A 115,343-nucleotide genomic window follows, 5' to 3' on the forward strand; every position below is an offset into this window, starting at 1 on the left:
GCCTTTCCATGAATACTTTAGGTATAGTAAGGTTTATGCCTACATCAATACCTACATGACATATTATTCCAAAAAAGGTCATTAGTATAAACTTGTCTTTCAGAAGAGAGAAGCATTCCTTGTATGTTGTCGTTTCAGAATAGTTCCTTTCTTCAATATCAGTAAATCCCAGTCCTATAATTGCAGATATTGCAACTAGCATGAATATTGCATATACAGTTCTCCATTCGTTGGCCTCCAGCGCGCTCCAGGCAACTATTATTGGTGCAAGAAATGATGCTATTGCTTTTATTAACTGACCTAATGTAAGTGCACTTACAATTCTGCTTTGTCTTACAATATTGGAAAGAAGAGGGTTAAGTGCTACTTGCATGAAGGTGTTTCCAATACCTAACAATGAAAATGATACAAACATCATACCCACAGAATAGTCAAGAAGAGGAACGAACAATGATAAAGTTGTTATTCCCAAACTTAGAAGTACGGTTTTTCTTCTACCAATATTACTAACTAAAATTCCTGTGGGAACAGATAGGACAAGAAACCAAATGAATGTAGAGGCAGCAAGTAGATTTGCAGATGTATCTGACATCTTGAAATCTGCTTCAACATAATTTGTTACTATTCCAACCAAATCTACGAAGCCCATTACAAAAAATGCAAGCATCACAGATATGAGTGTTGAAGTATTTTGGTTGTCTTTCATATTGCTAAACATATAAAGAGGTTATACCGAAAATAATGTTCCAGCAAACCTCTTTTCCTTTAAAAACTCTCTTTTATATATTTATAAATAATTCAAGTTTTGCAAGTTACTTAACTTAAAAGTCAACAAGGCATCAGAGACAAGTTGACAAGGTTAGAACACCTGTAATTTCAAGAATTAATATCTAAAAATCTTGTTGACTTGTCTCCTTGTCAATTTGTTATCTGTAAACTGAGCTTGCGAAACTTAAATTATATAACCTTTTAAACTTTTATCTAACTATCTTGCCATCTTGTTTAATTATGAACAAGTGTTCCAATATTTTCTCCGTTCATAACTTTTTTCAGATTTCCTACTGTATCCATGTCAAAGACTATGATAGGAAGGTTATTTTCTTTACACATACATGTTGCTGTTAAATCCATAACTTTAAGGTTACGTTTCAAGACTTCATCGTATGTGATTTCATCAAATTTTGTTGCTGTCGGGTCTTTCTCAGGGTCTGCAGTGTAAATTCCGTCAACACGAGTTCCTTTTAACATTACGTCAGCTTCTATTTCAATTCCTCTTAATGAAGAACCTGTATCAGTTGTGAAGAACGGGTTTCCAGTTCCTGCCGACATTATAACAACGTGGCCAGCTTCCATCAATTCAATAGCACGCCATTTATTGTAATATTCGCCGATAGGTTCCATTCGGATAGCAGTCAGGACATTTGCTTTTACTCCTTGAGCTGTTAATGCAGAACTTAAGGCAAGGCTGTTTATAACTGTTGCCAACATTCCCATTTGGTCTCCTTTTACTCGGTCAAAACCTTTTGAAGTACCGCTAAGTCCACGGAAAATATTTCCACCACCAATTACAATACCAATTTGCACGCCCATTTCTGCAATTTCTTTTATTTGGGATGCATATTCGTTAAGACGAACTTCATCGATACCATATTGTTTTGCTCCCATTAGAGACTCTCCGCTAAGCTTTAATAATATACGTTTGTATTGTGCCATAATGTTTAAAGTTTATTTTTGCGCAAATATAATGAAAGGCGAGTGCAGAGCAAAATAAAAAACGTGCCGAAAGCATTAATAAAGCCTCCGGCACGTACATAAAATTTATTGGAATATGAAAATTATTGTATTTACGTTACCATCCGGTAAAGTTTGAATCTGTTCCTGTCCATCCTTCATTCTGAACCAAAACACCGTTTGAAAGGTCTATTTCAGACTCAGGAATTTTGAAGAATCCTTTAGTTTCTTTATAACGGTTTGCATATCCGCTTCCGAATTCCTTCATCTTAGTTAAGATACCTTGATTGTAGATTGGTGCACCAACACTTCTTTCCAAACATTGTTCTGCAATATGCCAACGACGGATATCAGCCCAACGACGACCTTCGAAAGCAAGTTCGAAACGGCGCTCCTGTTGTAAAGCTTCCAAAGAGTAAGATACCGGAGGAAGACCTACACGTGCACGAACTTTATTCATACCATCTGCATTCTGTTTTAATTCAGACTGCATCAACAGAACATCTGCAAAACGGATAACACACAAGTCTTGAACATGTCCTAATGCCATATCATCATCAGTTCTACCGAACATTACAGAACCGAATACATTCTTTCTGTTTCCTTGTTCGTCATAAGCCTGTGTAGCTACAACCTTTTTCTGCCAGAAGTTAGAATCTTCTACCTGACGATCTGCACCTTGTGCATATTCTGGATATTCAGTAGCGATGTCGGCAATTGAAGCTTCACGACGTGGGTCATTTGGTTCTGCTTCTTTCCAATCGTTCCACAAGTTTGAAGATACAGGACCTGCCCCCCAACCTTTACCTAATGGGTATGTTGTAGCTTCACCGTTACCCGGAGCACGTACACCGAATGCAAGAGCCCACTGGTTGCTGTAACCTACAGCTCCGTTAGGAAATCCGTCCCATGTTGCCATAGATGACATCTTGATATTCCATATTTGTTCTGGATTTTCACCGTCAGCATACCAATATTTACCAGCATCATACAAATCTTTTACATAATCATAATGACTTGCAGTATATTGGTTAGAATATGGCCAAAGTCTGCGGAAATCATCAACAAGAGAGTGACCTGAATTATTTACACAATCATCTATCCAATTGATAACTTCGTTTTTAGTGATAGTTCCTGCATTAGTTCCTGTTCCATCACCAAGTGGCATGTCTGCAGTTTGATAGAAACCTGTATAGAACAAGAATACACGAGCCATCATAGCTTCTGCTGCCCATTTGGTTACTCTTCCGGAAGTTGTTTGTGCATAGTTTGTTGAAGGAAGCAATTCAATTGCTTTTTTCAAATCGTAGCCAATCTGTCCGTAGATAGCAGCCGGTTCTGCTTTAGGTAAGTTCTCACTTTCTGTTTTTAAAGTTAATGGGAAAGTACCCCAAAGTTCAGCCATTTCATTAAAATAGTATGCACGAAGGAAATGCAATTGACCTTTATAATTGTTCATTTGGTCTTCTGAAATTTCAGAAGCACATTGGTCAATAGTTTCCAAAGCCATATTTGCACGATAAACACCTTTGTAATAATCTGTCCAAGCAGGTTTAAGTGCATCTGTTCCATAGTTCAACAAGTGTCCAAGACCTGTAAAGTGCTTATCGTTTGAACCACCACCACCGAAACGTTCATCTGAAGCTAATTCACTTACGAAAAAGTTTGATGAGCTATAATCTGTTGTAACAATATTCAATACTGAATATACACCGGTAACCATATTATCTGCATCTGTAGCAGTTGATGGAAAGTTACCTGTATTTTTCTTTGTATAACTTTCTGTGTCCAGGAAGTTTTCACAGCCAGTAGTCAATGTCATAAGTCCGGCTGCAGCCATTAACAAATATTTTTTCATACCTTTCACTCAATTAAAATTTAAGATTTACACCAACTAAGAATGTTCTAGGACTTGGGTAGAAACCTACATCAATACCTGATCCCCAGTCATAAGCAGAATTTGTACTACCTGCGTAACCAACTTCAGGATCCATACCAGAATAACCTGTTATAGTGAATAGGTTCTGAGCTGTGAAGTATAGACGAGCCTGGCTCAATGGCATGTTCTTGAACAATTTCTTGAAGTCATAACCGATAGTGATGTTACTAATCTTAACATAGTCGGCATCTTCTATATAAAGGTCAGAAATATTCTGCCAGTTAGTAGATGTACCATCAGTTAATCTTGGTAAGAAATTAGAAGTTCCTTCACCATCCCAGCAGTTAAGAATGTCTGTTGTGAAGTTTTCCAATGGCATATCGGCAAATGAACGGTATGATTTGGCAATCTGCTGTCCGAATGCTCCATATGCTGTTACTGCGAAATCAAAACCTTTGTATCCCAATGTAAGTGTCAAACCACTAGTTACGTTAGGATTTGGATCGCCAATCATTGTTTTGTCGGCATCAGTAATCTGACCATCACCGTTTTTGTCAACGAAGATAACATCTCCTGGTTGAGTTGTGTCATATAAACCTTTTCCTGATGCACGGTATTCATCTATTTGTGCTTGGTTTTGGAATACTCCAGCAGTTTCATATCCCCAGAAATATCCAATAGGATAACCGACTTCTGCACGGTACATTTCTGTTGTACCCTGGCTTAATACGTTTGCCGGACCGTGGATGATACCTTCTGTGTTAGCGATACGAGTTACTTCGTTCTTGTTTGTACCAATGTTGAAAGCAACACCATAAGTGAAGTCTCCAATCTGATCGTTCCAGTTCAAAGCAATTTCAATACCTTTGTTCTGAATGTCACCACCGTTGATGTAAGGAGCTCCTGTACCATATGATGCCAAAACCGGTGCCTGAACCAACCAGTCTTTAGTTGTCTTTTTATACCAGTCGAATGCAACACCTAATCTTGAGTTGAAGAATCGAGCATCAAAACCTAAGTCAAGCTGTTCTGAAGTTTCCCAAGTAACATCTTCGTTTGGAAGAATATCTGCATAAGCACCAGTATAAGGAGTCATCTTGTCGTTACCGAAGAAATAACGGTTACCGTTATTCATTGCGATAGTTGCCAAATATTGGAAGTTATCGATAGAAGAGTTACCATTTCTGCCCCAGCTACCACGGATTTTCAAGAATTCCAAACCTTTGTCAACCAAATCCTGCATGAAGTTTTCATTAGTGATTACCCAACCTGCAGATACTGAAGGGAAGTAACCCCAACGGTGACCACGTGCAAAGTTTGCTGATCCATCAGAACGCATGACGATTGATGCCATATATTTTTCTCTGTAGTTATAGTTTACACGTCCGAAGAAAGAAGCTAATGCACCTTCTGTTAAAGGATTACCACCGTATGTAACTTCGTTTAGAGCACCTGGTTTTGTGTTGTCAACATATGCAAAGTCAAAGTCTCCAGGGAAAATAGAGTTTCTACCTCCACTTCTTACTTCTTCTCCCAAGCCCCATTTTTCGATTGACTGACCTAATACAGCATCAAAAGCATGGTCTTCATTTATTTTCCAGCTGTAGCTGATAGTATTTTCCCAAGTGTACTGATGACCTATACTAGAGTTCTGTTGAACATTATCAGTTGTGTTTTGAGTTTGTTGTTCCTAAATAATAAGCTCCGGAATATGAACGGTATGAATTAGAATTCATCTTATATCCGAAAACAGAACGCCATTTCAAATTCTTGATAGGCTGTACTTCCAAATATAAATTACCTTGCAGGTTGTAATTCTTTGTACGGTTGTTACCTCTGTCTGACAATGCCATTTGAGCGATAGGGTTGGATTCTGTTCCATCAAAAGTCCATCCTTCGGCATTCTTCGCATTTTGATCATACCATTCACCATCTTTAGTTCTGACTGGTAACAATGGATTTGCACCTAAAGCATTGTGCATATCGTTACCGTAGATATCACCGATAGCAGGCATGTTTGATTTGTCTGTATAAGTATATGTTAAATTTTCTCCGATTTTGATTGCGTCAAAGTCATCAACTTTTAATACTACATGTTCTGAGTTGATACGTGCTGTGTATCTTTCGTATGTAGGATCAACAGGGTTACCGAAAATACCTTCTTGATTAGTATATGAGAAACCTAATGCAAATTTAGAAGCTTCGCTACCACCAGTAAGGTTGACAGAATGGTTCTGAGTCATAGCACCTTCATTTGCTAATTCTCTAACCCAGTCTGTACCGTTCCAGCTTCCATCTTTGATACTATTGTATAGATAGCTAGGTAACAAGTTTTCCCAATCGTAAGCAGCTTTACCCATATTGGTGTTCATTTTATCCTGAACATCCATATATTGTTGAGCATTCAATAGGTCAGGATATTTTGCAACAGTCTGCCATCCAACATATCCGTCATATGAAAGTTGTACTTTTCCTGCTTTACCTTGTTTTGTAGTAACCAAGATTACACCATTTGCTGCACGTGCACCATAGATTGCTGCAGAAGCTGCATCTTTCAATACGTCGACTGATTCTATATCTGAAGGGTTAAGTGCATTGATATCGCCACCTGCAATACCATCAATTACGTAAAGAGGAGCTGAGTCACCAATTGTACCGACACCACGTACGTTTACTTTAAAGCCTTCGCCTGGTCTACCTGAACTCTGACGAATCTGTACACCTGGAGTTTGTGATTGTAATGCGCCAAGAGCACTGTTTGTTGAGAGTTTCTGCAAATCGTCACCCTTAACCTGAACAGTTGCACCTGTTACCAATTTTTTCTTCTGAACACCATAACCTACAACTACTACTTCATCAAGAGACTGTGAATCTTCTTTCATAACAACATTGTAGACTGTCTGTCCATCTACAATTTTAATAGTCTGATCAATGAAACCGATGTAAGAAACTTGCAATTCAGAACCTACAGGAATTTGGAGTGAGAAGTTTCCGTCAAAATCTGTAACAGCTCCGTTTGTTGTACCTTTTTCCAATACGTTGACTCCTATAAGAGGTAGTCCGTCAGCTCCAGAAGTAACAACTCCCTTAACAGTAACGGTGCTTTGGCCGAAAGCATCAATGCTGCTTACCAATAAAAGAGTTGCCATTGCTGCTCCTTTTGCTAATTTTGAAGATAAATTTGCAAAGGAATTTATTTGAGTTTTTTCTCTCATAAAAAAGATTGATTTAAGTTTTTAAACTATCAATATTAAACTTTTTATTAATGTATATACTTAAAAAGTGAATGTAAAAAGCGGTTAACTTGTAATTTGTAATGTGCTTTTCAAATACAAAACGGTCAACTGGTTTCTAACTCTTTATTTACAATTAAGTATTAACATTTTTTTTTGTATCGCAAAAATATAATAGCTCCAAAAAGACACAAAATTTTTCGTTTAAAAAAATAGGTATCTTTTGTTATATTTTAGGTCAAGATTTGATAATAAGGATGTGTATAGTGGCTGTTTTGACGATGAAATCGTGTTTTTTGTACGCTTAAGAGATAGTTTTTATATTGTGATATGTATAATAACGCTCTTTCTTATTAAGAACTTGAAAATCCGAACATGTTAAATAAAAGTTAAAATGTTTGGGCTGGAGTTAATACTATACCTTATATATTTATTAATTGAATAATTTTGGTAATCAATATTATGTTAACTGAGAAAATCTTTTAATTTTTACATTATTGTATTATGAATTTAAAGAACGTTTTATTTTTTGTGTTAGTGTGCATGACATTTTCCTGCTCAAAACAGGAGAAGGTTGAATGGGTAAGTTCTACCTATGAAAATTTCTGGATTAATGAACCGGTTTTAACTGCAGATGCTTCTTCTGATAAAGTAGATGCTGATGTTGTTATTGATCCTATCAATACGAAACAGACAATTGCCGGTTTTGGAACTTGTTTTAATGAGTTGGGATGGACGTCTTTATGTAAATTGGATTCTTCTACCCGTGAATCTATTCTTAAAGAAATGTTTTATCCTGGTGAAGGTGCCAACTTTACTATATGTAGAATGCCAGTAGCAGCAAATGATTTCGCTTTGGATTGGTATTCATATAATGAAGTGGACAAAGATTTTGAGATGAAAAACTTCTCAATTGATAATGACCGTAAGACTTTGATTCCTTTCATTAAAGCTGCAAAGCGTTATAACAGTGATATCAAGATTTGGGCATCACCTTGGTCTCCTCCAACTTGGATGAAATATAACAAGCACTATGCTAGCAGTTCTACAATGAAAATGGCTAGATTATTCAAGGAAAGAGCTCAGGATGGTGAAAGTACTTATATGTTTAAGGTTGTGGATAACGGACTTCCTGAAGACCGTGAAGGTTTCGAAGGCACAGATATGTTTATCCAGGAAGAAGAATATTTCAAAGCTTATGCTTTGTATTTTTCCAAATTTATTGATGCTTACAAAGCTGAAGGAATTGATATTTTCGGCGTAATGCCTCAGAATGAATTCAATTCGGCTCAGATATTCCCAAGTTGTTGTTGGACAGCGAGAGGTTTGGCTGAGTTTGTAGGAAAATATTTGGGTCCGGTAATGAATGAAAAAGGTGTTGAGGTTATGTTTGGAACTATGGAACGTCCAAATGTTGCTTTAGTTGACACAATTCTTAATGACTCTGAATGTTCTAAATATGTAAAAGCTGTAGGTTTCCAGTGGGCTGGAAAAGATGCTTTGCCTGGTGTATATGCCAAATATCCTGATTTGAAGCTTATTCAGAGCGAACAGGAATGTGGCGACGGAAAGAATAATTGGGAAGGTGCAACACACTCTTGGGACTTGATGAAGCATTATCTTAAGAATGGTGTCAGTATATATGAATACTGGAATACGTCTTTGATGCAAGGAGGTATAAGCCGTTGGGGATGGGCTCAAAATTCTCTCGTAGTTGTTAGTGAGGATGGAAAGAGCTTCAAATATACTCCGGAGTATTATATAATGAAACACGTGAGTCATTATGTTCTTCCTGGAGCTAAACGTATTGAAACTTCAGGTTCATATGATGATGTGCTTGCTTTCGTTAATCAGGATGGAAGTGTAATTGTAATTGCAGGTAACAACGGCAGTGCTGATAAGAAGCTTTCAATCAAAGTAAATGATAAGACATTTACTCCAACATTAAAGTCTAAATCAATAAATACTTTTGTGTTATAAAAAGGTGTTTGATCCTAATTGGTAACAAGGCATAAAAAGAAAAGAGGATGTGCTTGAAATCCGGGTGTAAAAATCCGGTATTGGCACATCCTCTTTTATATATACGGACCCAGCAATTTGTGGGGCCGAACCTAGATTCATTTGGGGTCGAACCTACGCAGCATTGGGTTCGGTCGTATTTTTAGCAATTTATTTACGGATTAAAGATAAATTTCTCCGAAGAAGTCTGGGCAATGAAAATCCGGTGAAGGCAAATCTATAGGATTCCAACTTAAGAAGTGAGGATCTTTTGTGTCGTCAGCGCATTTATAGAAATTAGCCATAAGTTTTACCGGCAGATTATTGCTGTCAACACCTATTGTTGCAAAAGGTATGGCAACAACCAATTCCCACGAGAATACTCCTAATTTTTCCTCAAAAGGCTTGTGCTCAATTGTTGTATGTCTGCGGATAGATGCATATTCTTCTTGTGTGAACGGAACTTTCTCATTACGTGAAAGTCTGTGTGCAGCATCGCAAACACCGATACAGTTGAATTCAAGATTTGTATATAGTCTGGAATCTTCTGGTTTAACAAAAAATTCCACACAGCTATCTCTATGAACAGGCAGCCCATCTTTATCTGCTAAAGCTTTCAAAGAATTTCCTTTAACAAAATATCGCAGGTAGAGGTTTTTGTCTGTCCGCGCAATGTCAAAAGCGACTATTGGCTTGTATGGATAATTTTCAGGCCAATTAACGCTGTCGATATACTCTCTTGTTGCTTGTTTTTCCAATAAAAAGCTTACAGACGACAAATCGAGAACATCTAATGCCGGTAAATAAGGTACTTTAAGCTTCTTCATTTTATTTGATGATATTTGATTTTTATGGCTTTAATCCGTATGAATTCAGCAAAATAGATAAGGCACCAATGATTGATACAACCATTATTATAAAACCTACTGCTTTATTCATTATTCCAACACCTCTGATGTTAAAATGCTTCTTTAGTTTTGTGATAATTGATGTTATACTGAACCACCAACAAAGAGCTCCTATACCAATCCCTCCGATTCCTGCCATAAGCATCGGTATTGAATGTTCCGGAAGAACAAATCCGAACCTGGCGTATAAACCTATATATAACAGAACAATCAACATATTGCTGAATGTCAACAGGAAGGCTGTTATAAGGTCTTGAGTGTAGGAAAGTTTCTTTTCTCGTCCTTTGCGCAAACTTTTTATCGGATTACTGCGGTAGATATAATATCCGAATAATCCTAGAACAATACTTCCAGCTAATTGTAATGGTTGTTGATTTGCTTCAACAAAGTTGATAACAACTCCCATACCAAGACAAGTCAGAACCGCATATATTATATCAGAAAAAGTAGCTCCTATTCCTGTTATGAAACCGTGCCAACGTCCTTTGTTTAGAGTTCTTTGTATGCAAAGCATTCCAACCGGCCCCATTGGCGCTGAAACCAATATGCCGATTATAATACCTTTTATAAATAATTCCAGCATTTTATAGCCTTTCTATCATAATCGCAAAGATACATTTACAAACCGTATCCGGCAAATATTTTTCTGGCATTTTCCAGTCTTTCCTTGCTTAATTGTTCAGTTCCTTTTAAAGGATATTCAATACCGAGCTCGTCATATTTGAATGTGCCCATTGTATGATACGGCAGAAGTTCCACTTTTTTCACACACTTATATTTGCTGACATATTCTGCTAACTTTTGCAAGTCTTCATCATTGTCCGTAAGTCCTGGAACTATTACATGGCGAATCCAAGTATCGATGTTTCTTTCTTCAAGAATATTGAGGAAGCGGAGAGGCATTTCGTGTCTTGCGCCGGTAAGTTTTGGATGCAATTCTGTATTAATAGTTTTTATGTCAAGCATAACAAGGTCTGAATAGTCCAAAACTTTCATGGCTGCATCATTGCAAATGATACCGGATGTGTCAAGCGCCGTATGCAAACCTTCGTTTTTGCATAACCTGAAATATTCGGCAACAAATTCTGCCTGCATCAATGGTTCGCCGCCGGTAACCGTAACTCCTCCTTTGCGGATAAAATTCTTGTATTTCAATACTTCTGTGAGAAGTTCTTCCGGAGTAAGCTCATATTTTACAGCCCGTTTAATGTCCCATGTGTCCGGATTATGGCAATAGGCACATCGCAGTGGGCAACCTTGCATGAAGGTTACGAATCTGATTCCCGGACCGTCCACAGTTCCAAAGCTCTCAAGTGAGTGAATGCGGCCTTTAATATTTTCTGTAAGCATATCTGATGATAAAATAAAAGGAACAAGAAGGCAAGTCGACAAGGCTTTTGGTAGCCTTGTTCCCTTGTCTTCCTGTTCCCTTGTATCTTTATTTATAAAGAATGATTGATTGTACGTGAGATAACATCCAACTGCTGTTCGCGAGTCAACTTAACGAAGTTAACGGCATAACCGGAAACTCGGATTGTAAGCTGCGGATAGTTTTCAGGATGTTCCATAGCGTCAAGAAGCAATTCTTTGTCGAATACATTCACGTTCAAGTGCTGGCCACCGTCCGGAGTGAAATATCCGTCAAGCAAGTTAACCATGTTGTTAACCTGAATTTCACGTTCTTTACCCAAAGTAGCAGGAGAGATAGCGAATGTATAAGAAATACCATCGTGTGCATGCTGGAACGGAAGCTTGGCAACTGAAGCAAGAGCAGCAACTGCACCCTTAGTGTCGCGTCCGTTCATTGGGTTTGCACCCGGAGCGAACGGTGTACCACCAGGACGTCCGTCAGGAGTTGTACCAGTTTTCTTACCGTAAACAACATTCGATGTGATAGTAAGAATTGACTGAGTAGGAACGGCATTACGATATGTTTCGTGCTGACGCAAGTATTCCATGAATTTCTCAGTGATTTCAACTGCAAGACTGTCTGTGCGGTCATCATTGTTTCCGTAAGGAACATATTCGCCTTCACGCTCGAAGTCAACAGCCAAACCACGTTCGTCGCGGATAACTTTAACTTTACAGTCGCGGATTGCAGCCAATGAGTCAGCAACGATTGAAAGACCTGCGATACCAGTTGCGCGGATACGCTCAACATCTCCGTCGTGCAATGCCATCTCGAATGCTTCATAAGCATACTTGTCGTGCATATAGTGAATAATCTTCAACGCATTCACATATACTTTTGCCAACCAGCGCATCATCTGTTCGTATTTTTCCATCACTTCGTTGAAGTCAAGATATTCGCTAGTGATTGGTTCGAACTTAGGAGAAACCTGAACACCTGAGCGTTCGTCGCGACCACCGTTGATAGCGTAAAGCAAACATTTAGCCAAGTTGGCACGAGCACCGAAGAACTGCATCTGCTTACCAATCTTCATCGGAGAAACACAGCAAGCAATACCATAGTCATCACCATAGTCAACGCGCATCAAATCGTCGTTTTCATACTGGATTGCAGATGTATCGATTGAAACCTTAGCGCAATAGCGTTTCCAGTTTTCCGGAGCATTGTTGAACCAAAGAACTGTCAAGTTAGGTTCCGGAGCCGGACCAAGGTTATATAATGTATGCAAATAACGGTAACAAGTCTTTGTAACCAATGAACGGCCGTCCAATCCCTGACCACCAAGAGATTCTGTTACCCAAACTGGGTCGCCAGAGAACAAGTCGTTATATTCCGGAGTACGCAAGAAGCGGACAATACGCAATTTGATGATCATCTGGTCAACCAATTCCTGAGCTTCAGCTTCAGTCAGCTTGCCTTCTTTGATATCTTTTTCGATATAAATATCAAGGAATGTAGCTGTACGTCCGATTGACATAGCTGCACCATCCTGGTCCTTAACAGCTGCAAGGTAAGCAAGATATACGAACTGAACAGCTTCGCGTGCATTTGCAGCAGGGCGAGTTACGTCGAAACCATAACCGGCACACATACGTTCGAATGCCTTCAAAGCATTGATTTGTTCAGTAATCTCTTCGCGACGGCGGATGATTTCTTCAGTGATTTCCTGAATATCCAAACGCTTCTGGAAACGTTTCTTTTCTTCAATCAGGATAGCAGTACCATAAAGAGCCACACGGCGATAGTCACCGATGATACGTCCACGTCCATAAGCATCAGGCAAACCAGTGATGATAGCCGAACGGCGTGCTGCAATCATCTCGTCAGTATATGCAGAGAACACACCTTCGTTGTGAGTCTTGCGATATTTTGTGAAGATTTCCTTAGTCATAGGATCCAGGTGATAGCCGTATGCTTCCAAACTGTTTTCAACCATACGAATACCGCCCTTAGGGAAGATTCCGCGTTTCAGCGGAGCGTCAGTCTGCAAACCAACAATAACTTCGTTATCCTTGTCGATATATCCCGGACCGTAAGTGTCAATTCCTTGAGGAAGTTTAGTTTCGGCATCATAAACGCCTTTTTCGCGTTCCACCTTGAACATCTCGGTCAGTTTGTTCCAAACTTTACGAGTTTTTTCTGTCGAGGGTACAAGGAATGATTCGTCTCCGTCATAAGGAGTGTAGTTGTTCTGGATAAAGTCTCTTACATTGATTTCCTTTTGCCAGGTTCCACCCTTGAACCCTTTCCAATTTTCGCTTGTAAAATTCATAGGTAATATTTTGTCGTTAAAAAATCATTGCAAATTTACTCTTTTCTTCCGTTTTGTCCATCCCCATTTTTAGGTATTTGTGTGACTTTAATAGTATTATAGGATTTATTAACTAGTTTTATGTGGGAAGATGTAAATTTTTGTCGGAAATAATTGTAAAACGCTTTCATTGTGTTTATCTTGGATGTGTGATAAATTTTCAATGAATATTTATCTATATGTAAAAACTTATAAAGTTTCAGGAAGTTCTTATTGTATGAAACAAAATTTTCAACTGCATGAAAAAAGTTTTTCATAATATATGGAAAAAATGTTTCATATAATATGAAAAACTTTTTCCAATCTCTTGAAATATGCTGAAAATGTAACTTGTAGTATTATAACGAGATAGCTATTCTGGCTTTATTTGCTATATCCCCGCTGTTAAAGTTATAAATAGACTTAAAATAAGTCGTGATAGCTTTTAAATATTATTAGTAATTTTGTATGGAAACTTTTGCTCTATAAAACTTCTGAAAATCAGAAAAAACTTCTACCTTTGCAGCGATTTTTGAGATATGACAATATAAAGTCTAACTTACTAATTAAAACAAACTTAAAGTTCTTGAGCTTATTTGCGATTGGGTTTTCTTTCAGAAACATTGATTTCATGAAGGAACAGCTTAAAAACTTATAAACTTAAAAACTAAATAACTCACATTAGTATTAACAATTTTAGAATGGAAAATTTGAAGAACATCCAGCCAGTTGAAGATTTCAACTGGGAAGCTTTTGAAAAAGGCGATTCATTGAGCGGCGTAAGCAAAGAAGATTTGGTAAAGACTTACGACGAAACCCTAAACACTGTAAAAGATAAAGAAGTGGTTATGGGTACAGTTACTGCAATGAACAAACGTGAAGTTGTAGTAAACATTGGCTTCAAATCAGACGGTGTTGTTCCTATGTCTGAATTCCGTTACAATCCAGATTTGAAGGTTGGTGACGAAGTTGAAGTTTACATCGAAAATCAGGAAGACAAAAAAGGACAGTTGGTATTGTCTCACAAGAAAGCTCGTGCTTCTCGTTCTTGGGAACGTGTTAACGAAGCTTTGGAAAATGATGAAATCATCAAGGGTTACATCAAGTGCCGCACTAAGGGTGGTATGATCGTTGACGTATTCGGAATCGAAGCATTCTTGCCAGGTTCTCAGATCGACGTTAAGCCAATCCGCGACTACGATGTATTCGTTGGCAAAACTATGGAATTCAAGATCGTTAAGATCAATCAGGAATTCAAGAACGTTGTTGTTTCTCACAAAGCTCTTATCGAAGCTGAATTGGAACAGCAGAAGAAAGATATCATCTCTAAACTTGAAAAAGGTCAGGTACTTGAAGGTACTGTTAAGAATATCACATCTTACGGTGTATTCATCGACTTGGGCGGCGTAGACGGTTTGATCCACATCACAGACTTGTCTTGGGGTCGTGTTTCTCACCCAGAAGAAATCGTTAAATTGGACGAAAAGATCAACGTTGTTATCTTGGACTTCGACGACGAAAAGAAACGTATCGCTTTGGGCTTGAAGCAGCTTACTCCTCATCCATGGGATGCTTTGGATCCAAACTTGAAAGTTGGTGACAAAGTTAAAGGTAAAGTTGTCGTTATGGCTGACTACGGTGCATTCATCGAAATCGCTCCGGGCGTAGAAGGTTTGATCCACGTTTCTGAAATGTCTTGGACTCAGCACTTGCGTTCAGCTCAGGACTTCATGAAAGTTGGTGACGAAGTTGAAGCTGTTATCTTGACTTTGGATCGTGAAGAACGTAAGATGTCTTTGGGTATCAAACAGCTTAAGGCTGATCCATGGGAAAACATCGAAGAACGTTTCCCTGTAGGTTCTAAGCACACTGCAAAAGTTCGCAACTTCACTAACTTCGGTGTATTCGTAGAAATCGAAGAAGGTGTTGATGGTTTGATCCACATTTCTGACTTGTCTTGGACTAAGAAAATCAAACACCCATCAGAATTCACTCAGATTGGTGCTGAAATCGAAGTTCAGGTATTGGAAATCGACAAAGAAAACCGTCGTTTGAGCTTAGGTCACAAACAGTTGGAAGAAAACCCATGGGATGTATTCGAAACAATCTTCACTGTAGGTTCAATCCACGAAGGTACAGTTATCGAAGTGTTGGATAAGGGTGCTGTAATCGCATTGCCTTATGGCGTTGAAGGTTTCGCAACTCCAAAGCACTTGGTTAAAGAAGACGGTTCACAGGCTCAGGTAGACGAAAAATTGCAGTTCAAGGTAATCGAATTCAACAAAGAAGCTAAGAGAATCATCTTGTCTCACAGCCGTGTATTCGAAGACGAACAGAAGTCTGCTAAGAAAGAAGCTGCTGCTGAAAAGAAAGCTAAACACAGCAAGAAAGAAGAAAGCAACGTAGTTTCTACTCAGGTTGAAAAAACAACTTTGGGTGACATCGAAGAACTTGCTGCTTTGAAAGAAAAATTGGCTGGTAAATAATTTGTAAGCTAATTGAATCAATATATGGAAAGCCGGTTTCTTAGGAAATCGGCTTTCTTTTTTATATATCATAAATAAATGAAAAAGTTAGTAATTTTCGACTTAGACGGAACATTGCTGAATACGATTGACGATTTGGCAACCAGTACGAATTATGCTTTACAGAAGAACGGTTTTCCAACTCATGAATTGCCAGAGTATAAGTTTTTCGTGGGAAACGGTATAAACAAATTATTCGAACGGGCTTTGCCTGAAGGTGAAAAGACGGAAGAAAACGTAATGAAAGTCCGTAAGGAATTCCTTATACATTATAATATACATAACGCTGATTTAAGCAAGCCTTACCCTGGAATTGAGTCTTTGCTTGAAGCATTACAGTCAAAAGGAATAAAAATAGCTGTAGCTTCAAACAAATACCACGAAGCAACAAAGAAGCTGATTTCAGAGTTTTTCCCTAAGATTGATTTTGTGGCTGTGTTTGGTCAGCGTGAAGGTGTTCCGGCAAAACCTTCTCCAGATGTTGTCCTGGAAATATTGTCACAGACAGGATGCGAAAAAGAAGATACATTATATATAGGAGATTCAAATGTAGATATGCAGACGGCTATAAATGCCGGTGTTGATGCTTGCGGTGTGAGCTGGGGATTCCGTCCGTTGTCGGAGATTGAGGAATATTCTCCACGTTTCATAGCCAATAAGGCAGAAGAAATACTTGCATATGCTTGTATGTGAAATTTGGATCGTCAGAAATAAAAACGGAGAAACAATTTGAATTATTTGTTTCTCCGTTTTTTTATTCCTATGCTGTTTTCTTACTCTTCAATGCCTAACAAAGAATTCATTTCTTTGCGTTTTTCAAGGTCTTCGAAGTAAGTTTCAACTACTTTGTAAAGGTCAAAACCTTGTGTAGAGCCAGCTGCCAAACCAAGTTTGTTGGCCATATCCTTAACTGCATTGTGAATTAACTGCTTGTCCAATAAATGGAGCTCTTCCTTATGAATAAAAGCTTTCTTTTCCATAATGTATTATTTTAAAAAGATTAATTCTACGTGTCACAAATATTGGAAAAAACAATTTAAAAAGCAAACTTTTGGGGCAAATATTATAGGGGTAAAATGAAAATACTTTTTGTGATATTCTTAACTTCCTAAGAATGCATATGTTAATTTGCAATTGAAATGTAATCTTATTTACACTGTCCTGCAATATGGATACGGTAATTTTGGACAAGAATAAATATTGATTACCATGTATTTGCGGAAACATTATCGTACGGTTGTTCTCTCGGATATTCATTTGGGAACAGCTTACTCAAAAGTAGAGGAAGTGTGTCGTTTTTTACAGTCTGTGAATTGTGACAAGTTGATTCTTAACGGTGACATTATTGACGGCTGGAATCTCCGAAAAAACGGAACCAGAAAATGGCAACCGGCGCATACGCGTTTTTTCAAGATTCTTATGAAACTGATGGAAAAATGTGGAACAGAAATCATATATGTTCGTGGAAACCATGACGATTTCCTCGATGCTTTGACACCGCTCCGTCTCGGAACAATACAGATTGTTAGAGATTACGTACTTGAAAGTGGAAACAAAAGATATTATGTTACGCATGGTGATATCTTCGACCGTGTGACTTCTCAAATGAAATGGATGGCATATCTTGGCGATTATGGATATTCATTCCTTTTATGGTTCAACAGTCTTTATAACCGTTATCGCGCATGGCGAGGCAAACCTTACTTTTCGCTTTCGCAGAAAATAAAGCATAAAGTAAAATCGGCAGTTTCTTATATTTCTGATTTTGAAAAGACTCTTTCGGATTTTGCCCTTGCCAGAAATTATGATGGTGTTATCTGCGGGCATATTCATCATCCGGCAGATATTCATTATGATTCGGTTCATTATCTTAATTCTGGCGACTGGGTTGAAACTCTTTCCGCATTGACCGAAGATGAGGACGGAAAATGGAATATACTTTATTATTCAGAAGATGTAGATTCTGAAGGTAATTTGAACTTTACTGTTGTCCCTGAAATTGTATCTGCGTCATGAAGTTTTTATTTATTGTCCAAGGTGAAGGCCGTGGGCATCTTACTCAGTGTATAGCTCTTGAGAAAATATTGAGGAATAACGGGCATGAAGTTGTCGAAATATTGGTCGGCAAAAGTGCTTCACGCCAGCTTCCGTCTTTTTTCCAAAAGAATGTCATTGCTCCTGTGAGCAGATTTGAAAGTCCGAACTTTCTTCCTTCTCCATCAACGAAACGCAGTAATGTATTTCGTAGTTTGTTTTATAACTTATTCAGGACTCCGGCATATTTGAAAAGCATGTCATTCATTAATCGCAGGATTAGGGAGACGAATGCTGATGCAGTTATCAATTTCTATGAATTGCTGACCGGGCTTACTTATGCAATGTATCCTATTCATGTTCCGCAGATTTGTATCGGACATCAATATTTGTTTTTACATAAAGACTTTGTTTTGCCAGAGCATTTGAAAATAAAGATTCGTGTTCTTAATTTCTTTTCGAAGCTTACCTGTATTGGTGCTTCTCACAAACTGGCATTGTCTTTTACAAATATGGATAAGGACAAGCAACATCGTATAACAGTTGTTCCTCCTTTGCTTAGAAAAGAAGTATTCTCTCTCAACCCCACTAAAGGAGATTATATTCACGGATATCTGGTTAATTCCGGTTTTGCAGAGAATGTAGAATATTGGCATAAGATTAATCCGGAAACGCCACTAAGATTCTTTTGGGACAGAAAAGGAGAGAGTCCGGTAAAGGTCATTGATGAAACTCTTAGTTTTTACCAACTTGATGACAAAGAATTTCTTAGTCAGATGAGCGGATGCAAGGCTTATGCTTCAACCGCAGGTTTTGAATCAATATGTGAGGCAATGTATTTGGGTAAGCCAATATTGATGGTGCCGGCTCACATCGAGCAAGATTGTAATGCTTTTGATGCAGTGAGAAACGGAGCAGGAATAACATCGTTGGATTTTGATTTAGGCAGCCTAATTGCTTTTTCATCTGATTTCAATCCTAATATCGAATTTAAAGTTTGGGTGGACAAAGCTTCTCAGATGATTATGTCTGCAATCTAAGATGGCTTACATTATTATTATATAGGACATACATATACTGCTGTAAGGAAAGCTTTGCAATAATAAATGATGAATATTGATTCATAAATCTTAGAAAACACAATATGATGTTATTTTTGCGCAAAATTTTGACAAGCTCTAAAATAAACTTTATAAATTTATAGACTAAATATTATTGTACATTGCTGTATTATAGAACAATTATAAGTTAATTGTTCTTTTGTGTTTTTAAAATTCATAGGTATGAGAATAAAAAACAAGAAAACTTATTTGCCCAGAGATATAAGCTGGATGTATTTTAACCGGCGTATTTTGCGGGAGGCAGGAAAAACTACCGTTCCTTTGTTGGAAAGATTGTCATTCCTTGGAATTTACTCAAACAATTTGGATGAGTTTTTCAGAGTGAGAGTGGCAACTCTTAGCCGTATTGCAGAATGCGATAATAAGGAAGCAAAGAAAAATAAGGAAGAAGCATTGGATATATTAAAGGAGATAAACAAACTTAATACGGCTTTTTCCAAAGATTTTGAGAAAATAAATGCTGAAATAAATAAGCAACTCAAGGAAGAAGGTATATTCTTGCTTAAAGATACAGAGTTGGATGAGGACCAAAAGGAGTTTGTTCGTTCGTTTTATATTCAGAATCTTAACGGTGTAGTAATTCCTGTTTGGTATTCAGCTGTGAAATATCTTGATTTGGAAACAGACGAGAATATTTATCTTGCTGTACGTTTGTCAAAAGGTTCATCTGAAAAGAAAAAGTTCGAGTATGCATTTCTTGAATTGCCTGTTGGCGTTTGCGGTCGTTTTGTGCGTTTACCGGATAAAGACGGTAAAAGCTATTTGATGTATCTTGATGACGTAATACGTTTTTGTTTGCCGCATATTTTCTGTGGATTGGAATATACAGAATATGAAGCATACTCTTTCAAGTTTACTCGTGACGCAGAGATGGAAATCGATAATGACTTGCGTAACGGTATGCTTCAGAAAATATCCAAAGGCGTTAAAAGCCGTAAGCGTGGCGAACCGTTGCGAGTTGTTTATGATTCAACTATGCCTAAACTTCTGCTGAAGCAGGTTCTTTCCAAACTTGATTTGGACAAATTGGATATTGTTCTTGCCGGAGGTCGTTATCATAACCATAAGGATTTGATGAAATTCCCTGATTGCGGACGCAAAGACCTCAAATATCCGGTTTGGAATCCTATTCTTAAATCAGAGTTGGCTGGTGATGAAAGTATACTGAAACTGATACGTCAATCCGACCGTTTCATCCATGTTCCATATCATAGCTTTGATTCTTATATCCGTGTTCTTCAGGAGGCCGCTGTCAATAAAGAGGTTAAAGCCATAAAAACAACTTTATACAGGTTGGCAAAAGACTCTAAGGTAATTAAGGCATTGATTGGTGCTGCCCGAAATGGAAAGAAAGTAACAGTAGTGATTGAACTCCTTGCACGTTTTGATGAGGCTTCAAACATCGGTTGGTCTAAGAAAATGCAGGATGCGGGAATTCATGTGATTTTCGGTGTTGAAGGTTTGAAAGTTCATTCCAAGATTACTCATATCACAATGAAATCCGGAAATGATATTGCTTGTATAAGCACTGGTAATTTCCATGAAGGAAATGCAAGAATGTATACAGACTATATGCTGATGACGGCTTCACGTCCAATTGTACGCGAGGTAAATGCTGTTTTCAGTTTTATTGAGCGTCCTTATTCTCCGGTACGTTTCAAGGAATTGCTTGTATCGCCGAATGAAATGAAGAATAAGTTTGTAAAACTTATCAATGATGAGATACGTAATAAAGAAGCCGGAAAGCCTGCATATATTAAGGTAAAGATTAATCATATTACTGACCCGGTTATCGTATCCAAACTTTACGAAGCAGCACGTAGTGGAGTTCCTGTTGAATTGTTGGTTCGAGGAAACTGTTCTCTTTATCCGGACTTGCATGATTTGAATGGAAATATGAAGGTCGTAGGCATAATTGACCGTTATCTTGAACATTCTCGAATATTCATCTTTGCTGCAGGTGGAGAGGAAAAGATATTTATTGGTTCGGCAGACTGGATGCCTCGAAATCTTGATAATCGTATCGAGGTTGTAACTCCAATTTATGATCCGGCAATCAAAGAAGATTTGAAACGAGTTGTTCAGTTTGGTCTTGATGATACGAAACAAGGACGAATCGTTGACGGATATGGAACTAATGAAAGCAATACATTGGCTGATGGTTCTGTTTTCCGTTCACAGGAAGAACTTTATAAGTTGTATTTTGAGAAAGACTCAAAATGCTGAAAAGCGATACATAAACAAACTATAAATATAAAAAACTATGGCAGTAAAGAATTATGCGGCTATTGATATAGGTTCCAATGCCGTACGTTTATTGATTAAAAGTGTTTCTTCATCCATACAGGATAAAGAAGATAAATTCTCGAAAGTTCTTTTATTACGTGTACCACTGCGCCTTGGTTTTGATGTTTTTGAGAAAGGACGTATATCTCCGGAAAAGGAAGAAAGAATGCGTCGTTTGATGAAAGCTTATCGTCATTTGATGAAGATTTACGGAGTTGAGAGGTATCGTGCATGTGCTACGTCTGCTATGCGCGATGCTGAAAACGGAAAATCCATTATAAAGAAAATTAAGAAAACTACAGGCATTAACATCGAGATTATTGATGGTCAGGAAGAAGCCAAAATGGTATATAATAACCATATGGAATGTCGTGAAGACAGAAATGGTAATTATATGTATGTTGATGTCGGTGGTGGTAGTACTGAAGTTAATTTCCTTGTTAATGGTGAGTTGGTATATTCGAAATCATTCAATATTGGAACCGTCAGAATTCTTACGGGGGGTGTTACTGAAGCTGCTTGGCAGCAGATGCGTGATGAGATAGAAGAAAATACACGTAATTATCCTGTTGTTAATATAATCGGTTCTGGTGGAAACATCAATAAACTTTATCGTTTGATTGAGAAAAAGGACAAGAAGCGTAAACGTATTCCTGTTTCTTCATTGCAACAGATATACGACCGTTTGAAGATTCTTACTCCTGAAGCTCGTATGGATGAATATAACCTCAAGCCGGACCGTGCTGATGTTATTGTTCCGGCTTCCGAAATATTCCTTTGCCTTGCCGAGAAGCTGAAATCCGAATATATCTATGTTCCTGAAATAGGTCTTTCTGATGGTATTATTGATCAGTTGTATGCGGAGGATAGAGAAGTTGAGAAGTTAAGTAATCAAGGAGTTAAGTAGAGTATGTACTAATATCCTTGTCAACTTGTTCCATCGTCATCTATCAATAAAAAAGCCTCACTTCCCAGTGAGGCTTTTTTATTATCGAAAATAACCAATAAAAACTTTCCGATATTTCTTCAAAATCATCTTACATGCTTACATAATTAGCGTTCGGTCTTGGTTCAGCGATTATACTAATAGTGTTACGTTTATTTTGACATTGCAAAGATATTGCCATATAATAACTGTGGCAATACCTATATTTTAGTAAAAATATATGTGTAGTACCTATTTGTTGCTATTATGATTAAATAAATGAATAAAAACATGGTAGTGTTTTCCCCGAAACATCTGTTGTTTGCTCTGAAATGTCAAATGTTTTCGGGATAACAACGGACATAACAGGAAGGTTTCCGCAGATATGTTTCACAATTCTTCTATGTTGATGATTATCAGATAAATCATGTGATTTTAGAATATGGTTTAATATATCAATGTTTTTAGGGAAAAATGGGTCCGAACCTACGCTCAATTGGGGCCGTATATAATCGGACGTAGGTTCGGACCTACGTTCACGTAGGACTAGACCTATTTTTCAACAATTTTGAACAGCTGTCAACCTGAATTGTAAAACTCCTAATTTTATATACTCTCGTTAACAAAACAATACCTATAATATGGTAAATTTCTCCATCTTATACTATCTGTTAGGTATTTGTTATAATGTTGAGGAATAAATACCTACCATAAGGTATTATCCCCTTTTATATACCTATTCTATGTGATTGTTGTAGGTTTTTTGCAGCCATACCTTTGCGAAAAATTTACAAATAGAATGAAAAGATTAACTAAATTATTCTTGTTTTCTCTGTGCTTGACTTCTTCTGTAAATGCTCAGGAAAATTCTGAAAAGACAGCTGCGGAACACTCTGCAGAAATATATGCATCGGGATATGAAAAGTTTCGTTTTGGTGGATATGGTGAAGCACTTGCCAGTTTTATGGATTATGGAATAAATCGTTTCACAGGAACTTCATCAGGAAATAAAAAGGTAAACAGAAATTCAATATCAATCCCAAGATTTGTTGTTGCTTTCGATTATAAATTTAATTCCCAATGGGTTCTTGGTGCCGAAATTGAATTTGAGGCAGGAGGTACAGGTTCGGCGTACGAACTTGAAAATACTGAAAATGGGGAATATGAAACAGAAGTTGAAAAAGGCGGTGAAGTAGCTTTGGAGCAATTCCATATAACTCGCCTTATTCATCCTGCGTTTAATGTGCGTGTCGGTCATTTGATTGTCCCGGTTGGACTGACAAACGAACATCATGAGCCGATTAATTTCTTCGGAACATCACGTCCGGAAGGCGAATCTACAATTATTCCATGTACATGGCATGAAAACGGACTAGAGTTTTTCGGAACATTCGGCGAAAAATATTCCCGTTTCAATTATCAGTTTCTGATTGTAGCAGGATTGAATGCCTGTGGTTTTGACCGCAATACTTGGGTTGCCGGAGGAAAACAAGGCTTGTTTGAGACAGATAATTTCACATCTCCGGCTTATGTGGCTCGCTTGAATTATCTTGGAGTTCCAGGATTGAAAATCGGAGGTTCTTTCTACTATTGCAACAATGTTGGAGCTAATTCCGACAAGCCTGAAACATTTGCATCAATAGGCCGCTCGCCATTGAAAATATATACAGCAGACTTACAGTATAAGAATAAATATATAACGGCAAGGGCAAATATGATTTACGGAGATTTGGCAAACTCCGAAGCTTTGTCGTCGGCGATTCGTGGGCAATCAAATACTTCTCCTTACAGCCGCACAGTTCCTGTGGCTAGCAATGCTGTCAGTTATGGTGGTGAACTTGGTATAAATCTGCGTTCTTTATTCGGTTCTCAGTCGAAGTTTCCAGTTATTTATCCTTTTGCCAGATATGAATATTACAACCCGCAGGAAAAAGGAGAGGGAAAGCAAGTTATGGATTTACGTAATAAAGTTAATATGTGGTCGGTCGGAGCCAACTGGTATGCATTGCCGAATCTTGTAGTAAAAGCAGACTATAAAGCCAGAAAGATTGGTGGAGGAAAATATAATAGCGAGAATGAATTTAGCCTTGGAATTGCCTACATCGGTTGGTTCTTTAGCAGATAGACTATTGTAGGAACGAGTTGACGAGGCAACAGATACAAGTCAACTAATAAAATAATGAACTTAAAAACTCAAATTAATATGGAAAAGAAATTCAAATCTTTTGCAGCCCTTTTATTGGCTGCTTCTTTAACATTCACTTCTTGTGAAAAGAATGATGACCCAGTACCAGATTCTTCTGAAGTTGAGGCAAAAGACATTGATTACAATTCTGAAAACGCAGCATCGTGGGGAAACTATATGCAGAATGTTTCTTCATTGCTTAAGAAAGACGCTTCAAATCTTTATTCTTATTGGAGCACAAGCTATAAGGGCGGCGAAGCTTATGCTACAACTTTCAAGAATCATTCCGGAGGTGATTTCAGCAGCGCATTGAACTGTGTTGAGGAAATATTTGACAAATGTGCTGAAATTGCAAATGAGGTAGGCGCCGCAAAAATCGGTGACCCGATGAGTAAATATGAATCCGGAGATAAAGAAGGCGCTCTTTATGCTGTAGAGTCTTGGTATAGCTGGCATTCCCGTGATGACTATACTAATAATATATGGTCAATCCGTAATTCATATTATGGAAAGATTTCAGAAAATGACAATGATGATTCAAAAGATATCCAGGAAAATTCTCTTTATAACTTGTTGGAATCACTTAATCCAGAGCAGAACAAAAAGCTGGATGAAGCCATACATCAGGCAGCTGCTGCAATTCAGGCTATTCCTCAGCCATTCCGTAATAATATAAACTCATCTGAGGCAAAAGCCGCACAGGCTGCATGTTTGGAACTTGAAACTGTTTTGATAGAAACAAAAGCAATTGTCCGTTCTGCTTATGAAGGAAAAGCGGATGATCCGAAACTGGATGCAATTGTTGCCCAATATACTGATTATGTTGTACTCCCAACATACAAATGGTTGATGGAAGAGAATTCAAAACTTCATGACGCGGTTGAGACTTTCAGAACTTCTCCTAGCGATGCTAATTTTGAAGCTGCTGCTTCAGCATGGATTTCAGCCCGTGAACCATGGGAAAAGAGTGAAGGATTCTTGTTCGGACCGGTTGATGCTGAAGGTTTGGACCCGAATATGGATAGCTGGCCTTTGGATCAGGAAGGAATTGTGAATATTCTTAAGTCTGGAAACTTTGATGATATGAACTGGTCGGAAGGTGAAAGTGACGAAGCTATTGAAGCAGCACAGGCATTACGTGGTTTTCACACTCTTGAATTCCTTCTGTTTAAGGATGGTCAGCCTCGTAAAGTGAATAACTGAGGAAACATTAAAGTTTACAAGGTTTCAGAAACAAGTTGACAAGGAATATAATGTTGTTGTTCGTTTCTTCGTCAGCTTGTTTCCTGGAAATATCATTCTGTAAAACTTGATTTTAAAGAATATAGAAAGATTATGAGAATAAAAACAATGTTTTTTGTTCTTGCTTCATCTTTATCATTTGTCTCATGTGAGAAAATAGGTATGGATATTGATGATGTTGATGTTCCCGCAGGTTATGCTCTTTCTGCGGGAACTTCCACTATTTTCCTGAATTCCACCGTTGCTTATGATACTGAGGCGGATTGGGTTTCTGGAGCTTTTTCCAGTAGGTTTATAAACGGAGACGGCTTATATGATGATGTAAGAACAAGTTCCAACAACTCTTCAATAGGTGGATTGGGACCTGTATATGCAGGTTATTCTTGTGGTAGCTGTCATAGAAATGCAGGACGAACCAAACCTACGCTTTGGAGTGAAGGCGGTTCCGGAAGTTATGGCTTTTCGTCTATGTTGGTTTATATAACACGCAGAAACGGAGCTTTCTTCAAGAACTATGGTCGTGTTCTTCATGACCAGGCTATTTATGGAGTGAAACCTGAAGGAAAACTTAAGGTTAAATATACAAAACAAACATTCTCCTTTCCAGATGGGGAAACTTATGAATTATGCAAACCTGAGTATTCGATTTCGGAATGGTATGCAGATTCCATTGCACCCGAAGATTTGTTCTGTTCTGTGAGAATTCCTCTGCGCCATGTCGGTATGGGACAGATGATGGCTCTCGATCCGAAAGAAATAGAAGCTTTGGCTGCCAAAAGTAATTATCCGGAATATGGCATTAGTGGACGTTGTAATTATATAACAGAACGAGGCGTAACTCGTTTGGGGTTGTCGGGAAATAAAGCCCAGCATGCAGACTTGACTGTTGAACTTGGATTTTCCAGTGATATGGGTGTTACAAACAGCCGTTATCCGGAAGAAATATGTGAAGGACAGATGCAAATGGATCAGGGAAGTATGATGGGACTTGCATACGACAAATTGGATGTTTCAACCGAGGATATGGAAGATGTTGATTTATATCTTCATTCTTTGGGTGTTCCGGCACGAAGGAATGTCAATGACCCGAATGTGATCAAAGGAGAACAGAAATTCTATGAAGCTAAATGTCATCTGTGTCATGTTACTACTCTTCATACTCGCACGCGTGGAGCAACTTTGCTTAACGGAACAGAATTGCCATGGCTTGGCGGGCAAACAATACATCCTTATTCGGATTTCCTTCTTCATGATATGGGTTCGGAGATTATGGGCGTAGGACTGAATGACAATTATGTCAGCGGTTTGGCTCGTGGAAATGAGTGGAGAACTACTCCTTTATGGGGAATAGGATTACAGGAGAAAGTAAACGGACATACATATTTTTTGCATGATGGCAGAGCCAGAAATCTGATTGAGGCTATTATGTGGCATGGCGGCGAAGCCGAAGCTTCAAAAAACTTATTTAAAAATATGAGTAAGGAGGATAGGGATGCTCTGATTGATTTCATTAATTCTTTGTAATAAATATCTGATGACAAGTATGAAAAATATATTTTACTATATAGTAGTTTTACTTTTATTGCCTTTGTCATTGAAGGCACAATATGAAGAAGAAACAGAAAATGGAGTTGTTTCTCTTGCCGGAAAAGAAGGTTTTTCCATAGCTTCGAAGAAAGGAGATTTTGTTTTCAAGCCATATATGCTTGTTCAGGCTGGCGCACATTTCAACTATTATGATTCGGAAGGTTTGGATCCTGCGTACAATCAGGATAATGTTGCTAATTCTGGTTTCTCCATTCCATATGCAATTTTGGGATTTACAGGAAAAGCTTTCGATAAGGTGACATTCAATCTTTCTATAAATGCAGCCGGAAGCGGTGGCGGCATATTGCAGCAGGCGTGGTTTGATGTTAAGTTGAAGGAATCTTTTGCGATACGTGCCGGAAAGTTCAAGACACCATTCTCTCATGCTTATCTTACTACTCTAGGTGAAACACTGATGCCAACACTTCCGGTTTCGCTTACTGCATCTGTTATTTTGCCCTATTCATTGAATGCGGTAACACCCAATATCGCTACAGGATTTGATTTGGGTATTGAGATTCACGGACTTTTACAGGATAAATTCGGTTATGAATTGGGTTTGTTCAATGGTACAGGCAGCAGCGTAAATGTAGCATCAAAGACTTTCAGTGATGATTGGCATATTCCTTCACTTCTTTATGCCGGACGTGTGACTTATATGCCCAAAGGAATAATGCCTTCAAACCAAGGTGACCCGAACAGATTGAATGAAGATAAGATTCTTTTCGGATTGTCTTCGTCATTGAATGTCGAAAGTGAGAATGAAAGTACGAATGATTTCAGAGCCGGAGCTGAGTTTGCTATGTTGAAGAATCGCTTGTATATAGGCGCTGAACTATACTATATGAATGTAGGTTTTACAGAACGTCAGAAGATAGACGAGACATATAACTATCTTGGTGGATACGTTCAGGGTGGATATTTTATAACAAACCGTCTGCAGGCTGCTGCAAGATACGATTTCTTCAACAGAAACGGACTTGACACCAAAGGCTTCCTTAATATGCCGGCAATTGGCTTCAACTATTTCTTTACAGGATGTAATCTGAAGCTTCAGGCAATGTATCAGTTTATAGGTCGTACCGGACATGAAACTCAGCTCGACCGTGACAACGATGACCTTGGTCTTGCCATGCATTCTGGTACAATCCTTTTGCAGTATGTATTCTAAATCTGTATATATACATAATGTTTATGAGAAGTTATCAACCAACAATATTGTATCTCTCGTTTTTGATTCTTTCATTGTTCTCTTCCTGTGATGATGGAAAAATATATGACGATATAAAGACGGATTCGTCACAGACAGGTTCTGTTGTCCGTGTCAGTGCAAATATTAAAGGAGCAGACTCATGGCCTTCGTCATATAGCGTTGTTGTTGCCGGATTTGGAGAAGGAGAGTATGCAAACATTTCGAAGGGAGTAATAGTATCATCAGCCGGTGATATGAATATGGTAATGTCCGGAATTCCGACAGAGGTTAAAACAGTTGAGCTTTGTATCATAAATCAGCTGCGTAAAAAGATTGTGTCTTTTTATTCTTCGGAAATACAATACCAGAAAGATACAATCATTATTGATGCCGGGACAATTGATGCCGGAATGTTCTCATCTGTGCAAAGAGAAATATTTGACAAAACTTGTATCAATTGTCATGGAAAAAGTACGACTCCAGCCGGCGACCTTTTCCTTACTGAAGGAAAGAGCTATGATGCATTGGTAAATATTCCGGCTTCTTTGAGTGGCGAAGGAATGCCGTATGTAACACCGGGAAATGTGGACAGCAGTTTTCTTCATCTTACACTTAATACGGATATTTCAGCCAACTGGCATATGGACCATTTGGAAATGATTACTCAAAAGGATTTGTTGAATCTTTTGGATGACTGGATTGGGAACGGAGCTAAAAAGTAGTTGACAAGAAAACAAGCAGACAAGAAAACAAGCAGACAAGCCTGTATAAGATTTATTATCCTTGTCAACTTGTCTCTGAAGCCTCGTCAACTTTAAAACTAAATTATATAAATGCGAATATATCATGATATTCAAAAATAAATATTACAATGATTTGTCAGTGAATGTTCATATATCAGAATTTGCTTCTGAAACAGAACATGCGGAATTTCAGATTATGCTTTCAGTTAATGACTCTATGCTGACTTTTGAGGAACAGTATCGGAGGATTCTTGAAGTATATATCAGGGTTGTAAAAGAGGAATTGCCGGATAATTCTGTTGCAGTGTTCCGAAGATATTTTCTGAGTGATGCGGCAAACCAGTCTGATTTGGTAATGGATTGGGAATGTGAGAATGCTGATGCTGCTCTGTCAATTGTTCAGCAGCCGCCATTGAACGGAAGCAAAATCGCTATGTGGACTTATCTGCAGACTGGAGTTTCTGCCGAACGCCTTAAAAACGGAATGTTGAAAGTCTCCTTTGGTGATTATACTCATTATTGGACAGGAAGCAATTTCAATAAGGCAAGCAATTCGGAATATCAGACTCGCCTTCTGTTGAATGACTATATAATGCAGCTGACAGAACAAGGTTGTTCCTTATATAACAATTGCATCCGCACCTGGTTCTTTGTCCAGAACGTCGATGTAAATTATGCTGGAGTTGTGAAAGCGCGTAAAGAGGTTTTCGTAACACAGAATCTTACGGAAAAAACACATTATATAGCCAGCACTGGCATCGAAGGTCGCCATGCATTGCCAGAGGTAACAGTGCAGATGGATACATATGCCGTAAATGGCATTGAAGAATCACAAATAAAATATTTGTATGGCTCCACTCACTTGAACCCGACATATGAATATGGCGTAACATTCGAACGTGGAACAGTTGTTTCTTATCCTGACAGAAAACATATATTCATTTCCGGGACTGCAAGTATCGACAATAAAGGCGAAATATTGCATCCCGGAAATATCCGCAAGCAGACAGAAAGAATGTTGGAGAATGTTGAAGTTCTTATGAACGAGGCTGATTCCTCTCTTTCTGACATTGCTCAGGCAATAGTTTATCTTCGTGATACGGCGGATTACTCACTGGTAAAGAAGATATTTTCTGATAAAGGTTTTGAGTTCCCATATCTTATCGTGCATGCTCCGGTTTGTCGTCCCGGATGGCTTATTGAGATGGAATGTATTGGGATGAAGCATTGAATATTCATCTCAAAAAAACTTAAAAACTGGAAAACTTAAAAATCCGAGAACTCAAAACAGCTATCTTTACCAAAAACACATTAAACTTTTATCGTATGTACAAACAAGGAATATATAAAGAAACTGACAGAATGAGTGACCTGATTTGCGACAATTATCCAATGCTTTTGGTTATGAGTCGCTTCGGCATATCATTAGGTTTCGGAGAGAAAACTATTGGTGAAGTTTGCCGGCTGAACAATGTCGATACATTCACTTTCCTTTCAGTTGTCAACTTCCTTATTGAGGATTCGCCAATTGTTACTGAAGATGTGCTTCGTAAGCTGTCTTTGGAAACATTGATAAAATATCTGCATAATGCACATGATTATTTTTTGAATTTCCGTCTTCCTCATATACGCAGAAAACTGACTGATGCAATCAGTTCGTGTCCTGGTGACGTTGCTTTTGTGATAAGTAAGTATTTCGATGAATACGCAGAAGAAGTCAACAAACATATGAGTTATGAGGAACATACTGTTTTCACTTATGTATCTTCTCTTCTGAAAGGGGAAAAAGACGATAAATATAATATTGCGATTTTCCGCAAGCGTCACGACCAGATAGAGGCGAAGATTACGGAACTGAAATATATCCTAATACGTTATTATCCGGGAGAGTCTTCTCATATTCTTAATAGTGTTCTTTTTGACATATTTGCAACCGAAGAAGACTTGACGACCCATACGAGAGTAGAGGATTTTCTTTTTGTTCCGGCGATTATGATTTATGAGGAGTTAAGTAGTCAAGGAGTTAAGTAGTCAAGAAGACTATATACTAATATCCTTGTTAACTCGTCAACTCTTCCCTCATAAACCGTTAAACTTAAAAACTTTCAAACTCATGTTCATTTTATTATGACTCATAATCTTAAAATAGCGATTGCCGAGAATTCCACAATAGTGCGTGTAGGCTTGGAAAACATGCTGAAGCGCCTTCCTGGATTCCATATACAAATAGTCGATATATCCACTGACGATATGTTACTCGAGGCTATTCGCATGCATCATCCGGATATTCTTATTATTAATCCTCAATTGCCTGGTTTTGCTGGTGACTTGCAGAAACTGAAGGATGATTCCGGATGCCATTCCATGAAAGCAATAGCCTTACTTTTCTCAATTGTTCCCGATGCTGTGCTTCGTCTTTACGACGAACAGTTTTCACTCTTTTCTGATTCGGAAGAGATGAAACAGAAACTGGAGCGTATGCTGGCTTCCGAAGCTCCGGCAGATGAAACTGCTGAAGAAGATGAACAGCAGACATTGAGCGCGCGTGAAAAAGAAATTGTAGTTTGCGTTGTAAAGGGAATGACAAACCGCGAGATTGCCGACCGTCTTTTCCTGTCAACTCACACTGTAATTACGCATCGCCGCAATATTGCCCGTAAGCTACAGATTCACACACCTAGCGGTCTTACAATTTATGCAATAGTAAACAAACTTGTCGAGCTTAAAGATATTCAGTGAAAGAAGAATATAAGTTGACAAGGCTTCAGAGACAAGTTGACAAGGTCAGAACACATCTTATATCTATAATCTTGTCAACTTGTCCCCTTGTCAACTTATAAAATCCTACGTATTATAATTTCCTTTAAATCCTTTATTGTCACTGTAGGAACAAAACCTTTTGGCTCTTCACCTTTAGGATTAAACCAAATCTGGTCTATCTTTGAATTATAAGCACCGACAATGTCAGCATCCCAACTGTCACCTAGCATTACGGATTCATTCCGTTTGGAATTTGTATTTATCAGTGCATAGTCAAAAATACCTTTATGCGGCTTTTGAATTTCTGCATCTTCCGACAATATTATACGTTCGAAATATTTCAGAATTCCTGAATTTTCCATTTTCAGAGACTGAACTTCTCTGAATCCATTGGAAAGGATGAATAATCTGTATCGTGGATAAAGATATTCAAGCAAATCAATAGCACCGTCGATAAGTTTCGTCTTTTTTGTAGTACGCATCAGGAAATCATTGTTCAGACTGAGCACATCTTCTTTCTTTTCAATTCCGATTGGTGCGGTTACATATCGGAATCTTTCTATTATAAGAGTTTGTCTGTCAATTATTCCTTCACGATATTTTGCCCATAAGTCAAGGTTATGTGGCATATAAATATCATAGAATGCCTCAAAGGAGGCATAATGCCGTTTCATATCATAATCGGCATATATCTCTTTGAGGCATTCTTTATTGTTATGTGCTGTGTCCCACAGCGTATCATCAAGGTCTATGAATATGTTCTTGTACATTAAATGTTTAGTTTTTGAGTACATATACAAGTTGACAAGGCTTCAAATACAAGGATTCTTTCTTGTCAACTCGTCAACTTGTCCCCTTGCTACCTGTTTATCCTACTTCGATTACCAGATACTTGCCAAGACTCCAGAACTTATCTGCATCAATAATGTGCAATGTGATATTCTTTTCCTCATCTTTCACAAACTCATAACTTCCTTCCGGATGATTTGAATGAAGCTTAGCTTTTGGTGAGAACAAAGGAATTTCTTTCACTTCGCGAATATCGATAGAGATAAAATAATCCTTGTTGAAATCAGCAGGCAATACTTTAGTCTTACCGAACAAACCATTCTTATTGATAATATTCTGTGCTTTCAGTTCTTTTGAAGTACCGAAGCAATAATATGCAGTGTGAATAGCCTTGTCCTGTTCGTTTAATTTTTCAGCCTGAACTGCGTTTGTAGTTGATAGGTTTTCAACATCTTCGTTCAGCTCGCTCACCATTCCGTCAAGTTCCTGTATTTGTACATTCTTCTTAGCAAGTTCGTCTCTTAAAGAAGTAATTTCAGCTGTTTTAGTTTCCAGTTCCTTGTTCAATCGGGCAAGAGTCTTTTTAAGGGCGGCACTTTGTATTCCGCTCTTCTTCATCTGTTCTTCAAGTTTTGCAATCTGCTCTTTGTTTTTCTTCAGAGTTTCAGAGATAAGTTTCATATTGTCTCTGATTTTTTCTCTTCTTGTCGGTGTCATTTCACCGCCTTCCTGCTGCTGAATTGTCAGATAGTTTTCTGCATCTCTTATATTTTGGAAATCAGCTTCGATTTCATCCAAAGTTGATAACATTTCGTTCAGTTCATCATTTGCCTTGGCATTTTCTACCATTAGCGAATCGTTCTGAGCTTTCAGTCTTTTTGCTTCGTCAGACTGGTAATTACATGAAGTTGTAATTAATGCTGCACATGCGCAGACCATAAAAATAATCTTCTTCATTTTCTTTTTCTTTTTGTAGTTAAACATTATCATCATCCACCTCTTTCCCGGATTTCTTTTCTTTATTTTTTCCGGCAAGGACAATAACTATTTCACCCCTAGGTTCACATTCCGTAAAATGAGCAATCACTTCTTCCAGTGAACCTCTGACAGTTTCCTCGTGTAGTTTTGAAATCTCCCGCGAAACAGAAACCTGTCTGTCCGCACCGAAAATTTCGGCAAACTGAGTCAGAGTCTTTACTAATCTGAACGGAGATTCGTAGAAAATTATTGTACGATATTCTTCCGCCAATTCCTTCAGTCTTGTTTGTCTGCCCTTTTTCTGTGGAAGGAAACCTTCGAAACAGAATTTTTCATTTGGCAGACCAGAAGCGACCAATGCCGGCACAAAAGCTGTTGCTCCGGGCAGACATTCCACATCCACTCCTTGTTTCACGCATTCTCTCACAAGCATAAATCCAGGGTCGGAAATAGCCGGAGTTCCGGCATCCGAAACAAGAGCAATATTTTCGCCTCCTTTTATTCGCATTGCAATTTGCTCAACAGTCTTATGCTCATTGAATTTATGATGCGACTGCATTTTATTCTGAATCTCAAAATGCTTAAGCAATATTCCTGTTGTTCTTGTATCTTCTGCAAGAATCAGGTCTGCTTCCTTAAGCACTTTGATAGCTCTGAAAGTCATATCCTCCAGATTACCCACCGGAGTAGGAACAACTGTTAATTTAGCCATTAGACAAATCTCCTTTCCAAAAGTTTAACGAAATCAGCAACTGTTTCGTCTTCCATATTCCAATGCAACTCCGAGATTATATAGTTCAACGAGTCTTCATAACTCTGTTTGTTGTTGAGGCAATCGATGGCTTCATTCATCTTTTCATCACTGTTTCCGAACAGTTCACGGCGGAAACGGAATCTGTCATTCAGACTGAATGCTTTGCGGAAATCCGAAAGTTGTCTTTTTTCTATTATGTCATTCAGCGACAATGGCTGACTTCTTTCTTCTATTACAGTAGGAATAACAGGAGCTGCAGTTTCATGAACTTCAGGTACAACTGTCTCCTCAGCTTTCTCTTCTTCTTTAACAACAGGAGTGTCAATAGTTTCTTCTACTATTTCAGTAGCTTTTTCTTCTACCTCAACTTTTTCATCCGGACAAGTTTCGGCAGCGACAACAACCTCTTCCGTTTTCTCAGTTGTTTCAACAGATTCCTGTTTTTCAGGTTCAGATTCAACAACTTCAACTTCATTCTCCTGAATTGTTTCCACCTTTGGAACAGGAGCTGCAATATGTTCTTTATACATCTCGGCAGAAGTCTGATATTTCTCAAAGAGAGCTGTCAGACGCATCAGTTCCTCCTGTTGTTCAGCCATGCGGACACTCATCATTCTTATTTTCTCAGCCTCCAGCTGTTTGATATGTTCAAGAATACTGAATGTTATGTTTCCGCATTCCGAAAGTGTGCGGATAGATAAATCATCATCAAGCTTGATTGTCTTTACCAGCTTCTCAAGCTCTGATATTTCAGCAAGCAATTTCTCTATTTTCTCTTCCTTTATCATTTGCTAACTTGATATTTTCTGCAATTATAGAAAATATATTTAATTTTCGCAAGTTGCTAAACTGTAAAGTATACAGGTGTATCGGTGTTTAAAATGTTAATATGGACTACCTTATTTATATTGTTTCAATCTGTAACTTTTTAAAGTTACCCGTTTGAGTTTAGCAAAGCCCACAGCTGAAATACATAGACCCTATTAAAAAACGATACAACATCTCTTTTAATCAGTTTTATTACAGATTATTTTGCATATACTCTCAATTCCGATACTTTTGCATTTCCTTATCCGAAAATTATGCAAACAGTAAAACAATATTTCAGGAAAGCTCTCTCGGTCAGATATGATTCTGAAGAAGCACGTGCCATAACAAATCTGGTTCTCGAAAAGAAACTGGATATGCAGCCATATCAGTTGTTGATGAACGAACGTGAGATTCTTCCTGACAACCAACGTGCAGAACTTTTCTCCATTGCCGACCGCCTTTCGTCCGGCGAACCTGTTCAATACATCCTTGGCGAGGCTGAATTTTGCGGAGCCACTTTCCGTGTAACTCCGGACGTCCTTATTCCACGACCAGAAACGGCTGAGCTTGTGGACTGGATTGTATCTGAATATAACTCTGCACAGTCTTTTCGCATAATGGATATAGGAACCGGAAGCGGTTGCATTGCTATAAGCATAGCGCGAATGCTTCCCAATTCAGAAGTTTCGGCAGTCGATGTTTCCGCAGCAGCACTTTCCGTCGCTTCTTCCAATGCTGATATTAATAATGTAAAGATTGATTTCATCCTTGCCGATATATTGAATCCTGATTCACAATTGCCATCGTCGTTAGATTGCATCGTAAGCAATCCTCCATATATTATGGAAAAGGAAAAGGCAGAAATGGAAGAACATGTTCTGGAGCACGAGCCACATCTCGCTTTGTTTGTAAGCGATAGTGACCCGTTGCTGTTTTATCGTACCATTGCCCATCGTGCAACTAAATTGCTCAAACCCGGAGGCTCTCTTTTCTTTGAGATTAATGCGCAATTCGGTCGTGAAACCGTCGATATGCTTTCTTCACTTGGTTTCCGCAATATAGAGCTCCGAAAAGATTTCTTTGGCAAGGACAGGATGGTGAGGGCTAATCTGTAAAATTCCCTTTTCTGTACACCGGATGACGAGTGTCGGAAATATTTACAATCTTTCCGCTAGCCTTTAGCCTTTTAAGATGTCTCACCGCCGTAGAACGGGTGAGACCACACAGCATTTGGAAATCTCTCCTTGTCATAGTCTCATGCTTGTTGAAATAATTTGTCAACATTGCATCAATTTCCTCATTGCTCCTTTTGCAAGAATGTACATTTACATTGACGTGAGTCAACGGAGTGTTTTTCAATGCTTTTTTTAATGAAGCAGCAGGACGGAAAACAACAGACTTGAACTTGACTGACTTCGCATTCACTTTCTTTTGGGAAATATCCGGAGGGCAATCCAGTGTCATTTGCAGTGTCCCTAGTCCTTCAAGGTTTACATTGAATCCGTAGTAGAGATTTCTGGCTGTTAACTTCACAAGCATTTCAAGCACACCTTTTACATCGGCAGTTGACAGGCTGCTGTATTGTTGGATTTCTTCAGCCATACGTTCTATACCTATTGTCCCTTGAGGCACAATCCTTGCATGATAGGTTTCTTCTTCAGTTGAATACTGGTTCTTTGGATTTTTGTAAAATTCGTAAATTGCTGACATGGTTTATTTTAAGTTTATTAGTTTATTAGTTTATTAGTTTATTAGTTGACAAGTTGACAAGTTAACAAGGGTATTAGCATATAATCTCCTTGACTTCTTAATTCCTCAACTCTCCAACTTCTTCCTTCTCTCTTGTTAAAATCAATAGCACAATTCAACATAATAGTTGCATTCAATTTATCGATTCACCTAGGTGGTTCAATCAATCCACCTAGGTGAGCCAATCAATTCACCTAGGTGAGCTGATTAACCCACCTAGGTGAGCCGATATTTTCTTTACCACTAATATAATATATTATTGAGGCAATGTCAAGATGTTTTTGTGATAAAATGGATTTTTTGTTATTAAGATATTTTTAATATATAAAATGTAGAGGGGATAATATATATTAAGATAGAAAATAGCTTTGATATTATTCGTTTATTATATAAATATTCACGAAACTAATTGGTTTTCTTTTTAGTTTTCTTTGTTGTGGCTAAAAAAAACGGACGTTTTTTTTTACCATCATCAATTCCTTCTTATGGGGCAAATATAAAAAACTTTTTATAATCTAAGTGTCTAATTCTGAAATTTTTCATAAATAATTGTTTGTTGCGCTTTATATTCTTCAAATGGTAAAAAAAAACGTCCCTTTTTTTTTACCACTAGTGCGTGTATTTGTTGATTTGAGAAAACCTCCCTAATAAAGATTGCGGATGTATTTCCGCTTATAATGAAAGAATTGATATTGGTAAAAATAATTTTTATTTCATAGTTAAAGTTTTGGTTAATAGTCAAGTGGCAGGCAGTCTGTGAAGATTCCCTGCCTCTAAGGTTTAGTCGGCTTTATATCAGAAATTAATATTAAGTATGATATAAAGACAAATAAATCAGAATTTTCGAATAATAAAAGCCAAGGCTTTTGAAAAAATTATCCTAATTAAAGAATGACATTTTTTCATAGTTAAGGTTTTATAGGAGTAGGCAGCCGTGATGGCACCCTGCTCTTCATTTTAGTGCTAATTATATTAATATGAATCAGTGAAAACTGATTCTGTTAAGGGATAAACATTATATATTATGATAAGAAGACTAATAATATCTTTGGTTATTTTATGCTCATTGTCTTCTGTAGCTTTTTCTCAGAATGATTTGCAGAAGGACAGAGGAGCTGTGTTGGGTGTTAAAACTAATGCTTTGTATTGGGCAACAGTAACTCCTAATATCGGTTTGGAACTTCGTCTGGCAAGACATTGGAGCTTGAACGTCGAAGCCGGTCTTAATCCTTTCTCCGGAAAGAATGATGACGGAAGTTATGGAAAATCTATCAAGCACTTCAGGCTGCATCCTGAGGCTCGCTATTGGTTCTGCGAAACGTTCTATGGACATTTCCTGGGTTTGCACATACCTTATTTTATCTACAACATTTCTGATATAAAATTGCTGGGCACTGAAGGTGAGCGCCATCAGGGCTGGGCTACGGGTGCCGGTATAAGCTATGGATACAGTTGGGTGTTAGGCAAACATTGGAACATTGAGGCTACACTTGGCGTCGGTTATCTGTATCTCGAATCTGAAAAATATCCTTGCACTAATTGTGGCAGAAAGGATGGTACAGTAAAGAAGCATTATGTTGGACCAACACAGGCAGCTGTGAGTGCGGTTTATATGTTTTGAGGAGTTTAGGAGTTTAGGAGTCAAGGAGTCAAGAAGTCAAGAAGTCAAGGAGTTAAGTAGATTATATATTAATAACCTTGTCAACTCGTCAACTTGTCAACTCGTCAACTCTTCTGTTAACTCTCCCCCTCGTTATTTAGTCCCCTAATAAAGTTAAAACTAAAATTTTAAATAATGAAACTATTCAATACATTATTATATATGCTGGGTTGTTCAGCCATGGCGTTCGCCCAGGATAGTGCCGATACAGACATTCTGGTGAAAGAAAAGAATGCTGAGAAATTAGGCTCTGACCTTGTTATCTCAATGAAGGTAGATATTTCCAACCTTAAAATATCAGGTGGACAGTCTCTTGTGTGCACTCCATTGGTGGAGAGCGGCGACAGTGTGCGTGCTTTGCCTCCTATGATCATCAACGGCAGGAGCCGTCATATACTTTATCAGAGATTGGACCGCGATGCTTCCGCTACGGGCGAGGTTGCTGTGCGCCGTCGCAACAACACCGAGCAAACAATAGATTATATGGTCCGCACTCCTTATGCCGACTGGATGGAGAAGGCTGATGTGTCAATGGTGATGGACGATTGCGGTTGCGGATGGAAAGAATTGTCAGAGAACAAAAACAATCTTTTCACAATGGATTTTTCTGTGCCGGTTGTTATTGACCCTGTTCTTGCTTATATCGTTCCGGACCAGGAAGCAATCAAAGCCCGTCATCTGGATGGAAGCGCATTCCTTGACTTCCCTGTAAACAAGACTGAGATATATCCGGAATATCGTAAGAATCCTCAAGAACTTAACAGAATACGTGAGACAATAGAGGCTGTGCGTGGTGACAAATATGCGTCAATTACCGGCATATCAATCAAAGGTTATGCTTCTCCGGAAGGAACATATAAGAACAACGCATATCTTGCCGAACATCGTGCGAAATCTCTTGCGGACTATGTTAAAAAGACATATGGTTTGAGTGATGTAAGTTTCTCTATTGACTTTGAGCCGGAAGATTGGGCAGGTCTGGAAAAGGCTGTTGAGAACGGCAACTTGCAGGATAAGGACGAAATCCTTGCCATTATCCGTGCGGACGAGCCGGAAGATTGGGATGCCCGCGAATGGAAACTGAAGGCTTTGAACGGTGGCGCATCATATAAAGTGCTTCTTCAGGAAGTTTATCCTGCGTTGCGCCACTCCGATTATCGTGTGGACTATACTATCCGCAGCTTCACTGTGGAAGAGGCTAAGGAAATCATCTATACCGACCCGTCCAAACTCAGCCTGAGCGAAATGTTTGCCGTTGCCCAGCAGTATGACGAAGACAGCGAGCAGTTTGGCGAAGTGTTCGAGATTGCCGTTCGTATGTATCCTAACGACCCAGTTTCAAATCTTAATGCTGCCGTAAATGCCGTGAATACCCGCCAGCTCGACAAGGCTAAGCGTTATCTTGCCAAAGCTGCCGACTGTCCTCAGAAACAGCTTGTCCGTGCGGCTATTCTTATGCTGGAGGGAAAAATGGATGAGGCTAAGAATATTCTTGATAGCATTAAGGATAAGAGTGAGGTGAAATCTCAGGTTGAGGTGAATTTGGAGATGGTTGGGGCATCGAAATAGGAGGATTAAACACAGAGGCGTAAAGACACAGAGGTAATTTGTTGAGAATAAATAGAATTAAAATCTCTGTGTACTCCGTGTCTTCTGTTCCAACGGATTTGCAATCCGTTGGTTGGTTTAGGTGGATTTGCAATCCTAATAATGGAATCGGGATTGGAAATTACGGGAAGTTATTCTGTGTGTTGAATCTCTTGTAAGCTAAAAGATAATTATTAACAATTAAATATTATAATTATGAAACTGAAATGGAAATTATTGCCGTTGGCGTTTGCTGCGACAGCTTTCGTAAGTTGTACGAAGGATGTTTTGGATGAGAATCAAAGTGGAAATGGTAATGGGATTGATGGACCGACTACCTATATGAAGGTGACAATCAGTTCGACTCCAACAACAAAGGCTACTGGAGGTGAAGAAGGAGATAATCCTCCTGGGGAAATTGGTGATGTAAGCGAATATAAGGTGAACGATGTGACAGTGATCCTGTATAAGAATGAAGCAGACGGGGATGATGACGTAACCTCCTTTAAGAAAGAGAGTAAGCTGGTGGCTGCGGGTTATAAAGATGGCATAGCTCAGATGGAAACCAGTAGTGAAATATGGCACAGCCGCACGACTGCAACGGTAACTATTACTGTGACCGATCCAGAACAGGCGAATTCTTTTGATGGGAAGACTTACGGTATTATTGCTGTGACCAACCTTGGTGGAAAAGAAGTATTGTGTGACCGTATCAACGAGGATGATATTAATGAAGGATCAGAGTTGGCGAACTTTCTTCAAAAAGAAGCTTGGAACTCCACTAATGGTTTCGTAATGTCTACTCATAATGATACATATAATAGTGATGGTAGTTCAGTCTCAATCTTTGATAAGGTAACCTTAAAAGCGGGTACGAATGCTACGAACGCTCCGACCGCTTCGGTTCATGTTGAGCGTTTGGCCGCCAAGATACGCATTAATGAGGCTAATGATATCAACGACTTTATTTATACAGTTAACAACGGAAAAGATACAGAAGCCAAGGTCCGTCTGGATCAGGTGGCTATCGTCAACAAGCTGACCAGCGGTACTTATTTGCTGAAGCGGGTGACTCCACAGTTGACCAATGGTTATACGGATCTGCCGGCAGAGGCAACTAATGATCTGTTATTGGGCAATGAGTTAGCTGGCAATGAAGGAATTGCCCTGAACTACGTGATTGACCCATGGACAAGAGCTAAAGAGACAATCATACCAACTTCGGGCAACTTGAATGAGAGAGACGCATTGGTAGGCGCAAACTTGACTTTGTATTCAACAGATGCTACATTGAGCTATGACAACGATTTTGTCGGTGATAATTATGCTGATATGTGGAGCGGTTTTAGTGGAGTAGTGAATTTGTCTTCAAACAATGATGCTACATTCCCCTTGCATCTGGCATACACGCAGGAGAACACTACCTCTTTAAAGATGCAAAAGAACGGCTATTCTACCGGGGCACTCTTTAAGGCAACTTACTTCCCTAAGAAGTGGGCAGTTACTAAAACAACTGTTTCCGGTACGGCAATCGGAAAAGTTGAGGCTGAAGAAATTGACTATAATGGCGAAACGGACGGAACGGGTTATGACGGTATAAGTAGTAGTTCTACAGTTCCGGCTGATTTCAAGTTCTATGTTTACGAAGGAAACATTTACAAGGACTATGAGGCTATCTTTAATGAGTTTGTGTGGACACAGCAGGAGCCGTTGAATCAGAATACGGATAATATTCCGATTTACAGCTATAGCGATTTCACAAAAAATAATATAATAGGCACCAAGGTTGCTGATTTCTTCAAACATCTGCTGGCTGGATTCTCTGATCCGTTTGGATATATAGATTTCTTGAAAGAGACATATGATACAAATAAAGATGGAAAATATGATAACAGTGATGATGATTTTAGTGAAGATAAGCTATTTGATGCGAATGACGCTATTGACGGTAACGATTTCTTGACTGATGAAAGAAAGGGTAAAATCAATGCGGTAGTTCTGCCTTATGATGGAGGTGTATGCTACTATCCGTATTGGATCCGTCATGCCAGCAACAACATCTCAACAAAGATGTCTGTCATGGAATTCGCTATCGTGCGTAACAACATTTATGACATGACTGTAACGGGTATCAGTGGCCTGGGTCTTTCCGGAGCGGAAAAACCGGAACCAGATAAGGATGACGAGGAGGATGAGTACTATTTCAATGTCGAGATTTACGTCAAGAACTGGGTAGTTCGTTCTAACGATGATATCATCCTTTAATCCCAATTTAATATGTGGATTTTAAATCCACCCAAACTACCCAATGGATTGCAAATCCATTGGGACGGTTTCAGGCAATAGCCTAACAATAACCGAAAAGTAGAATACTTTCGATTATATCGGGGATACATAAATCCCTACCCTTGTCTCCTTGGCCGGAGGCAAGGGAACACGTGCCGGGCAGTCGGCGAAAAGATCTTTGAAGTATTGGAAGAGAAAGGAAAAAACGAGATGATAAGATTGTAAATCCATTGGAGAGGAAAACTTCGTAATTGCTTTGCTGTTCCGGAAATTATGTTATCTTTGTGGGTATAATCAAAACGAAAAGAGGTATGCCACAAATTAGTTATTTCTATGGAATAATCATTTGGATGAATTATTCGGATCACGCTCCGGCTCATTTTCACGCTTGGTATGGTGAATACAAAGTTATTGTAACAATCAAAGATGGTGTGGTGAAAGGGGAAATGCCGGGACGTGCACTCAAAATGATTCTTGAATGGGCAGAACTGCATCGCAATGAGCTGATTGACAATTGGAACAGAGCATGCAACGGTGATTCTTTGGAAAAAATAGAACCTTTAAAATAAAAGATACGGATATGTTTACGGAAGTTATAAAAGCCGAATATGTGGATGGATATCGCATACGGTTATGGTTCAACAACCATGTGACAAAAGTTGTGGACTTGCAGTCTTCCCTGAAAGGCAAAGTGTTCGAGCCGTTGAAGGATATAGATTTTTTCAAGCGGTTTACCATAAAGTTCAATACTATCGAATGGGAAAACGGGGCGGATTTTGCTCCTGAATATTTATTTTCTTTGCCGGAAGCTTGAACGGTTTCCTCCGTTGGGACGGGAACGTGCAATAGCCCAAGAATAACCGAAAAGTAGAATGCTTTTCCGTTCCATCGGATTTGCAATCCGATGGTTCACCCCTCGGGATTTGTAATCCCGAATTAATAAGTGGATTTCAAATCCACGCAAACTACCCAACGGATTGCAAATCCGTTGGGACGGGAAATTCAGGGTTTATATTTTATTTATTCTCAATATATTACCTCTGTGACTTTGTGCCTCTGTGTTTGATTTAGTTTTGACCCTTTGTATCTGAAACCTTGTCAACTTGTTTTCTCCTTTCAATTTTTCCTTCCAATACAACAACAGGATGAAAACAAATAAAACAAAACGATATGACAAGGAATTGGTTAAGTTATTTTTCTATGTCGGCTCTTGCCCTGGGATTGTGGGCTTGCGACTATATTCACGACGACTCGTTGAAACCTTGTGAATACCGCCTGCATTTCGTGTATGATTATAACATTAAATTTGCAGACGCTTTCCAGAAAGAGGTTTCACAAGTCTCTTTGTTCCTATGCGACGACAAAGGAAATTTCATTACGAAGAGACAAATCGAAGGCGACGAACTAAAGGCTAATAATGTGGTTCTGGATGTTGAGCCGGGTACCTATTATGCGGTTACTTGGGCCGGACTGAGCGACGCATCGTATGAATTGCCTCAACTTACTCCCGGAGAATCAACCATTGAGGATATCAAAGTGAGAACTTTGAGAAACAGTGACGCTACACAGCCAAACGAGCTTACACCGCTGTGGCACAGCCTGGACACTCTGGTTGTTACCGGGAAATCGCAGGAAGAAAAAGAAATTTCATTGGCGAAGAACACCAACCGTCTCCGCTTTATCCTTCAGGACACAGAAGGTTATAGCATGAACGTGAAGGATTTCACTTTTGAGATTACTGCGGACAATGGTTATATGGATTATGACAATTCATTGATTGATGATCCGGTAATAACTTATAAACCTTACTTCATTGACAATGTAAATATAGCATCCGAAGACCCTGACGTTGCAATAGGAGACACGCTGAAACAGTATGTTGCCGTTGCCGAAATGAACACAATGCGACTGATGAATGGCGAGAATTATCGCCTTATTGTACGGCATAAAGATTGGAAGGAGGATGTCCTCAATATTAATCTTCCTTCATATCTTTTGCTTACTAAGATGGAAGGTCATAATATCAGCGCGCAGGAATATTTGGACCGTCAGGACGAGTATTCCATCATTTTCTTCTTGACTCCTATTCTGTGTCCGGACTGTCCGGAAGAACCTGATGAACCGGATGAGCCAGATGAACCTGATGAGCCAGACGGACCAGAAGATCCTGACGGACCGGAACCTCCGCATCCTGTTGTAGGCTATGCTTGCTATAAGATTCAGGTTAAGGACTGGGTGATCAGACTTAATAATGGGGAATTATAAAAGTTATGGAGGAATATATATTATGAAAGATATAAGAAAATATAAATATTCGATAGCGGCAATGTTTTCATTGCTGCTATTGGCGCTTTCGGGCGGGTGCTCGAAGGATGAGGGGGGTGAGATGGTGGAACCGGAAACGCAATATGCGACTATGGTGATCTCTCTTGGTGCGTTGGATAATTCGACTCCGGCTTATACGAGGGCGGCTGGAGATAATGATATAATAGATCCTGACTTTATTGATGATTATTTTGAGCGTTACATTAAAAACTGGAGGATTGTTGTGGTCAATAATAATGGTATTGTTGATCGTGTCATTTCTGATACAAAAGCTAATAATAATCCTGATCAAGATAACGATACAGAAACCGAAGTGGAGATGGAATTGCCGATAGGTGAGACCTATACTTTTTATGCGTTCGCAAATTTAACTGAACTGAAATCGACAGTTAGTATTGATGGTTGGGAAGGAAAGTCTTTTTCTGAACTTAGAAAAACTACAGTTGAGTTGAAAGATTTGAGTAATTATAATGGAGGTAATGGTACGTCTTATATCCCGATGAGTAGTTATGGTGAAAAACGCAATGTTTCTGAAGATATTAATAAAAACAAGGTTTCGCTTTATTTAATTAGATTGTTTGGTAAGGTTAGTATTGATATTACAAATTTAACTGGTGTGGATTTAACTGTCAACAATTTGACGATGGGTAAATTTCGTCGATCCGGTTCTATATATCTTTTGCCTTATGACGCTATAATAAATGATCCGGACAAACCTAATTTGTTGCTGGGAATAGGAGAAGAAAATTTAATGAATCCAGTTTTTCCAGAAGAAGTTGAAGGAACAGATTGGAGTTATACTCCAACTGATGAGAACAAAACCATTCTTAAATATGATAATGGAAATGAGAACGCCAATAAACGTACCTATACTTTTTACATTAATGAGACAAATCAGAAAAGCGTTGGAGAAAATGGTAGCGATTTGGAAATAGCTCTTGATGTAGCAGGAGATGGTATTGAAAAGGATAAGGAACGAAAATCTACTAAATTCTTTTTTATTCGCAGGAATGACTGGTTAAAGATTCCAATATCTATATCAAATGCTAATGTTTTGGTAAGTTTTGAGCAGCAACATATGCCGATTGGTGGATTGCCAGCTAGATACGAATTTAAAAGTGGCGTGGATGTTGCTAGTAGGATTTTTGAGACGGATCATAGTGGTGATATAACAATCAACTATAGTCTGACTTCTCTGAATGGCTCCGCTACGGACTGGAAATTGAAGTATTATACAGGTGAAAATACAACGTCTGCAGATCATTATTGCTATGCGGCATTGATGAGTGAAACGGAGGATAACGCTCAAGAATATTTATTGGAACCATCAGAATCAGAAAATGATGAGTTAGAATGGTGGGTTGTGACCTATCCTGCCACAACAAAACCAAAGTGGGCCTATGTATTACATAAGGCGGAAGTAGATCAATCTGGTACAACCTACGATGAAACAAAAGTATCCGGTTCTTTCACAATAACTGTTCAGGAATTATCGAAAGCTTCAAGTGCTACGATCAAGCTGAACCTTGTCGCTGTGAATGATAAGGGGGTAGAGGTTATATTACCTTATACATTGATTATAAGAAATAAGCAAAAAGACGGAGGAAACTAATCATGAAACAAAAATATAATAATATATTAAAAGCCACACGTTTATTGGCACTGGTGGTCCTGATGGCGTTTGGTGCTGGTTTGAAAGGGTGGGGGCAAAAGAAAACGACAATTACAGCGGCTGACAACAGGGATACGGTGCATACGAAAACGGAGATTATCTATGTGGACTCGAATACGCCTCGCGTATTATCTATCCCTGAATTGAAGATTAATGACGGACATGGAGACGCGACTTATAAATGGTATGTGCATTGGTATCATGCAAGAGGGAAAATAAAAGGAATAGACATAGAATTGAGTCAAACGGAAGCTACCGCGCGAGGAGGAAGCATTTATGGAGGATCGTACGCTTCTGATTTGCGTGACGCGACAGATGGCTTGTGGTGGTACGATGGGTTTTATAACACAAACAAAACTAGCGACGGGAAATATGCTCATTTATCGTCATGCGCTTCAACAATACAATATACGGCGCCTGCTGATTTAGGTAGTAATGAAGATGTATTGTATTGTGATGTCAGTAATTATACCGACTATGACATTACTCAATTGACTGGCGCAAACAAAGATGAAGGAACATTTAAGGAACCAACTTTATTAAAACGTTATAAATATATTATCCGTCCGGCCTCGAAATGTGCGGATGCGTTAAAGAACGGACAGTTAGAAAAGTACGAGATAGATTATCCGGCGGGAAGCGAGAATATAAATTTTTCGATGCGTTCCTTGCCTCAGAATTATTTCTGGTACAACGATGCGGGAAAATTGATTTCCGGAAATAAATTTAAGTACAGTATAGGAGACGCTGTCTATAAGGATTTTACCCAATATAGGTACCAAGTAGAGCAAATAGATTTATCGACGTATACAAGCTCCGTAGTCGTTAACGTGATAGCGGTTAGTGAAAAAGGTGAACCTAGTCCTTTCTTGGCAACCTATACGTTTAATCCGGTAGAAGAAACTGGGTTTAAGCTGGAAGAGGATGTGAATGAGAGTAGAAAACCGGAATTGCGGGAAGATTTGTATGAGGAAATCGGTGTCGTTGATTTTGATCAGGATAACGTAATATCCGCTTTAACTGATTATAAAGAAAATCTTGCGGATAAACCGATGAATTCGAGCGAGACGGTTTATGGTTTTGTATTTAAGAATTTGCCTTGTTTGAGGGAATTTCTTACGTCTTCTCAAAATCAATATGGGTTGTATCGAAGCGCGAACTTACCGGGAATCTCTCAATCGGGATTAAGTGGAGGAGAACAATATCTTTATCCGTATGATTTTGGCTCTAATAAAAAGTATTACAAGTGGATTCCTCCATATATGAAAGCTATGGAAGGGGATGCGAATGTATATCTTAATACCGTATTATATGATCGGACTCATGCAAGGGATGGTAAGTACGGTTTCTTTTATTATATAGACGCTTCCGACGATCCGGGAACATTGGTGGATGTCCCGATTAAAGGAACGCTGTGTGGGCAAACGGAATTGGTGGTAACCGCTTGGGTGGCTGATATGACAAGACCCAAGCCAACGGATACGGGAGCCTATCCGCTTCCTCCTAATATTAATTTAATTCTGAAAGGGAAAAATCCGGGTACCCGCGAGGATGAGGTTTTACACTTCTTTACTTCCGGAGACGCGTTGACCGCATATAATAAAAATAAGATTAATCACAATTTGATGAAGTGGCAGCAACTTTACTATCGCGTTGTCTTGCCGGCGGAGATTGATCAATATAGAGACTTCCACCTTGAAGTTCAGAACAACGAGCCGCATACGGATGGTGCGGATTACGCGATAGACGATGTGCGTGTGTATAAGACTTTGCCGAACATCGAAGTTATTCGTTTGGATGCTTGTGAGGCAGACTCATTGACGGTTAGTTCGGATTATCATACCTTGTTGAGGAATATGGCTTATTCTGAAAATTCTACAACTGTTACGGATTGGAATAGTGTTGTTCGTCGTACTGGTAATGCAGATGGAAGTGAAAGTATTGATGTTGAATTGCTGAAGTATCGTTTGGGATTGAATGGCGCGCCAGTGTATGATAGAAGCGGCGTTAATTTTCTTACGCAAGCAAATTTCGAGAGTTATATTTTTAATTCTTATTTTTCATTCGTAGAAGGCCTTGACGATTCGAGACCAGATGCAGTAACGTGTGATATAACCTCTACGGATAATTTGGGTGTTGAAGAACTTAAACCAATTTTACTAGGACCTACGGATCTGGAGACAGGTGAGGAAGATGTTTACCGTTGGGTCCGGATTAATAAAGATTTAAGTGAATATGATCCTCGAGTTGTTTTTTCATATCGAACGATTGTTACAACACGAGCTCCAGAAGTTGTGGATAATAATGTTATTAATTATCCCACTACTCATGAAGAGGCAGTGAAATGGGAACGGGTTTTTAATTTGAGAGCTCTTCAGGATTATATTTATTTACGTAATGGTACTAACTGGAATTCATTCAAAAGTAAATTACAAAATGGCAGTAGTATAAATCAACCAACTTGGTTGACAGAAGAAGAGGATATAACAATACCAGATATTATTCCTAATGGATATTTGACAGTTTCTGATTTGTCAAAAATTAAGGATCTGGATCCAATGACTACGGACGAAGCTAATGCGTATGATGACCTAATGAAAACGTTTTGGAGTCGCTTAGATATTCCTCGTATTCGTGTGCCTTGGTATGATAAAGATAATGACATTATGTATCTTTATACGGTGGACGTAAGAAATACCGATCTGAAAAGTAAGGGTGAGCTGGTTATAGAGAAAGATGGTAAACAAAAAGAGGCTACAGGTCAATATCATGTTGTTTTGCAGAGTGCTTCTGCAATAGCAAGTGGTATAGGAAGAACATTAAATCTGAAAGACATCTGTACTTTAATATCTCCATTTACAATATATGGCTCTATCCAAATTACGGTAGAAGCTGAAACGGATCTTTCGGCTCGTGCATGTGCTGGTACGCAACGGAAAATCTCTGCTCAGTTATTGAGTAAAGACAATGGCAAACCTTTGACAGAGGTCAAATATAGTTTTGACTGGTTTTTAGGTGGCGGCTATGAGGAATATTGGAAAGTTTCTGCAGCTGATTATGATCTGAAGAATATGTTGGTTTATGTTAGGAATGAGGTTGATTATTTTAATGACAAAGAAATAACATATTCGAATGTTAATGGATGGCCTGTTAGTGCTGGTAGCAATGAGGAATCTATAAAAACAACTTTGTTGGAATTATTGAATCCGGAAGATGCTAAATTAGTTACTAATAAAAAAGAATTTAGTTGGTTACTTTCTGCTGACTCATTAGTGGCTATGCCCTTTGTTACAGAGGGTGTGGCTAATACATCTTATTGTACGGAAATTACCGCAGCACCGGTTCCATTGTATAGTACTGATGTACCGGAGTTGCACCCGGGATTTACATTGGGTAATAGTATTACTTATCCGTTCAAAGGAGAAGTCTCTTTACGGTTAGGGCGTGTTAATATGGGGGTAAGTCTTCAATTAATAGTTCCAATGCAAGCAGGTTTTGAAAATAGTATGGCAACAAGTGCATCGTCACTAGGACTCTCCAATATGTTGGGTGTCCCTATTATGCTAAATAATATTGAGGCGCAATATCCAGAGATAGGTGAAGCGACAGATATGTCGATAAATAGGGATGCATTAGATGGAACTGTCACCATACAATTGAATGAAGATGCAAAGACGTATTTGCAGGAAGGGCAACGCTATGAACTATTGATACCATTTGTTCAATATGATAATTCGGGTAAGCAGTTAGATAGTGAATGTGATGGCTTGATCTCATTGCCAGTCAAGATTGTTCCTGAATATCTGACGTGGAAAGGTAAATCTACTGATAATTGGTATGATGAAAGTAAATGGAGTCAGTCAACTAAGAAAGAACTTTATTTTGAGGGATGGGACGGAAAAGTTGCTGATACAGATGCAAATGGCTCTGATGATATTGCAAAGGCTTTCTCTCCTCTTTATTTTACAAAGATTACGATTCCGGAAGAGACGGAGTTGGCACTAAAGTCTCCAGAAGTTGAAGAATTAACAGTTGGAAGTAAGACTTATAATGTATTGATTAGTTGGGATAGTAGTGCTGATTCTATTCGTTACGAAATGGCTGTAGCCAATGCGAATGGAGATATTGTCCCTTACTACATCAACAAAGTAGACCAAATCTACTTCAAGCCAGGAGCCACCCTATTGAACCAGCATTTGCTTACCTATGACAAAGCACGTGTTGATTTTGAAATGACCAAAGGAAACCCTTATTGGATGTCTTCTCCATTGAAGGATGTTTATGCAGGGGATATGTATGCGCCTGCAGCAACTGGAAGACAGGAAACTCCAGCGTTTGATGAAATTACATATAATAAAATACCTGGAACTAACAGCCGTTGGGAATTGCCATTTTATCAGAAGGCTTGGAATAAGGCGGTTACTTATTCTACAAAAGAGGATGGAACAACGTCAAACGATGTAGAAGTTGTTAAATCCAATTGGAGTATCGAGTATAATGATGTTTGGGTTCCTTATTCTGTAGGTAAAGGTTTCTATTCTAGGGTGGAAAGTGATAATAATGATATCAGTGATGTATTGGTCCGTTTGCCTAAAGATGATTCTAAATATGAATATGAGACAAAAGCGTTATCAACAAAACCGGATTCGAGACAGAATAGCGGTAAGTTGCATACAGATGGAACAACAGATGGAACAACAGATGGAACTATAATATTAGATTTGTCTTCTTCTGTTGATGGTGACGGAGACCATTTCCTAATCGGTAATCCTTATATGGCTTATTTGGATATGAGTAAGTTCTTTAATGAAGGAAATAAAGCTGTATTAGGAGAAAAATATTGGATAATAGATAATGAAGGTAATGCTTCTGTTGGGACTCCTGATGTAGTTTGGGGTGATGGTATGAAATCTGGTTATATCGCCCCAATGCAAGCATTCTTTGTGGAACATAAGGACTATACTCCGAATGAAACAAAGTCGGATACAGAGGTTCCTACTCCGGCGGTTGTTACCTTTAATATCAATATGACAGTTTCGCAGGACGAAGCAACAAATCAGAATCCTGGAACTCGCGCATTCAAAGCAACCAACCCACAGCTGACCATATTGGCAAAAGGAGCTGAGGGAAAGAGCGTATCATTTGTAGTACAGAGTGATTTTGCAGAAAATGTATATATGTCTGACGAGGATGCCGTAGCCCTTCTGGATTCTGAATTGAAAATACCGATGGTATATACAGTAGCAGGTAATTGCGCAGCAGCTGTAAATAAAGTAAAGGATATGCAGAACATACCGTTGGGAGTATATGCAGAAGAAGATGAAGAAGTGGAAGTGACAATAGAAGGAATGTCGCAATTCGTGGATTCTTTGTATTTGCATGACGCGCTTACAGGAAAGAGCGTGTTGCTTGACGGTGATACATATACACTACGCGTAAACGGAGAAAACCATGGACGTTACACAATAACAACCAAGGGAGGAATAACCGTTGAAAGTAATATTTGCGTGTATTCACCGAGCAGCAACAACCTGATGATTGCGGCTTCGCCATCCGAAACTTTGGAACAAGTCAGAGTTTTTGATATGTCCGGAAGAATGGTGGAAAACAGAGTTGATTTGGGAAGCTCAAATTGCAGGTTGAGAGTTGCTTCAGGCATTTATATTGTATATGCGAAGACGGAAGCCGGTGAGACGAAAGTTAAGGTAAGAGTTAAGTAAGGCTTCAGTCTTTAAACACAGAGGCACTAAGACACAGAGTAAATTTATCCGGTATAAATTAAAATCTCTGTGTCTTAGTGCCTCTGTGTTTCATTTTTATATTTTGATGCTCCTTCGCTCTTTTTTCTTACTTTTGCCCTCAAAACAAACATTAAGATGAATATTGAAGAAAAATATATGCGCCGCTGCCTTGAGCTTGCAACTTCCGGAGCAGGACATACGGAACCGAATCCGATGGTTGGTGCCGTTGTGGTATGCGATGGAAAGATAATAGGCGAAGGATATCATCGCCGTTGCGGCGAGGCACATGCTGAGGTGAACGCCATAGCTTCGGTTAAAAATGAAGAATTGTTGAGTAAATCCACTATATATGTCAGCCTTGAACCATGTTCACATTATGGAAAGACTCCTCCTTGTTCTGAACTTATTATACGTAAAGGAATACCGCGTGTTGTGGTGGCTTGTCTTGATCCTTTTCCTGCTGTTTCCGGCAGAGGTGTACGAATGCTTCGCGAGGCGGGAATAGAGGTGGTGACAGGTGTGTTGGAGAAAGAGGCACGGGAATTGAACAAAGTGTTCATGACAGTGCAGGAAAAACATCGCCCATATATTCGTTTGAAATGGGCTCAGAGCAAAGACGGGTTTATAGACAAGATAAGAGAATCGGCAAAAGAAAAACCTGTTGTTTTTTCAACACCGGAGTCGCAGGTGAGAGTTCATAAAATGAGGGCTGAATCGGCAGCAATACTTGTCGGAACCAATACGGCATTGCTTGATAATCCATCTCTGAATGTAAGGAAATGGAGTGGGAAAAATCCTGTCCGAATGGTGCTTGACCGCAACTTAAGAATACCTCAGGATTTTCATCTTATGGATGGAAGCATAGAAACTCTTGTTTTTACAGAAAAGAAGGCTGATAACAGAGAAAACCTTACATATATTAATATTGATTTCTCGGAAAATGTGATTCAGCAGATATTGGATGAGATGATGAGGCGCAAGCTTCATTCTTTGCTTGTTGAAGGCGGTTCGAATTTGCTTTCGCAGTTTATTGACTTGTCAATGTGGGACGAAGCATGGATTGAGACTGCAAATGTAGAACTTGGCGAAGGGGTTGCTGCTCCGCGGATTTTTTGATTGTTTGTCCAATATTTCTGTTACGTATGAAAAATCTATAAATATTCTTCATTTTAAGCATTAAAGGAAAAAAAGTTATACTTTTGTAGCTTGAAGATAAATAATTTAAGTTTCGCAAGTTGCTCAACTTAAAAGTTAACAAGGCTTCAGATACAAGTTGACAAGATCAGAATACCTGTAATTTCACTAATTATTATCCAACAATCTTGTCAACTTGTCTTCTTGTCAACTTGTTATCTGTAAGTTTCGCAAGATGCTTAATTTAAAAGTTGACAAGATTAAATAATCGAAGCATACAACATTTTATGTATTTCAAGGAGTAAAAGTTGTTAGGCTAAAAAACAATAACAAAGATACTGATGAAACAAAAATTTATCCTGTTGATAAGCGGCTGCTTTATGGCGGTGATGACTTCTTGCCTCGGTTCGTCGAGCGAGTATTATTATGAGGGGACAAAGAATGCGCAGTTGTTGACATTTTCATTGACAAATGATTCAATCGACGGACTTGATTCACTTAAGTTTACTATAGACCAACTTGCGAATGAGGTTCATAACCTCGACTCCATGCCTGTAGGAACAGTTATGGAAAAGGCTTTGTGTAAGTTGACTTATGGTTCTGCTGTGACAAGTGTCAGGGTTTATCAGGAGGCATCAGGTGATACGATTGATTACTCTGAAAGTGATTCAATAGATTTTTCAAAACCGGTAAAAATTCTTCTTTCAGACTATTCCGGTTCTGTTCGTAAATATGATGCTTGGGTAAATATTCATACTCAGGTTCCGGATTCTTTGCCTTGGAACCTTTATTCGTTAAATGTATTGCCTTATACAATGACGGACGTGAATGTAATAACAAATGAATTTAGCGGAAACACAGATAAGTATATAATGTATACTTTGCCTCAGGGGAAACAGGCTTATGAGATGTATACAGCAGAAATGTCTGCTCCTAAGTCATGGAGCCAGCAAGTTCTTAGTGGTTTGCCTGCTAGTGGACTTAAGTTGGACCAGATGACTTCATTTAATGGTTCGCTATATGTTCCTGCTAGTGATGGTTCGCTGTATGTTTCGACTGATGCTGCAAACTGGATATTGATGGAAGGTACTCCTAAAATCAAGGCGGTTATGGGAGCATTGAATGAAAATGTAAACCAGCCGACGGCTCTTTCTGCAGTTATTGACGATAATGGCGTTATCAAATTCGGAAGAATGGATAAGGACGGAGTTTGGAGCTATGGAGCAGAAATGCCTGATGATTTCCCGTTGAGTGGTTTTGCCAAAGATTCACATGAAGTTATGTTTCGCGATCGTTTGCTTATTGCTGGAGGACGTACATCGAAAAATGCTTTGGTGAATTCTGCATGGTCAACTACCGATGCTTTGACTTGGGCAATGCTTACAGATATAAAATCTTCATATTTTTCAAAACGAGAAGGTGCTTCTTTGGCATATTATGATGACAAGTATTATCTTGTGGGCGGAATCGATGAAGCTGGAAAGGCATTAAAAGATATTTATCATTCTATTGACAATGGAGTTACATGGGCTTATGTTGATACTTTGGTTGTTTTGCCAAAGAATTATACAGCGCGTGGATTTGCGTCAATGATTGTTGACAATGATAATGCACTTAATATAATTGGTGGAAAACAGTCTGCAACAGGCTCTGAAATCAATGAGCATTGGCGTGGACGAGTGAATCGTTTGGGATTCTTAAGAAAATAAGAAATAAAAAACAATAGCACTTGAGAAGATTGAATACATATTGCCGTCTGACAATTTTTCTGTTGCTGTTTGCTTTTGTCTCACTTCCATCGTATTCACAGAATGACGAGGAAGAAGATTATTTGTTTGAGATAGGAGGAATGGCAGGAGGGTCATATTATATGGGTGATATGAATAAGAATTCATTCTTCAAAGGGTTGAATCCGGCATTGGGAGCAGTGTTCCGTTACACTCCGAATCTACGTTGGGCAGTAAAGACGAACCTTACATGGGCGCAAGTTTCCGGTTCAACGGAAGGATTGGAGAATGTTTTCCCTGGAAATGCTCAGGCTTCGTTCAAACGTAGCCTGGTTGATTTTGGAGGACAGATGGAATTCAACTTTATGCCATACAGCGACCGTTATGCTTATATGAATGCGCAGAGATTCTCGCCGTATATATTTGCGGGAATGGGGCTCACACTTGGTTTGGGGGGTGAAACTATGGCTGCGTTTAATATACCATTAGGTGTAGGTGTAAAATATAAGTTGGCAAGCCGCCTTAATTTGGGCTGCGAGTTGTCGTTCAGAAAAGTATTCAGTGACCGTGTTGATGTTACAGGAGCGGATAATTCTATAATGGACGATCCGTATGAAATATCAGGCAGTCTGTTGAAGAATAAAGATTGGTATTCATTGTTTGTCGTTACGCTAACGTGGAGTTTCGGCCCGAAGTGTAAGACTTGTAATAATATAAAGTATATGTAAGGGAGGAGTCAAGGAGTTAAGTAGTCAAGAAGTCAAGTAGTTAAGAAGATTATATACTAATAACCTTGTCAACTCGTCAACTCATCAACTCAAAAACTTACAAACTCAAAAACTAAAAAAATATGCATTCTGTTAAAGACCAAATAAATAAGTCCCTTATCCCACAGCATGTGGCGATAATAATGGATGGAAACGGACGTTGGGCAAAGTCGAAAGGCATGGAACGTTATATGGGACATCAGGAGGGAGTTGTTTCTGTTCGCCGTGTTGTTGAGGCGGCAAATTCTCTTGGTGTGAAGTATCTCACCATGTACACATTCTCGACGGAAAACTGGAATCGTCCGGAAGAGGAAGTCGTAGCTTTGATGAGTTTGATGGTTACTGCGATTAAGCATGAAACACCGGACTTGATGAAGAACAATGTACGTCTGTCGGCTATAGGTGATTTGACCAGATTACCTGAAGATGCTTACAGAACTTTGATGGAATGTATTGAGGAAACTTCAGTGAACACAGGAACTACTGTTATACTTGCCTTGAGTTATTCTTCACGTTGGGAGATAATATCAGCAATGAGACAAGCTGTGGCAGAAGCAGCTGAAGGTAAGATTAAACCTGAAGATATAAACGAGGAATGGATAGGAAATCATTTGACAACAAAAGATTTTCCGGATCCGGACTTGCTGATTCGTACGGGAGGTGAACAAAGACTTAGTAATTTTCTTCTTTGGCAACTTTCGTATACTGAATTTTATTTTACGCCTGTTTACTGGCCTGATTTCAGAGATGAAGAATTCTATAAGGCAATTCTCTATTATCAGCAGAGAGAAAGGCGTTTTGGTAAAACCAGCGAGCAGGTTTGCGACTGTAATAAATAGTCCGATGTTTGAACAAGCAAGAGAATAAGAATAAAAAAATAATAGCTGTTATTAATTATGTACAAAAAACTAGTGATGATGTTTTTCTTTCTGGGAATAACTCTCGGAGTATTTTCTCAGGAGAATGACACTACCAAGGTTGAGCAGCCGGCAGAATTGCCGGTGATTTCATACTCGCTCACGCCGCAAAAATATAAGATTGCGGATATAAAAGTGTCGGGTATAAAGAATTATGATGATTTTGTATTAATTGGTTTTTCCGGCTTGTCAGTTGGTGATGAGATTACTGTGCCGGGCGACGAAATTACAACGGCAGTAAAACGCTTTTGGAAACATGGACTGTTCTCTGACGTTAAGATTTTAGCGACAAAAATCGAGAACGATTCAATATGGATTCAGATCGATTTGAAGCAGCGTCCGCGTATTTCACAAGTGAACTATTACGGAATCAAAAAGGGTGAACGTGAGGATTTGGAACTTAAGCTTGGATTGAAAAAGGGATTCCAGATTACTCCAAACCTTGTGGATCGTGCAAAAACGGTTATCCAGAAGTTCTTTGATGGTAAAGGATTCAAGAATGTTGACGTTAATATTGTTCAGAAAGACGATCTTTCAAATGAAGATGAGGTAATTCTGGATATTCATATTGATAAACATGAGAAAACTAAGATTCATCGTATCTACTTTGAAGGAAACAACGCGCTGACAGCTCGCGATTTGAAGAAGGCGATGAAGAAAACTAATGAAAAGTTCAGCTTGTTCAACGACTGGAAATCAAGTATTCTTGAAATGTTCAGTACGAAGAAGTTTACTACTGAGGAATACGAAAACGATAAGAAGAACCTTATTTCAAAATATAACGAACATGGTTATCGTGATGCCGTGCTTTTGGCTGACAGTGTAGTTAACTATAATGATAAGAAGGTTGATATTTATTTGAAGGTTGATGAAGGTCAGCAGTATTTCTTGAAAGATATACGATTTGTAGGTAACACTAAATATTCTACAGACTATTTGGCTGCTGTTCTCGGTATGAAAGCCGGCGACGTTTACAACCAGAAGAAACTTGAGGAACGTTTGACTACTGATGAGGATGCGATGTCAAATGTTTACCTTAACGACGGTTATTTGTTCTTTACAGCAGACCCGGTTGAAGTTGAGGTTGAGAATGACTCTATCGCTTTGGAAATCCGTATGACTGAAGGTCCGCAGGCTACAATCAACCGTATCATCATTAACGGTAATGACCGTTTGTATGAAGATATTGTTCGCCGTGAGTTGCGTACTAAACCAGGTATGTTGTTCAGCCGTGAAGATTTGGTCCGTTCAATTCGTGAATTGGCACAGATGGGACACTTTGACCCGGAAAATATGAATCCACGTCCTATTCCAGATCCTGAAAACGGAACTGTAGATATTGAATACAATCTTGTGTCAAAAGCAAACGACCAGATTGAGTTCTCTGCCGGTTGGGGACAGACTGGTGTGATTGGTAAATTGAGTTTGAAGTTTACAAACTTCTCAATGAAGAACTTCTTCAATCCTAAGTCTTATAAGGGTATCATTCCTCAGGGTGAAGGTCAGACATTGACTTTGTCCGGTCAGACTAACGGTAGATATTATCAGGCGTACAGTATTTCATTCATGGATCCATGGTTTGGAGGAAAACGTCCGAATACATTGTCTGTAAGTGCTTATTTCTCTAAACAGACAGATATCAGTACAAACTATTTGAGTAATTACAATAACTATTATGGAAGCTATTATCCTTACTATGGTTATGGTGGTTATGGTTATGGTGGTTATGGCTATGGTTATGGTAGTTATTATCCAGGCTATGGTTATGGAGGTTATTACGATAACGGAAGCTATGAGTTGGCGCTTGACCCTGACAAGTCAATTATGATGTTCGGTTTGGCAGCCGGTTATGGTAAGCGTTTGAACTGGCCGGATGACTATTTCCAGTTTATGGCTACTTTGAACTATCAGGTTTATATGATGAAGGATTGGGCTTACTTCCTTGTAAACAACGGTACTTGTCATAATGTGAACCTTGAGTTGTTGTTCCAACGTAACTCTATTGATAATCCGTTATACACTCGTCGTGGTTCTCAGTTCTCATTGTCAGTAGCTGCAACGCCTCCTTATTCATTATGGGATGGTAAGGACTATGGAGCAATGGACGATCAGGATCCGGACAAGTTCAAATTGATTGAATATTACAAATGGAAGTTCAAGGCTAAGATATTCTCACCTCTTGCCCCGATGACAGTTAAGAGAACTCCGGTGTTGATGACTCGTGTTGAATATGGCTTCCTTGGTTCGTATGACAAAAATAAGCGTTCACCGTTCGAAACATTCTATATGGGTGGTGATGGTATGACAGGTTATTCAACAACATACGCTACTGAGACAATTGGTTTGCGTGGTTATGAAAACGGTAGTATCGCAGGTAATGGTGGATATAGTTCTTATGGTTATGCATATTCACGTTTGTCAATGGAACTTCGTTATCCGTTTATCCTTGAACCATCTTCAACAATCTACGGACTTGTGTTTGTTGAAGCAGGTAATGCTTGGAAATCAATAAAGGAATTCAATCCATTTAACTTGAAACGTTCTGCCGGAGTTGGTGTCCGTATCTTCCTTCCAATGATTGGTTTGATGGGTATCGACTGGGCTTATGGTTTCGACGCTCCTAACTATGGAACTACAACAGAACGAAGCGGAAGTAACTTCCACTTCATCATTGGTCAGGAGTTCTAATTTGAAGAATACATTCAATCATAAAAACACCGGTATTTGAGCTAAGTACCGGTGTTTTTTATTAATATGGGTTGAAGAATTGCAACTCTTGTCAACTCGTTTCTGAAACCTTGTAAACTGTATTATTATCTTGAAAGTTTGTTCAAGACTTCTTTAGCCTTATTTACCATCTCTGTCATTGAATCCTGAGTTTTTGCTAGACCTTCAGGTGTGAAGTTATCAACAGTGTTGTTCAAAAGCTGAAGTTTTTTATCCTGTTTTTTGTTTGAGAATTCATCCTTAAGGATTCTGATTTTTTCAAAATCCTGGATACCTTCAATTAGTCTTTCCATTCTGATACTACTTCTTCCGTCCGGATAAACAAGATAACAATCTCCTGCTGCCCAAGTTCTGAATCTGGAATCGAGAAGTGGATTTTTTGTCCAACTGTTGTAAGCCCATCTCAAGTATCCGTCGTAATTGCCTGCCATAGCATGCCAGCCAATCCATACGGCTTCTGCAGTTGGTGAGAATGTGTAAGTGTTTGGTCGTGCTTCAGCACAGCAGGTATAAACTGTACTGACCTTGCCTTTTGCTTCTCTATCGGCTTTTATTTCTTCTGGGAAGTTATGACTGTAGGCAAGACATAAATCGTATAAGTCTGCCTGTATTTCTTCATGATAATTACCTGCAAGAGAAATCTTGAAATTCGGATCTGCAGCTTTGATAACTTTTATAGCTTCTTTCATTGCTTCCAGACCACGTTCGTCCATAGCTATTGTTGTTTTCTCAAACCAGCCTTTTTCTTTCAGATGCTTTGCGAAATCTTTAAGGAAACTTCCCCAATATTCATTATAAGCTTTGTCGCCAGGTTTAGCGTTTATAAATTGAACTCTGTTTGTTGCTTCGTCGTAATAGTCGAAAGTCAAAGCCCAAGGAATAAGAGTATAACAGTTTATTTGTTTATCTATTCCCACTTCGTTCATCATGAAATCTACCCATCTGTCGAATACTGCATAGTTGTATTCCCAATTTCCGTCAATCTTTTTTATTCGGGTGATCATACTGTCGAAATGGTCTTCGGTTTGTCCTGCCCAAGGTTTGTGCATTATACTAGTTGTGATAACCTTTTGTCCGGCGTCAGCCAGTATTTTCATTACAGGCTTCATTTTCTCAAAGTGTTCTTCACTCCATAAAGGAACATTATGGAATCTTGCTACAGAATATGGATTCTGCCATAAATCTAGATGGAATTTCCAGTTTTCAGGATTAGGAAGAGTACGGTTCAGAACTTCTAATTGGATATTTAAAGTCTGTTTGCTGAAATTCTCTCCTTTTATTGAAATAGTTCCTTTATATTTTCCTGCTGGTATATCTTCAGGAACGTGAACATTAATCCATACAGGCTGAGTAGTTTTGGCCGCTATATCTTTAATTTTTATTACATCCAAAACATCGGCAACCAGAGAGGAATCCCACTGTGATTTGTCAGAACGGTCGCCGCAACCTCCTTTGCCATCCTTATTAAGTTCGTCTGTCATTACATATCTCACGAAGCTGGCTTTGACTGCTGAGGCTGGTATTTTGTATTTACCGTTGCTTAAATCGGAAACCTCAATTATAGCTTTGTCTATATTTGTATTGGTAAACAAAATGGCTTGAGCATTTATCCTTTCATTTTTCCAAGCAGTAGCTTTGTGCACTTTGGATGTTGAATATTGTGGAATACTATGTTTGCCGTATCTTTCATCTATAGTTCCCCATGCGAAAACGGGCTTACGAACGATTTTATCCCACTCTTCCGAATTGTTTCCCGGTTTCGGATCATTCAGCTCTGTGTAGTCTTGAATATTACATTCTGGTAAATCAATCTGTGAATAGACTGGTAAAACATAGCACGAGGCTAATAAAGTCAATGAAATGATATGTTTCTTCATATATAATAGTTATTAGGTAAGCCACTTTGAGGCTTACAGTGTTAGAAAATAATCTAATCCAAGTTATCAACAATTATTTGCATGTGCAATACTAACTAATATATCAGAATTAAACAAATTCTTGAGATATAGGATTAATTCTGCTAATTTTACATTCAGAATACAAACCTCATAAAACTTACAAAATAATGAATAGAAAAGAATTTTTGCGGACATCAGTCTGTGCATTGCCTTTATCAATGATAGGCGTAAATAATTTGAATGCCCAGAACGAAACAAAAACAGCAGTTAATTACCTCGAAACACCTGAATACAAAAAGAATGTAGGTAAATTGAAATTTAACAGTAATGGTAAATTCAAAATAGTTCAGTTTACAGATGTTCATTGGAAACCAGGAAATGAAGCTTCTGAAGTTGCAGCAGAAAGAATGAATGAGATACTTGATGCTGAGAAACCTGATTTTGTTATTTATACTGGAGATGTGGCCTTTGACAAACCAGCTTCAAAATGTTATGAAAGGGCTTTTGAGCCAGTTATAAAAAGGAATATTCCATTTGCTTTGACTTTTGGAAATCATGATGACGAGCAGGATATGACTAGGAGTGAGATATATGATTTCATAAAAGATATGCCTGGCAATATGACTGGTACAGTTGATGGTTTAAGCGGTAAATCCAATTTCATAATTCCTATTTTAAGCTCTGATGGAAAGAAAGATGCATTTGTAATTTATGGTTTTGACAGCCTTTCTTATTCTCCTATAAAAGCAGCTGAAGGTTATGACTGGATAAAACAAGATCAGATAAACTGGTATAGACAGTGCAGTGCTGAGTTTACCAAGAACAATTCAGGAAAACCATTACCTGCAATGGCATTTTTCCATATTCCGTTACCTGAGTTCAATCTTGCAGCTCGTGATGAAGATTCTTATCTTATCGGTATTCGTAAAGAGGAAGCTTGTGCCCCAAAAGTAAATTCGGGTTTATTTACTGCAATGCTTGAAGCGGGTGATGTTATGGCTGTATTTGCAGGTCATGACCATGTTAACGATTATGTTACTGCTTGGAAAGGTATAGTTCTTGGTTACGGTCGTTACACAGGAGGAAAAACTGTTTACTGTGATGTGCCTTGGGGTAATGGTGGACGAGTGATAGAGCTGACGGAAGGTGCAAGAAGCTTTGAATCATGGATTGTCACAAAGAACAACCGTGTAGATTTCCGTTTCTCTTTCCCAAAAGATATGTCTAAGGAAACATGGTAAATGGTAGGTGACGAGTTGACAAGAGAACAAGTGAAGACTAAACTCCATCTCGTTGACTTGTCTTCTTGTCAACTCGTTATCTTTCTATCATTTCCATTTTTTCAGTAATCCTTGTTTTGAAACTTTAATGCTGAAGCCTGTAGAGCTGTTGCCGAAAACATCTCCGGTATCAGCACCAATACTTCCTCCAAATTTCCAACCTTCAAGTTTAGGATGAGTGTAAGTAATGTCGGCAAGCAAAGAAACACCGTCTTTACGTTTAAGGAAAGGCTGATAATGTGTTCCGTAAGATTGCATTATCGTACAGAATAATCTGTATGAAACATTGTTGGAAATATCTCCGGCAAAACCAATGTGCCAGTCTTTAACTCTGCTGCTTTTGAAACCGAGTTTTCCGTCTTTATTATATTCAGGGGCAGGTATTAGAGGAGAACCTGTTCCCCTATTAAAATATGACATTCCAGCAACATATTCTCCGTTATTATAATAGTTGTCTCCGCCACCACCACGTCCAGGGTGTTTCTCGTGGTCAAATATAATGTAGTGGAACGGGCCACTTTGGTTCATTGTCGTGAAATATTCAAATATAACTTTGTTGAGCCATTTGTTTTTATGCAAGTCTAACTGTAATCCCCATAAGCCATCAAAACCATTGTAAAATTCCATCCCGGATTTATCTTCGCACAAATGCTGGTGATAGCCTTTTAGTTTCCAATTCTCTTTTTCATAAGCCAGAGCAAAATTATATCCGACTACATGATTTCCCAAAACGTTAATCTGGTCTGATTCTGTTGCATTTGAACCACCCTCTGAACCAAAGAATACTCTTATGAAATCTTTTATTGAATGAGGCTGTTCTCCTATTTTAGGATTAGTAGATGTTCCTCCCCATTGGGCAACGTGCTGCACACCGATATATGCAGAAAGAGGGAAACCGTTTCGTGTGTCTTTTAACTGAATATATAATGCTTTTTTGTGCCACAATACATTATTCACATAAGTCTGTTTGTCTTGTGTAAATTCTGCAAGATAGCCGTCGTCAAAAGTTCTTCCAACACTGAAGTTAGCCTTGAACTGCAACCATCCTTTTGTAAGAGGGATAACTGTAAACTCTGGAACAGCCAAATGGAATTCCGGCATTGGGCGAGCATTTGCCGACTGCATAACATCTCCACTACTCATCTGCCTGTCCAAAAGAGACTCATATTGCTCTTTGCTTCCCAGTGTCATTTCAAGGCACTTGTATCCTATGCTGGCATAAATTTGTTGGATATGGAAATTCTTATGACGTGGAGCAGTAGCCAGTACGTCAAGTCCTGCGCTCCATCTGAATCCTTTTCCGAACGATTGATTATGAAAAACACCAACTCTTCCATATCCATTGTTGGAATTTAGTGGAACAACACCATATTGGTTGCTGGTAATCCAAAAAGGTGTATTGTCTCCGGTTGCGGCAGAACCGAATATTTCAGCTTTGTAATATGTTGAGTTTTCTGGAAGTTTCTCTTGCGCATAACCACTGGTAATAATACCAGTAAATATCAGAGTGATAAATTTTGTGCGAATATTATTCATGTTTTGTATTTTGAATGTGCTGTTTATAGGAGTTATAACTGTTTAAGCCACAAAAATATTGTTTTATAGGCAGAATCTCTCGAATTTTTTCCGGATAGAATAAGATCGTGCATACCGTTTTGTATTTCAACACAAGTAACATTCTTACCCAGTTTGGCTCCATATTCCTGAATATCATTTACATCCAGAACTATATCAGATTTCATATATTCGTCATGCCATGTATTTGACTCAGGAAAAGATTTATCTGATGAAAGAACAAGAACAGGACACGAAATGTTGGAATTTTTCTGAATGTATCTTTGCGCTTTATTTATCGCTTTAATCCATCCAGCCTTTTTGGGATGTCCTTTAGGCTTTTTCCAGTCTGTGTTGAACATCCATTCGCCTTTGAACACTTTCAGCAGGCTGTTGGCATATGAAGAACTACTTTCTCCTTGAACTTTCAAGTTCGGAAATATATAACCTATGCCAGCAACTGTCGGAAGCACAATGTCCTCCATGAACCATCCGAAGTTCCAATCTAGAAACGGACTGTTAAGCACCAGTGCATCTACCGTTTTTTCATCTCTGTTATTAAGATAATATGATGAAATAAGTCCACCGGTAGAGTGAGCCATCATAACTATTTTCAAGTTTCCTTCTTCCTTGATTATATTAAGAGCAGAATCAATGTCTGCAAAATACTCCTTGATATCTTTACAGAAAAAAGCGTCCTGATGGGCAAGTAGCGAACGGCCATATTTCCGTAAATCCAGAGCATAAAAATTATATCCGTGTGATATACAACTGTCTCCTAATTGTGATTGAAAGAAATAATCATTATAACCATGGATATATAGTATTGCTTTGTCGGAGTTCTTATTGTTGCACTTCTTACGTATCAAAGTACATACAACATCTCCCTCATAGTCTTTTGGCATCTGAATGGTTTTTGATTGGAATCCGTTGCCAAGTAAGTCCGGAGAGTATTGAGCATTGGCATAGATGCTGCATATGATGATAAAAAATGTAAGTATGAATTTCATAAATCTATGACTGTTTTATTAAGATCCAACAAACACGTTGCAAACTTACTCAGAAAAAACTTCAACTCCTAATATTACATATTGAAGTTTAGAAAGCTGAACAGACATATAATAAGAATCAAGTTAAGAAGTTGGGATGTTTTTAAATTCTACTGACATAATATTGAAACCGCTATGTAATATTAACAATGTATCTTTGCAACAAGAGGAATGATATATTGTGGATCGTTTCTAATTTATAGTTTTGTTTATGATTTTTGCGAAGAGGTTGTCTTTCCACAGAATGACAGCTTCTTTTGCTTTTTTAAGTTCGGGATTGAAATATTTCAGATAAGAAGTTGACAAGTTTAGAATGTTTTTGGGCTATTTTTTCTTGTTAACTTGTTTCTGCAACCTTGTCAACTAAATTCGTTTTGATTTCCGAAATAAAATAAGGAATTTTGCACTTGGACTTAATAAGATAAACTTGAAATATGAGAATTCTAAATCATCTGATTTTATGTGCGGCAACTTTTTCCGCGCTCTTTGCTTCCGATATCAATGCTCAGGATAAAGGTTTGCAGACTTATGTGATGGACTCACCTTACGAGGTAAAGAAGATTACACCTCCTTCCGGAAATAAAGTTAAGAACGTAATTCTTATGATTGGGGACGGAATGAGCCTTATGCATGTTTATTCTGCCTGGACTGCAAACAAAGGAAAACTTTGGCTTGACAACTGCCAATATACAGGCTTGTCAAAAACTTATTGTGTAGATAAACTTATAACAGATTCCGGAGCCGGAGGAACAGCTTTGGCTACAGGATATAAAACCAAATATCATTCGGTAGGAGTGGATTCGAAAGGTAATCCTGTTGAATCTCTTGCCGTGTTGGCAAACAGGAAAGGCATGTCTAGCGGAATAGTTGCTACTTGCCGTTTGTGGGATGCCACTCCTGCGGATTTCTGCTGTCATAATGTTGACAGAGACAGAGAGGAAGAGATTGTTGCAGATTATGTTAATTGTGGTGTTGACTATGTTTTTGGTGGCGGAGCCAAATTGTTTGAAAACAGAAGCGATGGAAGAAATATTTTTTCCGAACTTGAAGATAAAGGTTACAAAATTGTTCGCTCGCTGAACGAACTGGAGGATGTTGAAAAAGGAAAAGTGTTTTGTGTAACCGACAGTGTTGACACTCCTGTTCCTGCAGTTCGCGGTGATTTGCTTGCAAAAGCATCGTTGAAAGGTATCGATTTGCTGGAAGAGAATCAGAACGGATTTTTTATGATGATTGAAGGTTCTCAGCTTGATGATTACGGACATTTCAACGATTTGGACATGCTTATGCAGGAAGTTCACGACTTTGACAGAACCGTAGGAAAAATATTTGAATGGGCAGCAAAGGATGGAGAAACCCTTGTTGTAGTAACTGCAGATCATGAAACAGGTGGACTAACTCTTTTGGACGGAAATGTCAGTGAAGGACGTATAGTTTGTAATTTCTCTACCGGTGGACATAGCGGTGTTATGGTTCCAGTCTATGCTTTTGGACCGGGAGCAGAGAATTTCTCCGGAATATATGAGAATACTGATGTGTTCCTGAAAATAAGCAATCTTCTTAATCTTCCTGCAAAAGTACATTATAATGCATTCTCCCATAATGACTATTGGCGTGCAAAACCATTACACACAGCTTTGAATTATCGTTTCAATTGTGTTGAGGCAGATTTATGGCCTATCGGAGGTGAACTTTATGTTTCGCATGAGCGTCCTGAAGCTAATCCTGAAATAAATTTCCGTAAACTTTATATAGAGCCGTTGATTGAAAGACTTAAGAGTAATGGAGGAAAAGTCTATGAAGGAAGCGACAAACCTTTCTATCTTATGGTAGATTGTAAAGAAAAAGGAGAGGAGGTTTATTCTCAGCTAAAGAAAATGCTTGAGCCTTACAAGGAATATTTCTGCCGTGTGGAAAATGGAGTTTATAAGGAAGGTCCGGTTCTTTTGTTCCTTTCTGGAGACAGACCATTGAAGACATTGCCTCAAGAAAAAACTCGTATGGTTTTCCTTGATGGAAAAATATCTGAACTGGGGAAAAATATACCTTCATCTCTTCATCCCGTTGTTAGTGACAATTATTCTGATTTCTTCACATGGAAGGGTGAAGGGGAAATGCCTGAAGCAGAATTGAAGAAGATGCGTGAAATATTGGAAAAAGTACATTCCGAAGGAAAACTGTTCCGTTGGTGGGGCGCTCCTGATACAGAGAAATTCAAACGCTTCTTTATCAGTGAAGGTGTTGATTTGGTTGGCGCCGATGACTTGGGAACGTTGTATAGGGTGCTGACAGAGGTGGAATAATCATCAAAATATCAAGACTTAAAATCAACTTTTCTTCAAATATTTTGCTTGTTTAAATAAAATGCTTACCTTTGCACCGCAAAAATTAGTAATAACAAAAATAAAAACAGAGTTTTATGAACAATTACGAAACCGTTTTCATTTTGACTCCCGTTTTGTCTGACGCTCAGATGAAGGAAGCGGTAGAAAAATTCACGAACCTGCTTAAGAGCAACGGTGCTGAAATTGTGAATGAAGAAAACTGGGGCTTGCGCAAGTTGGCTTACCCAATCGACAAGAAATCTACTGGTTTCTATCAGTTGATCGAATTCAAGGCAGATCCTTCTGTAATCGCTACTTTGGAAGTTAACTTCCGTCGTGACGAACGTGTGATCCGTTTCTTGACTTTCCGTCAGGACAAATACGCAGCTGAATATGCAGCTAAGAGAAGAAATTTGAAATCATCAAAAGAAACAGTTAAGGAGAATTAATCATGGCAGCAACACAATCAGAAATCAGATATTTGACTCCGCCTTCAGTAGACGTTAAAAAGAAAAAATATTGCCGTTTCAAAAAGAACGGTATCAAGTATATCGACTATAAAGATCCTGAATTCTTGAAGAAATTCTTGAACGAACAGGGTAAGATTTTGCCTCGTCGTATCACTGGTACTTCATTGAAATTCCAGCGTCGTGTAGCTCAGGCTGTTAAGAGAGCTCGCCACTTGGCTTTGCTTCCATACGTAACAGATTTGATGAAATAATTAACATTTTAAGAGGAGACAGAATATGCAAGTTATTTTGAAAGAAGACGTAACTAACTTAGGTTACAAAGACGATATCGTAACAGTTAAAGACGGTTACGGACGTAACTTTCTAATCCCACAGGGCAAGGCAGTTATCGCATCAGAATCTGCTAAGAAAGTGTTGGCTGAAAACTTGAAGCAGCGTGCTCACAAGTTGGCTAAAATTAAAGCTGATGCTGAAGAATTGGCTGCTAAGTTGAAAGATGTTACTTTGACAATCGGTGCTAAAACTAGCTCAACTGGTACAATCTTCGGTTCTGTAAACAATATCCAGATTGCAGAAGAATTGGCTAAGAAAGGTTTCGAAGTTGACCGCAAAGTTATCGTTATCAAAGAATCTGTTAAGGAAGTTGGTAACTATAAAGCTACTTTGAAACTTCACAAGGAAGTTTCTGTTGAAATTCCTTTCGAAGTTGTTTCTGAATAATTTTAGAAATACATTATATGAAAAGAGGATGTCTGATAAAGATATCCTCTTTTTTGTTTTATTCCCAATCCTGAATCTCTCCAAAATACATACGGACCGACCAGAATTTCCTTCCGAATCCAATTAGATTTCCTTCCGTAAGTAATTCAATTTCTTTCCGTACTTATTCGGAATTACTTCTAGATGTATTTTCAGCTAAATATTCAATATACATAAAAAGTTACTGAAGGTATGTTTCACAACTCCCTTAAATCTCTGTTATCCAGTGAAATCATGTGATTTATGAACAGTTTTTAACCATCAACAGACTTTAATTTATCTGTTTTCTTCTTTTTATATTAACCAAAGCTCGAATAACATTATTTACGTGATTTATAGTTACTTGTCAGAAATGTGAAACATCACGCAAGAAACTTCCCATGTTTGGGAAAAAACATGCCGACGTTTTTTCTGAAACACTACCATGTTTTTTTGAAATATTACTACTTTTTTTATCTAGGATAATAAGCGGTTCGTTAATAACAGACCAAAACCAAGCTTTTTATTTTGCTCTCCACTCACCTTTCACTATCTTTGTTACTGAGTGAAATGTAATAAAAGATAAATCATGAAGAATCAATTTCTACAACGCTATCTGGGTTTTGACCCAAAGACAATGAATTTGCGGACTGAAATAATTGCCGGAATCACAACCTTTTTGACAATGAGTTATATTCTTGCTGTCAATCCTGATATTTTGAGTGCGGCATCAATGGATAAAGGAGCAGTATTTACCGCAACGGCATTGTCGTCTGCCCTGGCTACGATTCTGTTGGCTTTTCTGGCAAAGTTGCCGTTGGCACAAGCTCCGGGAATGGGACTTAATGCTTTCTTTGCTTTTACTTTGGTGCAAGGTATGGGATACAGTTGGCAGACTGCGTTGACTGTTGTTTTGGTTGAGGGTATAATTTTTGTGCTGCTTACGATATTTAATATCCGAGACAAAATAGTTGATTGCATTCCGGTTAATCTGCGATATGCTATTTCTGTCGGAATAGGTATGTTCATTGCCTTTGTTGGGTTAAAGAATATAGGTGTTATTGTGCATAATGACGCTACTTTGGTTGCGTTGGGCGCTTTCACTCCGGCTGCACTCATAGGAATTTTTGGTATTCTCCTTAGTGGTGTACTTTGCTATCGTAAAGTAAAGGGAGCTTTGTTTATCGGTATCATTATTACAACATTGGTCGGTATTCCTTTTGGAGTGACAAGTTTGCCTGAAGGATTTTCTCTGGTTTCCAGTCCACAGTCAATGGCTCCTACTTTCTTCCAGTTTGATTTCTCTTCTCTGTTGGATTTTGATTTGATTGTGGTAACAGTAATCATGGTGTTTATGGATTTGTTCAATACTATAGGCACATTGGTTGGTGCTGCTAATCAGGCAGGAATGGTTACAAAGGAAGGAAATATTCCTCATATGAAGGAGGCGCTATTGTCTGATGCTGTCGGAACTTGTATTGGTGCGGTGTGTGGAACATCAACTGTAACAACATTTGTGGAAAGTTCGGCAGGAATTGCTGAAGGTGGTCGTTCCGGAGTAACTTCGTTGATAACAGGTCTTTTGTTTCTTTTGGCTTTGTTTTTCTCTCCATTGTTTCTTGTTATTCCAAGTGCAGCAACAGCCGGAGCATTATTCATTGTCGGTGTATTTATGATGAATGGTCTGAAAGATATAAATATTGATGATATGACAGAAGCTTTGCCGGCATTTGTGACGATTATGTCAATGGTTCTGACTTATTCAATAGCAGAAGGCATAGTTTTAGGTTTGTTGTCATATTGCATTATGAAGATTTTTACAGGCCGTTTCAAAGATGTGCATCCAGCTTTATATGTTTTGGCAGTGTTGTTTGTGCTGAAATATATTTGGGGGTGATGGATGATATGAGTTGGGGAAGTTAAGGAGTCAAGAAGTCAAGTAGTTAAGAAGTCAAGTAGTTAAGTAGGGACTTTGCTATATTCTTGTTAACTTGTTAACTCGTCAACTTGTCCCCTAGTTCCCTCGTCCCCTAGTTCCCTCGTCAACTAAATCTTTTTCTGTATGAGAATATTCTCTCCATTCCGATTGTTTTTCTTTGGCTTGTTAGCTTCTATTATGCTTGCAGGTTGCGATTCTGTGCCCCAGCGTTCATACGTTATTGGCATATCGCAGTGTATGACAAATGATGAATGGAGGGAAACAATGATACAGGAAGTGATGATTGAGGCTGCAAACTACGATTCTTTGAAGATAGAAGTGCGTGACGCTCATAGCAACAGTGAGGAGCAGATTCGTCAGATACGGGAGCTTATAAGTCGAGGTGTAGATATTCTTGTAGTTTCACCTTTCGAATCTGAACCTCTTTCCGGTGTTGTTGATGAGGCTTATCGGGCAGGAATACCGACAATAATTACGGACCGCCGTGTAAATACCAACAACTATACTACATTTATTGGAGCGGATAATCGGAAAATTGGAGAATTAGCCGGACGCTTTGCTGTGTCAAATCTGCCGGAAGATGGAAGAGTCCTTGAAATTTGGGGATTGCCCGGTTCTTCTCCTGCTATGGAGCGCCATTGGGGATTTGTTTCATCTTTGTCCGGAAGGCGTGATATCGTGTGTGATTCCGTAAATGGTAATTGGTTGTATGAAGATGCAAGGAAGGCTTTGTCTGAGTATTCTTCGTGGAATAGTGTTGATATAGTTTATGCTCACAATGATATGATGGCAATTGCAGCCCGTGAAGTGATGCAGGAAAAGAAAATTTCACGCTCTGTGATTGTGATGGGAGTGGATGCCGTTACAAACACCGGACTTAAGGCACTGGAGAAAGGATTGATTGATGTATCGTTTCTTTATCCAACGGGTGGAGAGCAGGTGATAAGAACTGCAATGCAAATTTTGCGTGGAGACTCTGTCCCTAAGGAAATACCTCTTTACACTACAACTATAGATAAGGATGCTGCTCAGACAATGTTGCTTCAGAATCATCAGAGAAAGAATTATCAGGAACGAATAATGGAGCAGCGTGAGAAAAATAACCAATTGCTCAGTAAATATGAATTCCTTCAGAACTCATTGGGGCTTATCTCTCTTTTGACAGTTTTTTCTGCAATATCACTTATTTATGTCTATCTTATGAACAATAGGATGACGCGCATTAATCGTGAACTTCTGGCAAAAAATGAAAAAGAAGAGGAGCAGAACAGAAAGCTTATATCACTTAATGCGGAAATAAAGGAGGTGACAGCTCAGAAGTTGCGTCTTTTCACAGATGTTTCACATGAGGTCCGTACACCTTTAACCCTTATTTTGTCTCCATTGGAGCAGTTACAGTCCAAAACAGAAGGAACGTCTTATGAAAAAGATATAAAGTTAGTATATCGGAACGCGTCTCGTTTGTTGAGAGTTATCAATCAGGTTCTGGATTTTCAGCGTTTGGAAAGTGGGGCAGATGAGAAATGGCATTTTGTTCCGGTGGACCTTGTTGCGTTCCTTCAGGATATAAAAGGATATTTCGATGGAATGGCTTCTATCCGTCATATCACTTACAATTATGTTTGTCCGGATGGGAAATGTGAAGCATTTATTGACCGTGACAAGATGGAGAAAGTCATTGTCAATTTATTGTCGAATGCTTTCAAGTTTACTCCTGAATATGGCAGTATAACACTAAGTCTTTTTGCCAGTGATGAGTTTACAATTACAGTTGAGGATACAGGTAAAGGAATTGAGCCTGAACGCCTTGATTCGATATTCGAGCGTTTCCACACCGGAGATAGCAGGAGTGGAAGTGGAATAGGGCTTTATCTTGTAAAGGAATATATAGGCAGACATTGCGGACATATAAGTGTAGAAAGTGAACCCGGAGTGAAAACTCGCTTTACTATAACCCTGCTGAAGGGAAATACCCATCTCAATCAGGATGAAATAGAGATTAACAGTGCTTCGCAACAGGCTGCCGAAGTTTTGTCTCTTGACTCTAATGAGGCAAACCGTATATTATCTGCTGTTTATGAAGAACAAATCCTTATTGTTGACGATGAGGATGAGGTTCGGGATTTTCTTGCAAAGGAATTGTCGGCTAATTTCAAAGTTCTTACGGCTTCAAATGGAGAAGAGGCTCTTTCTGTTTTGTCGTCCGAGAATGTATCATTAGTGCTGAGCGACGTTATGATGCCTGGCATTAATGGTTTTGAGCTTTGCCGACGTATAAAAAGAGAAGAGGCTACGGCTCATATTCCTGTCCTTTTGCTTACTGCCTTGACAGATATAAAACAGCAGATTCATGGAATATCGGAAGGGGCAGACGGTTATATACAGAAACCATTCCATATTTATTATCTTAAAGTTCGTATTGCTTCTCTTATTGAGGAAAGGAAAAAATGGAAAAGGAATTTTGAAGAGCTGGTCAAGTCTCAGACGGAAGAAGATAATCGTCCGGATGATATGCTTACGGCAGATGAATTGTTCTTGCGTCAGTATATGCAGAAATTAGAAGCCTTTTACTCAGATTCGGATTTCGGAGTGGAGAAACTGAGTGACGAACTTGCTTTGTCCCGCGGCCATCTTTATCGCAGAGTTAAGGAACTGACCGGACTTTCCCCTGTAGAATCATTAAGGAATTATCGTTTGGAAAAAGCAATGAATATGTTGCGCCAGAACAAATATACCATTAGTGAAATAGCATATAATTGTGGTTTCTCTTCTCCTGCTTATTTTACAAAATGTTTCAGAGTTGTGTATGGAAAGACACCGACAGAATTGTTGAATTGAAAGTTGAATTTTAAGATTGAACACAGAGTTCGGAGACCCAGAAAATTATTTAAGATAAAATAAAAATTTAAGAGTCTGTAGCCTTGTCAACTTGTTTCTGAAGCCTTATTATATATCCGTTTATAACATTTGATGATTGCTTAACTTCTAAACCACAATTATTTACCATTCATGATACAAATGTTATATACTTTGTTTCATTTGTTATAGCCATTTAAAACTATAGCTTATACATTTGTATAGCTTAAATCTTTAAGTTAGTTGTTCAACTTTAAATAACGTGAGTTCGACGAGTTAAAAATGCTAACAGATTTGGAGAATGAATTATTCCGGGAAAAAGGACATAATATTAAGGCTGAAAGACTTTTTATAGCCCAGGGCGTGAGCCCTGGGTCACAGACACATAATAAAACAAAGCCCTGAAGGGGCGACACAATGTTCTGTTATGGTTTCGTCGTTAATAGAGAGTCGCTCTTTCAGAGCTTAGAACGGATGGTGGTTGCATTTACCCAGGGCTCACGCCCTGGGCTATACAAATCTGTCAAATGCCTGATTTGACATGGCTTTCAGCCATAACTCACGTTAAATAAACAAGGCATCAGAGACAAGTTAACAAGGAGAATTATTTCTGTGTTTAAAAATCTTGTCAACTTGTTTTCTGAAAGTTGAGTTTGCGAAACTTGAATTAAATCTTATATCATTGATTATGGCACGAATTTCAGATTATGGACTTATAGGTCTGTTTGCACTTTGTTTAACTGCATCTTGTACTTCGTCGGATAAATCTGCTTATAAAGTAGACTGGCTGTCCGATGACAAAGCCGTTATTTCCATAGATAACCCTACGAGATATATATTATTGCCGGTTGAGGAAAGTGCCGGTGAAACTAAAGTATGCTTGCTTGGAGAAGAAACAGGCGAGGTTGATATGGATATTCGTTTGGCACGGAATAAGGTTGATTATTTTGTGCCTTTCGAACTTCCCCAAGGTGAAGGGGTGACATTGCGTATAAGTAATATTGATAAAGAATGTATAGCTTGGAATGAAATAAGCCTTAGCGATACATTTAATATTGACAATATTGAACCTTATCGCCCTGTTTATCATTTTACTCCTTCATATGGTTGGATGAACGACCCGAACGGAATGGTTTATAAGGATGGCGAATATCATTTGTTTTATCAGTATAATCCTTATGGCTCAATGTGGGGAAATATGCATTGGGGACATACTGTAAGCCGTGACCTTGTGAATTGGGAAGAACAGCCTGTAGCCTTGGAAAGAGATACAATGGGACACATCTTTTCCGGAAGTTCTGTTGTAGATAAAAATAATACTGCAGGATTTGGAGAAGGAGCCATTGTTGCCTTCTATACTTCGGCAAGCGACAAGAACGGACAAATACAATGCCTTGCCTATAGCAAAGACAATGGACGAACTTTCACTAAATATGAGCAGAATCCTATTCTTACTCCTTTTGATGGCTTGCGTGATTTCCGTGATCCGAAAGTATTCTGGTATGAACCACAGCAGAAATGGGTGATGGTGGTTTCTGCAGACAAGGAGATGCGTTTTTACTCTTCTACTGATTTGAAGGACTGGACTTATATGAGCAGTTTTGGTGAAGGTTATGGAATACAGCCTAATCAGTTTGAGTGTCCTGATTTCTTTGAATTGCCTGTTGATGGTAATCCCGACAAGAAAAAATGGGTGTTGATTGTAAATATAAATCCAGGATGTTTGTTTGGAGGCTCAGCAACAGAATATTTCGTTGGAGATTTTGATGGAACAAAGTTTACATGTGATACTCCAAAAGAACATACAAAATGGATGGACTGGGGAAAAGATCATTATGCGACTGTCACATTCTCAAATACTGGCGACCGTGTAATTGCAATGCCGTGGATGTCGAACTGGCAATATGCAAATGTTGTTCCAACAAAGCAGTTCCGCAGTGCACAAGGTTTACCTCGAGAATTGAGCCTTTATACAGAAGGCGGTCATATTTATATGGCTTCTACTCCTGTTGATGAATTATCTGTATTGAGGAATGGAGCCTCAAACAAATTGGAAACATTCAAGGTCGAAGGCAAATATGATGCAGGCGAGTTGATTGCAGATAATAAAGGAACATATGAATTGAATCTTTCCATCAATCCAATGAATGCTAAGAAAGCCGGATTTACTTTGAAGAATTCTAAAGGTGAGAATGTGAAAATATATCTTGACCTTGCAGATAAGAAACTCGTTATGGACAGAGTGAACAGTGGTTTGGTGGATTTTGGAGAAAAAAGTGCTCCGCACGCAAAGGAAAATCATGATAACAGAAAGACTAATGCAATCAATTATGTAAATGATTTTGCTTTGGCAACATGGGGAAAACTTCCTGCTGACAAGAAATATGATTTCAGGATATTTGTTGATAAATGCTCTGTTGAGATATTCCTTAATGGAGGAAAGGTTGCTATGACAAATCTTGTTTTCCCAACAGAACCATATAATCAATGGGAATTTTTTGGTGAAGGCGGAACATTTGAAGTTGAATCTGCTGAGGTTTATGGCTTGGGTATTTAATATAAGAAAACAATAAATCAATATAAAAATGGAAAATAATAAACCTGTAATAGTTGGTATTGGCGAATTGCTATGGGACGTTTTGCCAACAGGAAAAAGAGCCGGTGGTGCTCCAGTTAACTTTGTTTATCATGCAACTCAGCTTGGTGCTGAAGGTTATGCAATAAGTGCTGTCGGTAATGATCTTGCCGGAACAGAAATACTTCAGGAACTGGATAAAAACGGAATAGGTCATTGCATAGCGACAGTAGATTATCCTACAGGTACAGTTCTTGTGGAACTTAACAATGGCATTCCAACATATAATATTGTTGAAGGTGTTGCCTGGGATCATATTCCTTTGACTGAGGAAGCTATAAATATAGTAAAGAAAGCAGATGCTATTTGTTTCGGAACTTTGGCACAGCGCAGCTCTGAATCAAGAAAGACACTTAATACATTGCTTTCATATGTTCCGGAATCAGCATTACGTTTCTTTGATATAAATATACGTCAGAAATATTATTCAGAAGAGTTGATTAAAGAATTGCTTCAGCAGGCTAATGTGTTTAAATTGAACGATGAAGAATTAGAGATGTTCCGTCCGATGTTCAATTTGGAAGGAGACGAAGACACATGTTGCCGCCGCATCATGGAAGAATATAATTTGAAATATCTTGTGCTTACAGCCGGAAGCCGTTATAGCACTATCTATTCAGCTGATGAGAAATCAACAATCAATACTCCAAAAGTAGTGGTTGCCGATACAGTTGGTGCAGGAGATTCTTTCTCAGGAGCCTTTGTTTATTCAATACTTAGTGGAAAATCATTGAAAGAAGCTCATCAGTGTGCAGTTGATACAGCAGCGTTTGTATGTACGAAGGAAGGAGCTTGGCCGGAGTATTAAACTCAAAAACTTATAAACTCAAATCATATGAACAATAAATCAATCCTAATATTAGCCCCGGTAATGCTGGCTTTCTTTTCCATGGGATTCGTGGATTTGGTTGGTATTGCCACAAATTATGTAAAGGCAGACTTGGCTTTGTCTGATACTATGGCGAACCTGTTTCCCTCGATGGTTTTTTTCTGGTTTTTAGTATTCTCTGTCCCTACAGGAATGCTTATGAACCGTATTGGCCAGCGCAAAACAGTTTTGCTTAGTTTGCTGGTTACAGCATTGGCTCTATTGTTGCCTTTGCTTAACTATTCCTTTACTTCAATGCTTGTTTCTTTTTCATTATTAGGAATAGGAAATACATTGATGCAGGTTTCGCTTAATCCGTTGTTGTCAAATATTGTTAGCGGTGAACGCCTGGCAAGCTCATTGACATTAGGACAATTTGTGAAAGCAATATCTTCTTTCCTTGCTCCAATTATAGCAGGATTGGCTGCCGTTTCATTTGGAGACTGGAAGATACTTTTCCTTATTTTCCTTGTAATAGGAATTTTTGCGTTTATCTTTCTTGGAATAACTAAAATAGAAGAGGATACTTCAAAGAATGGTGAAAGCTCAACTTTTGCAGAATGCTTTTCTTTGTTGTCTGAAAAAGTTATTTTGTTGTGTTTCCTTGGTATAGTTTGCCATGTGGGTATTGATGTAGGTATTAATACTACAGCACCAAAACTTCTGATGGAACGTTTGGATATGACGTTGACAGGTGCCGGCTACGCTACAAGCTTGTATTTCTTGTTCCGTACAATAGGATGTTTTTCCGGAGCCTTTTTGCTTGCCCGTTATGAAATGAAACATGTGTTCACTGCAAGTGTGCTTATGATGGTTGCGGCCATAATTGGTTTGTTTGCGTTCCATTCTCTTATGTCACATTATGTTTGTATCGCGTTGATAGGCTTGGGTAATTCCAATATATTTTCTATGATGTTTTCCCGTGCTTTATTACACTTACCGGGACGAAAGAATGAGGTTTCAGGACTAATGATTATGGGGTTGTTCGGTGGAACAGTTTTCCCCTTGTTAATGGGAGTTGTTTCTGACTGGTGCCAGTCACAGGTTGGTGCTATTGCAGTTTTGGCAGTTGGTGTTATTTATTTGTTTGCCCTGATTCCGTCAATTCGGAATTATAAAAATTGATTTAGGCTCTTTTTAGGAATAGACCTGAGCTGTTCCGGAAGGATATTACAATCCCTTCTGTTTATAATCTTTCCGGAAGTTACCTCCGTTTTCGGAATAATCCGGACTCGGAGGTTGTTTAATTATATATCTGTAGCCTTGTCAACTTGTCCCCTTGTTATCTATTTAACGTGAGTTCGACGAATTCTGAACTACCTATTTATCAAGGCTGAAAGCCTTGTCAAATCAGGCATTTGACTGATTTGTATAGCCCAGGGCGTGAGCCCTGGGTAAATGCAACCACCATCCGTTCTAAGCTCTGAAAGAGCGACTCTCTATTGACGACGAAACTATAACAGAACATTGTGTCGCTCCTTCAGAGCTTTGTTTTATTATGTGTCTGTGACCCAGGGCTCACGCCCTGGGCTATAAAAAGGCTTTCAGCCTTAATATTATGTCTTTTCCCCCGGAATAATCCATTCTCCAAATCTGTTAGCATTTTTAATTCGTCGAACTAACGTTATTTATCTTAATGTTGGACTTGCCTTCAATAAAATATGACAAAACTGTTTATACTCATCATATTTTTATGTAAGTTTGCGCAAGAATAAGAGTAAATTATATACCTTAAAAATATAAACTAATTATCATGGCATTAAAATTTATAACAGCTGAAGAAGCTGCAGCTTATGTTCATCATAATGATAACGTAGGTTTTAGTGGCTTTACTCCTGCCGGATGTCCAAAAGTAGTTCCGGGAGCAATTGCAAAGAAAGCAGAGGAAGAACATGCAAAGGGTAATCCTTTCCAGATTGGTATGTTTACAGGTGCTTCAACAGGTGATAAGTTGGATGGAGCTCTTGCTCGTGCAAATGCAATCAAATTCCGTACTCCATATCAGTCAAATAAAGATTTGCGTGCATCTTTGAACGCTCACCAGGTACAGTATTATGATATGCACCTTTCTGAGTTGGCTCAGGATTTGCGTTATGGTTTCTTGGGTAAGATTGATGTTGCAATCGTTGAGGCTGCTGATGTTACAGAAGATGGCGAAATTGTTCCAACATGTGGTGTTGGTATTCTGCCTACAATCTGTCGTATGGCTGACCGTATCATCATTGAATTGAACGATCGTCATCCGAAGGAAATCCGCGGTATGCACGATATTTATGAACCAGCTGATCCTCCTTATCGTAAAGAAATTCCGGTTTATCAGGCTTCTGACCGTATCGGTTTGCCATATGTAAAAGTTGACCCGGCTAAGATTGTTGGTGTTGTTAAGACTAGCGAACCAAATGAAGGTAAACCATTTGCTCCACTGGATGACGTAACTTTGGCTATCGGTAAGAATGTTGCAGACTTCCTTGTAAACGAAATCCGTGAAGGTCGTCTTCCTAAAGAATTTGTTCCACTTCAGAGTGGTGTAGGAAATGTTGCTAATGCCGTTTTGGGTTGCATGGGCGAAAACGAGGAAATTCCTGCATTCAATGTTTACACTGAAGTTATTCAGGATGCTGTTATCGGTTTGATGAAAGAAGGTCGTGTTAAATTTGCCAGCGGTTGCTCTTTGTCAGTAAGTAATGAAGTTATCCGCGACATTTATGCTAACCTTGACTTCTTCAAGGATAAGATTCTGTTGCGTCCTCAGGAAATTTCTAATAACCCTGAAGTTGCTCGTCGTCTTGGTCTTATCGCTATCAATACAGCATTGGAAGCTGATATCTTCGGTAATATCAACTCAACTCACGTTACTGGTACTAAGATGATGAACGGTATCGGTGGTTCTGGTGACTTCACTCGTTCTGCAATGTTGTCAATCTTCACTACTCCTTCAACTGCTAAGGACGGTAAGATTAGTGCATTCGTTCCAATGGTTTCTCACCTTGACCACAGTGAACACTCAGTTAAGATTATCATCACTGAATATGGTGTTGCTGACTTGCGTGGTAAATCTCCTATCGAACGTGCTCGTTGCATTATCGACAATTGTGTTCATCCTGATTATCGTCCATTGTTGAACGAATATCTTGAAATGGGCATCAAGGGTCACACTCCTCAGAACTTGAAGTGCTGTTTCGCATTCCACGAAGAATTCATGAAGAGTGGTGATATGCATAATGTTAAATGGGAAGAATATAACAAGTAATTGATTTGAAGTTGACAAGGCTTCAGGGACAAGTTGACAAGGACGTTTGGGATTGAATAAATTCGAAATTATCTTCTGTTACCTTGTCAACTAGTTTACTTGTCAACTACAATTAATAATATTTTAAAGGCTGTGCCGGGCGGTTCGCTCCGTACAGCCTTTTATTTATCTGAAAACTCTTGTCAACTAGTATCTTATTTTATAATACATATAATAATGCATAATCTATATTCCCTGATTTTATTTTTATCCTTTTTCGGAATTTCGTTTGCTAATGCGCAGAATGATACTTCCCGTGTGTCTGTTGTAGAATATATAACCAAACATCAGCCGAGAAATAAGGCTTTTATGCTTGACTTAGAATTACATGGCGGATTTTATAATGATTTTGAGGCAGGAAAGATAACTGAATCCTCATTCCGCTTTCAGGATATCAAACTGGACATATCCGGAGAAATCAATGACAAACTTTATTATCAGTACCGCCAGCGTTTGAATGGAGATTACAGTAATTCTGCACTTGAGAATTTGTCAGAATCTATAGAATATGCATATATCGGTTATAATATTTCCGACCGTTTTACATTGACTGCCGGAAAACAGGATATTCTTTACGGAAGTTATGAATATGATATGAATCCTATACATATATATCGATATAGCGATATGAACGAATATCTGCTATGCTATATGATGGGATTGACTTTAGGATACAGTATAACTGATAATCAGGAACTGAATATTCAGGTAACGAATAGCCGAAACGGAGATATGGAATATGAATTCGGCCTTTTGCCCGAAGGAATTGAAAAACCTGTAGTTCCATTGTTCTATACATTAAGCTGGAACGGATCTTTCTTTGACGAAATGTTTGGAATGTATTATTCTGCTTCTTCATCCTCTCAGGCAAAAGGAAGAAATATGTATGTATTTGCTGCAGGCCATTGTCTGGATACTGAGAAGATTCATGCTTATGTAGATGTTATGTACACACGAGGGGGAATAGATCCTTTCGGCCTTGTTACAGAGCTTAATGTTGCAGGAATGAATGAAGATGAAGAGATAGAAACAATGTTGAATTGCGATTATTTTTCAGTAATAGCAGAATTGCAATATCACTTCAACCCAAAATGGAAAGTTTTTGCCAAAGGAACATACGAAACGGCAGGAGTCTATAAATCTTATAACGATATTGAGAAAGGAAAATACCGCACCAACATTGGCTGGCAGGCAGGAGTTGAGTTTTTCCCGATGGCAGATGACAATATGCGTCTTTTCCTTATGGGATTAGGTAATAACTATCAACTTACTCAGCGTGCCTTGAATATTGGTGCGGCATTGGATAACACAGCTTGTCTGTCGTTAGGTATTATATACAGATTGCCTGTTTATTGAGATTATTCAGGTTACGAGTTGACAAGAAGACAAGTTGACAAGATTTTTTATCATTTAATCTTGTCAACTTTATTTGACTTATTCAAATTTCCAGACAACCTCGTCTCCTTTGTTTAGTGACACTTCAATCATTCCGTCAACAACAGGAAGAGAGAATGCCTTTTTATTCTTCTTGATACTTATATCTCTTGAATTTTTCGGTAATTTAATACGGAATTTATTGTCTGTTTTTGCCTTCAAAGAGATTTCATTTATTGCTCCGTTGCTCCATGAAGCAGACACTTCACCGCCGCCACGTACAGTCATACCAGAGAAACTTCCGCTTTTCCACATATCCGGTATAGCTGGTAAAACGTGAATATAGCCGTCATGACTTTGAATAAGCATTTCTGCAATACCTGCACAACCGCCAAAGTTGCCGTCAATCTGGAAAGGTGGATGACCACAGAAAAGATTAGGGAATGTTCCGCCTCCATTTCCGTCCCAACAAGGTTTTAGCAAATCTCCAATAAGTTTATATGCGTGATTTCCATCCAGAAGTCTTGCCCAGAAATTAATTTTCCAAGCCATTGACCAACCGGTGCTTTCGTCTCCACGCACCTCAAGAGTCTTTTTAGCTGCTTCTGCAAGTTCCGGAGTTTTAGTTATGGAAATTTCATTTCCCGGATGTAGTCCGTAAAGGTGCGAAACATGGCGGTGTGTCGGTTCCACTTCCTCATATTCCTGCATCCATTCCATAATTCTTCCGTCTTTACCTATTGTCGTTGGCTTTATTCTCTTCAGCTTGTCTTTCAGTATATTGGCAAATTCCGCATCTTCTCCCAGTATTTCTGATGCCTCAATTGTATTTGTGAATAATTCGCGTATGATTTGATTATCCATAGTTGAACCGGCACAAATACTTACAGTTTTACCGTTTGCCATTTTGAAAGCATTTTCTGGTGAAGTAGTTGGTGCTGTCACAAGATATTTTGTTTGCGGATCAGGAACCAGCATATCAACAAAAAATCTTGCCGCTTCTTTCATTGTCGGATATACACTGCGAAGATATTCCTTATCCATTGTATATAAATAATGCATATACAGATGTTCGCAAAGCCAAGCAGCAGATGTATTTGTCGCTCCCCATGACGGATGTTCTCCAGGAGCAGTAAATCCCCACACATTACCAAGAATATGCATCACCCAACCATTGGCATTATAGAAAGCCTTAGCTGTTTTCTGTCCGTTCGGAACCTGCTGCTTTGTCCATTCAATCAATGGCATATGCAGTTCTGAAAGATTTGTAACCTCAGCCGGCCATAGATTCATTTGTAGATTGATATTCAGATGATAATCACCATTCCAAGGCGTATCTATAGTGTTACACCACAAACCTTGCAGGTTAGGAGGGAAAAGACCTTCTCTGGTTGAAGAAATAAGAAGATACCTTCCGAACTGGAAATACAGAGCAGAAAGACTAGGATCGTTTTTATCTGTAGCAAAAGCTTTCAGACGCTGGTCTATCGGCATATTCTCTTTCCCAGAATAACCAAGATTAAGCTTACAACGATTGAACAAGCTGCTGTATTTTTCAATATGTTCTTTCTTCAGTTGTTTATATTCCGTATTTGAAGCTTCATTCAGTAGAGTTAAGGCTTTCTCTTCACAGTTTTCACCGAAATAGTCTGTAGCCATACTTACCAGAATTATTGCTTCCGAAGCATCTTTGACCGTTATTTTGTTGTCTTTTGTTTCAACATTACCGCCTTTAGGAAGTACAACCTTTACAGCAGATGCAAATTTCATACCTTTGTTTGCTGTTGTATCAACGCCATCAGGAAGTTGTCCGGAAAGCCACAGGCAATCATCTTTTATTTCAGAAAACGCATTTTCCGGTCTGTTCATTTCAGCTGTGAAATTAATGGACTTATCCGTATTTGCTGAAAGATATATCACACCTACATCTTTTCCGAAAGAAGTGAAAGCTTCACGTATATATCCTGTATTGCCTCGTTTGAATGTAGTTGTAGTTACAGCATTCTCCAATGAAAGTTCACGGCGATAATCTTTCACTTCTTCAGTTGAGGCATAATTATAGTTAATCAGAAGATTTCCGAATATCTGATAACTACCGTAAGGAACATTTGCGCCATGTCCTTCACCACTACCTTTTCCTTTACAAATGAAAGTGCTATACATCAGCTCCTGTGCCTGGTCATTTTTCCCTTCAAACAGAAGTTTTCTGATAGCTGAAAGGTAATAGTAAGCTTGCGGATTGTCAGCATCTTGTCTGCTGCCGGACCATAGAGAAATCTCATTCATCACTATGTTTTCCTTGTCAATACCGCCATCTGGCATCAGTCCAATTCTACCATTTCCAAGAGGAAATGATTCTTCCCATATCGATGCCGGTCTGTCAAAGAAATAAGTCATGTTGTTCCCTTCATTTATTATATTCTTGTTGCATCCGGCAAGCAACAGGATAAGTAGAAGGGTTGATAATGATTTTAGGTTGAACATTTTTTGAGTTTGTAAGTTTTTGAGTTTATAAGTTTGTTAGTTGACGAGGAAATGAGTTGGCAAGAGTCTGTTTCAATGGGTTTAAAAACTTTGCATCTCACAGAGTCTCTTGTAATATCCGTTCAACGCAAGCAATTCTTCATGTTTTCCACGTTCCACAATTTCGCCTTCGTGCATCACACAAATCTCATCTGCATTCTTGATTGTTGACAGGCGGTGAGCAATTACTATTGTCGTACGGTTACGCATCAGATTTTCCAATGCTTCCTGCACAAGTCTTTCAGATTCAGTATCCAAGGCAGATGTAGCCTCGTCAAGAATAAGAATAGGCGGATTCTTCAATATTGCACGGGCAATACTAATTCTCTGACGCTGACCTCCTGAAAGTTTTCCTCCTCGGTCACCGATATTTGTCTGATAGCCGTTTTCTGTTGCCATGATAAAATCATGAGCATTGGCAATACGTGCCGCTTCTTCCACTTGTTCCTGTGTTGCACCTTCCACACCAAATGAAATATTATTGAAGAATGTGTCGTTGAAAAGAATAGCTTCCTGATTTACGTTTCCCATCAATGCACGCAAATCGTATAGTTTTGTGTCTCTTACGTCTGTACCGTCAATTGTTATTTTCCCTTTTGTCACGTCATAGAATCGAGGAAGCAAGTCAACAAGAGTACTCTTTCCGGAACCGGACTGACCGACAAGTGCAACTGTTTTTCCTTTAGGAATAACAAGATTTATACCTTTCAGCACATAGTCATTCTGATATTTGAACCATACATCTTCGTATTTGATAGCCTCGTTCAACGCTACTGGCTTAGGATTTTCCGGGTCATTTATATCTGTCTGAGCCATAAGAATTTTGTCGATACGTGTCATTGAGGCAAGACCTTTCTGAATAGCATAAGCAGCTTTGCTTAAATCTTTTGCCGGATTTATGATACTATAGAAGATAACAAGATAATATATAAATGTAGAAGCGTCAATCGGACTTTCTTCGCTCAGGATAAGCGAACCTCCATACCACAGAACAATGGCAATAGTTGCCGTTCCCAAAAATTCACTCATTGGATGAGCCATTTGTTGACGGCGATAAACCTTTGTTGTTGTGCGTCGGAATTGCTCATTGCTTTTCTCAAAACGCTCCTGTATTTTCTTTTCTGCATTGAAAGCCTTGATAATACGCAAACCACCCAGTGTCTCTTCTATCTGGCTCATCAGTCCGCCCCACTGTTGCTGACCCTCAAGCGACTGGCGTTTCAGTTTCTTTCCGACTTGTCCCATCAGATAACCAGCAAACGGAAGCAGAATAAATACGAACAGAGTGAGCTGCCAACTGATGGCAATCATTCCTGCAAGGTAAATCAATATAAGGATAGGATTCTTGAACAGCATGTCAAGCGAACTCATTACCGAAGCCTCAATTTCATTGACATCGCCCGAAACCCTTGCCAGAATATCTCCTTTACGCTCTTCCGAAAAGAAACCTAAAGGCAACTGCGTGATTTTTCTGTTTATCTGGTTTCTGATATCACGAACAACACCGGTTCGGATTGGAATCATAGTGTAGAACGCAAGATACATCGTTGCAACTTTCAGAAATGTTGATACCACAAGGAAAGCTCCTAGCACAATCAACGCCGTTGAACCTCCGTATGTGTTTATCAAATCTCCCACATACCAGAAGAAATTGTTTTTCAGAGCTTCGGCAAAATGTTTCCATGATTCCCAGCTTCCGGGATTCAGATTCCATTCCATAAAGCTGTATTCCGCCTTGTCAATTCTGAAAAGAATATTCAGAATCGGAATTATGAGTGCGAATGAAAACAGATTAAGTATTGCAGACAGAAAGTTAAAAATCACGTTCAACACCATATATTTCTTATATGGCGGAACAAATCGTTTAATGATAAGGAGAAAATCTTTCATATTATTTTAACACAGAGACACGGAGACACAGAGTTTTTATTTCTTAATTTATATACTCTTGTGTCTCCGTGTTTTTTTTAAAATGCAAGTTTAGGGAATAAATCTGTGAGTTGCAAATTTTTTTCAAATTGGCTGCAAATTCACTTCCAGTCAACAAGCGAGGATTTGAAATAGTTCCATTCCATGTTTTCCCATAATAATGAATGAGAAGACAATCTGGATTTGTATTCTTTCCAGTTTGTGTTTTCAGCTGCCGACCATCCTTTTTCTGCAACACCGGCAAGGCGAGGCATCAGCAGGAATTGCAAGTCGCTGAAGTTTGTCACAGTTTCACACCAAATAGCACCTTCAACACCGGCTATGTTTTTCTCAGTGTTCAGCTTATCGTTGAATTTGGCTGGATTCCAGTCATACATCTCTGCAATGGTTTGTTTCGGATATCCTTGTAAACCGAGTCTTTTCTGTTCTTCGCTCTGTGTGCTGTCGGCACTTGCTTCTTTATAAGGGAAATCCAGATAAACATACGAACTAGGAGACAAAATTATGCGTGCATTCTTTTCCAATCCCAAATCCATGTCTTTTGCGTTTTTCATGAATGCTTCTTTCATCATTTTCTGAATTTCCTCAGGCATAGTGGATTTCTTTTTCTTTGTTGAATCGCCCGAACTTAACGACATATTCTTGTAATGCACCCAATATTGCATTACATCACCTTCCTCAAGATTAGTTCGTGCAGATTCCTGCCATCCAACCACTTTTTTCCCGTTCTCTTTTACTATTTTGCGTGTTGCATCAACAAAACGAACATATTTGTCGTCAGACAATCCCCAGGTTTCGTCTCCTCCGATATGTATATAATTTCCCGGAGTCATCGCAGAAATCTCTTTCACAACATCGCTCACCAGTTGCATAGCTTTCGGATCGTCACATCCAAAGCACCGATTGCCTGACCGCTCATATTCAATTTGAATTTCATTTTTGCAGCATTCTTCAATTCCGGGTATGCGGCAAAAATTGCTTTAGTATGACCAGGCAAGTCAATTTCCGGAACAACAGTGATAAATCTCTCTGCAGCATAGTTCACAATCTCCCGATAATCATCTTGAGTGAAAAATCCCACAGGTTTTCCGTTGTTTTCAATATTACCTCCAATTTCAGTTAGTTTCGGATGGCTTTTAATCTCTATTCTCCATCCTTCATTATCTGTAAGGTGTAGATGCAGAACATTCATTTTATATAATGCGAGCATATCGATTACCTCTTTCACTTCGTCCGCAGTGAAGAAACAGCGGCTCACGTCGAGAGACAAACCTCGCCAGGCAAATCTAGGATTGTCTGCAATATCGAGTGCGGGAAGATAAACAGTGCTACCAGTTTCAAGTGAATTTCCTGCCACAAGTTGGAGTAGGGAAGTTGCGCCTCGAAAAATTCCTTCCGCAGCCATCGCTTCAATTGTTATATTGTTCTTATCAATATTCAGTGTATAACGCTCATCGGCAGGATTTCCATCGTCAGCACTCACGCCGAAAGCTGCAGGCATTGATGCCAGCTCCGAATTTGCAGGATTAATACTCAGGAATATACCGTTTTTGCATTCTTTCTGAGCCTTACCAGCAGCAGTTATTTTCAGTCCGCTTTGCTTGCTTATATATTCGGCAAATTTCTCGGCTATACTTTTCAATGATTCATCGGAATATGCAATCACACAATTGTTTTTCAGAGCAAATGCATTTTCTCCAATGTTTGATTGTGCCGGAGCCGGAATAATATTAAAATGTCTCGGACCAGTTTCTGTTTCAGAACATGAGCTGAATAAAGTGATGCCGCATACAGCAGCTAGTGAACAGATAAAGGAAATACTTTTCATATTATAATAGATTAATTTAAGTTTCGCAAGTTACGAAGATGTGGCGAAACTTAAGATTAAATTCAGAAAATTTACAATTTGTGTAAGCCCTTCATCCTATGTTCTGCAACAATAATTATGTTTGTGAAAATTATATATTGATGTTTATGTATTGTATATAACACAAATAGAACAAACATGTAGGCGGCATACAATATTGCGCTTAAGGCTGAAAGCCTTCTTATAGCCCAGGGTGTGAGCCCTGGGTTACAGATACAAAATACAAAATGAGCCCTGAAGGGGCGGTACAATGCGATTGAGATTTCGCCCCTTCAGGGCTTTGTTGGGAGGGGTGGTGTCGTTGTTAACCCAGGGCTCACACCCTGGGCTATCAAATCCGCCTAGGCGGATTTGTGTAAGGCCTTCAGCCTATATCAGATAGACTATAGTAACTAACTAAAGAAAACATTTGTCGGTGATTACATTATGTTACATGAATCGTGTTTTTATTGTCAAAATGCATATTTTCTCCATTTTTAACTAACTCGCTTTTTAAATAAATTGCCCTAATTCCTAATTTTATACCTGGTTTTTTTATCGTTCCCGGAAAATGATTGTAATGATTTGGGGAAATGATTACAATTCCTCCAGGAAGTTATCACAATAGTTTACCTCAGTCATAGTAATGATTTCGTACAACGATTGAAATGTTTTTCTAACATCATTACAATCATTTTTTTACATTCTTTTTTGTGTTTTTTTTATGTCATTTTTGAACTTGAAAACTACTAAAAATCACGGCTTTTAATAGAAATATCGGTAATTTTGATGGATTTTTGTGATTAGCAATTTTTGTTGGTAAATTATTAAATGTTATTGTGTTATGATCAAAAAAACAGATTTAAAGCTCACGAGAATGGTAGGCAAACCCGCAAAAAATATTTTATACGGATTTATTGGAGTTTGAGAGGGGTTAGATTGACATTTTGACATTTTATTATTTTGACATACAGTCAATATTTGATAGAAATATTGTACACCTGAAATCGCAATAGGTTTACCCTTGAAATTTGTGCGAAAATTAGAGCCTTGAAAAGGCAACACCCTCAGAAGGCTTTCAGCCTTGGTAGATAGTTCTGAATTCGTCGAACTCACGTTATTTAAATATTCCTCTGTATCTTCGTATCTATGTGTTTTATCCTCTAAACCCATAATTTTGTCATATAAACCCGATGTGTTGAAAAAAAATACTAATAATCTCTTGCAGATTAATAATTACTACTTAACTTTGCAGCAAATCCTCGGCAAATAGTGTTTTGCCGGTTATAAGGATAGACATATTTGATGCAATGCATTTACGGTGATTATTCCAACTTTAAAAATCTGGAAAATTTTTAGTACAACGGAATAAGGACAATAAATGCTTGCGCTCTGCTGTATCCTTCTTTTGTATGAAAGGAGTATTGGCTATTTGTATATAGACATATTTCTTGAAGAGAGAACTATACCGTTTAGGGCGCGGGCTGTTGTTTTATTATTGTTGTACGGGTTTTTTCCAGATGCCTTAAAGTTAATAATAAACAACGGGTTCCTGCGCTTTTTTTATGTGTTGAGGTTTTCTTATACATTATATAATATAGAAAATATAAAAAAGGCGCCGGTCCGTTGATTAAGACAACAGGACGGCGCCTTTCTTTATTTGTATCCTACCTTCCTTGTTTCTTCCCGTATTTGGTTGTGATGTTGAATGAATTTTATAACTCAATATTAACAATTAAATTATTATTAATTATGAACAAGAGATTTTCTACTCTTTTAGGTATGAGCTTGCTTTTAAGCTCTGCTTTTAGTGTAATGGAGGCTAAAAATCTGAAGGACGTTGCAGATGATGGTCAATATTACAAAATTATGCAATCTGCTCAACATGCTGGAACTAAATGGAATGGAGTTGCATCTAATAACTATGGATTGGTTTTAGATAAAGATGGAAATTTGACATTGTCTCAAATTACTGAAGAAAATTTAGCTGATGCTTCATGGACCATTACTAGTAAAGATATTAATGGAGTTAAGGCTTATATGCTAGTAACTGCTTCAGGTCATACTTTAGAAAATGAATCAGGTGCAACTGTTCAGCAGTATTTTTATTCAGAAGAATATAAAGGAAATTCAAGTGTTATTACAGGTAATCCTGTAACGGAAGATAATGCATGTTCAATTGATTTGAGCAGTCTAGGCGGTAATAATTTGTCAATGCTTTGGTCTGCTGGTGCTATTTCAGGTAAAGCAGGTTGGAATTTGACACCAGTTAGTGGTGAATCAAAATATGAACTTCTATTCAACCTTGTCGCAACAAAAGAAATTGACATTCCTGATTCAGATTTAAATGAACTTTATAACAAAAAAGGTTTTTCATTTGATTTGGATAGTGTAGTAGGTGGAACAAAACGTGACATTGAAAACTTGTTTAACCAGAGAATGGTTGCATTGAATGTTCCTACTACAATTGTCGCAAATGAACAAACAGAAAGTGGAGACTGGGGATTCCCAGCAGGTACATATTTCACAACAAGTCGTCCTTCTGGAGATTTCGATTCAATGACTAATGAAAAGAAATATGAATACTTGACAAAATGTAAATTTATAGTTGTTAGTTCAACAGATTGTGTAGAAGCTTCTGGTAAAGAACGTTCAGAAGAAGGTCGTGGCTTCCAGTTGGCAGAAGTTGAAGGATCTAAATTATATCAGTATTTAGGTGATACAGAAAGCCAGCTTTCAAAAGCAACAGATATTTCTGTTTATAATGCTTGTTTTGCAGTCGACTATACACCTCAGGCTAAATATCCATTTGCTGTTAGGGTTAAGAATAATTTCCGTTATTTGAAGGCTGCTAATGCAACAGGAGATGATTTGGTTCATTTGCAAAAGAATGATGGTATAGCATTGAATGTGATTGAACATGGTGGAAAATATTATTTGGCAACATCAGCTGGAACTGCAGGTAATATTTTCAAATTTGGTGAATCAGGCTTGGTTAATCCTTTAACTGAATTGTTGAAGACAAATGGTGCTTCAGTTTATAATATTAAATTCGTTTCAGGAGCAAATGATAAAACTGAAAAGAATAAGTATTTAACTACTGGTGTTGTTAGTGGTGCATGGGATTTCGTTGCTAAGGGTGAAGCTTTAGCTGAAAACGTTTTGGCTACTCCTGCATATCAGTTTGTTATTACCGATATTAATGAAAAAACTAGTGAGGTAACATTTACTAACCGTGAAAGTGGAACTAGCTTTGTTGCTAAGTTGTTCCATGAAGATGATAATAAGTATTCTTTTGCAGTTGCTACAGGTAGCGATTCTAATTTCTTAGTAGCAAATATCAATAAGAGTACTTATGGTGTAGATTTGGTTAAGGATGCTGCAGGAAATAAGAATTTTGCATTCAATAGTGTACTTGTTGAACTTGAACCTTCAACTGTAGATCCTTATGCTGGTTTCTGGAATGTAGCTGATGGAACTACTGTCACTATGGCATTTGCTCGTGATATTAATAATACTTCAAATATCATTTATGCATACGGTAAAGCAAATAGCAGTAAAACAGAATTTGAATTAACAGATGCTGATAATAATAATTATGCTAACTTGACTGAAGATTTGTATGATGCTGCTCAGTGGAGATTGAAGAAACTTGATGAAGTTAAGACAATAAAAAGAGATTATGTATATAGAGGTGAAAATGGTCAGAAGAAAGTTGCTCCGTTTGGAGATATAATTTCTGTACCTCAGTATCAGCTTGAATATATATATGATGCAGATCAAACTGGTGCATTTTTGACAGCAGATCTTTTACCTGAAGCTCAACAGAGTGGTTATACAACTTATATCATTAGAAATAACGCAGATGGTTCAGTATCTTTGATTGAAACATCATATATGAAATCAAATACTTCTTCAACAATCGGTGAATTTGCTGATGATTCACAAGATTTGTCTCTTGAAAAGGTAAGCGGTAAGTTTGAATACTCTTATAAGTATCTAGGTACATATAATCCTGAAGCTGGCGCTGAAGAGATTAGAACATTCTTGTTGACAGAAGCTCCTTATAAATCTTGGAAAAATGAAGGTCATGTAACTATTCAGAGTGAAGTGGGTAACTTCTTGTCTATGAATAAGGATCGTGATGCTATAATGGTTGATAATGAAGGTTCTGCTTACTATTTGTATAAGACTGATGAAGATGCTGTAGCTCCTTCTTATTATATCACTAAAGGTATGGGTAGTGAAAATGGTGAAAGATTGTTCTTGTTCAATCCAGTAGATTCAATTGGTTACCAAATGACTATGCCTTACGATCCTAAATATCAGTGGAGTGAAGATATGAGTAAGTTGGTGTTCAAACCAGCAATTATAAATGAAACTCGTGATACTTTGGCTTTGACTGTTAAGGGTGAAGTTTCTAAGCTTGTTGCTGATAAGGAAGATAATAAGAATAACATTTGGGGTGGTTTGAATCGTTTCAAATTCCAGATTGTAGAAACTGAAGATGGTGATGGTTATTACTATATTCGTCAGAACAATAATAATAAAGCTGCTGATGGAGCACATTCTGAAGGTAAATATCTTGGAAGTATCAGTGAAAAAGTAACATGGACTGAAAAGAAAACAGCTATCAAATTCCGTGTAGCAGAAACTGAAGCTCCAACATCTAACGAATCAGTATCAGCATCTGAAGTTAAGGTAATTGCTAACAACGGTTCAATCAACGTTAAGAACGCTGCTGGTAAGAACGTAGTAGTATCTACAATCCTTGGTCAGGTAGTAGCTAACGAAGTATTGACATCAGATAACGCAACAATCAACGTACCTGCTGGTATCGTAGTAGTTGCTGTTGAAGGTGAAAGCTTCAAAGTAAATGTAAAATAAGTTTATAAGTTAATGAGTTTTTGAGTTTGTAAGTTCAATCTTACAACTCAAAGCTCTAAACGATAAAAACTTTAGTTTAAAGCGGGAGCAGAAAAGACATTCGGGATTTACCCGCAGAATCTTCACTGCTCCCGTTCTTTTTTAATAACACAAACCTTGATATAATAATCAATGAATAAATAAAAGAAATTAAGTAACTCGTGAGAGTGAAACCTTTAATTTTTAGTTATTAATAATAGTAGTGTAATTTAAAAGTTCTAAAGCCCATAAAAAGTAATTCCGTGAGGAATGAAAGGGCGTGTGAATAAAAATTAAATGTCTAAGGAAGGCTGTTTCTCTTCGGAGGAGCAGCCTTTTGTTTAAATATATTGAAGCATAGTTTTTTAGTGTAAAATATATTTTTATTTATTTTCAGATTTATATGATTATTTGTTGATGATTTTTTTTATTTTTGTAAAATAAAGATAAAATCTAGTGCTGTTGAATCTTTGAATGTACATATATGAAGGATTTTATTTATCTGTTAATATCAATTTTGTGTTTGCAATTTTATTAAAAAAACAACCTAAATATTTGTATTATGAGCATTAAGATTGAATTTAAAACGCTCTTTTTATTATTGTCTGTATGTGTGTTGCCATTGTGCTTTTTATCATGTTCGGACGAAGAGGAGCCTGTTGTAGAAGAAAATGCAGAAATTGAGATTCTTTCTGATAAAAAAGTTTTTGATGTCTATCAGGAGTCAACATCATTAAGTGTTGAATTTTCGTCAACACATGATTGGATTTCTGAAGTTGATGGAAATGCTTCAGAATGGATAAAGATTAATCCATCTCAAGGAGGAAGTGGTACACACACTCTTGAGATTAATATTAGCGAGAATACCGCAGAGGATGATCGTGTAGGTATTATTAGTATTAAAAGTGGAAAAGCTGTTGAGAAGATTACTGTAAATCAAGAAGGAAATCGTCCTTCAATAAGACTGTTGCAGGAAGAGTATATTGTTTCTGGTAGTAACGGTGGTACTGTGGAGATTAGCTTAAAAAGCAACATAGAATACGAAATGCTTCTACCAGATTTGGATTGGATTTCTGAGTGTGATTTGCGTAGTTTAACTGAGAGTACACAATGTGTCTCTGTTGCTCCAAATGATACTGACAGTATGCGTGAATGCGATGTTATATTCAGAAATGAAGAGAATAATCTTTCTGTTTCGGCGCATATTATACAGATGCCGCAAGGTGATGATATTGTGACTGCAACTCAATTTGACGTTAGCAGTAACGGAGCAACATTGGTTGTAAAAACGAATGTTGATTATGATTTTGATGTAGAAATAAATGATGCCAAATGGTTAAAACCTACTGCAAAGATATCTGATAAGATATTGACCATTGATGTTGAAAAAAATACCGGTGCTGAAGGACGAAGTGCAGTTGTGGTAATCTCCGGAGGAAATGTTAAAGACGAGTTTCAGGTTTACCAAAACAATAGTGCTTCAACTGAAAATTCAGGAATAGATGATATGCCGATTGAGAAATGGTAGGATTAATATATTGAAATATATAGATTAAAAATATGATTATAGAAAAATCTTGTTCCATTATAGATGAAAAAGTTATGAAAAAAGATAGAATAAATAATATAATATTGTTCATACTGGCATTGTTTATGTTTGGCTGTGTGGACGACGATTTCAGGCAATATGGATCCGATTCGTTATATGTAATCGGTAATTTGAATGAGCCAGAGACAAAGACATTATATACGGAAGGCGAAAAGTCGGTTTCCGTTTCCTGGGAAGCAGGAGATATAATAGGTATATATACTAAACAGCAGCAAGGTGTTTATAAATATTCTGCGCAATCATCAGCAAAACAATCTTTGTTTTTACCTGAAGGAGAACAAATGGATAATTATCCTGGAGATTCTGTTTATGCATTTTATCCGATTCAAGAAGGAAAGCCGTTTGAGTATCCCAAAATAGCATTACCACAGTTGTTAAGTCAACATTATAATAATGGTGAATTCAATTCTGATTATGATTTCCTTTATTCTAAGTCAATTATTGAGAATGGAAAGGTAAATATGTCATTTAAGCATCTTTACGCATTTATCAAGATGACAATAAATACTGATTTGATTAAGGGAATTGATAGTTTTATGCTTTATGCTTCAGATTATATAGCTTGTTATGAAGATGAAGAATCAAATAGTTTATATTACGACATAAATACAGGTAAAATAGTGGGAGGTATGGCATATAATTTATGGTATATTTTTCCTGAAGAGGCCGTTTACTCAAATAAAGAATTAACCTGTTATATTGCCATATTGCCCGTCCAAGAAGGAACAGAAATTAAATTTGAAGTTTGGAAAAATGAAAATTCAAAGATAATTTATGAGCGTAAAGCTCCTGATGGAGGCTTCAAAGCCGGGCATATCTATGAGTTGAATATTTCTGAAAATAATTATGAAGAGCAAGCTAAAAAGGAGAAAGAGGCATTGATTGCTTTATATAAAGCTACTGATGGGGATAATTGGATAAATAATGAAAACTGGTGTAGTGACAGGCCTTTAGATGAATGGTATGGTGTGGATTATTGGAGTGGACATGTTAGATGGTTTGATTTATCTAATAATGGACTAAAAGGCAGCATTCCAAAAGAGCTGGCAGCTTTGAATTCTCTAGATTATATAAATCTATGTGGAAATAGTTTGAGTGGAGATATACCTGAAGAAATTACTGAATCCGAATGGTGGAAAAAATTCGGACCGGAGACGGTTATATATCAGCAGGAAGGTTGTAAAATAAACTTCCCTATGTATAAATCAACAGACTACTCTATGCATAAAAAGATTGATGTCATCCAACGTCATACAAAAGGTAGAGGATTGAAGGTCGTTATATTGGGTGAAGCATATACAGACCGGGATATTGCTGATGGAACATATCGTGAACATGTTGATTTTGCGGTAGAATCTTTGTTCTCGGAAGAACCATATACTTCTTTTAGAGACTATTTTGATATTTATTGTGTAAATATAGTTTCTGAAAATCCATATTTGACAGGAAAAACAGCATTTGAAACAGGTTATGAGTTCGAAAGAAATACTTTTGAAACCAGACCTGATATTGCAATTGATTATACTCAGGATGTTTATCAACTAAATAATCAGTTAGCAAATGTCTCTACAATTATTCTTATGAAAACTAATGCTCCTTTTAGGTCAAATTGCTGGTGGTACGCAGATGGCTATAGTGCTGCATTTTGTCAAGTTAGTAATAATATGGATGGTTTGAAAGAATTGATTCATCATGAGGTTTGTGGACATGGATTTGGTAAATTGGCAGATGAATATGTTGAATTTGATGGTGTTTATCCTAATCCTGAATATATTGTCGAAGCGCATAGTCGGAATGAAAGTTTAAATGTGGATGTTACAAATGATCCCAATAAAATAGTTTGGAAATATTTTCTTAATGATCCAAGATATGCGAAAGAGAAAATAGGTATTTATGAAGGAGCCGATTATTATCCTAAGGGCGTGTACCGTTCAACAGAAAACAGTATAATGAGGTATAATACCGGTGGTTTCAATGCACCTAGCAGAATGAGCATATTTATGAGAATCAAAAAATTGTCAGGAGAGGTATATAGATTTGAAGATTTTCTCGAGTATGATGAGATAAACAGACAGAGGATAAATTCTCAGATCGAGACACGTTCCGGATATGACGAACCTAAGGGGTTGTTAGGAGCACCTCCAAGAGTTATGGATTATCCTTCAACTGAAGTTAAAATTCATTTTAAGAAATAGATGTATTTTGATTAATTGTTGAATCAGGTGTTGGCACCTGATTCAACAATTAACGAATCAGAGTTGTGAAATCGCCAAATTTCCAAAGTTATGTACTAACAGTCCTTTGGCAAATCTTACTTTAGGCACTATAGAATTTCAGTTTTATCATTCGGACGCAGCGCCTCTGTATTTATATTCCTTGTCAACTTGTCTCCTCGTCAACTCGTTCCTTGAAGAATTTGCATTATTCCACAAAATCCCCTATTTTAGACATCGTTTAATTTATATAACCATGAACAGTATCTACGATTCCAGGGAAAGGTTGAAATACGTATTTATATTTGCGGCGATATTGATAGCCATTGTTTCGGTGGTGGTGTCGGATACGCTGATAAAAGATATGGCAAGAGAGGAGAGAGAGAAGATTGAGGTGTGGGCTGAGGCAACAAGAGTTGTGACAAGTGAAGATCCGAGCCTTAATATGAATCTTATCCTTAAGATAATCCAGGGAAACACGACGATTCCTGTGATGCTCTGCAATGAGAAAGACAGTGTGCTTACGTATAAGAATATAGAATTGCCGGAAGAGAATGTTGAGGCTTTTCTTAATGAAAAGGTGAAAGAGCTGAAGTCGAAGAATTCGCCTATAGTGGTGGATATGGAGGATGGGACGTTTCAGTATCTGTATTACGACGATTCCACGAATCTGAAGCGGCTTCTGGTTTATCCTTATGCGCAGCTATCGGTTGTGGCTGTGTTTATTCTGATAGCCTTTCTTGCCCTTGCCAGCACGAAGAAGGCTGAGCAGAATAAAGTGTGGGTTGGATTGTCGAAAGAGACGGCACATCAGTTGGGTACGCCTATATCGTCGCTTATCGCATGGCTGGAATATCTAAAGACGAAGGATGTGGATATTTCGCTGATTGAGGAAATGGATAAGGATGTGAAAAGGCTGGAAACAATTGCTGAGCGCTTCTCTAAGATAGGTTCGAATCCGGAGCCTGTGCCGGTTGATATTTGCGAGTCGGTGCGTGCAGCAATCGGATATATGTCCACCAGAATATCGTCTAAGGTGAAAATACATCTGAATCTTCCTGATTATCCAGTTCCGGTGCTGATGAATTCGTCTCTTTTTGCCTGGGTGATTGAAAATCTGACAAAGAATGCTGTGGATGCTATGGAAGGCCAAGGAGAGATAACTGTTTCGCTTGAGGAAAAATCGGGGAAAGTGAAGATTGATGTGACTGATACGGGAAAGGGAATAATGAAGTCGAAATTCAAGACGGTGTTCAATCCCGGATATACGACTAAGAAACGCGGATGGGGCTTGGGATTGTCGCTTGTGAAGAGGATAATCGAATCGTATCACGGAGGAAAGATATATGTGAAATGGTCGGAACTGGGTAAGGGAACGACATTTAGGATAGAATTGAGGCGTGCAGTTGGCTCTTAAAATATGTTATATTAAAAAATAAAGAAAGATATATTGTTTTTGTACGAAGTTTTTTCGTACCTTTGCATGGTTTTTACACAAATAGGCTTTGGGAAAATTTGAATTATACAATATTGACTTGAAGAATCTCACTCCGGGAGTACATGAATTTGACTACCATTTGGAGAATAAATTCTTCTTGGATATCGATGGAGACCAGGTGCAGAAGGGCAAGGTAAATGTCCATTTGACAGTGAAAAAGACCTCTATGATGTTCGAGATGGATTTCCATATTGAAGGAGTTGTGATTGTTTCGTGCGACCGCTGTCTGGATGATATGGAGCAGCCGGTTGAGTCGGATAACCGTCTCGTTGTAAAATTCGGAAAAGAATATTCTGAAGAGAATGACGAAATAGTGATTATTCCGGAAGAAGAAGGAAAAATCAATATAGCATGGTTCCTGTATGAATTCATAGCACTGTCTATTCCGATGAAGCATGTGCATGCTCCGGGAAAGTGTAACAAGGCAATGGCGTCTAAATTGAGACAGCACACTGCTCGCAGTGTTGACGAGGACGATGATTTTGACACAGACTTCGATGATGATGTTGAAGATGTGCCGGGAGACGATCAGATAGATCCGCGTTGGGCTGCGCTGAAGAATTTAGTAGAGAATAATAACAATTAAAATAAAATTATCATGGCACATCCTAAAAGAAGACAAGGTAAGACTAGAACAGCCAAGAGAAGAACTCATGACAAGGCTGTAGCTCCAACAATGGCTATTTGCCCAAACTGTGGTGCATGGCACATCTATCACACTGTATGTAACGAATGCGGTTATTACAGAGGTAAATTAGCAATTGTTAAAGAAGCTGCTGTGTAAGTTTATCGAAGAAAAATAAATTACTTTGGTGAACAAAAGAAATAGCCCTAAAAAGATATTTTTTTAGGGCTTTTTTTAATTTTACAAATTATAAAGGTTTTGTGGGCCTTTTTCTAATGAAATATGATGATGTTTCGAATATGTAACGGAAAATTATTATATTGACAAGCGAACTTGGCTGGCAAAACTTAAACTTATTATAATTATGGAAAAGATTAATGCGGTAATAACAGGCGTTGGCGGTTATGTGCCGGAAGACGTTTTGACAAATGATGATATTGCCAAAATGGTGGATACATCTGATGAATGGATTATGACCCGCGTTGGAATTAAAGAACGCAGAATTTTGAGAGAAGAAGGTAAAGGTACTTCTTTCATGGGAATTTGTGCAGTAAACGAGTTGCTTAAGAAAACAGGTGTTGACGCTGAAACAGTTGAGGCTGTAATCTGCGCTACAACAACTCCGGACTATCATTTCCCTACTACAGCTTCTATTATTGCTTATAATACAGGCTGTAAGAATGCATTTACTTTTGATATCCAGGGAGCTTGTGCCGGATTTTTGTATGCGTTGGAAACTGCATCTAATTATATCCGTTCAGGACGCTACAAGAGAATCATTGTGGTGGCAGGCGACAAAATGACTGCTATAACTGATTATACGGACCGTAATACTTGTCCGTTGTTCGGTGACGGTTGTGGTGCCGTGATGGTTGAACCTACAACAGAAAACTATGGTGTTATGGATACTATACTCCGTACTAACGGTATCGGTCTGGAACACCTTATCATGAAAGCCGGTGGTTCGGCTTATCCTCCAAGTCACGAGACTGTGGACAGAAGAGAACATTACGTTTATCAGGACGGACGCTATGTGTTCAAACACGCTGTGTCTGACATGGCTGATGTTGCTGCTGAAGTGGTGGCTCGTAATGGTCTGACTAATGATGATATAACTTGGGTTGTTCCTCACCAGGCAAACCTTCGAATCATTGACGCTACAGCTAAGCGTCTGGGTGTGCGTGACGACCAGGTTATGATTAATATCCAGAAATATGGTAACACAAGTGCCGGAACTATTCCTTTGTGTTTGTGGGAATGGGAAAGCAAACTGAAGAAAGGTGACAACCTTATCCTTGCTGCTTTCGGAGCCGGATTCACTTGGGGTTCAATATATGTAAAATGGGGTTATGATGGAAAAGAAGCATAAATCCGGGTTTGTCAATATCGTGGGAAACCCAAATGTGGGTAAATCTACTTTGATGAATCGTCTGGTGGGTGAGCGTATTTCGATTATTACATCTAAGGCGCAGACAACCCGTCACCGTATCATGGGGATTGTGAACACGGACGATATGCAAATTGTCTATTCAGACACTCCGGGAGTCCTGCATCCTAATTATAAGCTGCAGGAATCTATGCTTAACTTTTCGGAATCGGCATTGGGTGATGCTGATGTGTTGCTTTATGTAACGGATGTAATTGAGAAGATAGATAAAAACGAAGAGTTCCTTCAGCGTGTGCAGAAAGTGAAGGATTATCCTGTGCTGCTGCTCATCAACAAGATTGACCAGACAAACCAGGCTGATTTGGAGAAACTGGTTGCTCAGTGGAAGGAACTGTTGCCGGATGCGGAGATTATTCCTATCTCGGCATTGTCGAACTTCAACATTGATTACGTGAAACAAAGGGTGGCGGAATTGATGCCCGAGTCGCCTCCTTATTTTGAAAAAGACGCGCTGACGGATAAGCCGGCTCGTTTCTTTGTTACAGAAATCATTCGTGAGAAAATACTTCTGTATTATCAAAAAGAAATACCGTATTCGGTAGAAGTAGTCGTAGAGCTGTTTAAGGAAGATGATGAGAAAATCCATATAAAGGCGCTCATTATTGCAGAACGTGATTCTCAGAAAGGAATTATTATTGGGCATAGAGGACAAGCACTCAAGAAAGTTGGGGCAATGGCACGTAAGGACATTGAACGTTTCTTCGAAAAGAAGGTCTTTCTTGAGATTTTTGTCAAAGTTGAGAAAGACTGGCGAAACCGTGATAATATGCTTAAGGCATTCGGTTACCAGTTGGATTAATACATAAATTAACGGCATACGAAATTTTATTATGGGAAATATTGTTGCAATAGTTGGAAGACCCAATGTGGGCAAATCAACTCTTTTCAACCGTCTGACGCAGACAAGACAGGCGATTGTGAATGAACAGGCCGGAACAACTCGCGATCGCCAGTATGGCAGAGTGGAATGGCTGAATAAGGAGTTCTCTCTGATTGATACAGGTGGATGGGTCGTGAATTCCGACGACGTTTTCGAGGAAGAAATAAACAAGCAGGTTCAGATTGCTATTGAGGAAGCTGATGTTATCCTTTTTGTCGTTGACGTTGTAAACGGAATGACAGACTTGGATATGGAAGTTGCAGGTATTTTGCGCCGCAGCCGTAAGCCTGTTGTGGTTGTTGCCAATAAGGCGGATACATTTGAAATGCATGTCAACTCTGCTGAGTTCTATTCTTTCGGTTTGGGTGATCCTTTCTGTATTTCTGCTATCAACGGTTCTTGTACAGGAGACTTGCTTGACAAGATAATATCTTTGTTCCCTGAAGAGAAACCGATGGAGTTGGAGGAAGAGTTGCCAAGAATAACTATCGTTGGACGTCCAAATGCCGGAAAATCATCTTTAGTCAATGCTTTTATCGGTGAAGAGAGAAATATTGTAACAAATATTGCCGGAACAACTCGTGATTCGATTTATACAAAATACAACAAATTCGGACTTAACTTCTATCTGGTGGACACTGCTGGTATCCGAAAGAAAGGAAAAGTTAATGAGGATTTGGAGTATTATTCTGTGATACGTTCAATCCGTGCTATTGAGAATTCTGATGTGTGCGTGCTTATGCTTGACGCTACACGAGGAATTGAGAGCCAAGATTTGAATATTTTCTCGCTTATCCAGAAGAACAAGAAAGGTTTGGTGGTATGCGTTAATAAATGGGATTTGGTGGAAGATAAGAGCCAGAAAGTGATAGACTCATATATCCGAGCTGTTCGCGAAAGATTGGCTCCATTTACAGATTTCCCTATTCTGTTTATTTCAGCGTTGACAAAACAGCGTATTTTCAAGGTCCTGGAAACAGCACAGAAAGTATATGACAACAGAAAGAAGAGAGTTTCAACAGCTAAGCTTAATGAAACTATGCTTCCTATAATTGAGAATTATCCGCCACCAGCATGGAAGGGTAAGTATATTAAGATTAAATATATTACTCAGTTGCCGGCAGGAAGTATTCCTTCGTTTGTATTCTTCTGTAATTTGCCTCAGTGGATTAAAGAACCTTACAAGCGATTCCTGGAGAACAAGATTCGTGAAAATTGGGATTTTTCAGGTACTCCGATAAATATTTTTATCAGAGAAAAGTAAAGGTCAGAGTTCAAGTTAATAAGTAAACGAGTTGACAAGGATAATCATATTTTATGCCTTGTCAACTCGTTTATAAAGTCTTGTCAACATTAAAGTTGAGTAATTAGCGAAACTTTAATTAACTTATTTTCTTTGCTAGATAGATATTGTCAACCTTATATTTGCATCCTGAGTAATTTAACATTAAAAGGAGAGATGAATATGAAGAAGACATTATTTGCAATCTGCCTTATGATGATTTGTTCGTTGGCAGTAAACGCCCAGAAATATGCACTAATTGATATGGAATATATATTGAAGAATATTCCTGCATATGAAATGACAAACGAACAGCTTAGTCAGGTTTCACAGAAATGGCAGAATGAGGTGGAAGCATTGCAGCAGGAGGCACAAAATATGTATAAGACATATCAGAGTGATTTGGTGTTCCTTTCTGCAGAGATGAAGTCCAAAAGAGAAGAGGAAATAGTTAAGAAGGAGCAGGAAGCACAGGACTTGAAGCGTAAGTATTTCGGTGCAGACGGCGAACTTTACAAGAAAAGAGAGAGCCTGATGAAGCCTATCCAGGATGAGATATATAATGCTGTAAAGGAAATATCAGAGGACAAGGGGTATCAGCTTGTGATTGACAGAGCGTCTGCCATGAGTATAATTTTTGCTTCTCCAAAGATAGATATCAGCAATGAAGTGCTTTCAAAACTGGGATATTCAAAATAAATGCTTAATTTTGTGCGCCTAAGTTATTGAAGGTGGAATTATAATGATTAATAATAATAACTATAAAAGAAAAATGAAAAAGCTTATTGCATTATTGCTAATGATTATCCCTATGAGCGTTGTTGCTCAGGAAGTGAAAATTGCTTTCGTAAATACACAGGAAGTATTTATGGCTATGCCTGAAGTATCTGACATGGAAAAGAAAATGGCTGATTTGCAGGAAAGTTATAAAAAAGAACTTGCACAGATGGAAGAAGAATACAAGAAAAAATATTCTGATTTTATCGCACAGCAGGATTCATTGACTGAAAATATTAAGGTTAGAAGAATGCAGGAAGTTCAGGATATGCAGCAGCGTATGGACAACTTGGTTCAGGTTGCTCAGCAGGACGTTGCTAAACAGCAGCAGGAATTGGTAAAACCTATTCAGGAAAAGATTCAGACAGCAATTAAAGCTGTTGGTGATGAAAAAGGTTATACTTATATCTTGACTCCGGAAGTGTTGTTGTATTCTGGTTCATCTGCAGTTGATGCTACTTCTTTTGTTAAAGCAAAATTAGGTTTGCAGTAATTAATAATTTCGGAATAATATAGAATCAGTTTTGATTCCAACCATTTGTATTGAAAACACAGAGAATGTACCTAAAAAGGTGTTCTCTGTGTTTTTTTAGTAATAAGGAGTTTTTGTTTTATAGGAGTTATATAGGAAATGTTCAATATGCAATTTTCAAAAGCTGATGGCCCAATTGGGGTTTTTGATTCTGGTTATGGTGGGTTGACTGTATATGATAAAATACGTGAAAGATTGCCGCAATATGATTACATATATATGGGTGATAATGCTCGTTCGCCTTACGGCCCCCGTTCATTTGAGATTGTATATGAATTTACAAGACAAGCGGTGATGCGTCTTTTTGCTGAAGGTTGCCGTCTTGTTATATTGGCTTGTAATACTGCCTCAGCAAAGGCATTGAGAACGATACAGCAACAGGACCTTCCTGTTTGGGATAATGAACGACGAGTCTTGGGTGTAATACGTCCGACAGTTGAACTAATGGACAAGATGAGTAACAGTAAGCATATTGGGGTCCTAGGTACTGCAGGAACTATATCTTCTTCATCCTACACTCTTGAGATTGAAAAAATGTTTCCTCATATTTCTGTAGTAGGAGAGGCTTGTCCGATGTGGGTTCCGTTGGTTGAGAATGCAGAATTTGATTCTCCGGGAGCTGACTATTTCGTTAAGAAACATATTGATCATATAATGCAGACAGATCCGCTTATCGATACTCTAATTCTAGGATGTACGCATTATCCTTTGCTGATAAAAAAGATAAGGAAATATGTTCCTGCAGGAGTTAAGTTGGTTTCGCAAGGGGAATATGTTGCAGAAAGCCTTGCGGATTATCTGGTGCGGCATCCGGAAATGTCATCCCGTCTGACTACCGGTGGTAGCCGGCGTTTCCTTACGACGGAATCTGTTGAGAAATTTTCGGATGCCGCATCTTTGTTTTTAGGATATAATGTAAATGCGGAAAAAATAGAACTGAATTCTTAGATTATTTCTTTTCCAAAAGGAGTGAGTGCCAAACCTGCCATTTTAATGTGTTGTTTTCCGAATGGGAAACCAATTATTGTAATGCATAGCAATATCCCGAAAAAGAGGTGAGTGGCTGCAATCCATATTCCACCAACTAGAATCCAGATAATGTTCATTATAATGCACAGGCAGCCTTCGGCACTTTCACTTTCAACAACTTTAGAGCCAAATGGCCAAAGAGCCAGTATTCCAAGTTTGAGAGTCTGCAAACCGAAAGGAATACCTATAATTGTTATCATCATTAAAAGACTGGCAATAAGATATTCTATGGCTGTAATTAGGCCACCACATATAAGCCAGATGATATTACCTATGAACTTCATAATTATTCAGTATTTTGAGTTTATTATTCTAAGATTATTTTATTTCGCTAATGTCAATTCCTGATTGTTGAGTTTCAGGGTTTTTAAACTGTCGAGTTCAGATATAATTCTGTTCTTAACAATATTAAAACTGTCTCTGAGTTCTGGTTTAATAGGCTCAGAAGGTGGCGCTTCCATATCAAGAGGATTTATAGGCTCTCCGTTCTTATAAACCCTGAAATCTAAGTGTGGACCAGTTGACAAACCTGTTGAACCAACATAGCCTATTTCTTCACCTTGTTTGACTCTTTGCCCAACACTCAGCCCTTTAGCATAGCGACTTAAATGCATATAAGAAGTAGTATATACAGAATTATGCTTTATTTTTATAGTATGTCCACCTCCGTTTGTGTATCCTTTGAATATAACAGAACCATCACCGATAGTTCTGACCGGTGTTCCTGTAGGTGCTGCATAGTCAACACCGTGATGAGCTCTGTATCTTTTTAGTATAGGATGAAAACGAGCATTGGTAAATCTTGATGTTATTCTGTAGAAGTCAAGCGGTGCTTTCAGGAAAGCTTTACGCAAACTGTTTCCTTCTAAATCAAAAAATTGCATTGAACTGTCTTGCATAAACGGTATTGCATAATAATCTTTACCTTGATGAGTGAATAAAGCTCCTTCTATGGATGAAATAGATAAGGCTGTTGTATCATCAATATAAGCCTCGTTGTATATCACTTGGAAAGAATCTCCTTCTTTCACGTCAAAGAAGTCTATTTCCCAAGCGAAGACATCTGCTATTTTAATAGCCAACAAAGGATCTGCGCCTTGTTGCTTTATTATATTCCATAGAGATGAAGTTATTGTACCGTTTACAGATTTCCTTTTTAGTGTGATAGGTTTGTTGAAAGTGTATGCTTCTATTGGCCTTTTTCTAAGGTCTATTATTGCATAATCTGTCATAGTTTTTGCAAATGCAATATATTGAATTTTAGCAATAGAATCTCGAGTAGTAAAAGTACAATAATGCATACCAGCCTTGATTCTAGTTGGATCCAGGACTGAGGCAGAAGCTTTACTTATGCTGTCTGCTTCAAGAGCAGAAAATCCCAAACGTGAGAATATTATAGAAGGATTATCTCCATTTCTTATCTCAAAATGCTCTACATTCAGACTATCTATGCATATACCATATTCGTAAACATGTTGCAGACTATCTTTCCATTCACTATCGACGGTTTCTTCGGTATTATTTACTTGATCATGCTTACATGAAAATATAGAAAGGCAGAATGCTGCTGCAATAAACAGTATTGGTATGATTCTTTTCATCTTTGATATTTATCAACAAATTATATAAGTACTACAAACATACATAAAATAATAGAATTAGCCAATTTGATTTGATTTACCTTTGTGGAAGAATATATTCATAATGTGATATCTGCAATGTTTGGGTTATCGTTGTTTCGGAATAGAGGTGATTTGCGAGGAAAGTTACTGAAATTGGTAGGACCAATTTTTCTGGAAATACTCCTGATGCTTATGCTGGGAGTTGTTGACACATTAATGCTTAGTCATTATTCAGATAATGCTGTTGCTGCTGTTGGTGTTGTAAATCAGTTGTTGAATATGGTTTTTCTTTTATTCAACATAACAACTGTTGGAACATCAGTAATGTGTGCCTTGTATTTTGGTGCTAAAGATTCAAAAAGCTTTATTCAGGTAGTTGGTGTCTCTCTTTTGTTTAATGCTGTAGTAGGTTTGATAATCAGTCTTGCCTTAACACTTGGTGGAAAACAAATGTTGGTCTGGATGGATATAAGGGATGACCTTATGCCTATGGCACTGACATACATGAAAATTGTCGGTGGATTTGGATTCTTCCAGGCAATAAGTTTTACAGCATCAGCTGTTCTAAGGGCTGCTAATAAACCAAATTATGCAATGCAGGTAACATTCATAATTAATATATTGAATATCTTAGGAAACTATTCTTTGATATTCGGTCATTTTGGATTACCAGCGTTAGGTGTTGAAGGTGCTGCAATATCTACATCTATCTGTCGAGGTGTGGCAATGTTGTTTCTAATCATTGTATTGTTCAAGCGATTGATACATAAAATGCCACTTGAATATTTCCGTCCTTTTCCGTTTAAGAAGCTTAAAGATGTGATAAAGATTGGAATGCCGTCGGCTTTCGAGCAAATTTCATATGATGCTTCTCAGGTTTGCGTTGTGTATTTTATTAACATGCTGGGAAACGAAGTGCTGACAGCCAGAGTATATATAATGAACATAGTTATTATCGGTTATATTTTCTCTTTGGCTATGGCAAGCGCAGCTTCCGTATGTACTGGAAATCTTGTAGGAGCAGGAAAGAAAAATGCGGCATATACGCTTAGTTGGTATGCATGGAAGCGCTCGATGATGGTGACTTTTGTGGCAACTGTTGGTGTTTATTTATGTGGCCGTTTACTTCTCGGATGCTTTACCGAAAATGAGAGAATAATAGAGATTGCTATGTCTGCTTTGCTTGTTGATATATTACTGGAACATGGTAGAGCGACTGTGTTGATGTTCTTGTTCTGTTTACGTTCCGTTGGAGATGTCGTAATTCCTGTATTGATAGAAATAGTCTGTATGTGGGTATTTGCCGTCTCTTTTGGTTATTTGTTAGGAATAGCAATGGGATTGGGACTTGCTGGAATATGGTTTGCCTTGGCTATGGACGAAGGTTCAAGAGGTATAGTGTTATGCTTGAGATGGCGAACTTGTAAATGGATGAAAAAGGACCTTATATCATCTCCTAAGTAGTTAATGTAGGTTAAATATTTAGTCTGCTCAGAACAAATTTCCACTTTTTAGCGTCTATAGGATTGAAAGCTCTTATGTTTCGTAAGTTCTACTTTCAGATAAAGAGGTTGATAAGTGAACAAGTTGATGATGGTTTTTATACATAGAGTTTATAGGTTGTATTTCCAATTTATATTCCTTGTCAACTCGTCTCTGAAGCCTTGTCAACTTTAAACTTAAATTGTAATTACTAACGAATAATATTTAATATTTTATGAAGAAGTTATTTATGTATGCACTAATGATTCCTGCAATGGCAGTTTCAATGGTGGCATGTTCTAGTTCTAAAGTCAATGTAAAACAATTGGATGGAAAATGGAATATTGTGGAGGTAAAAGGTGAGGTTATAAACTCCGAAGAGAATGTTCCTTTTATGGAATTTGATATGGAAGGAAAGAAGCTTCATGGTAACGCCGGATGTAATATATTCAATACATCTGTAATCTTGAATGATAAAGATGATTCAGCTTTAAAAATTGGTCAAGCTGCTGCAACAATGATGGCATGTCCAAATATGGATTTGGAAACTAAAATTTTCCAAAGTATGGATGCTGTTCGTTCTGTAAAATCTGGTAAGAGTGAGAATGAATTGCTGCTGGTTGATGAAAATGGTAATACATTGTTTGTTCTAAGTAAATAAAAATGAAATTAATATCTTCAATAATATTGGTTTTGGCAAGTATTGTTATATTATCTGGATGTCGTTCTCAATACAAGGCAATTTCAGATATTAACGAGCTTGAAGGAGATTGGAATGTTATTGAGCTTGAAGGTAAGTCATTGCAATCAGAAAATCATTTACCATTTCTGTCTTTTGACTTGAACGGAAAACGATTGTCTGGAAATGCAGGTTGTAATAGAATAATCGGCTCATTGGATATAGATGAATCTAATAGAGAGATGATATCTTTTCCTCAAGTAGGTTCAACTCGTACGGCTTGTCCAGATATGACTGTTGAGGATAATTTGCTTAAATTACTGAATAGCGTAAAATATTTTGAATCTATGAGCAAAACTAAGCCTGTTACACGAATATCTTTGTGTGATGAGGCCAAGACTCCTATTATAGTATTGGAGAAGAAAAATTAGTAATTTCTTTATATAAAACAGGAAAAGCTGTGTATCAATAAACGCTCTTGCGCTATATTGCTTACACAGCTTTTTTATGTAATCACAATTCCATTATTTCTCGTAATCCGGATATAAGAGATATTTTTTTCTCATTTCCTTATATTTGTCAAGATCTTCCTGCCATGAAGCTTTTATTTCTTCCTCAGTTAAACCTTGCATTATCTGTTCTCGAAGTTTGTCTGTTCCTGAAAGCAAATCGAACCATCTTTTACGCTTAAAGAAAAAATCAGGATTTTTGTCGCATTTTTCGTAGAACTCCATAACGAATCTCAATGTCAATCCTCCTTCAAAAGGGTATTCCTGTAAGTTCACACCATAGCACATTTTATCTTTATGCATAGGATTTGTATCGAATCCCGGTAATGAGCATGGTGTAAACGTATATTCTCCGAATTTGGGATCAGGATAACCTAATACTTGGAATGGAAAATATGTACCTCGACCAACGCTTATAGGAGTCGCTTCAAAAAAGCAGAGCGAAGGATAAAGGCGAATAGACTGGTCGTTTGGTAAATTAGGTGATGGCTTCACCGGTAACCAGTATGGATCACCATGTTTCCAGTTTTCTATTTTGACGATATGGATGTCGCATGTATCTGGAGTATTCAAAATCCAACCTTCTCCATTCATCATCCATGCTAGTTCACCAATAGTAAGTCCATGGAGGATTGGTAAAGCATCCATTCCGACAAAAGATTTGAATTCAGGTTTACGGATAGGTCCGTCAACAAAGTCATTTGGATTCGGTCGGTCAAGTACAATAAGTTTTTTATTATTCTCAGCACAAGCCTCCATTACATAGTGAAGAGTACTAATGTAAGTATAAAATCTGGCACCGACATCCTGAATGTCAAAAACCATAATGTCAATATCTTTCAACTGTTCTGCTTGTGGCTTTTTGTTTTTACCATATATAGATATGATAGGTATTCCAGTTTTCAAGTCTTTGCTGTCTTTTACTTCTGCACCTGCTTCTGTTGTTCCTCTGAAACCATGTTCGGGGGCGAAAACTTTAACGACGTTGATACCTTCTTCTAAAAGGACATCGAGAAGATGACGTTGTCCATTATCTAAAACAGATGTTTGATTTACGACTAGTCCAACTTGTTTTTTTGCTAATAAACGTGTGATTACTTCTATACGTTCAGCACCTACACGTATTGTCGCAGTTTCTGTATCTTTAGCATAACAAGATAAACAAAGCAATAATCCAAATAGAAATAGGATAAATTTTGATATATGATTCATGTCTGTTTTTTTTGCAAAAATACAAAATGTTTTGACATAAAAGACACGGAAATATATAGTTATGCAAACTACATATTTTCGTGTCAATTGAAAAAAGATATTATATATTAAATTGTTGATATAAAATAGTTTTATCAATATTCATAATCTACACAGGCTCGTTCTCCTGGAAATTTTTTCAGGATACTTGCTGCTGCAATATGTGCAGGATTTATTGAATAGTTTTTTACATCTTGAAGAGTATCAAAATCACTATTTAAGCAAAGATCCCATTTCTCATCTGGATTAATGTTTATTTCAACATGTATTTCTCTAATAAATTTAATTACATTAGGAAGAGCTTCAATTGCATGTTTGAATTTTAGCATCACGTCCATTTTCTCTTCTTGATTAATATTATCAGGGAGTTTGAATAAAACAATGTGTTTAACCATAATATTATTTTTAATAAAAAACTTGGATACTCTCTTTTTTATAATAGAAAGTATCCAAGTATATAGTTTAATGAATTTTATTTATTCAAATTAGAATGCTGCATAACCAGGATTCTGAGTCAAATTCGGGTTTGTCTGCCATGCATCCTGTGAAATAGGATAGAGTTTCAAGTGTTCACCTGTTGCTCTAGCACAATTTGATTGAGGCCACATTCCTTGTTCGAAGCAACCGAAGCGGATATCATCCTGGCGTGAAGTGTTTTCCCATGCTAATTCCAAACGACGTTCTAGCTGCACTTTTTCCAAATCAACTGTCTGATAATTGTGATCTGCATTACCATAAGCTCGTTCACGGATTGCATTTACTAATTTTGTTGCTTCACCTACATTTCCATTTCCTCTTAACAATGCTTCAGCTTTCATCAGGTAAACATCTGCCAAACGGAAGATATGGAAATCGTTTTCCATTGCATCAACCAAATCTTTTGCGTATTCCCATTTGAAGCAACGTGCACCATCATGCTGGTTAACAGCTCCCCATGTAGTTCCGTCATATTCAGTACCAGGAAGCATTGTTACATCAATTGTATGATCCAAAACAAAACCATGGTCTGTAATGATAGGTTCACCTGTTGAAATATCCTTCATTACTCCAGTTAGGAATGTTGCATCTTTACGAGGATCATCATCTGAGAATAATCTTACATACTCAGGCTGTGCGCAAACACCATTCCAAGTTGATGAATAACTTCCACCAAAAGCAAGATAATCTTTGTAATGAAGAGTTTGGTTCATCATCCGGTTTTGATCTTGTGTATCTGTACTAGAGAATGAACATGCAAAGATTGCTTCTCTTGAGTTGTTGTTTGTTAGATTAAAGTTATCAGACCATTCTGGCTCAAGGATATAATTCATAGCCATAACCTTATCACAATATTCAACAACTTTTTCGTAGTTTCCACCTGAAGTTGTTACCTCCCATGCATCAGCATTCAAGTATAATTTTGCAAGTAAAGTGTAAGCAGCTCCTTTTGTAAACTGACCGTAAGTTTCAGAAGAAGCTTCTGGACATGTAGCTGATATTTCTTCAACTTCACTTAAAAGCCAATCAAAAACTTCTTGTCTAGTTTTACATGTTGGAAGTTCTTTATCGTTATAGTCAGTTACCAAAGGAATATTTCCCCAGTTATCTAACATTACATAATACCAAAATGCGCGAACTCCTCTTACTTCTGAGATTTTTGTTGTTTTGTCTTCATCTTTCAGAATTTCAGAATTCTTAAGAACTTCGATTGTTGCATTACAAGTACCAATTGCACTAGATGCAGAACTCCAAGCTCCTTTTATCGCACTAGTATTGGCTGTCCATGTATGCATATACATTTCTCTGTACTGACCACCATCATACCAGTCACCACCTCTTCGTGTAGGTGTTACTGCTACAGAACCGCCATTTTCAGAAAGTACACGGAAGTCACCTGGCCAATATTTTTTCAATGTATTGTGAACTGTACCAACTAATGCATTGATTTCTACTTCTGTTTTACCGAAGTCATCAGCCGGTAATTTATCATAGACTGTTTCGTCCAAGTTCAAGCACGATGGCATAATCATCATTGCCGCACCGGCAAGAAATAGTGATAATATATTTTTCTTTTTCATAAAGCTAAATCGATTAGAATGTTAAGTTAACACCGAATGTGAATGAGCGAGCCTTAGGCATATAGTTACGAGGTTCGATACCAGGTGACAAACCTGCATCTGCATCACTAGCTTCTCCACGGAAGTTTTCAACTTCTGGGTCCAAACCTGAATAACCAGTGATTACGAACAAGTTCTGAGCTGCTACATAGACACGGGCCTTTGTCAACCAGTCTATTTTCTTTGTGTTGAATGTATATCCGATTGACATATTGTCCAAACGGGCGAATGAAGCGTCTTCAATGTAGTATGAACATACACGTGAGTTCTCGCGCATAGTCATCAAATTGTCGTTCTTCATTGCGTTGCAACCTGAGATATATGTATTGTTACCGTAAGCTGCAACCGGGTTGTTCAATACCTTGTTACCGATTGTACCGCGGATAAAGAAGCTGGCATCCCAATTCTTCCATGAGAATGTGTTATTCCATCCGTAAGTCAAATCAGGCTGTGCATCGCCACAATATGTACGGTCGTCATCAGTAATCTGTCCATCGCCATTGATATCTTCGATAATGAATTTACCGTTTTCATCAATACCGTCACATTTCAACATGAAGAACTGACCTACAGGATAACCTTCTTCAACAACGTGTGAAGTTACACCTGATGCACCACGAATCCATGGGTCACCGACATATACACGGTCTGTTGAATATAGGTCATTAGACAATTTTGTAATTTTGTTCTTGTTGTGTGCAAGGTTGATAGATGTATTCCAAGTGAAATTCTTATTTCTTATAACATCAAGATTCAATAAGATTTCAATACCTTTATTACTCATATCACCCACATTGGCTGCAATTTTGTCATAAACATATGTAGGAGTTGGAACTTTATATGTGTACAACATATCTGAAGTCTGCTTGCTATACCATTCGATAGTACCATTCAAGCGGCTGTTGAACAAAGTGAAGTCCAAACCAACATTCAACATAGAAGTCTGTTCCCATTTCAAATTAGGGTTGGCATTCTGTGCAACCTTGAACGCTGTCAACTGTGAACCGTTGCTATAGTAAGTTCCAGATGCCTGATACAACTCAAGAGATTTGTATGGTTGCAAACCATCTTGGTTACCTGTTACACCATAACCAGCACGTAATTTCAAGTCATTAATCCATTTAGCATCTTCCATGAAGCTTTCCTGGCTGATACCCCATGCTGCTGAAACTGATGGGAATGTACCCCATTTATTGTTAGCACCAAACTTAGAAGAACCATCACGGCGAACTGTTGCAGTAACCATGTATTTTTCTTTATAGCTATAGTGAGCACGAGCAAACATAGATATAAGCTTGTATTCATTACGGCTAGAAGTTACATTACCTACTTTCAACAAATTACCAGTTTGGATATTGTCTGCCCCCATTGAACCTACTGCAAAGTCAGTAGCTTTTGCATACTGGTCTGCATATTTGTTTGTTTCCCATGAATAACCAATGATAGCATCAATTTTGTGTTGCTCTTCATTACCGAAAGCTTTGTTGTAATTAGCTGTCCATTCCATCAACTCACGGTCCCAAGTACGATTCTGACGAACTGCCAAACCATTGTTGTCATCACCACGAGAGTTCTGAGGATCTTGCCATTCGCTATAGTCGCTTGAGAAACGGCTCTTATACAAGTTAACTTTAGCAGTCAAGCCTTCTATGATTGTGTATTGAACATCACCTTGTCCATAGAAGTAAATATTGCTTCTTTTCTTATAGTTCTGATCCTGATTCTGAACTGGGTTACCTTGGTCGTAATTTTTGTTTGCTCCTGTGAAATATGAACCATCTTCATTATATACTGGATATACAGGAAGCATGTTGTATGCTAGAATATAGTCATCAGCAAACGGCATTTGCATATCTGTCAAGGTTGTAGAACCTGTTAATCCGATACGCAATTTGTCGTTCAATGCACGCTGCTGGAACTGGAATCGGAAACTATGACGTTTCATCCAGTTATCACGAGCAATACCGTTACGATCCATATACGTATAAGATGCACGATAATTACTCTTTGAAGTACCTCCAGACAATGACAAAGAATGGTTCTGTGAAGTACCAGTACGCATCATAGCGTCGAACCAGTCAGTATCTGCAGTATATCCGTCATATAGTGAAATATCATTACCTAACTCCTTGTTTGTATCTCTCCATTCCTGAGCATTCAACATATCCGGTTTGTTAGCAACTGTAGATGCTGTAACGTAACCATCGTAGTTGATTTGAGTTTTTGAACCAGAACCACGTTTTGTTGTAATCAAGATAACACCACCAGCTGCACGAGAACCGTAGATTGCAGCTGAAGAAGCATCCTTCAAAACTGAGATTGATTCGATATCTGTAGGAGATACAGTTGACATATCACCACCAGGAACACCATCGATAACGATCATCGGACCTTGGTCATTCTGTAGAGTAGATGTACCACGCAACTGGATTTGAGAACCACGAGTTACATCTCCTGAACCAGAAGTGATTGTCAAACCTGCAACTTTACCTTGCAGCAAATCTGATGCATCACGAGTAACACCTTTGTTGAAGTTTTCTTCTGATACGTTTGCTACTGAACCTGTGATTTCACGGCGAGTTTGGGTACCATAACCAATAGCTACAACTTCACCCAAGTTTACAACTGAAGGTTCAAGTTTGAAAGAAACAGCATTACGCCC

Annotated in this window: 82 protein-coding genes and 2 pseudogenes (2 of these 84 cut by a window edge); 56 read left to right on the forward strand and 28 right to left on the reverse strand. The window is 38.2% G+C overall.

Translation table 11 applies throughout. From position 1 onward, the window contains the following. The 4 genes and pseudogenes from ACYIAR_RS11145 to ACYIAR_RS11160 all read right to left on the reverse strand — a co-directional run. Positions 1 to 706: the 5' portion of an MFS transporter gene (locus ACYIAR_RS11145; RefSeq protein WP_480329634.1), read on the reverse strand. 440 nt of this gene lie to the left of the window's left edge; the window shows 706 of its 1,146 coding nt (coding positions 1-706); it begins with the start codon at positions 704 to 706; the stop codon falls past the left edge of the window. Positions 707 to 1,002: 296 nt separating this feature from the next. Then, positions 1,003 to 1,713 (reverse strand): UMP kinase, encoded by a 711-nt coding sequence (pyrH, locus tag ACYIAR_RS11150; protein ID WP_480329635.1) that lies wholly within the window; start codon positions 1,711 to 1,713, stop codon positions 1,003 to 1,005. Between the two features lie 136 nt (positions 1,714 to 1,849). Beyond that, positions 1,850 to 3,589 (reverse strand): RagB/SusD family nutrient uptake outer membrane protein, encoded by a 1,740-nt coding sequence (locus ACYIAR_RS11155; RefSeq protein WP_480329636.1) that lies wholly within the window; start codon positions 3,587 to 3,589, stop codon positions 1,850 to 1,852. 13 nt (positions 3,590 to 3,602) lie between these two features. Beyond that, positions 3,603 to 6,825, reverse strand: a pseudogene (locus ACYIAR_RS11160) (SusC/RagA family TonB-linked outer membrane protein). Positions 6,826 to 7,347: 522 nt separating this feature from the next. On the opposite strand from ACYIAR_RS11160, the gene ACYIAR_RS11165 reads away from it, so the two are divergent. Next, positions 7,348 to 8,823: a glycoside hydrolase family 30 protein gene (locus ACYIAR_RS11165; RefSeq protein ID WP_480329637.1), complete on the forward strand. Its 1,476-nt coding sequence runs from the start codon at positions 7,348 to 7,350 to the stop codon at positions 8,821 to 8,823. Between the two features lie 200 nt (positions 8,824 to 9,023). On the opposite strand, the gene ACYIAR_RS11170 is transcribed toward ACYIAR_RS11165, so the two are convergent. The 4 genes from ACYIAR_RS11170 to pflB form a co-directional block, all read right to left on the reverse strand. Further along, on the reverse strand, positions 9,024 to 9,668 hold the full coding sequence (locus ACYIAR_RS11170; protein WP_480329638.1) for a carbohydrate-binding family 9-like protein: 645 nt from the start codon (positions 9,666 to 9,668) through the stop codon (positions 9,024 to 9,026). Between the two features lie 22 nt (positions 9,669 to 9,690). Then, positions 9,691 to 10,332 carry a LysE family translocator gene (locus ACYIAR_RS11175; protein ID WP_480329639.1) on the reverse strand — a complete coding sequence of 214 codons (642 nt, stop codon included), beginning with the start codon at positions 10,330 to 10,332 and terminating at the stop codon, positions 9,691 to 9,693. 35 nt (positions 10,333 to 10,367) lie between these two features. Further along, positions 10,368 to 11,099 carry a pyruvate formate-lyase-activating protein gene (gene pflA / locus ACYIAR_RS11180; RefSeq protein ID WP_480329640.1) on the reverse strand — a complete coding sequence of 244 codons (732 nt, stop codon included), beginning with the start codon at positions 11,097 to 11,099 and terminating at the stop codon, positions 10,368 to 10,370. A gap of 92 nt (positions 11,100 to 11,191) precedes the next feature. Next, positions 11,192 to 13,432, reverse strand: a complete 2,241-nt coding sequence (pflB, locus tag ACYIAR_RS11185; RefSeq protein WP_480329641.1) for a formate C-acetyltransferase — start codon at positions 13,430 to 13,432, stop codon at positions 11,192 to 11,194. A gap of 719 nt (positions 13,433 to 14,151) precedes the next feature. Here pflB and rpsA point away from each other — a divergent pair. Beyond that, positions 14,152 to 15,936 carry a 30S ribosomal protein S1 gene (rpsA, locus tag ACYIAR_RS11190; RefSeq protein WP_480329642.1) on the forward strand — a complete coding sequence of 595 codons (1,785 nt, stop codon included), beginning with the start codon at positions 14,152 to 14,154 and terminating at the stop codon, positions 15,934 to 15,936. Positions 15,937 to 16,014: 78 nt separating this feature from the next. Next, positions 16,015 to 16,668, forward strand: coding sequence for an HAD family hydrolase (locus ACYIAR_RS11195; protein ID WP_480329643.1), 654 nt, complete (start codon positions 16,015 to 16,017; stop codon positions 16,666 to 16,668). An 80-nt stretch (positions 16,669 to 16,748) separates the two neighbouring features. On the opposite strand, the gene ACYIAR_RS11200 is transcribed toward ACYIAR_RS11195, so the two are convergent. Further along, complete coding sequence (locus tag ACYIAR_RS11200) at positions 16,749 to 16,955, reverse strand: hypothetical protein (RefSeq protein ID WP_480329644.1); 207 nt, start codon at positions 16,953 to 16,955, stop codon at positions 16,749 to 16,751. A 229-nt stretch (positions 16,956 to 17,184) separates the two neighbouring features. Between ACYIAR_RS11200 and ACYIAR_RS11205 the strand changes: the two genes are divergently transcribed. From ACYIAR_RS11205 to ACYIAR_RS11260, 12 genes are all read left to right on the forward strand, one after another. Next, positions 17,185 to 17,991 (forward strand): UDP-2,3-diacylglucosamine diphosphatase, encoded by an 807-nt coding sequence (locus ACYIAR_RS11205; RefSeq protein WP_480329645.1) that lies wholly within the window; start codon positions 17,185 to 17,187, stop codon positions 17,989 to 17,991. Then, a complete protein-coding gene (locus ACYIAR_RS11210) occupies positions 17,988 to 19,049 on the forward strand; it encodes a glycosyltransferase family protein (RefSeq protein WP_480329646.1) in 1,062 nt (353 codons plus the stop codon). Before ACYIAR_RS11205 ends, ACYIAR_RS11210 begins: the two co-directional genes overlap by 4 nt. Before the next feature lie 243 nt (positions 19,050 to 19,292). Beyond that, on the forward strand, positions 19,293 to 21,356 hold the full coding sequence (locus tag ACYIAR_RS11215; RefSeq protein ID WP_480329647.1) for an RNA degradosome polyphosphate kinase: 2,064 nt from the start codon (positions 19,293 to 19,295) through the stop codon (positions 21,354 to 21,356). A 37-nt stretch (positions 21,357 to 21,393) separates the two neighbouring features. After that, positions 21,394 to 22,323, forward strand: coding sequence for a Ppx/GppA phosphatase family protein (locus ACYIAR_RS11220; RefSeq protein WP_480329648.1), 930 nt, complete (start codon positions 21,394 to 21,396; stop codon positions 22,321 to 22,323). A gap of 817 nt (positions 22,324 to 23,140) precedes the next feature. Then, positions 23,141 to 24,466, forward strand: coding sequence for a hypothetical protein (locus ACYIAR_RS11225; protein ID WP_480329649.1), 1,326 nt, complete (start codon positions 23,141 to 23,143; stop codon positions 24,464 to 24,466). 78 nt (positions 24,467 to 24,544) lie between these two features. After that, positions 24,545 to 25,729: an imelysin family protein gene (locus ACYIAR_RS11230; RefSeq protein WP_480329650.1), complete on the forward strand. Its 1,185-nt coding sequence runs from the start codon at positions 24,545 to 24,547 to the stop codon at positions 25,727 to 25,729. A 147-nt stretch (positions 25,730 to 25,876) separates the two neighbouring features. After that, positions 25,877 to 27,292 (forward strand): di-heme oxidoredictase family protein, encoded by a 1,416-nt coding sequence (locus ACYIAR_RS11235; RefSeq protein ID WP_480333635.1) that lies wholly within the window; start codon positions 25,877 to 25,879, stop codon positions 27,290 to 27,292. A 19-nt stretch (positions 27,293 to 27,311) separates the two neighbouring features. Next, positions 27,312 to 28,526 (forward strand): porin, encoded by a 1,215-nt coding sequence (locus ACYIAR_RS11240; RefSeq protein WP_480329651.1) that lies wholly within the window; start codon positions 27,312 to 27,314, stop codon positions 28,524 to 28,526. A gap of 23 nt (positions 28,527 to 28,549) precedes the next feature. After that, positions 28,550 to 29,269, forward strand: a complete 720-nt coding sequence (locus ACYIAR_RS11245; protein ID WP_480329652.1) for a hypothetical protein — start codon at positions 28,550 to 28,552, stop codon at positions 29,267 to 29,269. 124 nt (positions 29,270 to 29,393) lie between these two features. After that, entirely contained in the window at positions 29,394 to 30,521 is a 1,128-nt protein-coding gene (locus ACYIAR_RS11250) for a Rid family hydrolase (RefSeq protein ID WP_480329653.1), read from the forward strand. A gap of 95 nt (positions 30,522 to 30,616) precedes the next feature. Beyond that, on the forward strand, positions 30,617 to 31,321 hold the full coding sequence (locus ACYIAR_RS11255; RefSeq protein ID WP_480329654.1) for a hemerythrin domain-containing protein: 705 nt from the start codon (positions 30,617 to 30,619) through the stop codon (positions 31,319 to 31,321). Between the two features lie 96 nt (positions 31,322 to 31,417). Then, a complete protein-coding gene (locus ACYIAR_RS11260) occupies positions 31,418 to 32,029 on the forward strand; it encodes a response regulator transcription factor (protein ID WP_480329655.1) in 612 nt (203 codons plus the stop codon). Between the two features lie 95 nt (positions 32,030 to 32,124). Here the strand turns inward: ACYIAR_RS11260 and ACYIAR_RS11265 are convergent, their stop codons facing one another. From ACYIAR_RS11265 to ACYIAR_RS11280, 4 genes are all read right to left on the reverse strand, one after another. Further along, positions 32,125 to 32,820 (reverse strand): YjjG family noncanonical pyrimidine nucleotidase, encoded by a 696-nt coding sequence (locus ACYIAR_RS11265; protein ID WP_480329656.1) that lies wholly within the window; start codon positions 32,818 to 32,820, stop codon positions 32,125 to 32,127. Positions 32,821 to 32,917: 97 nt separating this feature from the next. Continuing rightward, a complete protein-coding gene (locus ACYIAR_RS11270; RefSeq protein WP_480329657.1) occupies positions 32,918 to 33,796 on the reverse strand; it encodes a Cbp1 family collagen-binding glycoprotein adhesin in 879 nt (292 codons plus the stop codon). 19 nt (positions 33,797 to 33,815) lie between these two features. Continuing rightward, entirely contained in the window at positions 33,816 to 34,529 is a 714-nt protein-coding gene (rsmI, locus tag ACYIAR_RS11275) for a 16S rRNA (cytidine(1402)-2'-O)-methyltransferase (RefSeq protein WP_480329658.1), read from the reverse strand. After that, positions 34,529 to 35,359: a hypothetical protein gene (locus ACYIAR_RS11280; protein ID WP_480329659.1), complete on the reverse strand. Its 831-nt coding sequence runs from the start codon at positions 35,357 to 35,359 to the stop codon at positions 34,529 to 34,531. The genes rsmI and ACYIAR_RS11280 overlap by 1 nt, the downstream gene beginning before the upstream one ends. Before the next feature lie 294 nt (positions 35,360 to 35,653). On the opposite strand from ACYIAR_RS11280, the gene prmC reads away from it, so the two are divergent. Then, on the forward strand, positions 35,654 to 36,496 hold the full coding sequence (gene prmC / locus ACYIAR_RS11285; RefSeq protein ID WP_480329660.1) for a peptide chain release factor N(5)-glutamine methyltransferase: 843 nt from the start codon (positions 35,654 to 35,656) through the stop codon (positions 36,494 to 36,496). Here prmC and ACYIAR_RS11290 read toward each other — a convergent pair. Then, a complete protein-coding gene (locus ACYIAR_RS11290) occupies positions 36,486 to 37,091 on the reverse strand; it encodes an HU family DNA-binding protein (RefSeq protein ID WP_480329661.1) in 606 nt (201 codons plus the stop codon). The genes prmC and ACYIAR_RS11290 overlap by 11 nt on opposite strands. 1,063 nt (positions 37,092 to 38,154) lie before the next feature. Between ACYIAR_RS11290 and ACYIAR_RS11295 the strand changes: the two genes are divergently transcribed. From ACYIAR_RS11295 to ACYIAR_RS11355, 13 genes are all read left to right on the forward strand, one after another. Then, positions 38,155 to 38,751, forward strand: a complete 597-nt coding sequence (locus tag ACYIAR_RS11295) for a DUF3575 domain-containing protein (protein ID WP_480329662.1) — start codon at positions 38,155 to 38,157, stop codon at positions 38,749 to 38,751. Positions 38,752 to 38,925: 174 nt separating this feature from the next. Next, positions 38,926 to 40,359, forward strand: a complete 1,434-nt coding sequence (locus ACYIAR_RS11300; protein ID WP_480329663.1) for a DUF3868 domain-containing protein — start codon at positions 38,926 to 38,928, stop codon at positions 40,357 to 40,359. 234 nt (positions 40,360 to 40,593) lie between these two features. Further along, positions 40,594 to 42,642, forward strand: coding sequence for a fimbria major subunit (locus tag ACYIAR_RS11305; protein ID WP_480329664.1), 2,049 nt, complete (start codon positions 40,594 to 40,596; stop codon positions 42,640 to 42,642). Between the two features lie 332 nt (positions 42,643 to 42,974). Continuing rightward, positions 42,975 to 43,232 carry a DUF4160 domain-containing protein gene (locus ACYIAR_RS11310; RefSeq protein WP_480329665.1) on the forward strand — a complete coding sequence of 86 codons (258 nt, stop codon included), beginning with the start codon at positions 42,975 to 42,977 and terminating at the stop codon, positions 43,230 to 43,232. Positions 43,233 to 43,243: 11 nt separating this feature from the next. Beyond that, positions 43,244 to 43,477, forward strand: a complete 234-nt coding sequence (locus ACYIAR_RS11315) for a DUF2442 domain-containing protein (protein WP_480329666.1) — start codon at positions 43,244 to 43,246, stop codon at positions 43,475 to 43,477. 356 nt (positions 43,478 to 43,833) lie between these two features. Then, positions 43,834 to 44,928, forward strand: coding sequence for a FimB/Mfa2 family fimbrial subunit (locus ACYIAR_RS11320; protein WP_480329667.1), 1,095 nt, complete (start codon positions 43,834 to 43,836; stop codon positions 44,926 to 44,928). Positions 44,929 to 44,950: 22 nt separating this feature from the next. Continuing rightward, positions 44,951 to 46,600, forward strand: a complete 1,650-nt coding sequence (locus ACYIAR_RS11325; protein WP_480329668.1) for a hypothetical protein — start codon at positions 44,951 to 44,953, stop codon at positions 46,598 to 46,600. A 2-nt stretch (positions 46,601 to 46,602) separates the two neighbouring features. Next, a complete protein-coding gene (locus ACYIAR_RS11330; protein ID WP_480329669.1) occupies positions 46,603 to 52,380 on the forward strand; it encodes a T9SS type A sorting domain-containing protein in 5,778 nt (1,925 codons plus the stop codon). A 156-nt stretch (positions 52,381 to 52,536) separates the two neighbouring features. Further along, positions 52,537 to 53,517, forward strand: coding sequence for a bifunctional diaminohydroxyphosphoribosylaminopyrimidine deaminase/5-amino-6-(5-phosphoribosylamino)uracil reductase RibD (ribD, locus tag ACYIAR_RS11335; protein WP_480329670.1), 981 nt, complete (start codon positions 52,537 to 52,539; stop codon positions 53,515 to 53,517). 359 nt (positions 53,518 to 53,876) lie between these two features. Further along, complete coding sequence (locus ACYIAR_RS11340) at positions 53,877 to 55,244, forward strand: DUF6242 domain-containing protein (RefSeq protein WP_480329671.1); 1,368 nt, start codon at positions 53,877 to 53,879, stop codon at positions 55,242 to 55,244. 20 nt (positions 55,245 to 55,264) lie between these two features. Beyond that, positions 55,265 to 55,990 (forward strand): type IX secretion system protein PorG, encoded by a 726-nt coding sequence (porG, locus tag ACYIAR_RS11345; RefSeq protein ID WP_480329672.1) that lies wholly within the window; start codon positions 55,265 to 55,267, stop codon positions 55,988 to 55,990. A gap of 122 nt (positions 55,991 to 56,112) precedes the next feature. Next, a complete protein-coding gene (locus ACYIAR_RS11350) occupies positions 56,113 to 56,868 on the forward strand; it encodes an isoprenyl transferase (RefSeq protein WP_480329673.1) in 756 nt (251 codons plus the stop codon). 57 nt (positions 56,869 to 56,925) lie between these two features. Then, a complete protein-coding gene (locus ACYIAR_RS11355; protein ID WP_480329674.1) occupies positions 56,926 to 59,634 on the forward strand; it encodes a BamA/OMP85 family outer membrane protein in 2,709 nt (902 codons plus the stop codon). 125 nt (positions 59,635 to 59,759) lie between these two features. Here ACYIAR_RS11355 and ACYIAR_RS11360 read toward each other — a convergent pair whose 3' ends face one another. Further along, positions 59,760 to 61,550: a DUF4091 domain-containing protein gene (locus ACYIAR_RS11360; RefSeq protein ID WP_480329675.1), complete on the reverse strand. Its 1,791-nt coding sequence runs from the start codon at positions 61,548 to 61,550 to the stop codon at positions 59,760 to 59,762. Positions 61,551 to 61,738: 188 nt separating this feature from the next. On the opposite strand from ACYIAR_RS11360, the gene ACYIAR_RS11365 reads away from it, so the two are divergent. Continuing rightward, positions 61,739 to 62,812: a metallophosphoesterase family protein gene (locus ACYIAR_RS11365; RefSeq protein WP_480329676.1), complete on the forward strand. Its 1,074-nt coding sequence runs from the start codon at positions 61,739 to 61,741 to the stop codon at positions 62,810 to 62,812. 87 nt (positions 62,813 to 62,899) lie between these two features. On the opposite strand, the gene ACYIAR_RS11370 is transcribed toward ACYIAR_RS11365, so the two are convergent. Together ACYIAR_RS11370 and ACYIAR_RS11375 are read right to left on the reverse strand one after the other, a co-directional pair. Beyond that, positions 62,900 to 64,387: a capsule assembly Wzi family protein gene (locus ACYIAR_RS11370; protein WP_480329677.1), complete on the reverse strand. Its 1,488-nt coding sequence runs from the start codon at positions 64,385 to 64,387 to the stop codon at positions 62,900 to 62,902. A 32-nt stretch (positions 64,388 to 64,419) separates the two neighbouring features. Next, complete coding sequence (locus tag ACYIAR_RS11375; protein ID WP_480329678.1) at positions 64,420 to 65,415, reverse strand: alpha/beta hydrolase; 996 nt, start codon at positions 65,413 to 65,415, stop codon at positions 64,420 to 64,422. A gap of 473 nt (positions 65,416 to 65,888) precedes the next feature. Between ACYIAR_RS11375 and ACYIAR_RS11380 the strand changes: the two are divergent. The 11 genes and pseudogenes from ACYIAR_RS11380 to ACYIAR_RS11430 form a co-directional block, all read left to right on the forward strand. After that, a pseudogene (locus tag ACYIAR_RS11380) lies at positions 65,889 to 67,022 on the forward strand (alkaline phosphatase); the annotation flags it as partial. A gap of 851 nt (positions 67,023 to 67,873) precedes the next feature. Next, a complete protein-coding gene (gene rpsF / locus ACYIAR_RS11385; RefSeq protein ID WP_480329679.1) occupies positions 67,874 to 68,227 on the forward strand; it encodes a 30S ribosomal protein S6 in 354 nt (117 codons plus the stop codon). Between the two features lie 2 nt (positions 68,228 to 68,229). Next, complete coding sequence (gene rpsR / locus ACYIAR_RS11390; protein ID WP_005637107.1) at positions 68,230 to 68,499, forward strand: 30S ribosomal protein S18; 270 nt, start codon at positions 68,230 to 68,232, stop codon at positions 68,497 to 68,499. A 25-nt stretch (positions 68,500 to 68,524) separates the two neighbouring features. Further along, on the forward strand, positions 68,525 to 68,968 hold the full coding sequence (gene rplI, locus ACYIAR_RS11395; RefSeq protein WP_480329680.1) for a 50S ribosomal protein L9: 444 nt from the start codon (positions 68,525 to 68,527) through the stop codon (positions 68,966 to 68,968). A 607-nt stretch (positions 68,969 to 69,575) separates the two neighbouring features. Next, positions 69,576 to 70,883: an NCS2 family permease gene (locus ACYIAR_RS11400; RefSeq protein WP_480329681.1), complete on the forward strand. Its 1,308-nt coding sequence runs from the start codon at positions 69,576 to 69,578 to the stop codon at positions 70,881 to 70,883. A 165-nt stretch (positions 70,884 to 71,048) separates the two neighbouring features. Then, positions 71,049 to 73,763 (forward strand): substrate-binding domain-containing protein, encoded by a 2,715-nt coding sequence (locus ACYIAR_RS11405; protein WP_480329682.1) that lies wholly within the window; start codon positions 71,049 to 71,051, stop codon positions 73,761 to 73,763. Positions 73,764 to 74,469: 706 nt separating this feature from the next. Beyond that, complete coding sequence (locus ACYIAR_RS11410) at positions 74,470 to 76,338, forward strand: glycoside hydrolase family 32 protein (protein WP_480329683.1); 1,869 nt, start codon at positions 74,470 to 74,472, stop codon at positions 76,336 to 76,338. Positions 76,339 to 76,366: 28 nt separating this feature from the next. Further along, positions 76,367 to 77,224 (forward strand): carbohydrate kinase family protein, encoded by an 858-nt coding sequence (locus ACYIAR_RS11415; RefSeq protein WP_480329684.1) that lies wholly within the window; start codon positions 76,367 to 76,369, stop codon positions 77,222 to 77,224. A 27-nt stretch (positions 77,225 to 77,251) separates the two neighbouring features. Further along, positions 77,252 to 78,409 (forward strand): MFS transporter, encoded by a 1,158-nt coding sequence (locus tag ACYIAR_RS11420; RefSeq protein ID WP_480329685.1) that lies wholly within the window; start codon positions 77,252 to 77,254, stop codon positions 78,407 to 78,409. 628 nt (positions 78,410 to 79,037) lie between these two features. Beyond that, a complete protein-coding gene (locus ACYIAR_RS11425; RefSeq protein ID WP_480329686.1) occupies positions 79,038 to 80,534 on the forward strand; it encodes a butyryl-CoA:acetate CoA transferase in 1,497 nt (498 codons plus the stop codon). 348 nt (positions 80,535 to 80,882) lie between these two features. Then, positions 80,883 to 81,929: a porin gene (locus tag ACYIAR_RS11430; protein ID WP_480329687.1), complete on the forward strand. Its 1,047-nt coding sequence runs from the start codon at positions 80,883 to 80,885 to the stop codon at positions 81,927 to 81,929. Between the two features lie 78 nt (positions 81,930 to 82,007). Here ACYIAR_RS11430 and ACYIAR_RS11435 read toward each other — a convergent pair whose 3' ends face one another. The 5 genes from ACYIAR_RS11435 to ACYIAR_RS11455 form a co-directional block, all read right to left on the reverse strand. Beyond that, on the reverse strand, positions 82,008 to 84,431 hold the full coding sequence (locus ACYIAR_RS11435; protein ID WP_480329688.1) for a glycoside hydrolase family 95 protein: 2,424 nt from the start codon (positions 84,429 to 84,431) through the stop codon (positions 82,008 to 82,010). 81 nt (positions 84,432 to 84,512) lie between these two features. Continuing rightward, a complete protein-coding gene (locus ACYIAR_RS11440; RefSeq protein WP_480329689.1) occupies positions 84,513 to 86,360 on the reverse strand; it encodes an ABC transporter ATP-binding protein in 1,848 nt (615 codons plus the stop codon). A 140-nt stretch (positions 86,361 to 86,500) separates the two neighbouring features. Further along, positions 86,501 to 87,271: a family 20 glycosylhydrolase gene (locus ACYIAR_RS11445; RefSeq protein ID WP_480329690.1), complete on the reverse strand. Its 771-nt coding sequence runs from the start codon at positions 87,269 to 87,271 to the stop codon at positions 86,501 to 86,503. Beyond that, positions 87,259 to 88,227: a family 20 glycosylhydrolase gene (locus tag ACYIAR_RS11450; RefSeq protein ID WP_480329691.1), complete on the reverse strand. Its 969-nt coding sequence runs from the start codon at positions 88,225 to 88,227 to the stop codon at positions 87,259 to 87,261. Before ACYIAR_RS11450 ends, ACYIAR_RS11445 begins: the two co-directional genes overlap by 13 nt. 852 nt (positions 88,228 to 89,079) lie before the next feature. Further along, complete coding sequence (locus ACYIAR_RS11455) at positions 89,080 to 89,418, reverse strand: hypothetical protein (protein WP_480329692.1); 339 nt, start codon at positions 89,416 to 89,418, stop codon at positions 89,080 to 89,082. A 579-nt stretch (positions 89,419 to 89,997) separates the two neighbouring features. Here ACYIAR_RS11455 and ACYIAR_RS11460 point away from each other — a divergent pair. The 12 genes from ACYIAR_RS11460 (at position 89,998) to murI (ending at position 104,961) form a co-directional block, all read left to right on the forward strand. After that, positions 89,998 to 93,132, forward strand: a complete 3,135-nt coding sequence (locus ACYIAR_RS11460) for a DUF6383 domain-containing protein (RefSeq protein WP_480329693.1) — start codon at positions 89,998 to 90,000, stop codon at positions 93,130 to 93,132. A 580-nt stretch (positions 93,133 to 93,712) separates the two neighbouring features. Then, complete coding sequence (locus tag ACYIAR_RS11465; RefSeq protein WP_480329694.1) at positions 93,713 to 94,678, forward strand: BACON domain-containing protein; 966 nt, start codon at positions 93,713 to 93,715, stop codon at positions 94,676 to 94,678. A 32-nt stretch (positions 94,679 to 94,710) separates the two neighbouring features. Further along, positions 94,711 to 96,954: a M64 family metallopeptidase gene (locus tag ACYIAR_RS11470; protein ID WP_480329695.1), complete on the forward strand. Its 2,244-nt coding sequence runs from the start codon at positions 94,711 to 94,713 to the stop codon at positions 96,952 to 96,954. Positions 96,955 to 97,228: 274 nt separating this feature from the next. Further along, positions 97,229 to 98,389 carry a sensor histidine kinase gene (locus tag ACYIAR_RS11475; protein ID WP_480329696.1) on the forward strand — a complete coding sequence of 387 codons (1,161 nt, stop codon included), beginning with the start codon at positions 97,229 to 97,231 and terminating at the stop codon, positions 98,387 to 98,389. Positions 98,390 to 98,477: 88 nt separating this feature from the next. Next, positions 98,478 to 99,056: a YceD family protein gene (locus tag ACYIAR_RS11480; protein WP_480329697.1), complete on the forward strand. Its 579-nt coding sequence runs from the start codon at positions 98,478 to 98,480 to the stop codon at positions 99,054 to 99,056. 12 nt (positions 99,057 to 99,068) lie between these two features. Continuing rightward, positions 99,069 to 99,254, forward strand: coding sequence for a 50S ribosomal protein L32 (rpmF, locus tag ACYIAR_RS11485; RefSeq protein WP_480329698.1), 186 nt, complete (start codon positions 99,069 to 99,071; stop codon positions 99,252 to 99,254). A 205-nt stretch (positions 99,255 to 99,459) separates the two neighbouring features. Beyond that, a complete protein-coding gene (locus tag ACYIAR_RS11490) occupies positions 99,460 to 100,464 on the forward strand; it encodes a beta-ketoacyl-ACP synthase III (RefSeq protein ID WP_480329699.1) in 1,005 nt (334 codons plus the stop codon). Then, a complete protein-coding gene (era, locus tag ACYIAR_RS11495) occupies positions 100,448 to 101,341 on the forward strand; it encodes a GTPase Era (RefSeq protein WP_480333637.1) in 894 nt (297 codons plus the stop codon). Before ACYIAR_RS11490 ends, era begins: the two co-directional genes overlap by 17 nt. 31 nt (positions 101,342 to 101,372) lie before the next feature. Then, positions 101,373 to 102,686 (forward strand): ribosome biogenesis GTPase Der, encoded by a 1,314-nt coding sequence (gene der / locus ACYIAR_RS11500; protein WP_480329700.1) that lies wholly within the window; start codon positions 101,373 to 101,375, stop codon positions 102,684 to 102,686. Between the two features lie 201 nt (positions 102,687 to 102,887). After that, positions 102,888 to 103,403: an OmpH/Skp family outer membrane protein gene (locus ACYIAR_RS11505; RefSeq protein WP_480329701.1), complete on the forward strand. Its 516-nt coding sequence runs from the start codon at positions 102,888 to 102,890 to the stop codon at positions 103,401 to 103,403. A gap of 73 nt (positions 103,404 to 103,476) precedes the next feature. Next, positions 103,477 to 103,974: an OmpH/Skp family outer membrane protein gene (locus ACYIAR_RS11510; protein WP_480329702.1), complete on the forward strand. Its 498-nt coding sequence runs from the start codon at positions 103,477 to 103,479 to the stop codon at positions 103,972 to 103,974. 147 nt (positions 103,975 to 104,121) lie between these two features. Further along, entirely contained in the window at positions 104,122 to 104,961 is an 840-nt protein-coding gene (gene murI, locus ACYIAR_RS11515) for a glutamate racemase (protein WP_480329703.1), read from the forward strand. On the opposite strand, the gene ACYIAR_RS11520 is transcribed toward murI, so the two are convergent. Together ACYIAR_RS11520 and ACYIAR_RS11525 are read right to left on the reverse strand one after the other, a co-directional pair. After that, the gene (locus ACYIAR_RS11520; RefSeq protein WP_480329704.1) at positions 104,958 to 105,326 is read right to left on the reverse strand and encodes a YccF domain-containing protein; all 369 of its coding nucleotides are present in this window, start codon (positions 105,324 to 105,326) and stop codon (positions 104,958 to 104,960) included. The genes murI and ACYIAR_RS11520 overlap by 4 nt on opposite strands. Positions 105,327 to 105,365: 39 nt before the next feature. Next, on the reverse strand, positions 105,366 to 106,643 hold the full coding sequence (locus ACYIAR_RS11525; RefSeq protein WP_480329705.1) for a M23 family metallopeptidase: 1,278 nt from the start codon (positions 106,641 to 106,643) through the stop codon (positions 105,366 to 105,368). 117 nt (positions 106,644 to 106,760) lie between these two features. Between ACYIAR_RS11525 and ACYIAR_RS11530 the strand changes: the two genes are divergently transcribed. From ACYIAR_RS11530 to ACYIAR_RS11540, 3 genes are all read left to right on the forward strand, one after another. After that, complete coding sequence (locus tag ACYIAR_RS11530) at positions 106,761 to 108,128, forward strand: MATE family efflux transporter (protein WP_480329706.1); 1,368 nt, start codon at positions 106,761 to 106,763, stop codon at positions 108,126 to 108,128. Between the two features lie 253 nt (positions 108,129 to 108,381). After that, positions 108,382 to 108,807 (forward strand): META domain-containing protein, encoded by a 426-nt coding sequence (locus ACYIAR_RS11535; protein ID WP_480329707.1) that lies wholly within the window; start codon positions 108,382 to 108,384, stop codon positions 108,805 to 108,807. 2 nt (positions 108,808 to 108,809) lie between these two features. Beyond that, positions 108,810 to 109,256 (forward strand): META domain-containing protein, encoded by a 447-nt coding sequence (locus ACYIAR_RS11540; protein ID WP_480329708.1) that lies wholly within the window; start codon positions 108,810 to 108,812, stop codon positions 109,254 to 109,256. Positions 109,257 to 109,349: 93 nt separating this feature from the next. Here ACYIAR_RS11540 and ACYIAR_RS11545 read toward each other — a convergent pair whose 3' ends face one another. From ACYIAR_RS11545 to ACYIAR_RS11560, 4 genes are all read right to left on the reverse strand, one after another. Next, positions 109,350 to 110,546 (reverse strand): exo-beta-N-acetylmuramidase NamZ family protein, encoded by a 1,197-nt coding sequence (locus ACYIAR_RS11545; RefSeq protein ID WP_480329709.1) that lies wholly within the window; start codon positions 110,544 to 110,546, stop codon positions 109,350 to 109,352. Between the two features lie 134 nt (positions 110,547 to 110,680). Next, entirely contained in the window at positions 110,681 to 110,980 is a 300-nt protein-coding gene (locus tag ACYIAR_RS11550; protein ID WP_480329710.1) for a Dabb family protein, read from the reverse strand. Between the two features lie 90 nt (positions 110,981 to 111,070). Next, complete coding sequence (locus ACYIAR_RS11555) at positions 111,071 to 112,642, reverse strand: RagB/SusD family nutrient uptake outer membrane protein (RefSeq protein ID WP_480329711.1); 1,572 nt, start codon at positions 112,640 to 112,642, stop codon at positions 111,071 to 111,073. 13 nt (positions 112,643 to 112,655) lie between these two features. Next, positions 112,656 to 115,343, reverse strand: partial view of a SusC/RagA family TonB-linked outer membrane protein gene (locus ACYIAR_RS11560; protein WP_480329712.1) — the 3' portion only. It continues 294 nt past the right edge of the window; the window shows 2,688 of its 2,982 coding nt (coding positions 295-2,982); the start codon falls outside the window, past its right edge — the gene reads right to left on this strand; it ends in the stop codon at positions 112,656 to 112,658.

This window comes from Parabacteroides sp. KHUB-01, from assembly GCF_056640935.1.

What these genes read in the sequence shown, in the direction of transcription:
- murI (WP_480329703.1), top strand. Translation starts at nt 104,122, where the DNA reads ATGCAATTTTCAAAAGCTGATGGCCCAATTGGGGTTTTTGATTCTGGT.
- ACYIAR_RS11535 (WP_480329707.1), top strand. Translation starts at nt 108,382, where the DNA reads ATGAAGAAGTTATTTATGTATGCACTAATGATTCCTGCAATGGCAGTT.
- ACYIAR_RS11195 (WP_480329643.1), top strand. Translation starts at nt 16,015, where the DNA reads ATGAAAAAGTTAGTAATTTTCGACTTAGACGGAACATTGCTGAATACG.
- ACYIAR_RS11230 (WP_480329650.1), top strand. Translation starts at nt 24,545, where the DNA reads ATGGAAAAGAAATTCAAATCTTTTGCAGCCCTTTTATTGGCTGCTTCT.
- ACYIAR_RS11305 (WP_480329664.1), top strand. Translation starts at nt 40,594, where the DNA reads ATGAAACTGAAATGGAAATTATTGCCGTTGGCGTTTGCTGCGACAGCT.
- ACYIAR_RS11265 (WP_480329656.1), bottom strand. Translation starts at nt 32,820, where the DNA reads ATGTACAAGAACATATTCATAGACCTTGATGATACGCTGTGGGACACA.
- ACYIAR_RS11415 (WP_480329684.1), top strand. Translation starts at nt 76,367, where the DNA reads ATGGAAAATAATAAACCTGTAATAGTTGGTATTGGCGAATTGCTATGG.
- ACYIAR_RS11350 (WP_480329673.1), top strand. Translation starts at nt 56,113, where the DNA reads ATGCATTCTGTTAAAGACCAAATAAATAAGTCCCTTATCCCACAGCAT.
- ACYIAR_RS11430 (WP_480329687.1), top strand. Translation starts at nt 80,883, where the DNA reads ATGCTTGACTTAGAATTACATGGCGGATTTTATAATGATTTTGAGGCA.
- ACYIAR_RS11225 (WP_480329649.1), top strand. Translation starts at nt 23,141, where the DNA reads ATGAAAAGATTAACTAAATTATTCTTGTTTTCTCTGTGCTTGACTTCT.
- ACYIAR_RS11300 (WP_480329663.1), top strand. Translation starts at nt 38,926, where the DNA reads ATGAAACTATTCAATACATTATTATATATGCTGGGTTGTTCAGCCATG.
- ACYIAR_RS11255 (WP_480329654.1), top strand. Translation starts at nt 30,617, where the DNA reads ATGTACAAACAAGGAATATATAAAGAAACTGACAGAATGAGTGACCTG.
- ACYIAR_RS11270 (WP_480329657.1), bottom strand. Translation starts at nt 33,796, where the DNA reads ATGAAGAAGATTATTTTTATGGTCTGCGCATGTGCAGCATTAATTACA.
- ACYIAR_RS11375 (WP_480329678.1), bottom strand. Translation starts at nt 65,415, where the DNA reads ATGAAATTCATACTTACATTTTTTATCATCATATGCAGCATCTATGCC.
- ACYIAR_RS11545 (WP_480329709.1), bottom strand. Translation starts at nt 110,546, where the DNA reads ATGAATCATATATCAAAATTTATCCTATTTCTATTTGGATTATTGCTT.
- ACYIAR_RS11155 (WP_480329636.1), bottom strand. Translation starts at nt 3,589, where the DNA reads ATGAAAAAATATTTGTTAATGGCTGCAGCCGGACTTATGACATTGACT.
- rpsR (WP_005637107.1), top strand. Translation starts at nt 68,230, where the DNA reads ATGGCAGCAACACAATCAGAAATCAGATATTTGACTCCGCCTTCAGTA.
- ACYIAR_RS11170 (WP_480329638.1), bottom strand. Translation starts at nt 9,668, where the DNA reads ATGAAGAAGCTTAAAGTACCTTATTTACCGGCATTAGATGTTCTCGAT.
- ACYIAR_RS11520 (WP_480329704.1), bottom strand. Translation starts at nt 105,326, where the DNA reads ATGAAGTTCATAGGTAATATCATCTGGCTTATATGTGGTGGCCTAATT.
- ACYIAR_RS11200 (WP_480329644.1), bottom strand. Translation starts at nt 16,955, where the DNA reads ATGGAAAAGAAAGCTTTTATTCATAAGGAAGAGCTCCATTTATTGGAC.
- ACYIAR_RS11490 (WP_480329699.1), top strand. Translation starts at nt 99,460, where the DNA reads ATGGAAAAGATTAATGCGGTAATAACAGGCGTTGGCGGTTATGTGCCG.
- ACYIAR_RS11245 (WP_480329652.1), top strand. Translation starts at nt 28,550, where the DNA reads ATGAGAAGTTATCAACCAACAATATTGTATCTCTCGTTTTTGATTCTT.
- ACYIAR_RS11405 (WP_480329682.1), top strand. Translation starts at nt 71,049, where the DNA reads ATGAGAATATTCTCTCCATTCCGATTGTTTTTCTTTGGCTTGTTAGCT.
- ACYIAR_RS11440 (WP_480329689.1), bottom strand. Translation starts at nt 86,360, where the DNA reads ATGAAAGATTTTCTCCTTATCATTAAACGATTTGTTCCGCCATATAAG.
- ACYIAR_RS11250 (WP_480329653.1), top strand. Translation starts at nt 29,394, where the DNA reads ATGATATTCAAAAATAAATATTACAATGATTTGTCAGTGAATGTTCAT.
- rplI (WP_480329680.1), top strand. Translation starts at nt 68,525, where the DNA reads ATGCAAGTTATTTTGAAAGAAGACGTAACTAACTTAGGTTACAAAGAC.
- ACYIAR_RS11530 (WP_480329706.1), top strand. Translation starts at nt 106,761, where the DNA reads ATGTTTGGGTTATCGTTGTTTCGGAATAGAGGTGATTTGCGAGGAAAG.
- ACYIAR_RS11235 (WP_480333635.1), top strand. Translation starts at nt 25,877, where the DNA reads ATGTTTTTTGTTCTTGCTTCATCTTTATCATTTGTCTCATGTGAGAAA.
- ACYIAR_RS11460 (WP_480329693.1), top strand. Translation starts at nt 89,998, where the DNA reads ATGAACAAGAGATTTTCTACTCTTTTAGGTATGAGCTTGCTTTTAAGC.
- ACYIAR_RS11555 (WP_480329711.1), bottom strand. Translation starts at nt 112,642, where the DNA reads ATGAAAAAGAAAAATATATTATCACTATTTCTTGCCGGTGCGGCAATG.
- ACYIAR_RS11540 (WP_480329708.1), top strand. Translation starts at nt 108,810, where the DNA reads ATGAAATTAATATCTTCAATAATATTGGTTTTGGCAAGTATTGTTATA.
- prmC (WP_480329660.1), top strand. Translation starts at nt 35,654, where the DNA reads ATGCAAACAGTAAAACAATATTTCAGGAAAGCTCTCTCGGTCAGATAT.
- ACYIAR_RS11470 (WP_480329695.1), top strand. Translation starts at nt 94,711, where the DNA reads ATGATTATAGAAAAATCTTGTTCCATTATAGATGAAAAAGTTATGAAA.
- ACYIAR_RS11370 (WP_480329677.1), bottom strand. Translation starts at nt 64,387, where the DNA reads ATGAATAATATTCGCACAAAATTTATCACTCTGATATTTACTGGTATT.
- ACYIAR_RS11330 (WP_480329669.1), top strand. Translation starts at nt 46,603, where the DNA reads ATGAAACAAAAATATAATAATATATTAAAAGCCACACGTTTATTGGCA.
- ribD (WP_480329670.1), top strand. Translation starts at nt 52,537, where the DNA reads ATGAATATTGAAGAAAAATATATGCGCCGCTGCCTTGAGCTTGCAACT.
- ACYIAR_RS11400 (WP_480329681.1), top strand. Translation starts at nt 69,576, where the DNA reads ATGAAGAATCAATTTCTACAACGCTATCTGGGTTTTGACCCAAAGACA.
- rpsF (WP_480329679.1), top strand. Translation starts at nt 67,874, where the DNA reads ATGAACAATTACGAAACCGTTTTCATTTTGACTCCCGTTTTGTCTGAC.
- ACYIAR_RS11215 (WP_480329647.1), top strand. Translation starts at nt 19,293, where the DNA reads ATGAGAATAAAAAACAAGAAAACTTATTTGCCCAGAGATATAAGCTGG.
- ACYIAR_RS11260 (WP_480329655.1), top strand. Translation starts at nt 31,418, where the DNA reads ATGACTCATAATCTTAAAATAGCGATTGCCGAGAATTCCACAATAGTG.
- rpmF (WP_480329698.1), top strand. Translation starts at nt 99,069, where the DNA reads ATGGCACATCCTAAAAGAAGACAAGGTAAGACTAGAACAGCCAAGAGA.
- ACYIAR_RS11360 (WP_480329675.1), bottom strand. Translation starts at nt 61,550, where the DNA reads ATGAAGAAACATATCATTTCATTGACTTTATTAGCCTCGTGCTATGTT.
- pflB (WP_480329641.1), bottom strand. Translation starts at nt 13,432, where the DNA reads ATGAATTTTACAAGCGAAAATTGGAAAGGGTTCAAGGGTGGAACCTGG.
- ACYIAR_RS11455 (WP_480329692.1), bottom strand. Translation starts at nt 89,418, where the DNA reads ATGGGTTTAGAGGATAAAACACATAGATACGAAGATACAGAGGAATAT.
- pflA (WP_480329640.1), bottom strand. Translation starts at nt 11,099, where the DNA reads ATGCTTACAGAAAATATTAAAGGCCGCATTCACTCACTTGAGAGCTTT.
- ACYIAR_RS11525 (WP_480329705.1), bottom strand. Translation starts at nt 106,643, where the DNA reads ATGAAAAGAATCATACCAATACTGTTTATTGCAGCAGCATTCTGCCTT.
- ACYIAR_RS11425 (WP_480329686.1), top strand. Translation starts at nt 79,038, where the DNA reads ATGGCATTAAAATTTATAACAGCTGAAGAAGCTGCAGCTTATGTTCAT.
- ACYIAR_RS11475 (WP_480329696.1), top strand. Translation starts at nt 97,229, where the DNA reads ATGAACAGTATCTACGATTCCAGGGAAAGGTTGAAATACGTATTTATA.
- ACYIAR_RS11280 (WP_480329659.1), bottom strand. Translation starts at nt 35,359, where the DNA reads ATGATAAAGGAAGAGAAAATAGAGAAATTGCTTGCTGAAATATCAGAG.
- ACYIAR_RS11240 (WP_480329651.1), top strand. Translation starts at nt 27,312, where the DNA reads ATGAAAAATATATTTTACTATATAGTAGTTTTACTTTTATTGCCTTTG.
- ACYIAR_RS11315 (WP_480329666.1), top strand. Translation starts at nt 43,244, where the DNA reads ATGTTTACGGAAGTTATAAAAGCCGAATATGTGGATGGATATCGCATA.
- rsmI (WP_480329658.1), bottom strand. Translation starts at nt 34,529, where the DNA reads ATGGCTAAATTAACAGTTGTTCCTACTCCGGTGGGTAATCTGGAGGAT.
- ACYIAR_RS11410 (WP_480329683.1), top strand. Translation starts at nt 74,470, where the DNA reads ATGGCACGAATTTCAGATTATGGACTTATAGGTCTGTTTGCACTTTGT.
- ACYIAR_RS11510 (WP_480329702.1), top strand. Translation starts at nt 103,477, where the DNA reads ATGAAAAAGCTTATTGCATTATTGCTAATGATTATCCCTATGAGCGTT.
- ACYIAR_RS11290 (WP_480329661.1), bottom strand. Translation starts at nt 37,091, where the DNA reads ATGTCAGCAATTTACGAATTTTACAAAAATCCAAAGAACCAGTATTCA.
- ACYIAR_RS11450 (WP_480329691.1), bottom strand. Translation starts at nt 88,227, where the DNA reads ATGAAAAGTATTTCCTTTATCTGTTCACTAGCTGCTGTATGCGGCATC.
- ACYIAR_RS11165 (WP_480329637.1), top strand. Translation starts at nt 7,348, where the DNA reads ATGAATTTAAAGAACGTTTTATTTTTTGTGTTAGTGTGCATGACATTT.
- ACYIAR_RS11550 (WP_480329710.1), bottom strand. Translation starts at nt 110,980, where the DNA reads ATGGTTAAACACATTGTTTTATTCAAACTCCCTGATAATATTAATCAA.
- ACYIAR_RS11435 (WP_480329688.1), bottom strand. Translation starts at nt 84,431, where the DNA reads ATGTTCAACCTAAAATCATTATCAACCCTTCTACTTATCCTGTTGCTT.
- pyrH (WP_480329635.1), bottom strand. Translation starts at nt 1,713, where the DNA reads ATGGCACAATACAAACGTATATTATTAAAGCTTAGCGGAGAGTCTCTA.
- ACYIAR_RS11420 (WP_480329685.1), top strand. Translation starts at nt 77,252, where the DNA reads ATGAACAATAAATCAATCCTAATATTAGCCCCGGTAATGCTGGCTTTC.
- ACYIAR_RS11355 (WP_480329674.1), top strand. Translation starts at nt 56,926, where the DNA reads ATGTACAAAAAACTAGTGATGATGTTTTTCTTTCTGGGAATAACTCTC.
- ACYIAR_RS11220 (WP_480329648.1), top strand. Translation starts at nt 21,394, where the DNA reads ATGGCAGTAAAGAATTATGCGGCTATTGATATAGGTTCCAATGCCGTA.
- ACYIAR_RS11210 (WP_480329646.1), top strand. Translation starts at nt 17,988, where the DNA reads ATGAAGTTTTTATTTATTGTCCAAGGTGAAGGCCGTGGGCATCTTACT.
- ACYIAR_RS11295 (WP_480329662.1), top strand. Translation starts at nt 38,155, where the DNA reads ATGATAAGAAGACTAATAATATCTTTGGTTATTTTATGCTCATTGTCT.
- ACYIAR_RS11175 (WP_480329639.1), bottom strand. Translation starts at nt 10,332, where the DNA reads ATGCTGGAATTATTTATAAAAGGTATTATAATCGGCATATTGGTTTCA.
- der (WP_480329700.1), top strand. Translation starts at nt 101,373, where the DNA reads ATGGGAAATATTGTTGCAATAGTTGGAAGACCCAATGTGGGCAAATCA.
- ACYIAR_RS11365 (WP_480329676.1), top strand. Translation starts at nt 61,739, where the DNA reads ATGAATAGAAAAGAATTTTTGCGGACATCAGTCTGTGCATTGCCTTTA.
- rpsA (WP_480329642.1), top strand. Translation starts at nt 14,152, where the DNA reads ATGGAAAATTTGAAGAACATCCAGCCAGTTGAAGATTTCAACTGGGAA.
- ACYIAR_RS11505 (WP_480329701.1), top strand. Translation starts at nt 102,888, where the DNA reads ATGAAGAAGACATTATTTGCAATCTGCCTTATGATGATTTGTTCGTTG.
- ACYIAR_RS11205 (WP_480329645.1), top strand. Translation starts at nt 17,185, where the DNA reads ATGTATTTGCGGAAACATTATCGTACGGTTGTTCTCTCGGATATTCAT.
- ACYIAR_RS11340 (WP_480329671.1), top strand. Translation starts at nt 53,877, where the DNA reads ATGAAACAAAAATTTATCCTGTTGATAAGCGGCTGCTTTATGGCGGTG.
- ACYIAR_RS11465 (WP_480329694.1), top strand. Translation starts at nt 93,713, where the DNA reads ATGAGCATTAAGATTGAATTTAAAACGCTCTTTTTATTATTGTCTGTA.
- ACYIAR_RS11325 (WP_480329668.1), top strand. Translation starts at nt 44,951, where the DNA reads ATGAAAGATATAAGAAAATATAAATATTCGATAGCGGCAATGTTTTCA.
- era (WP_480333637.1), top strand. Translation starts at nt 100,448, where the DNA reads ATGGAAAAGAAGCATAAATCCGGGTTTGTCAATATCGTGGGAAACCCA.
- ACYIAR_RS11445 (WP_480329690.1), bottom strand. Translation starts at nt 87,271, where the DNA reads ATGCAACTGGTGAGCGATGTTGTGAAAGAGATTTCTGCGATGACTCCG.
- ACYIAR_RS11310 (WP_480329665.1), top strand. Translation starts at nt 42,975, where the DNA reads ATGCCACAAATTAGTTATTTCTATGGAATAATCATTTGGATGAATTAT.
- ACYIAR_RS11320 (WP_480329667.1), top strand. Translation starts at nt 43,834, where the DNA reads ATGACAAGGAATTGGTTAAGTTATTTTTCTATGTCGGCTCTTGCCCTG.